The organism is Meiothermus sp. CFH 77666 (assembly GCF_017497985.1).
Classification (GTDB): domain Bacteria; phylum Deinococcota; class Deinococci; order Deinococcales; family Thermaceae; genus Meiothermus.
In genome coordinates this window covers 1-83,336 of sequence record NZ_JAGDFV010000016.1, presented here as the reverse complement: position 1 = coordinate 83,336, position 83,336 = coordinate 1, and the positions used below count along the sequence as shown (strand labels likewise).

Genomic DNA, 83,336 nt, shown 5'->3' with positions numbered 1-83,336 from the left:
TGCCCACACCAAGACCCAGACGGCTGCGGCGGTGGGGGCACTACCTGCTCGCGCTCAGGGAGAACCAGGCGGTGTTGAAAGACTGGGGCGAGTTTGTGCTGAGGTATCCCGCAGAGGAGGTTCACCGCTACCACGAGGTGCGAAGCGGTGTGCTGTGGGTCTGGCAGGCCCGCCGAACCACACAGTTGCCGCCGGAGGAGTGTTTTGAGCAATGCTCATAAACCAACTGGCTGTATAAGGTCTCTGTTTATGAACTCCTCATAACCTTGCTTACGGTGTAGCAGACACAAGCAGTGTGTTGGAAGAAACCTACTTTCGGGCAATCCAGGTGCGAAAGATGCTACCCGTGTCTTCACCATAACCGCTCAAGGCAAGCCCTACCCGATGGATGTACAGGCGGTCGGCACCGGGGTAAATGTCGCTCAGCGCCCGGTACAGTACCGGTTCGTCGTCAAGGTAGACCTGAAATCGTTCGCCATCACAAACCGTCCGCAAACGCACCGGTACGCCGTGGTAAAGCAGATCGGGTACACGGCTCCAGACCATGTCGAAAGGGTCTTCATAACCGGCAAAACGCAGTATTGCCGCCACCGAGCTTTCGCTATCATCCAGGCGCAAGGTCACTATCAGATGATGTCTGGCATCCTGCCAGAAACAGACCCCAGCTCGGCTTTGCTGGTTTTGGCCTTTACGCTGACCTGGGGGGAGAATTTCGACCTCCAGATCGGCCAGGTGGGTGCTGTCCCAGGGCATGGTATAGACGGCGCGCTCTCCCCCAGCCGCTTCGATACGCAGCCCCCCCTCCGCAGGCATCAAACTGGCACGTCCCAGGGTGGGTTCCCAGGAAATCAGCAAATCTTCGGCGGCATGGTTCAAATAGGGGGCAAACACCGTCGTCTGACCCCTGGCCTGCCAGGGTTGTCCCAGATCCAGCTCCGGCGGGAGTTCTACTTCACGCGGATGCACTTCCAGATCGGTGGCCTGGCCAACCAGTCCAACCCCCGTTTCGTTGGCCAGGCGATGCTCGAGGATGGGGTGCTCGGAAAAGAGGGGCTGGCCGTCCAGGGTAATGATGAGGGCTTTTCCATCATCCAGAACCTGCACCCAGTGAGGTTGCCGGGCCGCACCGGTATAGGGTTCGGCAGCCAGCACATACTGCTGGAGGCCATACTGTAGGCGCAGGCGGACTTCCTGGGGGTTCAGTTCCAGGGCCAGAAAGTGCCTGGGGTCGCGGTACCGCCAGATCAGACTGGCGGGTGCGGTAAGGCACACATGAAACAGCCCACCGGCTTCTTGCGGACGCAAAAGCATGCCGGGGCCGTGCAGTTGCCACACCCCACCCTGAGCCGCCTTGCGCCCTAGTTGTGGCTGGGGATCGGCCAGCAAGGCCGTGCCGTACCCCCGCCACGCAGGCACATCGGCCACCCGCACCCCATACACGCGGGTGTCTGCCCGGTACCCCATTTCCCCCAGAATGGACTGGTGAATCCCGGCGTACAGCTCTTTTGCCGCCAGGCTGTAAGGGTCTATCGCCAATGGCCGCAGCCTGGGCAGGGCTGGCAGGTGGCGGCTGCCCTCGAGCGAACCGGCATAAAAAGCCACCCCCTTCTCGCGCAGTACCGAAAGCAGATAGATCGGGTTATTCTGAATACCCAGGAGCAGATGATGCAAACCCCGCACCTTTGCTGCACACAAGCGGCCATTCTCGCGAGAATGCCCCTGCATGACCAGGGCCTGACCGGACTCGAGGGGGTTGGTCGGCACAGGCTGATCAAACCAGCCTACTGCCAGATTTTCCCGCACAGGCTGGGGCGAAAAATGCGCCTTGAAGGGCATTCGAGCAACAGCGTCTTCCTGGCCGCCAACAAGGTTTCGTGGCAGGGCACTGAGGGGTTCAGCATAGGTTTGTGAGTTGTTGTGTCCGTTGAGCATCAAGACCCCAAAGGCCAGTCCGGCTCTCCGAGCAAAAGGGCCATAGGCCATACCCTGGCGGCCCCAGCCTGGCGTGTTCAGGGGGGCAAAGCGCAAAACTCCCTTCTCTATCGAAATTTTGGCTTCCGCGTCTATCCCCAGTCGTATAGCCCCACAATCGCTGACACTGCCAATAACATCGCCATACCGCACGTCCTGTGTAAAGCGATCCGAGATTTCAGATGGGACATTCCTGGAGTGTCTCATTCGGCAATTCCGTTGAATTGACACAAGATACGCGAGAGCTCGTAAACCTGGCGTGAAGAAAAAAACTATGCAAGCGGGAATTATTCCTTCAGAGCGTTACCATCCACACTTGAAACCGCAAGGCACGAAACGTTGGCATAACACCCAGCGTTAACAATCAAAAGCGAGCCTCATCGCGCCCTTCAAAGACGCAGCCGCCCATTCAGGCGCCCACTGTTCTTTCCGTGACAAAGGATTCTTATTCACGGGCGTCTCGATTTTTGCCAAGAGCGCTCTAAACTTTAGTGGATTTTTCTGGCGCTCGTGACGGGTATTTGCCAGCGGCCTGCAAGCGCACGACCGACGGCTTTTATGACCATTCTCCTATGCCTGGATGCGGTTAGGAGGAGGGACGGGAACTTCCAAACTCCTGGCTCCCTGCTGGATGCCAATCAGGAAACCCATCTTCATCAGGGCGATAATCTGCTCGGTCTGGCCCGACTTGACCAGTTCGTCTATATACTCCGCCAATCCGGGCGGAAAGGGCATCTGTTGCAAGGCGTCGCGGTTAGCCTCTACCATTTGTTGAATCCACTCAACCGGTGACATATCTACTTGCTAATATAACACTCAACTTTTCTGACACTAGGGTTTCTGACACTATCAAAGGATTTGCCGCTCATTAGCCGATAGGTCGCTCTGCAACCAGGCCAGCACGGCTTCGGCGGCAGTTAGGTTGGTGGCCAGTGGAACGTTGTGAACATCGCAGACTCGCATCAGGGCCTGCACATCGGGCTCGTGGGGTTGAGCCTGAAGAGGGTCACGCAAGAAAATAACTGCCAGTACCTTGTCCTCTGCAATCATGGCCCCTATCTGCTGGTCGCCGCCCAGCGGCCCTGAGAGCATCCGGGTCACGTTCAGACCAGCTTTTTCCTGCAGAAGCCGCCCGGTTGTGCCAGTAGCAACCAGGGGAAAGCGCGAGAGCAGGTCTTTGTGATCTTTGGCAAAAGACACCATGTCGGTTTTCTTGCCATCGTGAGCAATGAGGGCCAGAACCTTCATGGGCTTTATTCTATGATTCATTTTCACGTTCTGACCCAGCTTGCTCGGTGTCTATCTTGCCTGTACAATCCCGATGAAATCTGAGTCAAATGATGCGAGTGAGTAGGGTATTTCTACGGAAACGGATTTTTACCGCGCTCTTCACGGGCGTGGCCACCCACGAAAGCGAGAATACGTCTGGGCCCAGACGCAGGTTACGCACCCGGGCGGCACCGTTCTGTCCAGGACAAAGGATTCTTAGTCCCGGATGGCTCGATATTTGTGAAGAGCGCTCTATTGGACTGCAAGTTCACTAGTTCAGCGTCCGGCTGCCACCGATCAGGCTTCTGGCCCGCTCGAGGTAGTTGTTGAGGGTTTGGTGCCATTCGTCTGCCGGGTGTAAATAGGGCAACACAGCTTCGCTACGTGAGGCGATCTCGTCGGGGTGACGAAAGCCCAACTGGGCCAGGGTATCCACCACCATTTGCTGGGCCGTAACCCAGTCGCGGCTGCCTTCGGGGGCTTCTTCGCAGGCTTTGGTGTAGTGCTCGAGGGCCTCCTCCAGGTGCAGCAGGTCGTAAGCCAGGTTGCCCAGAATCAGATACCCTGCGCTTAGACTGCCCAGCTGAATGGCTTGGTGGGCGGCCTGGGAGGCCTCTTCATAGCGGCCCAGGCGGTAGAGGATCTCGGCCAGGTCGCCATAGGCTTCGCCCTGGTGGCCATACTCGGGGTCGCGCAAGACCTCGCGTAAGGCCGACTCGGCTTCGGCCAGCTCGCCCGCTTCCAGGCAGGCCACCGCCAGTTCGTGTAGGGCGTAGCTTTTGTCGGAGTCTTCGGCCCGCCGAACGGCCTCGCGGAAAGCCTCGATGGCCTCGCGGGGGTAACCCAGTTGCATAAGAGCCTGTCCGTGTACCAGGGGGGTGCCGTGAGCCGCCTCGGCGCCTTCGCGCTCTTTGGCCAGAGCCTGCTGGATGGCCTCGAGAGCCAGGCTGGGGTTGCCCAACAAAAGCTGACTGCGGGCCTCGAGGTAGTAGCGGGTGGCCGCGTCCTCGGGGTCCTCGAGCTCGGGGGCGTCGGGCTCTGCTTCCCGCAGGGTCTCCAGGGCTTCCTGGCCCATTCCAGCCTCCACGAACATCGCTGCCGCATCTATCAGGTTCCAGTAGTGTTCCAGCCCTACGGCCAGCCGCGCGGCCTCCCTGTAAGCAGCAGCCGCCTCGGCAGCCTGGCCCAGGCGCTCCAGGGCCTTGCCCCGCAGGGTTTGGGCCCGCCAGGCCAGGAAAGCAGGCAGCTCGAGGGGCCGGTTCAAAATCTCCAGCGCTTCTTCAGGCAAGCCCAGGTACATCAGGGCCTGGGCCTGGTGGTAGAGCGCACGGGGGTCGTGGGTCTGGGGCAAAATTTGCCGCACATCTTCTTCCGAGGCCCCCTCCAGGGCGCGCATCTCGCCCAGAATGGCGCGGTAGCGGGGGTGGGCCTCGAGGGTGGGCACACTACCCACTCCTTCCTCCAGGGCCCGGTTGGCCCCTTCGATACCCCCTTCCCCATACAGCGAATAAGCCTCTGCCAGCAGCAAAGCCACCTCTGCGGCCTCCTGCCCCTGGGCCAGCGCGAGTGTGCGTACCAGCGTCTCAAACGCCGTATCGTAGTCGCCTTGGTGGAGGGCCTCGAGAACCGCTTGCATTGCTATCCATCATAAGACGGAAAACCGAAAGCAAGGAGGGTTGGAAATGAGCAACAGGTAATGGAGGCAAAATCATGGAAGGCAACACACCAGCTATCTCACTTTGTCTTTCCAAAGGCAAAGCGCAGTCTTCTTGTGTGACCCTGACTGCTTTTTGCAAAGTGCGCGGCCAACTCAGGAGCTACTCACAAACCGTGAAGCCAACTCAAGCACGCATGGTTTGCAAATGCAGCAAACTGGAAAAGCCAAGCAAATATAGCAAAAACCTCTCCCCAAAGCGCTTTACACCCTAGACTTCATTCCTCACACCGGGATTGAGTACCATATACTCGGTTAAGGTGTGTCAGTCCACCGTTGAATCAGGTGGATTATGCATCGCCCGCCTGACGGGCACCCAATGGAGGTTACGTTTTGCCTACACGCATCAATCCCTGGAGCTTGGTCGCTGTCGTCATTCTGGCCTACTGGCTCTTTACCCTATTTGGCAGTAGCAACACCCGTACGACAATACCGTACAGCGATTTCATCGCTTATGTCGAGCAAGGCAAGGTAGCCCGGGTAATACTGCAAGAGGGCCGCATCAACGGCTTTTTCAAAGCCCCTGAGCGCATTCAGGCTGGCAACACAACCGAAACCACCGACCGCTTTACGGTTGTTGCGCTCCCACCGGGCTTCAGCGACCCACAGTTCACCAATCTACTGCGCCAGAATGGGGTCGAAATTACCAACCGCCCCCCTAGCATCTGGCCCCAGTTGCTGTACACTTTAATCCCGGTATTGGCACTCATTGGCTTCTGGTGGTTCTTCTTCATGCGTTCGCAGGGGGGAGCTGGCCAGGTTATGCAGTTTGGGCAGAGTCGGGCCCGCCAGTACGGTAAGGAAAAACGGGTCAACACCACCTTCAAGGATGTGGCCGGTCACACCGAGGCCAAGCGGGAGCTGATGGAGGTGGTGGACTTTCTCAAAAACCCACAGAAGTACATTGCCATTGGGGCCGAGATTCCCAAGGGCGTGCTGCTGGTTGGGCCGCCAGGAACCGGCAAAACCCTCCTGACCCGCGCCGTAGCCGGGGAGGCTGGCGTGCCCTTCTTCTCGGTATCGGCCTCGGAGTTCATGGAGATGTTTGTGGGGGTGGGGGCCAGCCGGGTGCGCACCCTGTTTGAGGAGGCCCGCCGCAACGCCCCGGCCATTATCTTTATTGACGAGCTGGACTCGATTGGGCGCAAGCGTGGCGCCGGTATTGGCGGCGGCCACGACGAGCGGGAGCAAACCCTCAACCAGATCCTCTCGGAGATGGACGGCTTCGAGAAGGACACCAGCGTAATCGTGCTAGCCGCGACCAACCGCCCGGACATTCTGGACCCGGCCCTGTTGCGCCCCGGACGTTTTGACCGCCAGGTGGTTATTGGGCTACCCACCCTGGAAGAGCGCAAAGAAATTTTGCAGGTACACATGAGGGGCAAGAAGTTTGCCCCCGATGTGGATGTGAACAACCTGGCCCGCCTCACCCCGCAGTTTAGCGGCGCCGACCTGAAGAACCTGGTAAACGAAGCCGCCCTGCAAGCCGCCCGCGAAAACGCCACCGAGATTGCCAACGTACACTTCCAGACCGCGCTCGACAAAATCATGCTGGGTCTGGAGCGGGGCACCCTCAAGCTCAGCGAGCAGGAAAAGCGGGCGGTGGCCTACCACGAAGCGGGCCACGCTATTGCCGGTGAGGTACTGCCCTATGCCGACAAGACCGAGAAGGTCTCGATTGTGCCCCGAGGGATGGCCCTGGGGGTGCGCTGGAGCAAGCCCGAGGAGCGCATTCTGATGAGCAAGGAGCACCTCGAGGACACCCTGGCCATGACCCTGGCTGGCCGGGCTGCCGAGGAGCTATTTGTGGGCACCATCACCACCGGGGCTGCCAACGACTTCAAGCAGGCCACCAGCCTGGCCAAGCAGATGGTGCTGGACTGGGGCATGGGAGATCACTTCAAGAACGTGGCCTGGGGTTCCAACCAGGGGCCCATCTTTCTGGGCGAAGAAATCGCCAAGAAGCAAGACCACTCCGAAGAAACCAGCCGCCTGATTGACGCCGATATTCAGGCCATTCTGGATCGGGCCTACGAAAAAGCCAAGCAGGTATTATCTAGCAATGCCGAGGCCATGCACCGGCTGGCTGAAGAACTGCTGGAGTCGGAGATTGTGCAGGGCGAGCGGGTACGGGAAATTATCGCTGAAGCCAAGCGCCCCGAGGTAGTAGCCCCTGCAGCGTTCAAGCCTGAAGTCTGACCGCTGCCTTCTTTCGCGCTTTTCACAGACGTGGCCGCTCACGAAAACCGGAATCAGTCTTGGCCCAGGCGCATGTCTTCGAGTTTTCAGACGGCCATTATTTTGTCCAGGACAAGGTTTTCCTGGACTCGGATGGCTCGTGGTATGTGTAGGTAGCTTCGCTTGAACGCCTGGGGTATCCAAGGAGGTAGAAGGTAGGAAGTAGGGTGTGAACGTTGAAAACTCACCGCCTACCTTCCAGCACCTACCCCCATCACGTGTGTTGATATAGAGGGCTCCAGACAACATCTGCAAAATCAGGTGCAACCCATCTAAAAGGAGGGCTCCCCGGTTTGGCAGCCGGGGAGCAGCACATGAAGCGTCTGGCATATGTAGAATAACAAATAGCCATTTTTTTGTCAACATTTTGCAACAGATAGGCGGTTTTCTTGCAATATGTAATCATATAAATTGCTATATAACAATAAATTTATGAACGACTTGCATCTCGCTTCTGCGAATATCCCGCAAACACCTCCATGAAGTGGGCCTCGAGCGCCGCCTCTGCCTGCTGAACAAACCGTTGATAACGTTCAATTAGTTCCAGGGCTGGGGGCGTGAGGGTACTGCCCCCGCCTCCCTCCCCCCCCGAGTGGCGCTCGAGCAAAGGGAAACCCAACCCCTCCTCAGCCTTTCGAAGCCTCTCCCAAGCACCCCTATAACTTAGCCGAACCGCCTTGGCCCCGGCCTTGAGGCTGCCCTGCTCGGCCACTGCTACCAGCAGGCGCAGCGTGCCAGGCCCAAGCAAAAAGTGGCCGGAATCGGACTCGAGCCAGAACTTCGCCTTGACTCGCATACATCTAGGGTACCGCGCGGCCCTATCCCGTACCAAATCAACTTTTCTGCCAAGATACCCAGGCTGATGCCGTCATTCTGGTCTGAATTCATTCCTGTATTCGATAGGCAGCAGAGGCCACATCTCTCCATGCCTTTGTACGGATCATCCCGTACCCCAGGACAGTTTTCCTGAACAAATGCCACTATCCTGGAAGACAGGAGGGTTTTATGCCACAGCGCTACATTCCACCCCCCACCCCCCAGTACGCCCTCGAGTCCGGCCCCATCCTGCTCAAGGATGGGCGCACCGCCACCCTTCGGCCTGCCCGGCCCGAGGATCGGGAGCTGTTTGTGGAGTTCCTGGAGCGCCTCTCCCCTCAGGCCCGCACCTTCCGGTTTTTCTCCGAGGTACGCCCCGAAACCGCCGCCGACCTGCTGCTTCGCAAGCCGCCCGACGAGGATAAAGTCACCCTGGTGGTGCTCTCGGGCGACCCCGAGCGCATCATTGCCACAGGGGAGTACGTGCAGGAGGGGCCGGGCTCCACCTCGGCGGAGGTGGCCTTTTTGGTGGATGACTGGTATCAGGGAAAAGGTCTGGGCTCGCTCTTACTCGAACGCCTGGCCCTGATCGGGGTTCAGCGGGGCATTCGGCGTTTCCATGCTTTCACCCTGGCTGAAAATAAGCAGATGCTGGATGTGTTCAAGGCCAGCGGCTTCAAGGTGGAGTCCCACGCCGACTCTGGCGAGGTCGAGGTCAGCTTTGAGATTGAACCCAGCCCGGAGATGGTCGCCAAGTTTGAGCTGCGTGAGCGGGTGGCGACGGTAGCCTCGCTTCTGCCGGTCTTGCGCCCGAAGGGAGTGGCCGTGGTGGGCGCATCCCGCGACCCCAGCAGCGTGGGCTATCAGGTTCTGGAGCACCTGGTGCTCAACCGCTTCCAGGGCCCGGTCTATCCCGTCAACACGGCCGCTACCCCTGCGGCGGGCGAGGTTCCGGTGGTGGGCTCGATGCTGGCCTACACCTCCATCAAGGCCGTGCCGGGGCCCATAGACCTTGCCATCATCACTACGCCGCGCGAAAAAGTGCAGGAGGCCGCCGAAGCCTGCGGGCAGCGCGGGGTGCGGGCTTTGATGGTGGTCACCACCGACATGGATACCCAGCAAATCAAAGCGCTGGTGGCAACCTGTCGGCACTATGGCATGCGCCTTCTGGGGCCGGGATCGCTGGCCCTGATGAGCACCAGTCCAGAGGTGCAGCTTTGTGCGGGGCTGGCCCCAAAGTTGCCGCTTCGGGGCCGCCTGGCCATGTCGAGCCAGAGCGGGGCAGTGGGATTGGCCGTGCTCGAGTACGCCCGCGAGATGGGCCTGGGGTTCTCGAACTTCGTCTCGCTGGGGGCCAAGGTAGATATCTCTTCCAACGACCTGCTCCAGTACTGGGAGGAAGACCCCGCCACCGGGCTGATCCTCTTGTATGTGGAGTCGTTCGGCAACCCCCGGCGTTTTGCGCGGCTGGCAAGGCGGATAGGGCGGAAAAAGCCCATTCTGGCCGTGCGGCCAGGCCGCGACCCGGTGGTAGAGGCCCTGTTCAAACAAGCGGGGGTGGTGCGGGCGGAAAATCTGGAGGAAATGTTTGATATCGCCGCCGTGCTGGCCCACCAGCCCTTGCCGGAAGGCACTCGCGTCGCCCTCTTGAGCAATGCTTCGGGGCCGGCCAATCTGGCCAGGGAGGCCCTCGAGACGGAGGGCCTGACCGCCGAGGTGCGTGACCTGGGCTCGAGGGCCTCTGCCCAGGATTATCTGAAAGCCGCCAGGGAGCTTCTGGCCGGCGGCTACGACGCAGCCATTGCCTTATTCGTACCGCTGGGCTATGCCACCCTGGACGAGGTGGCCGATGCCCTGCGCACAGCCTTCCACGAGGCCAGGGAACAAGGGGTGAGCATCCCCGTCCTGACCTGTTTCATGACCGCCGGGCGGCCCCGGGTGCGGCTGGGCGAGGAGCAGGTGCCCTCGTACCGCTTTCCCGAGTCGGCGGGCAAGGCCCTGGCTGCCGCCTACGCCTACGCCCGGTGGCGCAAAAAACCGCCAGGGGAAATCCCCGACCATGGGGTGCAAGAAAACGAGGCTCGAGCCCTGGTAGCCAGCCTCAAGGGCACTTTGAACAAAGCTCAGACCGCCCAACTGCTGAGGTATTTTGGCCTGGAGGCAGGCTTCACAGCAGAGGGCATTGCCCTGGCCCTGCGGGTCAAGGGCGACCCGCTGTTTGGCTCGGTGCTGACGCTGGCCCTGACAGGGCTGCCGCTGGGCGAGCAGGCTCTGGGCATTCGTATTGCCCCCCTCACCGACAGCGAAGCGCTGGAAATGCTCGAGCCCCTGTCCGGCAAGGCCCACCTGGAAAGCTTGCAGGACATTCTGCTACGGGTCTCGAGGTTGGTCGAAGAACTCCCCGAGGTCGAGAGCCTCGAGCTATCCCTGCGGGCCACTTCTAAAAACACCGCCATCACCGAGGCCCAGGTTCGGCTTAGAGGCTAGGGTGTTTCTGGGGATAACCACAGTGTGCATTGGGCGTTGAAATAACCGTAAGAGCGGTCTGCTTTTAGAAATCCTTGCAAATGACCAAATGCCGCCCCGATTGCACTTTTCTCGACGCAAACCGGTCAATAACCAGGCGTAAAGCCACGTTGCCGTTAAGCCCACACAAACTTAACAATCAATGCACAGTCGTGCAAATACCCGTACAGATGTACCCATTTCGGTCTTACACGGCTATGCCACAGTTCATGCTGTACTTTCCGGCAGAAGCCGAAGCAAACACCTTTTCGTTCCTCACCCTACAGCCTGGGAGGTTAGGCGGGGTTGCTGAGCAGCGTCTTCGTGCAGCCGGTCGGTTGAGGGCCTCACTCAATACCCTCCCCGCCCTCCCTTATTAGAAACGGGCAAGGCGTAGTAGACCGTTCTCCCCTGAGTTCATTGAGAACGTTGCTTTATACCTCCCCCAGAAAGTTTTCGGCCCATCCCTGTAGTACATCACAGGTGATCCGACACCGAGCACCTACAATAACGGGGTGGATTTTTTCCCTTTGCCTCTGCTGGCAGTGTTCGCGTTTGTGCTGGGCAGCCTGGTTGGCTCGTTTCTGAATGTGGTTATTTATCGCCTTCCAGCTGGCATCTCGGTGGTGTGGCCCCGCTCGCGTTGCCCCCACTGTGGGCAGGTGCTCTCCCCCCTCGAGTTGGTGCCCATAATCTCCTGGGTTGTCCAGGGGGGTCGGTGCAAAAGTTGTAAGGCCCCCATCTCGGCGCGCTATCCGGCTGTGGAAGCCCTGACGGCGGTTCTCTTTACCGCAGCAGCCCTCCTTCACCCGGTTTTTCCCGACTTACTCTTCATCTGGGCTTTTATCGCTTTACTGATTGCGCTCTCGTTTATAGATATTGATACCAAGACCCTGCCCAACTCCCTCAACTTTGCCGGTATCTTGCTGGGGTTGCTGGGGGCCTTACTGCTCGGTTATCCACAGGCTTTTCCACAAGCCATTGACAGCGGCCTGATGGGGGCTGGGCTGGTGGCCTTGTTTGCGGGCTTTGGGGGCCTGCTCTACAACCGCTTGAAGGATGGCCCCCGCGAGGGCCCCTTTGGCCTGCACCTGGTACACCTGGCCGCCATGGTGGGGGCCTGGGGGGGCATGCTGGGCACGGTGGAGGGCGTTTGGTTGGGCGGGTTGGGCATTGTGGTGGGGCTCTTCAATGCCTCGCTCAACGCCCGCAGCGGAAAGGTATTCGCGCTGCACGACGGCCTGACCCTGGGGCTCACCGCGTTGGCGCCCCTGCTGGCCTGGGTGCTGGGCTTATCGCCCCTCGAGAGTCTGCGCGGCATGCTGGTAAGCGCAGGGGGCATGGCCCTGGCGGGCATGCTCTACTGGTGGCTTCGCAACCCCTCCGACAAGGTCGAACCCGAGCTCGAGGCCGAAAACCCCACCGGCTACGTGACCGTGATGGGCTATGGCGATGTGGTGCTGGCAGGCTTTCTGGGGGTCTGGCTGGGCTTCACCAACCTGCTGGTAGGGCTTTTTGTGGCGGTATTTGCGGGCGCCATCCTTGGCCTGATCATGCGCCGGTTTGGGGGCGACAACCAGATTCCCTTTGGGCCGTACCTGGCCATTGGGGGGTTAATTGCCTTTTTCTATGGCACCGCCATTGTGCAGTGGTATTTGAGCTATATCGGCCTGTCCTGACCCTGCTTTTCTGGCTTTTGCCCCTTTTCGCTAGCGGTGCCACCAACGGCCTGTGAGCACCAGTACCCCCCGCAGCGCCATGACCCCCCCCAGCGCAAGTAGGGTGTAGAAGGCTCTGGCATCCGCCCCCAGAACATAAGCCAGATAAAGAAAAGCCAGGATGGCCGCAAACGGGATGGAGCCAATCCCTTGAAAGCGGTCTCGCTTGAAAAGCAGAAAATAGACCCCCAACCCGAGCGCAAAAACCAGCAGGCTCCAGAGGGTTTCCTGGGGGAAGGTCCAGAGCGCGTAGCCCCCTGCGGCCGCCAAGCCCCCCCCTCCCCGAAAGCCAAACCAGACAGGCCAGATGTGACCGGCCACCACGGCCAGAGCACACAGCGGCGCGGCCCAGAAACTGGCCGATAAGCCCGCCAGCCAGGCGGCCAACATCCCCTTGCCCACCTCGAGCACCCCCACCCCCACCCCCCAACCCTTTCCCAGTTGGCGAAAAACCCCGGACGTACCGGCCAGGTCACGCTCGCGGATGTCCCAACCCCGTAAGCGACCCGCCAGGATAGGGAAATTAATCGAACCGATCAGGTAGGCCAGCAACACCAGTAGAAAGTCCATAGGGAGCGCCAGATGCACTCTAGCAAACCGGTGGTCTGCACTGCAAAGCCAGGGTATAAATGGGGGGCGGGTGGGCTCACACAGCCCTGACACTGGGGCCCAACAGTGTTTGCGGAGGTTGGTATGAAACAGTGGTTGATTGGAATGTGGGTAGTGGTGGCTGGCCTGGGCTTGGCCCAGCAAAGACCCGAAGATGTCATCAAAGCGCAGTGCGAAAAAGCCGAGGTGGTGGCCGAGCGCTGACACGGCTTCCGGGGCGGGGTGCCCAAGGACGCCCTTGACAATCTGGCCGTGGAGTTTAACCGCACCCAGGGGGGCAAGGTTTGCGTGCGCCAGGTTAACCAGGGCAACTACCACGACCTTTCCACCAAAATCAAGGCTTCGTTTGCTTCGGGCAAAATCCCGGTGATGGCCCAGGCCTTCGAAAACAACATAGCGCTCTACCTGGAAAGCGACGCCCTGCTGCCCATTCCCAGCCTGGGGGTGGACTTGAAGGGGGTTAACCCGCTGTTTGCCAACGCGGTCAAGATGAACGGGCAGGTGTACGGGGTGCCCTTCAACAAGAGCATCCAGTTGCTCTATTTCAACCGCGACCTTCTGACAAAATACAACGCTCGAGTGCCCCTGAGCATTCAAGAGTTTGTGGAGACCGCCAAGAAGATTTCCGAGGGCGAAAAACAGCAGGTGTACTGGTTTGTACCCGATGCCTCGACCTATGCCTACTGGTTCTTCACCCTGGGGGCAACTACCTGCAAAACGACAAGCTGGTGCTCAACTCGCCCAAAGGGCTGGAGGCCCTCGAGTTCCTGGTCAAGGCCGTCAAGGACGGCTGGGCCAAGCCCATCACCAACGGCTTCATCAACGAGAACTTCGGCTCGGGGGTGTTTGGTTTCGCCACCGACACCTCGGCGGGCTACAGTTTTTATGTCCGGGCGGCCAAGATTGATGTCGGCGTGGCCACCCTGCCAGACCGCACCGACAAACAGCCCGGTTTTGCTTGGTGCAGGGCTCCAACATCGTGGTGTTCAAGGGGGCCGACGACAAAGAAAAGCGTGTGGCCGCCGACTTCCTGCGCTTTATCATCACCCCCAAGGCCCAGGCGGTGCTCGGCGTAGCGGCCAACTACGTGCCGGTCAACCAGGGCTCGGCGGTAGACCCCGTGGTGACCCGCTTCGTGAAGGAGAACCCCGCGTTCGGCGTAACCATCAACCAGGCCCGTTTTGCCCGCTTTGAGCCGGCCCTCTCGCAGTGGGAGCAGGTCCGCTTTGACATTTTGGGCCAGGCCATCAAGGAAGCTGTGCTGGGGCAGGCCGCCCCCAAAGCCGCGCTCGACAAGGCCCAGAAAGCCGCCTAGGACTTGCTGGCAGGCCGCATCCGCTAGGCGCCCCAGCAAACCTGTCGCGCCAGATACTCCCCTAAACACGCTCTGTACCCATGCGGCCGCCCATCCCGGCGGCCACTATTCCCTCCAGAACACTAAATTCCGAGTCCTGGATGGCTCGATTTTTGTGAAGAACGTTCTAGATGGCTCAAACATATGTGAAAAGCGCTCCAAACCAACAGGGTTCATCCCAAAACTTTTGGTTATGAATTTCACAAATACAGGCGTTATAGTGTCCTATGGAGCGCGGCTCAGTGCCGCCATCAGTTAGGAGGATCATATGAAAGTAGGCATCAACGGTTTCGGGCGCATTGGCCGCCAGGTGTTCCGGATCCTGCAAGAGCGCGGGGTGGAAGTGGTCGGCATCAACGACCTGTCGGATAACGCCATCCTGGCCCACCTGTTCAAATACGACTCTAACTATGGCCGCTTTCCCGGAACCGTCAGCTACGACGAGAAGAACATCACCGTCAATGGCAAAACCATCCGGGTCTACGAGGAAAAAGACCCGGCCAATCTGCCCTGGGGCGAGATTGGGGCCGACATCGTGATTGAGTCCACCGGGCGCTTTACCAAGCTCGAGGCCGCCGAGGCCCACCTCAAGGCCGGTGCCAAAAAGGTCATCATCAGCGCACCCGGCAAGGGCGACATGCTGACGGTGGTGATGGGCGTCAACGAGCACATGTACGACCCCAGCAAGCATCACGTCATTTCCAACGCCAGCTGCACCACCAACGGCCTGGCCCCGGTGGCCAAGGTGCTCAACGACAACTTCGGAATTGAAAAAGGCATCCTGACCACCGTCCACGCCTACACCGCCAGTCAGAGCCTGGTGGATGCCGTGAAGGACGACCCCCGCGACGCTCGAGCGGCTGCACTGAACATTGTGCCCAGCGAGACCGGCGCGGCCAAGGCGGTGGGGCTGGTCATCCCCGAGCTCAAGGGCAAGTTTGGCGGAATGGCCTTCCGCGTGCCGACCAGCACGGTCTCGGTAGTGGATTTCACCGCCATCCTGAACAAGGAAGCCAGCAAAGAAGAAATCAACGCGGCTATGAAAGCGGCGGCCGAAGGCCCCCTGAAGGGCATTCTGGCCTACACCGAGGAGCCTTTGGTCTCGAGCGACCTCAAGGGCGACCCCCACTCCTCCATCTTCAGCGCCCTCGACACCCTGGTAGTGGGCAACATGGTCAAGGTGGTGAGCTGGTACGACAACGAGTGGGGCTATAGCTGCCGCGTGGCCGACCTGGCCCAGTACATAGGCAAGAAGCTCTAAATGCTCCTCCCCCCTGATGGGGGAGGTTGGGAGGGGGATTTCCCTCACCCCATCCCCTCTCCCAAAAAGGAGAGGGGTTTTGATACCAGCTTCGGTTGGTTCACAGCTAAACCGTGACGAATCAGCCCGACCAGCGGGAGACGCTTTTTCGCCGACCAAAGGGAGGGGTGTGCTCTGGGATTCAAAAAACAGCCTGTTGGACTTTTGGTTCTGTCAACTGTTTTTTGAATCCGGTATTACAGGAGGTGCAGTATGCGAACGCTAAAGGACTTCAACGCTGCCGGGAAGCGGGTGCTGGTACGGGTAGATTTCAACGTGCCCATCAAGGAGGGCAAGGTCAAGGACGAGACCCGGGTTGCGGCGGCCATTCCGACCCTTAAGCATCTGTTGGAGCAGGGTGCGACCCTGGTGTTGTTCTCGCACCTGGGGCGCCCCAAAGGCGGCTACGAAGACGCCAGCAGCCTTGCACCGGTGGCCCCGGTACTGGAAAAACACCTGGGCAGGCCGGTGATTTTTATTGGGGGCTCGCCCGAACTCACCCCGGCCAGTGAGGCCACCCTGGAAAAAGTAAAGTCGGCGCCTTCTGGCTCCGTGATTCTGCTGGACAACGTGCGCTTTGAACCGGGCGAGGAAAAAAACGATGAAACCCTGGCCAAAAATTTCGCCCGCCTGGGCGACGCTTTTGTGCTGGATGCGTTTGGCTCGGCCCACCGGGCGCACGCCTCGGTCACCGGGGTGGCCCGGTTTCTGCCAAGCTATGCCGGCTTCCTGATGGAGAAGGAGGTCGAGAGCATTGGCAAGGTACTCCACAACCCCCAGAAGCCCTACTGGGTGGTGCTGGGCGGGGCCAAGGTCTCGGACAAGATCGGGGTAATTGAGAACCTGCTGCCCAAAGTAACCGGCATGGTGATTGGCGGCGCCATGGCTTTTACCTTTATCAAAGCCCAGGGGGGGCAGGTGGGCAAGAGTCTGGTCGAGGACGACAAGCTGGATCTGGCTCGGGATCTGCTCAAAAAAGCCGCCGACCTGGGGGTGAAGCTACTGCTGCCCACCGATGTGGTGGCCGCCCAGAAGATAGAGGCGGGAACGCCTACCCGCATTATGCCTGCGGATGCGATTGAAGCGGACTGGATGGGGCTGGACATCGGCCCCGAGAGTGCTCGTAGCTTTGCCGAGGCCCTGCAAGGGGCCAGGACGGTGCTGTGGAATGGGCCTATGGGCGTGTTTGAGGTGGACGACTTTGCCAAGGGCACGCTGGCAGTGGGCGAGGCCATTGCCAGGCTTCAGGGGGCTTTTACCGTGATTGGCGGCGGCGACTCGGTGGCGGCTGCCAACAAGCTGGGCATGGCGGATAGGTTCAGCCATGTCTCCACCGGCGGGGGGGCCAGCCTCGAGCTGCTGGAGCTGGGCACCCTACCGGGCATCGAAGCGCTCAGCTAAAGCATGCGGGTACACATTCAACCCGAGCAACCCGACAGCGCTGTGGCTCGAGCGTTGATTGCCGAGCTCGATGCGGTACTGAACCCCCACTACCCCCCCGAGAGCCGCCACGGCTACAGCGTGGAAAAGCTAATCCAGCAGGGGGTCGCCTTCTTCGTGGTGTACCTGGACAAGCAGCCGGTGGGCTGCGGCGGGGTGCAGATTTTTGGCAACGAATACGCCGAACTCAAGCGCATGTTCGTGCGGCCTGGGTTTCGTGGGCGGGGGGTGGGAAAGCAACTGCTGGCCCATCTGGAAGCCTACGCTGCCGAGCGAGGCATTCGGGTACTCCGCCTCGAGACCGGGGTGGCCCAGACCGAGGCCATCGGTTTGTATGAGGGCTTTGGCTTCCGGCGTATCCCCCCTTTTGGCCCCTACTTCGAAGACCCACTGAGCATTTGCATGGAAAAAAAGCTCTCCTAGCAGAGCTCTACAACCGGCGCCACAGTTAGACGCGCACCCTGGCGATAGGCTAGCCCCGTGAGCGACCTCTACGAGCTATACCAGCGCCGGGCCAGCGTGCGCAAGTTCAAGCCCGAGCCCCTGCGCGAGGGCGACCTGGACAAGCTTCTGTTGGCAGCCCAGCGGGCCCCCACCGATGCCACCGCGCAGATGTACAGCCTGCTGCGCATCAGCGACCCGGTGCTCAGAAGGGAAATCTCGAGCCACTCCGGCCAGAACCCCCACATCGAGACCTGCGCCGAGTTTTTCCTGATTCTGGCCGATGTGCACCGGCTGCAAAAGCTGGTGGAGCACCGGGGAGGTACTTTTGGGCGCTGGCCCCGCACCGCCCTGCACTTCGCCATCACCGATGCGGTGCTGGCCGGAAGTGCCCTGGCCACCATGGCCGAGAGCCTGGGCTACGGCATTGTGTGGATTGGAGGGGTGCTGAACGGCATTCGGGAGATTGTCCGGCTCTGCAAGCTACCGCAGGGGGTGGTTCCGGTAGCGGGGCTGTGTGTGGGCGTGCCGGACGAAAGCCCAGCCCCGCGCCCGCGCCTGTCACGCGATTTGGTGGTGCACGAGAACCAGTACCGGGACTACAGCCCGGAGGCACTCGAGCAAGCCTACGCCGATATGGCCCCCATCACCAGAAGCGGCGACTGGTACCGGGTGCTGGAGCGCTACTTTGCTCAGGGCGGCACCATGGAGCAGCGGGAGCGGGCCTACCAGGTGCTCACCGCTCTGCAGGGCTTCGAGCCCGACCTGCCGCCAAAGTTGCTGCAGGAGCTGCAAGCGCGGGGCCTCGAGGCGGGCTCGCTGGGCCAGCTCATCGAGGCGACCTTCGCACAGGGCTTTCGCAGCCTCCAGTTCCATAGCAAGGGCTACGTCTGGATCGAGAAAGAGCCCGAGGCCTACCGGGGCGAGGGCCAGCCCGGCGAAGCCCTGAGCCAGGCCCTGTTGCAAGCTCCTAAAGAGCGGGTTATTCCCTAAAGCGCCTGATAGACCCGGATGGCTACCCCAGAGGGGTCGAGCACAGTGAACTCGCGGGTGCCCCAGGGCTTGTTTTCCAGCCTACCGTTGGGGTGCACGATACCCGCCGCCTCGCAGCCCACGTAGAGCAAGTCCACCTCGTCTACCTCGAGGCGCAAAGCATAGTGCTGGCCAACCAGGGGGTTGGGTTCGTGGTAGAAATGCAGCCGCAGCCCCTCCCGGCTCAGTCCACCGTACTCGACGGGGTTTTCCCCCCAGGTAAAGGGGTCTTGAAAGCCCAGATAGGCCTGATAAAAACGCAAAGACTCCTGCACATCGCGGCTGGGCACCACCGGAATGATTGCCGAAACCATCACCTTCATGGGGGCACCTCAAAATGGGGGGCGACCTCATAGATTGCCCTGGCTAGCATAACCCTGGTCATAACCGCTTAGGCGTAAGCCCTTTGCAGTTCTGCTAGCTCGAGCTTTTTCATCTGGAGCACAGCCTGATTAACCCGCTGCACCCGCTCCTGGTCGGGCTCCTGGAGCATGGCTAGCATGGCCCTGGGCACAACTTGCCAGCTCAGGCCGTATTGGTCTTTGAGCCAGCCACACTGCTCGGCCTCGGGAACTGCCGAGAGCTTTGACCAGTAATAATCAATCTCTTCCTGGGTATCACAAAACACCATGAATGAGACTGCTTCATTGAAGCTGAAACCATGCTGTAGGGCGCTCTCCGAAACCGAAAACCACTGGCCCTCCAGCGTAAAATCGCTGTACATCAGCGTGCCCTCTTGCTCGGGCTCCGAGCCAGCCGGGTAGCGAAAGGTCACGCCACTGTGAGCATCTTTGAAAATCGACAAATAGAAGTTCTGGGCTTCCTCGGCCTTGCCGTGCAAATCCCCCACAAATAAGAGTGACGGGATGACAAAGGGAAGCCTGGGTTCCATGTTGTCGGAAAGAATTAACTGCCAGAAGACCCCGTACCGATCCCGAAGATAACCGAAAAGGGGTGCAAAAGGGTACGGGCCCAACGGCATTAGCGCCTCACCGCCGGACAAAAGGCTGTTCCATAAAGCCTCGAGGTCTTCCCTGGTACGGCCCTGGGAAGGGTCAAAGTTCAGGATAAAAGAGACCGAAGGATTGAACTTGAACAACGGCCCCGCGCTGATGGCCATGAAGGGCTGGCCCGCCAGCTCAAACGAGACCAGATCGCAGTCACCCGACGGGGTGTCGCGCAAAACCACAGAATGAGTGATCTTGGCCTCGGGGAACACCGCACAGTAAAACTCAGCAGCTTGTTTGGCCTCTTGATCAAACCACAGGTTGGGCACAATTTTGGACATCACGGGCTCCGTTCATGCTGCTAACTTTACTGAAACTTTCTTGACTCCGGGGGTGGACTGCACTTCGGTCAAGAGGGTTTGCAGCGCTTCAAAGTTGTGCCGCTCCACCACCAGCACCGCCTCGGAGGCCCCCAGCAGGGCATCGGCCTTGACCACCCCTGGCAGGCGGCTCAGGGCGTGAGCGATGCGCTTGGGTTGAGTACAAGAGACAAACACATAAGCAGACACTGGGCGGATATTCCCCACCGTTGAAACCTGGACTTGCTGAGCGAGTTGCATCATGCGGGCCTCCTGTACAGCTTTTGGAAGAGTGGGGCCAATCCCCACGGTGTCCTCGAGCAGGCGTTGTTGCCGATCCCGGGCCTCTACTTCCCAAAAAAATGTTGAGAACATAACCGCCTCCCGTACCCTATGCGCTTCGACCCTGGGGTCAGTGCGCGGCACTAGCTGGCCATGGGCAGGGTTCTGGCTTCGCCTGGGGCATCGGCCCCCACCAGGCGATTCCAGAGGCGGGTTAGGCGGGTTTCGGGGTAGTAGGTGGTGCGGTACTGGATGGTGGCCTCGAGCCAGGCCTGGGCCAGCGGGCGGGCCATGGGGCGAAGCAGGGGCAGTTTCTGGCGCAGTTCGTTTTCCAGGGCCCACAAACCAATCTGGCCCTTGCGGTTATCGAGTTCAATAAGGGTGTTCAGCACTTCGCTCGGATGTACGGTTCCGCGCCCAATGGTTCTCCAAACGTTTTCGCTGATGTTCATGTGCTTGCCTCCCGTTATGATGTTAGCATAATCTATCTGCATAACGCAATACCCGAGCGGGACATTACGTCTTGACCGTAGAAACATTTTATGCTACCGTCAGAACCATGACACTAGCCGAACGTCTCCGCGAACTGCGCAGCCAACAGGGCTGGCGCCTGAAGGATTTGTCCGAGAAGAGTGGGCTTTCCGTGCCCTATCTGTCCGACCTCGAGCGGGGCCGCACCAACCCCTCCCTTGACACCCTGCAAACCCTGGCCGGCTCCTACAACGTAACGGTCAACGATCTGCTGGCCCCGGTAGACTTCTACGGGGAGCGCACCGAAGCCTCGCTGCCCAAGGGCCTGGCCGAGCTGATTGCCGACCCCACCCTGGGGGCCGAAATCACCCCGGAGTGGCAGCGCACCCTGGCCCGCATCGAGTTGCGCGGCAAGCGCCCGGAGTCCAAGCGCGACTGGTACGAGATCTTCCTGCACCTCAAGCGGGTGCTGGAAGGTTAGCCGAAGGCCAAAAGCCCAAAGCCGAAGGCTGAGAGGCCGACGGCTTTTTTTGTGCCCCGAGCAAGGCGAGCGTACAACAACAGCCTTGGTAACCTCCTTCCAGACGTGCAGCCTGCTGATCAGGGCCGCCGACGGGGGAGCGCTGTCACATAGTGATTCGAGATCCGCATAAGATGAAGGCTATGGGCAAGCCTGTTCGCACTTCGGAGTCTGGCTTTTTTGTAGCGGGCTACGAGGCTCGTACCAGCCGAGTGGCCGAAGCCAGTTCCCAAACGGCTAAAATCCCGGCTTTGTGGGAAAAGATTGAGCGCGGAGAGCTCGAGCTCCTGATTCCCAAGCGCCTGGCCAAGGGTAAGCCCTTTGTGGTCTACTACAACTATGAAAGCGGCTCGGAGGGCCCATTTTCGGTGCTGCTGGGCTACCAGGTGATTGGGCAGGACGACGTGCCGGTGGGTTTGAGCGGCCTGAACGTACCGGCAGGAAGGTATTTGATGTTCACCGCTGAAGGGCCCAGGCCGGGCTCGGTGACTCAGGCCTGGCACGAGATCCATGCCTATTTTGAGCAGCCCGGCGCACCCCAGCGGGCCTATACATTCGATTACGAAGTTCACGAAAACAGCCTGCGGGTTTCGGTTTTTGTAGCTATCCGGTAAGGCAGGAAAGCAGGCTGAGCACATGGACTTAAGACCCAGAGTAATCGAGCTGGCGCGGGGCTACCGCAAGGCCCACGCCCCCCTAACCCCCGAACGGCTGGCCGGAGGCATTGGCGCGAGCCTCTCCTATGGCAAGCTGCCGGCGGGCAAGTTTGGGGCCCTGGTGCCGGAGCAGAACCATATTCTGATTGACCAGGACTCCCCCCCTAAACGCCAGCGCTTTACCCTGGCCCATGAGGTGATGCACGTGCTGATCCAGCAGGACAACGACCTGCTCTCCGACCTGCACGAAGCCTACGCGGGACAGGAACTGGAAAAAGAGCTCGAGGCCCTCTGCAACCTGGGCGCCGCCGAGATGCTCCTGCCCGGCGAGGTGGTGGACGCGGCCCTGGCCAAAAAGGGCCAGATCCCCCGGCTGGTGCCCGAGCTGGCCGAGTTGCACCAGGTCTCGGAGGAGGTGGTGATTATCGCGCTGGCCGAGCGCGGCCCTACCCCCTCAATTGTGCTGATGGCAGGTAGCAAACCCCTGCGGGTCTATTTCAGCGCCAAGCACCCCCGCCTATTGGACCGGGTGAGCCGGGGCACCGGCTTTCGCCGCAACGACCCCCTGGTAATAGCCTTCGAGACCGGCTTACCGCAAAAAACCAAAACCGCCCTCCCCAACCATAGCGTGCTGTACAGCCTCGAGGCCTACCCCAAAGGGGGACGGGTCTATGCGGTTTACAAGGAGCTACAGAATTAGTTGGGGCTCGAGGCCTCCTGGCTTTTGGCTTTCCCTTTTCCGGCCCATGTTAACCTCCAGCACCTTTTCATCCCGCTTAGCTGCGTAGCCTGAAGGTTGCTGTATGGAGTCCAGATATCCGATTCCCACCGTGGGGGCCCTGGTGAAGGGGCCTTCGGGCCGGGTGCTGATTGTCAAGACCACCAAGTGGCAGGGCTTGTGGGGCGTACCAGGGGGCAAAATTGAGTGGGGAGAACCGCTGGAAAAGGCCCTGCAACGGGAATTTCAAGAAGAGGTGGGCCTCGAGCTTTACAACATCCGCTACGCCATGCTGTTAGAGGGGGTGTTCGACCCGCAGTTTTACAAGCCCCTGCATTTTTTGTTCATCAACTACTACGCCGAAAGCCGGGTTGAGACCATTACCCCCAACGAGGAAATCCTCGAGTGGGCCTGGGTAACCCCGGAGGAAGCCCTACGGTACCCCCTGAACAACATCACCCGTACCCTGATTGAAAAGTTTCAGAGGGAGAATCCGTGAGCAAGGTCGCGCTGGTAACCGGCTCGGCCAAAGGCATCGGGCGCGCCATTTTGCTAGCTCTGGCCGAAAAAGGCTTTGATGTGGCCGTGCACTACCGCCAGAGCGAGAACGAGGCCGAGCGCACCCGCCAGGCGGCCCAGGCGTTAGGGGTGCGGGCCATCAAGGTAGCGGCAGATATCACCCAGGCGCAGGAAGCACAGCGCTTGATTCACAGCGTGGCCGAACAGCTCGGCGGCTTGCAGGTGCTGGTCAACAACGTGGGCGACTACCTCAAAAAACCGCTCGAAACGCTGACCCCCGAGGAGTGGCATGGGATGCTCGACTCCAACCTCAACGCGCCGTTTTACCTGACCCAATCAGCCCTCCCCTACCTGAGCGCAACCGGCTATGGGCGGGTAGTGAACATCGGCTTTGCCGGGGCGCAGAATTTGCTGGCCCGTCCGAACATTACCCCTTATGTGATTGCCAAAACCGGACTGATTATCTACAGCAAGTCACTGGCCAAACGCCTGGCGGCCAAAGGCGTGACGGTGAACGTGGTCTCGCCGGGGGTAGCCGAGAACTCCGTTTCAAAGCCCCTGGACGAGATTCCTATAGGCCGCCTGGCACGGCTGGAGGAGCTGGCCAAAGCAGTGCTGTTCTTCGTGGACGAATCGAGTGCTTACCTCACCGGACAGGTTCTCGAGGTGGCGGGTGGCTGGAATCTGTAATCTCAGATTCGGTTGGTTCGTTGCCGAATAGTTACGAACCAACCCGACCAGAGTTATCCGCGTAGCGGAGGGCGATATCGCCCCTTGGAACGGGAGACGCTTTTTCGTCGACCAAAGGGATGGGTGTGCTCTGGGATTCAAAAAGACAGCCTTCTGGGCTTTTATTACACAGTTGGATAAATACCCGTACAAAGTGTCCATTGCAAAAGCCGTAGCAGAAACCTTTTCGTTCCTCCCCTACCGTGTGGGGGAGGTTAGGTGGGGTTGCTGAGCAGCGACTTTGCGTAACCTGGCGGTTGGGGGCCTCACCCAATACCCTCCCCCACCCTCCCTACGTGGTAGGGAGGGGGCTCTATGTCAATCCCTCTCGAAACCCGGAGGTGTACGGACATCTATACGACGCTGTAATTTATACAGGTTGCACCTGACACACAGCTCATTCAGTTTGCCTACCTTTTTGGTAATCAAGCGCACTGACCATACCAATCAGCTTTTTTCAAAAACAAGTGTCCAGGTTACGTTCATATTTTGTATAAGGTGGCATACTCTATAGGACGCTGGAATACTCACCAGCGCAAAGCCCCTGAGCCAGTCGGAAGGGAGGTGGTTTGGGGGCTTTATCCGGAATCTCTCTTCACTTTGCATAGCCGTCAGACTGCTCGAGGTTGCTGACGGAAAAAGGAGACCCCCTTGCTTAGCTACGACAACAAGCAAATCCTCGATCTACCCCTTCCCAAACTGGACAAAAACGGCGGCAAGAAAGCCTATCTGTTTCACAACACCGATGGCGCTGAACCCGTTATCACTCGCTATTACGACGCGGATTTCCAGCCCGACGACGCCTACAAAGCCAGCCTGCCCGACATGACCGAGACCGTGAACTCGGTAGAAGGGGCTAATGTGGCCATCCAGCAGGTGGGTATTTCGGGCTTCAAGCTGCCACTCAAGTTTGCCACGCCCCAGGGCGAAGCCCTGACCCTCGAGGCCCGCGTCACCGGCACGGTCTCGCTAGAGGCCGACCTCAAGGGCATCAACATGAGCCGCATTATTCGCACCTTCTACGCCTACAAAGACGAGGTCTTCAGTCTCGACACCCTGGCCCAGATCGTACAGGACTACCGGAGCACCCTCGACAGCCTCACAGCGCGGGTCAAGGTCAGCTTCAGCTACCCGATGCTGGTGTCTGCGCTGCGCTCAGGGCTGGAAGGCTACCAGTACTACAACGGCAGCTACGAGGCAGCCATTGAAGAAAACGGGCGCATACGCCGCTTTGTCGAGCTGGACTTCGTTTACTCTTCGGCCTGCCCCTGCTCCGCCGAGCTGGCCGAGCACGCCCGCGACAACCGGGGTGCCTACGCCATCCCGCACAGCCAGCGCTCCAAGGCCCGCATCAAGGTCGAAGTGGCCCCCGATACCTCCTTGCACCTGGAAGACCTGGTTCGGCATGCCCGCGAGGCTCTCAAAACCGAGACTCAGGTCATGGTCAAGCGCGAGGATGAGCAAGCCTTCGCCGAGCTTAATGGTGCCTACGTGAAGTTTGTGGAAGATGCCGCCCGTTTGATCTACGAGCAGCTTGTCCGTGACCCCCGTATCCACGACTTTCAGGCAGCCTGCTCACACCTCGAGAGCCTCCACTCCCACGATGCCGTCTCGGTGATTGCCAGGGGTGTACCCGGCGGATTCCGCGCCGACTTCAACGATTTCAGCACTCTAGTTTGTTAGTGAATCCAGAACCTTGCGAAGAAGCCCAGGGAAGAGTTCCCTGGGCTATGGTTTTGGTTCTCGCGGTAGCGCACCCGCCTGATGGGCCGCTTGTTCCAGGGCATTCCAGGCCAGGGTAGCGCACTTGACCCGGGCTGCGAGCTTGTGTACTCCGGACAGCGCCGCCAGGTCGCCCAGTTCAGGGGTGGGCGCGGCTCCGTCCACAATCATGGCCTTGAACTGTTGTTCCAGCGCCAGCGCCTCGGGCCAGGATTTACCCTTGACCAGGTCGGTCATCAGCGAGGCCGAAGCCTGGGAGATGGCACAGCCCTGTCCCTGAAAACGAAGGTCTGTTATGTGGTTCCCATCCGTCTGAACCATTAGCTCGATCTGGTCGCCACAGGAAGGGTTGTCGCCCTTCACCCGCACATTGGCCGAGTCCAGGGGGCCATAGTTGTGGGGCGATTTGTAGTGGCGCAGGATGATTTCTTTGTATAGCTCATCCAGGAGGCTCATGGCCTTCATTGTAAAGCCCGCAGGCAAGGCATCCGGACACAGCGCACAATGCCCATCTACCTGGTAGGGCAGACTAACAACCAGTATGCGACCCGTATTTCGCGCCAATTCCCCTTCAGATAAAGCCCCTAAAGGCGATTTCCGTCAGTTGGGTCGCCTGTTGGCTTACACCCGGCCCTACCGACTGGGCCTGCTACTTGCAGGCGTGGCGAGCCTCATTTCCACAGGCTTTTTCCTGGCCTTTCCGCAATTGGTTAGCCGGATGCTCGACGCCTCCATTTTCGAGCAGGGCAACCTGGGGCAGATTGACCGCTACACTCTGCTGCTGATAGGGGTCTTTGCCGGACAGGCCCTTTTTAGTGGGCTGCAAAGTTATCTCTTCGCCCGCGCCGGCGAGGGGGTGGTAGCCGACCTGCGGCGCAACCTGTTCAGCCACCTGCTCACCCTTTCTCCGCGCTTCTTCGAGAACCACAAAACCGGCGATATCACCAGCCGCCTGACCTCGGACGTCGCCACCGTACAGGGGGTCGCCTCCAACGCCCTGGTGCAGCTTTTCACCACCCCCTTGATGTTTGCTGCCACGCTGACCATCCTTTTCGTCACCAACTGGAAGCTCTCGAGCTTCATTCTGGCGGTGGTTCCGCTGGTAATCCTGGTGGCCATTGTGCTTGGGCGCATCATCCGGCGTATGAGTAAGGCTTTCCAGGACAAGATAGCCGAGGCCAATGCCCGCGCCGAGGAGTCCATCAGCGGCATCCGGGTGGTGCAGTCGTTTACGGCGGAAAAGCTCGAGGCCGAACGCTATAGCCGCTTGATAGGCGAGTCCTTCCGTACCGCCCTGCGGCGGGCGCTGGTATCGTCTGGGCTGAGTGGGGTGGTGTTCTTCACCATCTTTAGTGCCCTGGGCCTCATCTTCTGGTATGGAGGGCGGCTGGTCTCGCTGGGCGAAATCACCCCCGGTCAGCTGGTTTCTTTTATTTTGTATGCCTTCAACGTGGCCGCCAGCGTGGGCACCCTGGCCGGCATCTGGAGCCAGGTGCAGAGTGCTCTGGGCGCCAGCAGCCGTATATTCGAGCTTCTGGATACGCCATCTGAACTGAAAGAACCCACGAACCCCCACCCGTTGAGCCAGGTGCGCGGCGAGGTGCGTCTGGAGGACGTCCACTTCGCCTACGACGAACGCGGGGAAGTGCTGCGGGGCGTCAGCCTGAGCGCCCGACCCGGCCAGGTGGTGGCCCTGGTAGGGCCCAGCGGTGCCGGTAAAAGCACGCTGATTGCCCTGATACCTCGCTTCTACGATGTGACCCAGGGACGCATTACCCTGGACGGGATAGACATCCGACAACTACGACTGCTGGATTTGCGAGGGCAGATTGCCCTGGTGCCGCAGGAAACCCTGCTCTTCTCGGGCACCATCGAGGAAAATATCCGCTACGGCAAACCCCAGGCCACCCAGGCCGAGATCATCGAGGCCGCCCAGGCCGCCAACGCCCATGAGTTCATCAGCGCTTTTCCGCAAGGCTATCAGACCGTTGTGGGCGAACGTGGGGTCAAGCTGTCGGGCGGACAGCGCCAGCGAATCGCCATCGCCCGGGCCCTGCTCAAAGACCCCAGGATTTTGATTCTGGACGAGGCCACCAGTTCGCTCGACTCGGAGTCCGAGGCGCTGGTGCAAGAAGCCCTGGACAAGCTGATGAAAGGCCGCACGACCTTTGTGATTGCCCACCGGCTTTCCACCGTGCGAACCGCCGACCTAATCGTGGTGCTCGAGAAGGGGCAGGTGGTGCAGCAGGGCACCCATGAGGCACTGCTGGCGCAGGGCGGGCTTTACCGTGACCTCTACGAGCTGCAATTCCGTGAGGAAGCGCCCGGCGCCGGATGATTTGGGGTTTGCTCGAGACCTTCAAAGCCAGTCTTTGAAGAAGTCCCGCACCCTCTTAAGCGCCTCGATGAAGCGGTCAATGTCTTCCTGGGTGGTGTAGATGTAAAAACTGGCCCGCACCGTGGCGGGAACGCCCAGCTTGCGGTGCAGGGGTTGGGCGCAGTGGTGCCCGGCCCGCACGGCTATACCGTACTGGTCGAGGGCGGTTGCCACATCGTGGGCGTGAATATCGCCCAGCACAAAGGGAATCACGCCGCTCCGGTCTGGGCCTCGGGGTCCAAAGGTGCGTACTTCGGGTAGTTCTTCGTCCAGCCGTGCGAGGGCGTAAGAGACCAGCTCGAGTTCGTGCTGCCATACCCTTTCCATACCCAGCCTGGCCAGATAGTCCACTGCCGCCGCCAGCCCAATGGCCTCGGCCACCGCGGGGGTTCCGGCCTCGAAGCGCTGCGGGGGCTGGGTATAGGTAGAGCGGTCTACATACACCTCTCGAATCATGCTGCCGCCCCCTAAAAAGGGGGCCAGGGTTTCCAGCACCTCGTAGCGGCCCCACAGCACCCCCACCCCGGTGGGCCCCAGCATCTTGTGCCCGGAAAAGGCGTAGAAATCGGCTCCCAGTGCCCGCACATCCACGGGCATGTGGGGGGCCGACTGGGCCCCGTCCACCACCATCAGGGCTCCCACGGCTTTGGCCGCCTGGGCGATTTCGGCCACTGGATTAACCGTTCCCAGCACATTGGAAACCTGCATCACGCTCACCAGCTTGACCCGGTGGGATAGGAGCGAGTCCAGGGCCTCCAGCTCCAGGCGGCCATCCGGCCCCAGCGGAATGGCTTTGATCCTGGCCCCGGTGCGCTCAGAGACCAGGTGCCAGGGCACCAGGTTGGCGTGGTGCTCCATCTCGGTGAGCAGAATCTCGTCGCCTGGCCGCAGGTTGTGCAGCCCCCAGGCGTAGGCCACCAGGTTGAGGGCCTCGGTGGTGTTGCGTACAAAAATAATCTCGCCCTCGTCGGCTCCAATAAAGCGGGCCAGGGTTCGGCGGGCCTGCTCATAAGCTTCGCTGGCCCGCACCGAAAGGGTGTAGGCCCCCCGGTGGACGCTGGCATTGAGCTCCCGGTAGTAATGCGAGACAGTTTCGATGACCACTTCAGGTTTTTGGCTGGTGGCCGCCGAGTTGAGGTAGACCAGATCGGGATGACGCATCAGAAGTGGAAAATCCTGGCGAATGGCTTGGGGCGTGACGATGGCCATGTGTTTAGGGTAGCCCATTTGAAACAAAATGTTTAGGACAGAAGGTTCATTTGTCCGTTCTGGTTCAAAATCCTCTGATAAAGCACAAAACGGGGTGTTTGGCCGCCCGCTGATGCCCGGAGGCGCGTGTCAGAGAAGTACCAGAAATTAATGCAACAGGTGGCTTTTTGTCTTTTCGGGTCTGCATTCCAGCAAGATTAACAGGCCACTGCTGGCTCGTTAAAGAACTCGTTACGCTTACGTTGTTCTTGCAAAGGCTCATTTTAGACCCCTTAACGAACCGGTACAACCCGCTACCCATGCGGGTAAACCCCGATAACGGAAGGATTACGGCCTGGTTTGTACCCTTTACGCAGAGATGCCGCTCTTGCGGCTAGGTGATTTCAATGAAGAAAGTCAAGACTTGTCGCTCGTGCGGGTCGGGAGAGCTGGTGTCCTTTCTAAGTTTGGGAAGGCTGCCCCTCTCCAGCACCCTGGGCGCCGATCAGCTTGCTACCCCCGAAGAACGGCGCAGCCTCGAGGTGGGCTTTTGCAAGCGCTGTAGCCTGGTTCAGCTCATGGGCGACCCTGCCGAGGACTCACCGGCACCAGCCCAGCCGATGCCGGAAGGGTTGCTCGAGCGGCTGATGCACAGCTACCGGCTGGGCCCGCACCAGCTGGTGCTGGCCCTGGAAGGAAGTAGCCCGGAGCTGATGCGCCAGTTGATGCAGGCGGGGGTGCGGGTGGTATATCTCGAGCCCCATCCAGAACGCAGCAAAGCGGCTTCCAGCAAGGGCATTCCCACCCGACACGAGCGCTTTGATCGCCACTATGCCGACCTGCTCCGCGAGGAAGGTCTGCGGGCTGATGTGGTGCTGGTGAATCAACTGCTTTCCTATAGCAGCGACCTCAACGGGTTGCTCGAGAGCCTCGCGGCGGTGCTTAAGGATACGGGCCTGGTGGTGATGGAACTGCCCTATGTGCGGGCGATGCTCGAGGCCCGGCAGTTCGAGCACTTTACCCACCATCAGCAACACTATTTCTCGGTCAGCGCCTTGCACGAACTGGTACGCCGCCACGGCTTGTGGCTCCAGCGGGTCGAACCGCTCTCAGAGGGCTATCTGCGCTACTACCTGGGCAAGACCCGTCAGATCGAATCCTCGGTGGGCTGGTATATGGAGGAAGAACAAGCCCTGGGCCTGACCGGGGCCGCCTATTACCTCGAGTTTGCCTCCCGCATCGCCGCCGTGCGCGAAGCCCTAGTGGCTCTCCTGACCGAACTGCGTGCCCGTGGACGAAGGGTGGCCGCCTACGGGGCTAATTCCCAGGGCACGGCCCTGCTCAACTATGTTGGGCTGGGTCGAGAGGTGATTGATTTTGTAGTAGACAGCGATACCAGCAAACAGGGTCGCTACATGGCTGGGGTGCATATCCCCATCTATGGGATCCACAAGCTGCTCGAAGAACAACCCGACTACCTGCTCCTGCTGAGCGGTGAACCCGGCGAGATGGCTCGCCAATATCAGGAGTATCTAAAACGGGGGGGCAAGTTTATCGTAGCCCTACCCCACCCCGACATTCTAAACCCACCGATTGAACAAAAGATTCAAATTGGTATTTGAAAACAGCAAGCAGCGATTCACAAGCCAGAGCTCTGCTTTTCGAGCATGACCCGCAATCGAAGTCGCCCTTCTCTTCCACCCATAACTGCCTTACTGAGAACGGCCCGTTGAGGGGCACGTGGGACATTATCGAACGCCAGTTCGGAGTTAGGCGATAAGCTGAAAAGGCTGCTCTTGACGTAGGGAAGGCTTCTTGGGCTGGTGGCAGTAGGCGATGAGAGCACACAAGCCATTGACCATGAAGTTGGCGACTGAACAGGGTGGTGTGCATGTTTTTCTTCAAACCCGTGAAGAGTTCGAGGCCAAACTCGGTCAGGAGTTGCCGCACCAAAGGTTGGGAAATGTAGCCCCTATCAGCAAAAATCTTGCCAAAGAGGTTTTTCATGCCTTGAATCATGTGCAGTAGTCCTTTACGGTCATCGGTATTGGCGGGGGTGAAGTAGACCGATAACAGTTCCCCTCGGTCATTGCAGAGGAAGTGGAGTTTGAAACCATAGAACCAACCCATGGAGTTCTTGCCCCGCCGGGCAACCCCTTCAAAGACCTTGTGCGAATGGATGCGCAGGTTGTGACAGACCTTCAGGCTGGTCGAATCTACAAACGAGATGCCGGTGCATGGCCCAAAACAACGCTTCAGATAAGCACATAGAGCCAACAGACACTGCGGCAATAACTCAATGAAGCGCTGATAGCTCACCAGACTGGGAAACTCCGCCCGCAACTGCACCAGTACATAACTTCTGATAGTAGGCTTTGAAATCTCGGTAGCTGGACTGATGAAAGTGAATCAACAGGGTCATCACCTCACTCGCACACAACCTGGGTTTGGGGCCAGGCTTACCCCGTCTTGAACCCTCAGCCAGTCCTGAGCCACTTGCCCACTGCTTTTTCGACAGTTCAGCCTTAAACTCCTGGCAAATCATCCACATCACAGAACAACTCGGGTAGAGATATGCTCATATTGACCTCCTCGTTGGCTTGGGCAGTTGCCAGATTGCACCCTTAGCCTACTTGGAGGTCTCTCTTTTCTCTACCTGCACGACTTTTCCTTCTCTTCTCTATCTCCGAAACTGGCGTCAATAAGACAGCCTCCGGGGTTTTTATTTTCGCCAACGGTCTTTTTGAATCCGACTATTTCTTGGATGCTTCTGGCACAAGCGTTCTCTCTGCCTATTGTGCTTCCTCGAAGCCTCGGAAGAATCCCATCTGTCCCACGCTCATCGGCCCCTGCCACAGCGTAGAATTTTGGATATGTCCGAGAGTACCGAAAAGCACAAGGAGATTGCCAGGGCCAGGGGCCCGGTGAACATCGCCATCGTTACGGCCTCAGACACCCGTACCCCCGAGACCGACACCAACTACCACTACCTGAAGCCCGAAATCGAGGCGATGGGCCACCGCATCGTGGGCTACCGCATCATCAAGGACGAGCCCGAGCAGGTAGCGCAGGCGCTGGACGACATGGTGAATGCCGGGGCGCAAATTATCCTGTTCAACGGCGGCACCGGCATCGCCCCCCGCGACACCACCTACGACGTGCTGGCCCGCAAGATCGAGAAGCCCATGCCCGGTTTTGGCGAGCTGTTTCGGATGCTCTCCTACCACGAGGTGGGCGCCGCCGCCATGCTCTCCCGCGCCACCGCCGGAACCTACCGCAAGAAGGTCGTGATTTCCACCCCAGGTTCGCCCAACGCGGTGATGGTGGCCTGGACCAAGCTCATAAAGCCCGAGCTGGAGCATCTGGCCTGGGAAGTGGCCCGTTAGTTTCAAAATTGCATCTCAACACAAAACGCTGAACCCCTTTGCCCACAATTGTCAGAGGGTATCATGTTATGCATGACCCTCAAGGGCCAGGGGCCGGGCCCCTTACCGCCTTTGCTCGAGCAGTACGTCGAACTGCGGGATGCCTATCCCGATTATTTGCTGCTCTTTCAGGTGGGCGACTTTTACGAGACCTTTGGCGAGGATGCCGAGCGGCTTTCGCGGGCTTTGAACCTTACCCTGACCCACAAGACCGCCCGGGATTTCACCACCCCCATGGCCGGCATCCCGGTTCGCTCGGTGGATGTGCATCTGGAAAAGCTCCTGAAACAGGGCTTTCGGGTGGCCGTAGCCGACCAGACAGAGCTGGCCGAGGAAGCTGACAAGCTGGTGCGGCGCGAGGTGACCCAACTGCTCACGCCCGGCACGGTGATGCGCGAGAACCTGCTGAGGCCAGAGGCCAACTACCTGGCCGCCATCAGCACCAGCGATGGCTACGGGCTGACCTTGCTGGACATCTCTACCGGCGAGTTTCGCGGCAGCGTGTTGTATAGCAAGAGCGCCCTTTACGACGAGCTCTTTCGCTTCCGGCCCGCCGAGGTGCTGCTGGCCCCAGAGCTGTACCACCAAACGGATTTTTTGCAGGAGTTCCAGCAGCGTTTTCCAGTGATGCTCTCGGAGGCCGGTTTCGAGGGGGAAGTGGGGCGGGCCGCGCTGCAAGCCCAGTTTGACCCCCTGCCGCCTGGTTTGGAACACCCGGCGCTCTTGCGTTCGGCAGGAGCGGTGCTGGCCTACGCCCTGCGGGTACAGGAGAACGGGCTGCCCCAGGTACGAAGCTTTTTGCGCTACGACCCCAGCGCCTTCATGCAACTGAGCGAGTCCACCCTGCGAACCCTGGAAATTTACGAGCCGAGTTTTGTGGGGGATCGAAGCGAGGAGCGCACCCTGCTGGGGGTGCTGGGCCTAACCCGCACCGCACCCGGACGGCGCTTGCTGCGGGCCTGGTTGCGGCATCCGCTGGTGGAGGAGGCCCCCTTGCAGGCCCGGCTGGATGCTGTGGAGGCGCTGGTGCGCGACGGGGTGCTGCGAGCCGAAGTACGCAAGATTCTGTACCGGATGCATGACCTCGAGCGCCTCGCAGCCCGCTTGCTGGCCGGAAGGGCCAGCGCCCGCGACCTTTCGGCCTTGCAGCGCAGTTTGTCGCTCCTACCCGATCTAACCGGGCTTCTGGGGGGTTTGGGGCCCCTTTCGAGCCTGTCTGAGCGGTTACCCAGCCTGAGCCACGTGGCCGAGCAGATTGCGGCCTCCCTGGTCGAAGACCCCCCTTTGAAAATCACCGAGGGGGGCCTGATTCGGGAAGGCTTCGACCCTGAGCTGGACGAATTGCGCCACCGGGCCGAGGAAGGGCGGGCCTGGATTGCCCGGCTGGAAACCGAGCAGCGCGAGAGAACCCGCATTCCCAACCTCAAGGTGGGCTACAACGCTGTGTTTGGGTATTACCTCGAGGTCACCCGCCCGCACTACACCCTGGTTCCCGAGAACTGGCGGGCCCTCCAGACCCTCAAGGATCGGATGCGCTTCAGCACCCCTGAACTCAAAGAACAGGAGCGCAAAATCCTGCAAGCCGAGACCGAGGCCATCAAGCGCGAATACGCAGTGTTTTTGGAGTTGCGCGAGCAGGTTGCCAAAGCCTCCGACGAGGTGCGCCAGGCCGCCCAGGTGCTGGCCGAGCTGGACGTATACGCCACGCTGGCCGAGGCCGCGGTGGAGTACGGCTACAGCCGCCCCCGCTTCTCGCGCGATGGCACCCTGAGCATCCGGGCGGGTCGGCACCCGGTGGTGGAGCGCAGCAGCCTGTTCATCCCCAACGACCTTTCCATGAGCCCTTCGGCCCGGCTTCTGATTCTGACCGGGCCCAACATGGCCGGAAAGTCTACCTATCTGCGCCAGACGGCCCTGATTGCCCTGCTGGCCCAGATTGGCTCTTTTGTGCCTGCCGAGTCGGCCACGCTGCCCCTCTTTGACCGCATCTACACCCGCATCGGGGCTTCGGACGACATCGCGGGTGGGCGCAGCACCTTCATGGTGGAGATGGAAGAGCTGGCCACCATTCTGCACAACGCAACCGACAGAAGCCTGGTGCTGCTGGACGAGATTGGGCGGGGCACCAGCACCTACGACGGCCTGGCCCTGGCCTGGGCTGCCTGCGAACACCTGCACGACCGGGTACGGGCCTACACGCTGTTTGCCACCCACTACTTCGAACTTACCGCCCTGCCCGAGCGCTTGAGCGCTGCCCGCAACGCCCATGTAGCCGCCAGGGAGGAGGCGGGCGGGCTGGTGTTTTATCATCAGGTCTTGCCGGGGCCGGCCAGCAAAAGCTACGGGCTGGAAGTAGCCCGGCTGGCGGGCCTGCCCGCAGAGGTCTTGGCACGGGCCAAAACCGTGATGAGCGGGCTGGAAGCCAGCCAGAAGGGGCTGTCCAGGGAAGTGCTGGAGGAACTTCTGGAGCTCGACCTGGTTCGCACCAGCCCCCTGGACGCCCTGCTCTTTTTGCGAAAATTGCAGGAGAGGCTCAAGGGCCTCTCTCCGGAGGTTCTCGAGGCCCCTGGGGCCTGACCGCCATGATTCGCAAACTGCCCCCCGACCTGATCCGCGAGATTGCGGCGGGGGAGGTGGTGTCGGATCCTGCTGATGTGGTGCGGGAGCTGCTCGAGAACGCCCTCGACGCAGGCGCAACCCGGGTTTACCTCGAGCTGTGGGGCGGCGGGCTCGACAAAATTGTGGTGAGCGACAACGGAATCGGCATCCCCAAAGACCAGCTGGCCCTGGCCCTGGAACACCACACCACCAGCAAGCTCACCGACCTGCAACAGATCACCACCCTGGGCTTTAGAGGCGAAGGTCTGTGGGCTATCCGCCAGGCCGCCAGGGTGCGGCTCACCTCGAGGCCCCCCCAGCAGCTAGGCGGTGCAACCCTGGTAGCCTTTCAAGACGAAGTTGAGCTCCAGGAACACCCGGCCCCGGCCGGAACCCGGGTCGAGGTCACCACCCTTTTCAGCCATCTGCCCGCCCGCCGAAACGCCCTGGAGGCCCCGGCTGCCGAAGGGCGCAAGGTGGTACACCTGGTTTCGCGCTACCTGCTGCACCGCCCGGAAATGGCCCTGCAACTGGTGGTGGACGGCGAAGTGAAAATCGCCCATGCGGGGGGTGGCTTTGGCGAAGTTGCCAAACTGCTGTGGGGCTCGGTGGTGGCCAACCGGTTGTTGCCCCTGGAGGCCACCGAGGGGGCTTTTCGTTTATCGGGCCTGCTCTCGCGTCCCGAGCTGTCGCGCCCCCGTCGCGACCGGCTGCTGTTGGCCCTGAATGGCCGCCCGGTGGAGTGGCCCGAGCCCCTTTTACAGGCCGTACTGGCCGCCTACAAAGAACTCCTGCCCCACGGCCAGTTTCCGGTGGGCGTGCTGAACCTGGACATCCCTGTCGAGCACCTGCTGGTCAATACCTCCCCCGATAAATCCCGCGTGAAGCTGGTTCGGCTCGAACCCGTGCTGGGGTTTGTCTCCCAGGCGGTGCAAAACCTGCTCTCGGCCCACTCGCTGGCCCGGGCTTTGCCCGAACCCACCCCCATGACCGGCCCTTCTCCGGTGCAGCGAACCCGCTTTCCCAGGCTTCACTACCTGGGCCGCTTCCGCGAGCTGTACTTGCTGGCCGAGGCGGGCGACGAGCTTTACGTGGTGGATCAGCACGCCGCCCACGAACGCATCCTCTACGAAGAGTTGTCCCGCCGCTACCGGGAAGAGCCCCCCCAGGAGCTCCCCCACCCCGAGCTGGTCTCGCTTGCCCTGGGCGAGGAACTCAACTTTGCCGAGCGCGCCCATGAGCTCGAGCAAGCCGGGCTGTTGCTCGAGCCTTTCGGCCCCGGCAAATACCGCATCCGTACCATTCCGGCTTTTCTGGCCGGGCACCCCTCGCTCATCCCCGAAGTGGTAAAAGGCAGCCTGGGCGCGCCCAGCTTTGCCGAAGCCTGGCGCAGCGTACTGGCCCGGCTAGCCTGTTTGCCCGCCATCAAGGCCGGACATCCGCTGGCGGGCGCTTCCGCCCAGGCTTTGCTGGATACCCTGGCCGCGTGTGAGCTGCCTTGGGTTTGCCCGCACGGGCGACCAACCGCGTTGGTAATGGGTGAACTGGAGCTGGCCCGGCGTTTTGGGCGGCGCGGCCTCCGAGCGGTGGAGCGCTCGAGGGTTGAAAAAATATAGCCCTATAGCTGTTTGGATACCTATGCTGGGTACCTCAGTAGTTACAATGTAACGTTGGCGCACCTCACAAATACAACCCTATGGGGCTGACAGAATACTGAAAACAACGTCTTTATCAAAGGGAGGCTTGCATGAATGAGCAAGATAGTGAAGTAATGTCTGCTGAAGATAACACCGTGTCCCCCGAGGAAATGACCCGCCGGGCGTTCCTGAAAAAATCCGCCGTTGCGGGTGCAGCCGTGGGGATGATGGGCATGGCTTCAGCCCAGCAAGCCACCGCCGATCAGGTGGTGCGGGGCAAGAACCCCAAGCTGGTGGTGCTCTCCTCGCGCCCGGTGGTGATGGAGTCTACGCTGGAGCTGCTCGGCTCCGAGCGGATTACCAGCAAGGCCAATCTTTTCATCCGCAACAACATAGACCTTCCGGGCCTCAACACCACCGAGCCCAACGTACAGCCGGGCTGGGTGGTGGAGGTGGGTGGCCTCATAGACGCCCCATTCCGCATTACCGTGGAAGAGCTTTCCCGGCTACCCCAGACTGAGGTTACAAGCGTGCTGCAGTGCTCCGGCAACGGCCGCTCGTTCTTCAACCCCCGGCCCTCGGGGAACCCCTGGACCTATGGCGGCGTGGGCCAGGTCACCTGGCGGGGGGTGCTCCTCAAGACCCTGCTCGAGGCCAAAGGGGTCAAGTTGCGGGATAACGCCCGCTTCATCACCATGAACGCCTCTACCCAGGGCGGCGCCCAGCCCTACGAGAAGAGCTTCCCCATTAGCGTGCTGGAGTACAACAGCGCCATGCTGGCTCTGGGCATGAACGGCGAACCCCTACCGGCTGTACACGGCGGCCCGGTACGGCTGGTGGCCGCCGGTACCTTTGGCACGCCCAACGTGAAGTGGATTGTCAAGCTCGACTTTACCGCCAGCGAAAGCCCCGGCAACGAGCAGGTGCCCCGCTACCGGGTGCCGGTGCTTCCGGGTTGGAACACCCCCATCCTGCCCACCCAGCCGGGCAGCCGCTACAACTACACCCTGGACAACTCCCGCTCCAACTGGGGCGCTAACATCAACTCCTTCATCCTCTCTCCGCTGGCCGGGGCCAGTGTCCGGGGCCGCCGGGTAGAGATTCGCGGTGTAGCCTGGAACGATGGCCTGGCTCCCATCGAGTCTGTGGAGGTCTCGGTGAACGGTGGAACCACCTGGCGCAAGGCTCTCATCGAGGGAAACGATGGCAAATTCGGCTGGTACCGCTGGGTCTCGCCGCAGTTGCTGGCCCCTGGCGACTACGAAGTGATGGCCCGCGCCACCGACGCCCTGGGCCGCACCCAGCCTATGGACGGCAACGTGTGGTGGAACGAGCGCGGCTATGAATGGAACGGGGTAATGCGGGTCAAGTTCAAGGTCACTTGAACATTTTGGCACGCACCAACCGGCAGCCCAATACCCCCGGTTGCCGGTTGCTTTTTTAGAATCTCTTTAGTTTTGTGCAAAACTAGTCAACGCGCACAAAAACGTCCATCAGAGCATGTTATGCTCTTGGTTCAGGGAGGACAAGCACACATGAAAACCAGATACCTGGTATGGGTAACTTTATTAGCAGCTGTTGGTTTATGGATGGGCCTTGGCCAGAACGCGCTTCCCGAGGGGCCTGGCCGCGAACTCGTTTTGCAGAAGTGCCAGACCTGCCACGAAATCGGCTTTGTCACTCGAGAGCGCCAAACCCGCGAGCGCTGGGATAGCCTGATTACCGAGATGCAGAATTACGGCCTCAGGCTAACCCCGGAGGAACGCACCGCCATTTTGAACTACCTGGCCACCCGTCTGGCGCCAGGGGCAACTGCACCGGCGCCCACCCAAACCCAGGCTGCTACCACAGTTAATGGAGCACAGGTCTACAACAACTGCATTGGCTGCCATCAGGCCAATGGCGCAGGTCTTCCAGGAGTTTTCCCACCCCTGGCCGGGCACGTGCCCGAGATTCTGGCGGCCCGGGGTGGACGCGAGTGGCTGATTCAGGTCATGCTCTACGGCCTGCAAGGCCAGATCAGCGTCAAGGGCGCTAGCTACAACGGGGTCATGCCAGGATACGCCCAGCTCAGCAATGCCGAACTTGCCGCTGTGTTGAACTACATTGCCACCCAGTGGGGCAATGCGCTGCCTTCTGGCCAGACGCCTTTTACCGAGGCTGAGGTGCAGGCCCAGCGAGGCAAGAACCTGAGCGTCCAGCAGGTGCTGGCAGCGCGTCAACAGCTTGGCCTGCGATGAACACGGTTTTATCCCTTCACGCCGGGCAGGGCGACACCCTGCCCAAACCCCCCATCCCTCAAGCAGTGCTGGTGGCCGGCAAAGGCGTGGAGGGGGATCGGCATTTCGGCAAGCACCCCGACCGTGCGGTGCTAATTGCAGGGCGTGCAACCTATGACCTGGCTGCTCGAGCGGGCATCCTGCTACCCTCTGGAGCGCTGGGCGAGAACATTCTGGTGGACTTTGACCCCCACCAGCTGGAGCCTGGGGCCCACCTTCAGATCGGAACGGTGTTGCTGGAACTGACCACCGTCTGCACTGTGTGCAGCTCCCTCTCGGTCTTCGACCTGCGCTTACCCAAGGTGCTTCTAGGTCGGCGCGGCCTGTACGCCAGGGTGCTCGAGGGTGGAGTGGTTCAGGTTGGCGATGTGGTGCAGGTTCTCTCAACGCAAACTGCATAGGGTGGTTCAGGAGACCACCTCCGGCTGGTAGCGCCGTCGTCGGAGGGGTGGGCTGTCGCCTTTCTCTTTCGTCGGAATCAAACCGCAAACCACGCCGTAAGCCCAGTTTACGGAGTAGGCTAGACACATGCGAATCCTTTCTGCGGAGGAAACCGCTGCGCTTCTTCCCTACCCCGCGCTGGCGGAATCTATTGCGCGGGTGCTGGCTGACCATGCCAGGGGTCAGATAACCGCTCCCGAACGCCTGGTGGTGCCGCTGGCGGGCGGCGCAACCCTGTTGCTGATGCCCGCTGCCGACCCTTCCATTACCGTAACCAAACTGGTAACGGTGCACCCCCAGCAACACCCTAGCGTGCGGGCCGAGGTCTGGGTGATGCGCACCGACACCGGCGAACGCCTGGCCTTGCTGGAGGGTTCCGTGGTGACGGCCCGCCGCACGGCTGCGGTGTCGTTGCTGGCGGCCCAAACCCTGGCCCCCAACCCCACTGGCCCGCTCCTCATCATTGGAGCGGGCACCCAGGGCAGAAGCCACCTGGAAGCATTCCAGGAGGGCCTGGGAACCGACAAGGTGTACGTTTATTCGCGCAGCTTTGAACATTCTGAAGCGCTGGCCTCTTATGCCCGCCAGCGCCGCATGCTGGCCCAGGCCATCGCCTCGCTCGAGCCCGCCCTGCACGAAGCCAGCCTGATCGTCTGCGCCACTACCAGCCGGACTCCCATCTTATTCCAAGCTCCTCCCGATGCCTTTATTGCCGCGGTGGGGGCCTACCAGCCCAACATGGCCGAGGTCGCGCCGGAAGTGGTACACCAGGCTCAGCTTTTTGTGGACACGCTCGAGGGTGCGCGTTCGGAAGCGGGCGATCTGCTACAGGCCCAGATAGACTGGAGCCAGGTGCAGTCGCTGGAATCAGCTCTACAACAAACCAGACCAAAGGCCGGCATCGTGCTGTTCAAGAGTGTGGGACATGCGCTGTGGGATCTGGCAGCCGCCCGCCTGGTCACACAAAGGCTGAGCAAATAACCTATGGATATGTATCTGATCGTGCTCTGTACCGTGCCTGACGCCTCTACGGGCCAGACAATAGCCCGAACCCTTGTGCACGAAGGCCTGGCTGCATGCGTCAACCTGCTGCCGGGCATCACCTCGGTCTATCGCTGGCAGGGCGAGGTGCAGGAGAACCCCGAGCTGCTGCTTATCATCAAGACCACCCAGGCTCGCTACCCGGCGCTCGAGGCCCGCATCAAAGAACTGCACCCCTACGAGGTTCCGGAAATCATCGCTCACAGGATCGAGGCGGGTTTGAAGAGCTACCTCGAGTGGATTACGCAAAGCACCTAAGTACCTCCCTACTGGGATGGTCGAGAATCATTCGGGTATTGCGCCCGGAGCATGATTTTCTGGTGCAGCCTGAATTCATATCTAAATACGGGCGCAACTTAACCGGGCTGCCTTGTTTTTGGAGCCATTGGCCACAAGCGATAAGCTATAGGCCATGATTCGGGCCAAGCAACTCGCCGACGGTATGACCTGTGGCCCCATGCAGGCCGAGGTCTGGGTGGATGTCGAGACCCCCACCCCCGAGGAAATCGCCCTGATTCAGCAACTGTATCCGCTCAACCCCCTGGCCCTGGCCGATGCCCAGGAGATTGGCCACTGGAGCCGCTTCGAGGAGTATCCCAAGCACCTCTTTCTGATTTTTCGCACCCTCGAGGCCCCGGGCAACGCCCACAGCCGCACCGAGCGGGTCTCGTACTTCTACTTCCCCGAGACCCAGGTACTGCTCACCTACCGCAACGAGCCCGTAGACTACCTCGAGCAAATCTGGAACAGCTTTCGCGGGGGATCGTGCTTGCGGCTGTGGCAGCGCCTGCTCGACCAGGGCGTACAGACCTTTTTCGAGTACACTGATGCCCTCACCGACCGGGTGGAAGACCTCGAAGAGCTGGCCATGAACGGCGACAACACCCCCGAGACCCCCCGCCTGGTTTTTGCGGGCCGTCGGGAAGTGCTGCGGGTACGGCGCCTGGTTTCGCAGGCCCGCGAGGCTTTGCTGCACCTCGAGCGCCTCCCCTTGCTTGGCGCCGAAGCCTACCTTTTCCGCGACCTTACCGACCGCATGGGCCGGGTCTACGAGGGCCTGGACGCCGCCAGGGACGAGCTGTCCAACGTGCTTGAAGTACACCTTTCGGCCCAGAACAACCGGCTCAACCGGGTGGTACAGGCCCTCACGGTGATCTCGGTGCTGTTTTTACCCATGACCCTCTGGGCCGGTATTTACGGCACCAACTTTGAAGCCTTCACCGAGTACCAGTGGGCCAGTGGGCGGATATTTTTCTGGGGAGGGCTGCTCTTGATCGGCGGGGGGCTGGCCCTCTGGATGAAACGCCGGGGCTGGTGGTAACCAACTTCTTCGCCGCCTACCCATGGCCACATCCAGCCCAGCGGTTCTTTTCGTATACACAAATACCAAGCCCACCTTACACATCTTTCCAAATGCGTCCTCACTCACTTCAAATATATCAACACAAATGTTTACAAAATCACCCAAGCCTGTTATAGTCGGATTTGAGGAGAGATGAACAAATGCAAACCAGCATCTTAGACACCCTAACCTTCGATCCTGGCGAGATTATTCTCTATCCCGGAGAGCCCAGCCCTAAGGATCAGCTCTACCGGGTTCGGGAGGGTCTAGTAAGGCTCCAGAGCGTAGACGACGAGGGCAATGCCCTGACCCTACGCTTTGTGCGTCCTGGTGAGTATTTTGGCGAAGAGGTAATTTCCGCCGCCGAGCGCACCTACTTTGCCGAGGCCGTTACTGAAACCAAGGTAGATGCCTTAGCACCTGCTCAGCTATCTCCCCAGGAAGTGGCCGACCTGGTACAAGGCCTGGTTAAAGCGCTGAGCCAAACCTACCAGACCATTCAGCGCATCTCCGGACAGCGTCTCAAAAATCGCATTGCTGCCACTTTGCTGGACCTCGCCCGCACCCCCGTGGCTTTCACCGAGAAGAACGGGCGGGTGGGGGTCAGGGCCACCCACGACGAAATTGCCTCTGCAGTAGGATCAGTACGCGAGACTGTCACCAAGGTGATCGGCGAACTCACCCGCGAGGGTTACATCCGCTCCGGCTATGGCAAGCTGGTGCTGGAAAACCCCGGTGGCCTGGAACGCCTTTCCAAGGAAGCCGCATAAAGCAGCCGGTCTTACCCCAACTCGAACTACGCAAGACTAGTGCTCTGGTAACAAAGTGTTTGAGATGCCTCCATTGAACCCAACTTCTGCCCTTGATTTCTTGTAGTCATTCCGAGGCCACGCAGTGCAATGAGGAATCTGGAACTGCAAACAGACGGTGAATACAGTGGACTGAGGCAGATCAGATTCCTCATCGCTTCGCTCAGTTCGGAATGAAACCAAAATTTACCTACCAGTGCACTAGCCACTAGTCAAAGACTTGAACCGAGAGGTCTATGGGCGCTTCGGCCTTGGCCTTCTGGGTGTTGTGCCAGAAGGCGATGCCGCGCAAGGGGGCATACACCTCGAGGCTCGAGAGGGCTTGCCCGTCCAACTTAACCCGGTGAATCTTGGTGCCGCCCCGCCGGATGGCGTAGATGATATCGTCCTGTACCACCATCTCCACCTGGCTGGTGGGGTCTTCGCCCTCGGCCACCGGCAACGGCAGCGAGAGCAAAACTTCGCCCTCGAGGGAGAGCTTGCGAATTTTCTGGCTGTCCGAGTCGTAAATCAAAAGCTGGTCGTCGGGGGTCAGGCCCAGGCCGCCCAGCAGCCGCAGTTCCTGCGACTCCCGGCTCTTGCGGAAGGCATAGCGCGAGATATACTGACCGCTCAAATCCAGGCGCTGCACCTGGCGGTTGCCGTAGTCGAGGACAAAAATGTAGTTGCGGCTGGCCAGCAGGGCCCTGGGCGACTCAAAGGTGCCCCGGCCCTGCCCTGAACCCCCAAAGCGTGTCACCGGTTTGCCCTCCAGGTCGAAGCGGGTGATGGTGCAGGCCTCACCATCCAGCGCCAGCAGGCCATCGGGCACCGCTGCCAGCGCGATAGGGTACAGCAATTCCCCCATTTTCATGCCATAGGGTGCAATCGAATGGGTGAGCTCACCCTCTGCATCGAAGCGGTGTACCAACCGCACCGCGCCGCCACCATATTCAAACAGGCTGATCCAGAAGCCGCCGTTTTTATCTATTGTGAGCGAAAGTGGGGGCGAAGGGAACATGCCCCGCCCGCTGCCTACCCCGCTCCACATCCGCATCAGGGTACCGTTCAGATCCATCAAGCGCAGGGTGCCCTTCTTGGCCTCCACCGCCAGGGCCAGGTAGAGGGGGGCGGTAAGACCGGGGTCTTCCTGCCATTTTCCGCGCAACACCTCCAGCACCGCTTCCAGGCCCGGGCGTTTGTCCGGGTCTTTCTCCAGCATTCGGTAGACCAGATCGGAGAGCACCTGCGGAATGTCCGGGTTGACCTGCTTGGGGGGCGCGGGCATCTGGGTTATCTGTTGGTGGATAACCGCCTCGTAGGCCCCCTGGAAGGGTGGTTGGCCGCACAGTGCTTCATAAAAGACCACCCCAAAACTGTAAATGTCGGATTTGTGGTCAATGCGCTGGCCCTTGGCCTGTTCGGGGCTCATGTAGACCGGGGTACCGATGCGGGCCCCGGTAATAGTCAGGCGGGTCAGTACCTTGCCAGCGGCAATCCCGAAGTCCATTAAGCGCACCCCGCGGGGGTCTACACTGCCATCGTCGCGCACGGCGTTTTTGAGCACCATGATGTTGCCGGGTTTGATGTCGCGGTGGATGATGCCCTGCGCGTGAATGTGCTGGAGGGCCTCGGCTACCCGGCTCATCACCTCCACAATGCTCCGGATGCTCAGACGCTTGTTTTCGATCAAGCGATCCAGCCCTTCACCATCGAGATATTCCATGGCGATGTAGTGGGTATCGCCCTGATTGCCGTGGTCGTAGACTTTGACGATACCCGGATGGTCGAGGTGGGCCAGCAGTTCGGCCTCGCGGTGGAAGCGCCGCACAAACCGGGGGTCGCCGATGTATTTTTCCTGGGGAATCTTGAGCGCAACCAGGCGGCCATCTTTCTTGCTGCGGCCCTTATAGACCGTGGCCATACCCCCAATGCCGATCTTTTCCTGAATATCGTAGAGGGCCTCGAGGCCGGTGACGCTGTTCCCCAACGATACCTTGGGGTTGGGCTTGGTTTTGGAGGGTCGGGGTGCGGGCTTGGGTCGGGGTTTGAAGGCCACCCGGGTGGATTTGGGAACCCACATTGAAGCCAGGCCCAGCAGCAGGGCCGTAGCCAGAACCAGGGGTTGGGCCCCCAACACCGCCAGACCCCCCAACACCAGCGCTACCAACACCAGCATCAGCCAGGTGTGCCCAAGGCGCAAAATCAAGGCAGTGGAAATGCCCACCAGCAACAAAGCAATCAGGTAGCTCATCTGAACCTCGCTGCAACCACCGTGATGTTGTCGGTTCCACCACGCACCAAAGCCTTGCTAACCCAGCTCTCGAGGGCCGATTGCAGGTCACCGGTAATGTTCCATTCTTCCGGGGGCACCAGGCCATACAGTCCATCGGTAGCCAGCACCAGCACCTCCCCAGGGGCAAAGTTCACTGCGGTAATATCGTGCCGGACATCGGACAGGCCCAGGGCCTGGGTGAGCATGTGCTTCCAGGGATGATCCTCAGCCTGCTCGGCGGTGAGTACCCCCTGGCGCACCTGCTGGGCCACCCAGGAGTGATCCTGGGTCAGGAGCGTCCAGCGACCCGAGGAGTAGCGGTAGGCGCGGGTATCGCCCACGTGCCCGATCACGGCCTGCCGGTTCCATTCGGTCAGCATGACAGCGGTGAGGGTAGTGCCCATACCTTTGCGCGAAGGCACCCGCTCGCCTTCTTGCAGAATCCGCCGCTGGGACAGCTTGAAAGCTTTGTCCATCACCAGGTTGAGCCCCACCCCCGGGCGGCCCGTAGCGGCGTGTTCGGCGTAGGATTTGGCGGCTGAACTGACCCCCTCGATGGCCAGTTTGCTGGCCAGTTCGCCTGCTTCAGCCCCCCCCATGCCATCGGCCACTGCCAGCAAAACCAGGTTGCCGGCTGGGGTTGGATGCACTGCAACCCGGTGAAAGTCCTCGTTGTTTCGACGACGACGACCAATATTGGATTCTGTGGCAATTTCGAGCCGTGCCAGCCGCATGACACCTTATAATACCGTCTGAATGAAGGCGGGCCTGGTTGAATTACTCGAGCTATATGAATACAAGGTAGACGACCTTGTAGCCGGCAACGAACCCAAAGGGGGAATGGCCGGCCTGACCCGCCTGCGCCAGACCTTGATTCAGTCTAACCTGCCGGGCCCGCTGGCCAAAAAGTTCCGGGATATTGATGCGCGTTTCAAAGCCCACCGGCCTGGTTACAAGACCACCGTGGACGAGGGCAGCGCACCCGATCTGGGCATGATTCTGCTGGAAGAGGAGGGAACCGAGACCAGCCCCGAGCGGGAGGCCCTGGAGAAGCTGGCCGAGGCCGTGTACTGGAGCCGGCTCGAGCGCGACCTCCTGCGAACTGCCAAGTCGTTCAATCATGGCAAGCGCGACGAGCTGCGCATGACCTATGCCATCTTGCAAAACCTCGAGGCCTACTCCAAAAGCCCCCAGTTCTCCCAGGACTACAACCTCTCGCGCTTCGTGCTGGCCCACCCCATTCCCAGCGTCTCGGATCCTAGGTTGCACCTCGATGACCCGGACATCGCCAAAAACATGTTGATGGAGCTGTTCCGCGAGGCTTTTGCGCTCGCGAGCAAGCTCAAGCTGCCGCCGGAAGAAACCGTGCCCTACATCCGGCGCTTTGCCCGGCGGGTGCTGGAAAGCGAGGGTTCGCTGCGCACCAGCATCCGGGGGCCCGGCGTCGAGGCCCTGCGCCGGGCGCTGGAGGAGGCCCACCGCCAGAACCTGAGCATCGGCGAAATTCGGGCCCTGGAAGAACGCCTCCAGGCCGCCGCCGCCGAAGAGCGCCGGATGTCTTTGGTCATGGAGGATGACCGGGGGCGTTTTTCGGCAGCCATCGAGCGTCTGACCACCCTGCTCACCCGCTACCTGCCCACCCCCAGGGGAGAGGCTAGCTGGCCGCAAATTCCGCAAAAAATTCTGGGTAGCCCGAGCCCGGAGTACGGACTCCAGTCTGTTCCGCACGATGCCAAAGCGCTCAACCTGCGTCTGATGCCGCAACGTTTCTACTTCTGGAACCACGAAATTAGCATCTCGCAGGCAGGTAAGCTTTTTGGACTGAGCGTGAACGGGCAGGAGCGGATGATCGAGGAGAATGCGGCTTTTAGTCTGACCCTGCCGGATGCCGAGTTGCACATAATTCGCCATCAGGACTACCTGCATCTGCGCATCGAGCCCCGCGAGGCGGCCACCCTTTCCAACCTGCTGGCCGAAGGGCGGGTCTTGACCTTCCTGTTGTGGCCGGAGAACCATTTTGCTTACCTGCGCCTGCTGCGGGCGCTTTCGGCCCGGTTCAAGGGCGAGGTCAACTATGCCCTGTTCAATCCCGAATCGGCCAATAAATATGGCGAAGCCCCCATAGACAACCTCCAGGACTTTGCCCGCAAGGGCCTCGAGGTAGTCAAGGGCCGCATCGAAAGAAACTCGAGCTGGACAGCCTATCTGGCCGAAGTGGCGCGGGCCCTGGGGTTGGAGAGCCACGCCCAGGTCTTGCAGCTCGAGCTCTCCGAATGGCTGGGATTCAGCCCCCCCTCCCGCGATACCCTGGGCGAAAACGTGGGCTCCACCACCGTAGGTGACAGCCCCAGCACGGTCAGGGCGGGCAGTGCCGTGCTCTCACTGCGCTACCAGGAAGACGCCGTGTACGTCTCTTCAACCGGTCTGGTACCCCGCAAATTGTTGGATTTGATGGTCTGGATGCTGCCCGAAGGTGGATTGGTGCTGGCGCGGGAGGGGGCTCGAGTAGCCCACAGTCTGATCACCATCCGGCCTCTGAACCCGGCCATTCATTGAAACTCGTTGAGACAGTCCACGCCAATCTGCGCTCACCAGAGAGCCCAGAAAGCAAGGCCCAATTCTCCTGAAATGCTGGCGGGGTGTTGCTACCCTCTACGCAAGGGGAGAAGGAACGGGGTTCAGTTTAGTTTGGCATGAGTTTTCGGCTTTCGGCCCTGGCTATCGCGGCGTGTGGGGGTTCATCAAAGCTGATTCTCCAGGTGCCTAGCCACAAATAGCATGGTTCTGGACAGCACAGGAGCCGCCAAATGCGTGGACACATGGGCATCACAGCTACTCTGTACTCAGTACATATTTACGATAAAGGATTGACTCGTTATGATTGGGCAACTTATGTGGAGCGTATTAAAGCAAACCGGATTTCGCTGGCTGTTCGCATCCGTCCTGGTGTCGCTGGTTGGCAGCAAGATTCACCGCATCGCTCTCTTGTTTGTGGCCTATCAGGAAACCCAGAATGCGGTCTGGGTCTCGCTGATTCTGGGTGCCCAGTTTGTAGCCAGCGCAGTGCTGGGGCCGTTATTAGGGCCTCTGTCCGACCGTTACGACCGCCGGACTCTGCTGGTTCTTTCAGACCTGGCCCGGGCTCTCCTGGTCGCCTGTATCCCGCTTTTTGCTATTGGCTCCATGCCTCTCCTGATGATCATCGCATTTCTGATGGCCGCCTTTGAGTCGGTACATTACTCGGCCAGCAACAGCGCCATCCCCGATATGGTGCCCGAGTCGGAGCTGGACGAGGCCAACGGTCTGATGAACTTTGCCAATCGTTTTGCCGACGTGACCTTTGTAGCCCTGGCCGGTGTGCTGGTTGCCAATGTGGGGCCAGCCCCGGCCTTCTGGATTGATGCCACTACTTACCTGATATCCGCCGTGCTCCTGACCCTTTTACCCCCACTTCCTGGCAAGGCAGGCAAGGGCAACTATTTTGCCGCCGTAGCGGAGGGTCTACGCCCGTTGTGGCGAAATCCCACCCTGAGCAGAACCATCGGAACGCTGGCTCTGGCTGCCGCTTTCGGCTCGGTGGAGGCCGCCCTGGGGATTGTGTATGCAGTGGGTGCTCTAAAAATTGGAGTGCAGGGGTTTGGCGTACTCGAGGCCCTGATGGCCGGCGGAGCCATCCTGGGCCTGTTCATCACCATGCCCCTGATCAAACGCCTGAGCCGCGAGACAGTGTTCCTGCTGGGACTGGGCACCTGGGGACTCTTTCTGGCCTCTACCGGGCTCTTTCCCTTTCCCATCTGGGCCGGCGTTGCCATGGTGGCTTTGGGTATATTGAACAGCATGTTTATCATACCGGCCCGCTCGATCATTCAACTGGCAGCTCCCACTGAGTTGCGAGGACGCATCATGGCTGCTTTTGGGGCTACCATGCAAAGCGCCGTACTGATGGGTACTTTTTTGGCAGGGGTTCTGGAGCCACGCCTGGGGGTACTGACGGTATTGATCTTGTCTGGCTTCGCGGTATTCCTGGCGGTGCTGGTAGTTCACCTTCGAGGCGGTATCCCGCATCAAACCAGTCAATCTGAACCGGGGTGATGGCATGGGGCGCTGCTTGATGCCATAATGTTGGATGTTGTGGTGGAGGCATAGATGAACATCCAGAAAATCATGAAAGAGGCCCAGAAGGCCCAGAAAAAAGCCGCCGAAGTTCAAGAAAGGCTGGGCAGCATGATGGTGGTGGGCAGTGCGGGCGGAGGTATGGTCGAGGTCACGTCTAATGGCCACGGGCAAATTGTGGGGGTCAAGCTCAAACCCGAAGCAGTGGACAAGGACGACCTCGAGGCCCTCGAAGACCTGCTCCTGGTCGCCATCCAGGACGCGCAAAAAAAGGCCCACGACCTTTCAGAAAAAGAAATGAGCCGCGAGCTCGGCGGCATTGGCAGCATGCTGGGGGGAATGTTCTAAGCTGGCTGATAGCTTATAGCCAGTAGCAAATGGCTAAAGTCTATCGGCTATCGGCCTTGCTATGCGCTACCCCGAGCGGCTCCTCCGACTCATCCGTGCGCTTGCTGGCCTGCCAGGCATAGGCCCTAAAAGCGCCCAGAAACTTGGGCTATTCCTGGTACAAAACCCCGATATCGCGAGCGATTTGCGGGACAGCCTGGAAGCGGCCCAGGCTCTGCACCCCTGCCCTAAGTGCGGCAACCTGGCCGAAGACGCGCTCTGCCCTATCTGCGCCGACCCCGAGCGCGACAAGACCGTGATCTGTGTGGTCGAGACCATCTCCGACCTGATGGCCATCGAGCGCAGCGGCGAGTACACCGGCCTCTACCACGTGCTGGGCGGTGCTCTCAACCCCTTAGAGGGGATCGGGCCCGAACAGCTTAATCTGGAAAGGCTTTTCGCCCGCCTGGAAGGCGTGAACGAGGTCATCCTGGCTACCGGCATGACCGTGGAGGGCGAGGCCACCGCCAGCTATCTGGCCGAGCGGCTGAGCCAGCAACACATCCGCTCGACCCGACTGGCCTATGGCTTGCCGGTGGGGGGGAGCCTCGAGTACGCCGACGAAGTAACCCTGGCCAGGGCCCTGGAGAACCGCCGGGGCTACCAGTAAAAGAAGCGCCTCCATGCCAGCCGTTCCGCACTGGCCGACCCTCTTCGTTTTCACGTAACGCTTTGCTGTGCAGTTGGGCAAAACCCGGACAGAGGCTGTGCTAGGCTAGAATCCGTATGTATTGGGACGATTGGGGGGGCAGATGAAAATGCTCGAGACCCTGGTATCGCTGGGTGTTCGGCAAGCCATTTTGACCAGCCAGGATGGCCTGGTAATCGAAAGCGCTGGCAAGGAGACCCCAGAGCCCGAGCTGCTGGCTGCCGAGCTGGCAACCCTGGCCAGGGCCAGCCGCACCCTGACTAAAAGCCTGGGAGGCGACCTCCGGCGCTTCACCATCGCTACTGAACACCGGGAAATTCTGGTGGTGGTTTTTGGTGGCTATTTTCTGGGAGCCGTGGTCGAGAAGGGTGCCGATCGCAAGAGCATCGGCAATGAGCTTTCCCGCCTCGCGCTACGTTTGGCGCAAACCATCTAGGAGTCAAGCTATGGTTCAAGAAATACTGAGCGAGTTGCAGGTCACCAAGGGGGTGTTGGCCTCAGCCCTGGTGGCCGAGGATGGCTTCGTGGTTGAGAGCCTGCGCGCTGACCAGGCCCCCGATGTGGATTTTCTGGGTGGCGCCGCCTCCACAGCACTGGCCTCTGCCCGGGCCCTGTCCCAGGAACTGGAGCGCGGCGAGGTGGAAGAGGTCATGGTAGAGTACCCCGAGGGACCAGTGCTACTGGTTCCACTCGAGGATGGGTACTTGCTGGTGGTGCTGATGGATTCCATGCAAAGTCTGGGCCGGGTGCGCTTTCAGCTTAAGAAAAGTATCCCACGCCTCCAGGAGGCTTTATCGTGAGTGACGTTTCTCAAGTACCGGAGCTACGTGTAGATATTGACCGCGAGACTGCTCTTGGCAAATACGCCAATTTCGCCATCTTTTCGCACCAGAAAAACGAGTTCTATCTCGACTTTGCCCTGATGCAACCTGGCGGACAGCCCAATCAGGTCGTAGCCGTGGTCACCAGTCGAGTGATTACCAGCCCTCAACACGCCAAGGCCCTGCTACGCAGCCTGGCCGAGAACATTCAGCGCTACGAGGAAACCTACGGGGTCATCCCCGAGGCCATGGACACAACCAAAGCCTGAACCCACAGGATTCACAAAGGAGGCGGGAAGATCCCGCCTCCTTTGCTGGCCAATGCAGCCCCCAGGCCTCGAGGCGGTCATGGCATCGCATTACAGCGCTCTTTAAAAACGTGGCCATCCACGAAAGCGAGAATGCGTCTGGATCCATACGTGAAGAGCACGCTACTCGTTACAAATACGCCCTGAACCACTCCAGATAAGCATTCAATCGAGCAATGCGGCGGTCCGGGCGACCCGAGCGGCTCAGCTCGTGGCCCTCTTCGGGCACTCGTAAAAACCGGGTGGGCACCCCTTTTTGCAGCAAAACCGTGTACCAGGTCTCGCCCTGGTCTATAGGGCAGCGGTGATCCTGTTCGGAGTGCACCACCAGGGTGGGGGTTTGCACCTGATGCGCCAGCGAGAGCGGGCTTTTTTGCCAGAGCACCTCGGGGTTCTCCCAGGGTCTGGCCCCCAGTTGCAGATAGGTAAAGCGCGGCCCAATGTCGGAAGCGCCAAAAAAGCTCGTCCAGTTGCAGATGCTCCGGTCGGTCACGGCGGCTTTGAATCGGGTCGGGTGCCGGGCGGTGAGCCAGTTGGTCATGTAGCCCCCGTAGGAACCCCCCGCCACCGCCACCCGGCGGGCATTCAGGGGAAACTGCGCCAGCACATAATCCAAAAAACCCAGCAGGTCTTGCTCGTCAATATCGCCCCAGCGCCGGCCCAGCTCCACATAGTCCTGACCGTAGCCCGTCGAACCCCTGGGGTTGCAGTAGGCCACGGCAAAGCCAGCAGCCCGGAAAAGCTGCAACTGCAGCATCAGGGCATTGCCAAAAGCAGTGTGGGGGCCGCCGTGAATGTACAGAATTACGGGATGGGGGCCCTCGCCTTCGGGCAGCAAGACCCAGCCCTGCACGGTATGGCCCTCAGGTGCAGGGTAGCGCACCTCCTGCGGGGTGGGCAGTTCGGGCAACACACCCGCGTTAGGGTCGAAGAGTATATCTCCCCGGCGGGTCAGGCAAGCGCCGTGGGTGAAATTTTCCGAGAGGGTGTAGAGGTCGTTGCCGCAGAAGGCAAAGCCCAGGATGTTGAATTCCGGTGGGCTAAAAAACCGGGCCTCTCCCCCCAGGGTCACCGCCAGCAGGCGGGCCGAACCCTGGTGGGTGACCACCACGTACACCCGCCCATCGGGCCCCACCTTGGGGGTTTGTACCCCGTTGCCAATACGCATATCCGAGTTGACTGAGTTGAGGAATGAACCCTCGGCCAGCAGGCGAATATTTCCGTCCAGCCTCCGGTAGTAGAGTCTGGACTCGGTACCTCCCCCTCGTTCCCAGGCATGAGCCAGGTAGACCAGCCCCCCATCCGGGGTGGGCTCGAGGCCGCTAATGGGCCCCACCCCTCCGAAGAGCTCGTCTATCTGCCCGTCCAAACCCACGTGATAGGCCCGTTGAACCCAGCTCCAGCGCTCCTGGGGGGAACCCGAAGCGGTGAAGTACAGCCCAGTGCCCACCGCGTTCCAGATCACCTCTTCGACATCCTGAGCAAGCTGAACCAGCGGTCTTGTGGCCCCGCTTTCCCACAGCCAGAGCTCCCGGGGCTGCCCCGGCAACAAACCCCTGGCATCGAATTTGACCGGCCAGGTTTCGTAGATGCGGGGTTCGTCGGGTTTGGGCGGCTCGTAATCGCCTCGGGTCAGCAGGGCAATCCGGCTGCCATCGGGGCTCACCTTGTAGCCCTCCACCCCTGCCTTGAAGTGTGTGAGCTGCTCGGCCTCGCCCCCCGAGAGGGGCAGGCGAAAAAGCTGGGGCGCTTTGTCCACCTTGCGGGTGAAGTAAAGGTAGTTGCCCCGCCAGAAGGGCGCTCTGGCCTCGCCCTGGGTGAGCAAACGCATCTCCCCATCCCACATGGCCAGGCGGGAGCGGTAACGGGGGGGCTCTTTCTCGGGGCGCTCGATGTCGGTGTAAACAAAAAGGGGTTTGCCACCGGGGCCTTCGGTCAGGTCGGATAGGAAGCGAAGCTGATACAGTAGCTCAGGCGTCACCCCAATACTCTACCTGACCGGCAGGTCAGTAAGACAGGCTGTCCTTCTGCTTCGGACTCTCAAACTGTAGCAACCACGCCTTCACACCCTCTCGGCCCGCAAACCCGCCCAGCCTCCCGTCGGCATGAATCACCCGCTGGGCCGGAATCACCAGAAAAAAGGGGCAGGCCCGCATACCCGCCCCCACCGCCCTAGGGGTCAGGCCGCACAGGCGCCCCATCTGGGCATAGCTGCGGGTTTCTCCAGGGGGGATGCGCCGAACTTCTTCGTAGAGGGCTACCCGTCGGGGGTCGGAATCGGCATAGTCCAGGGGTATATCCGAAAAAGTTTCCCCCTCTCCGGCAAAATAGCGTTCTACCCGGCGGGCCAGGCCATGCAGGAGCCGGTTGGGGCGCTCCGGAAAGCCCTCACCCAGCACCAGCAACTCCACCGATAGGAGGGCCTGGTGGCTGGCCCTAGCAAAAAGAGGGCCAATGGGCGTGGGAATCAGCAAGCTGTACATTTCAGGACTTAGCAGCCTTTTCCCGCTTGCCGGTCTCGCGGGCTACGGCCCCTTCCAGCATCAGGTTGAGAAACTTGGTCATCTCTTCCTTGAGCCGCCGCCCCGGGGTATAGGCCGCCCAGCGCAACGCCGATAGCAGGTACACATCGGCAATCGAGCGGGAGATGCGCTCGAGCGACATATCTTCCCGCAACTTGCCTTGCTGCTTGAGTGGGCGCAGGATATCGGCAATCAGATCGCCCAGAGGCAAAGCCTCGAAGGCGGCCTTGGCCCGCTCGGGGTCGGGGTTCAAAAGCTCGTAGGCCAGGGGCGAGAGCAGTACCCGTTCCCGTTCACTCACCTCGGCCAGTCGATCCCACAACCGGCGCAAAACCTCGAGGGGAGGCTCTCCCTGACTTAACTCGGCCAGGGCCTGTTCACGCAACTCGCTCAGCAGTTGCGCCCCGAAATCGAGCAATACGGCTTCTTTGTAGGCGTAGTAATTAAAAAATGTACCGCGCGATACGTGCGAGGCTTTGGCAATATCGGTGGCGGTGGTCTGGTGAAACCCCTTCTCCCGGAACAGGTTGATAGCAGTGCGGAAAATGCGATCACGGCGGCGCAACTTTTGCCTTTCCCGAAGATTGAGCATGATGAGATTGTACCCAAGTCCAATAACTTGCGCTAGTCACCTTTGAGCTACCATAAAGCTGCTAGAGCAATCTAATACCTCGATGGGTACGTGAGCAGGGGCTTGAGCTTCGTTTCAGTTGTCCGCCAACTGCGAGCCACGAGCCATAAGCCTTTTCGAGGTCAAACTTCCTCTTGCATCAACAAATTCCGCATCGCGTTGTACAGTAGACATCTGCTATGCGTCACCATCCCGTTTTCAGCCTGCTGCCCAGCATGTGGCGCTTGCTCCGACCCAGGGGGCGGGGCCGAGTCCGCCGAAGCGGCGACCGAATCTGGCTTTTTCTGCTTTTGCTGGGGGTAGTGGGGTATTTTGTCTGGGATACCTACTTTCGCCCGATTCCCCAGGTTTACAAAGCCGCGGGGGGCCTCGAGCTCTACTTTGCTCCCGCGCAGGGCCGCGAGGCCAAAAGCCGCCTGCTGGGCCTGATTAACTCCGCCCAAACCCGGATTGAGGTGGCTACCCTCGAGCTCGAAGACCGCGAGATCGGCCAGGCCCTGGTTCGGGCTGCCGCCAGGGGAGTGCGGGTACGGCTCTTTAGCGATTCCGATTACCACCGTGAAGTCCGCGAAAGTCTGGGCGTTAGGAGCAGCAACCAGGCCCGTTGCGAAACCCTGCAGCGGGTGCAGGTCTGCTACGATAGCCGCAACAACGCCCTGATGCACCACAAGTTTGTGCTGATTGACGACTTAGGGGTCTGGACCGGCAGCACCAACCTGACCTGGAATGCCTTTGAGCGCAACAACGAAAACAGCCTGTGGCTACCGGTGCGGGGTCTGGTGGAGGTATACCGGGCCGAGTTCGATACCATTTTCGCCGGCCAGGAAAGCGGGCTGGGCCGCTCCGAGCGCTTCCAGATTGGCTCCACCGAAGGCACCGTCTACTTTAGCCCAGCAGGAGGCCGCGAGGGTCGGGGTGCTATCCTCGACTTGCTAAAGCGCGCCAATCGGGAGATCTGGATTGCCGCCTTTGTCCTGACCGACACCCGCATGGTCGAGGCGCTGGTGCAAGCCCACCGGCGCGGGGTTCGGGTACGGGTGGTGATTGATGCGCGGAACCTGGAAAACTCACGGGACGAAACCTTGAAGCAAGCTGGAATTGAGGTACGCAAGGACGGCAACCCCTACACCATGCACCACAAAGTGATGGTGGTGGACGGTGAGTGGGTGGTCACGGGCAGCTACAACTTCACCAACTCCGGTTTTGGCCGTAACAACGAAAACCTGCTCATTTTGCGCGACAGCGCCCTGGCCCAGCGCTACCAGCGTGAGGTGGAGGCCACCTGGCGCGCTGGAACCCGTTTGTAGGCAGGTTCAGCCTCACACAACCCATGCGAAACGCCCCAGCACCCCCATCCCCTACCCCCCAGCTCCCATGACTACCCTGCCCACCCTGATTCTGGCCTCGCAGAGCCCCCGCCGGGCTGAGCTACTACAGCGGCTGTCGTTGCCCTTTGAGGTACGCCCTGCCGATATAGATGAAGAGGCTTTGGGGCACCTCGAGCCCGCTCCCATGGCCGAAGCCCTGGCCGCCCGGAAAGCCCAGACCATCTGGCAGCCGGGACAGTGGGTACTGGCTGCCGATACCGTGGTGGCAATAGGCAACGAGACCCTGAGCAAGCCGCAGGACGTCGAAGAAAACAAGGCCTTCTTGCGCAGGCTTTCGGGCCGCACGCACACGGTTTATACGGGCTTTGCCATCCAGCAGCCCGAGGGGCGCCTGCACAGCGAAGTGGTCGAAGCAAAGGTTGCCTTTCGGGTTTTGCAAGAGTGGGAGCTCGAGTGGTATGCCGGTAGCGGCGAAGGGCTGGACAAGGCCGGAGGGTACGGGGCCCAGGGCCTGGGAATGGTGCTTATAGAGCGCATTGAGGGCGATTTTTACACGGTGATGGGACTGCCGGTGAGCCGGGTCTGGCAACGCCTTTTTGAGCTGGGTTATTTGGGTCAGCGCTGAAGCAGGATTCTACACTGCGAGGCAGAAATACGCCAGCATCAAAGCAAAGCCCCAGGCTCTTATCATTTGCTTGGAAGCATTGGTTGCAGCCCCCTCACTCAGCGCACCGGGTTGCTATTAAGTTGCGCCTGTATAAGGTTTAGAGATGAATCAAGGCTACGCTAGAAAATCATGCTCCCGGCGCAATACCCGAATGATTTTCGATCATGCCATTATCCAAAAACATGGGCGGGAGGTACTTAGAAGTGTCCTGTTCGGCAAAATGAGCGCCAAGCTAACCGATGGTGTAGCCACCCTCTCCCACAGGGGAAGAGGGAAAGGGGAAAACGACAAAAGCCTGGCATAGCCCACCTCGCTCCTACCTTGATTCTGGCAGCGCATCAATGCGGTAACGGCAGCAATCGTCTCCGGCAGCAATGCGCTTCTCGCGCACCACCGGAACACCCAGCAGTTTCTTGTACATTTCGAGTTCGGTATGGCAGAACTCACCGTGCTCCATCGAGAGGGCCAGCTTGGGGCAACGACCCTGCTCCAGATACCAGGCCCCGTTTTCAAAGTAAAAACGGGCCTGATAGCCTTGTTCGGTAAGAAATTCGGACAGGCGGTAGATTTTTTGCTCGAGGCTCAGCCCCTCCAGGTGGGGGGCCAGTTCCTCGAGCAGCTTGTTGTTGCGCCGGGTGAGAACCTCCAGCACCAGCCCTTCGCCAAAAAGCTCCTTGAGGTGGGTGAGCACATCGGCGCACATGCGGGCGTAGGGGGCTTGATCGTCCACGGCCTGGTAAACCTGCTTGGGGCGGCCCCGGCCCTCGTTTTTCTCCAGGCGGGCCCGCACCAGACCCTCGCGCTCGAGGTCTTCCAGGTGCCGGTGCACCGCTACCTTGGAGATGCCCAGCGACTCGGCCAGCGAACCCGCACAACTCGACCTGGAGCGCAGGGTCTCGAGGATACGCAGTTTGGTTTCACCCATTCCCAAGGCCATAACACCCCTATGCCATCGGCAGCAACAGGTAAGACTGCACCGACAACTGGCCCGCCAGATTCCGCGCCGCCTGGCGGAAGGCTTCGGCTTCGGGTGACTGTGGGGCGCCAACCACCACCGGCACGCCGCTGTCCCCCCCCTCGCGCACCGAGAGCGCAATGGGAATCTCGCCCAGGAAGGCGGCCTTGTACTGCTCGGCCATCTTACGGCCCCCGCCCTGTCCAAAGATGTAGGTTCTCTGGCCGTTTTGCTCAAAGTAGGACATGTTTTCAATCACGCCCAGGATATTCACCTGCACCCGCTTGAACATGTCCACCGCCCGCTCGGCATCAATCCGCGCCACGTCCTGCGGGGTGGTAACGATCAGCCCCCCGGAGAGCCGGGTGAGCTGGGATAAGGAGAGCTGCACGTCCCCCGTACCGGGCGGCAGGTCGATAATCAGATAATCGAGATCGCCCCAGGCTACTTCCTGAAGGAATTGCTTGATGGTGCCATGCAAAATGGGGCCGCGCCAGACCATGGCCTGACCCGGCGGGACAATGTTGGCAATGCTGATGAGCTTGATGCCATAGCGCTCCAGAGGCACCATCCGCTTCTGCTCGTCCACCCTCAGCTTGCTGCCCTGGGTGCCAAACATCTGGGCCTGGCTGGGGCCGTAGATATCGGCATCCAGCAAACCCACGCGGGCGCCCTCCTGGGCCAGGGCAATGGCCAGGTTGGCAGCAACGGTGCTCTTGCCCACCCCTCCCTTGCCCGAGGCGATGGCCACAATGTGCTTGATCCCCGGCAGGGGCAGGTTCTGTGGGGCCCGCACCTGGGCGCCAAAGTGCACTTCAATCTCGGCAGCACCAATCTTGCCGATGGCCGAGCGCACATCCCCCTCAATCTGCTCCTTGAGCGGACAGGCTGGGGTGGTCAGGTTAATCTTGACGGCGACCCTGGCTCCATCTACCACAATTTTTTCGACCATTCCCAGCGACACCAGATCCTTGTGAAGCTCGGGGTCGTTGACGGTTTTTAAGGCTTCCAATACCAGGACTTCGGTAAGTGCACTCATCCCGCCTACAGATTATGCCTGGAAAGGCTCTGATGAACGGGGTTAGGGTCACATTACCGGGGAAGCAAAATACAATTTGTCAATCCACCAAGCGGTGGATAAGCACAAGAAACGCCCTCTAAGGGCGTGATGGTCAAATTGCACAAGCCCTCTCCCCAAGGAACTCTATAATCCGCAGCAGGATGAGCACCGACAAGCTACGGGATGAGGATTTGAAACTGGTGCAACTGCTCGAGCAGATGCGCACCCAGATTGAGCATTCCAGTGGCAGCCTGGAATCCCTCAAGCTGGCCCTCGAGGCAGCCCAGCGCCTGCTCGAAGAGCGCAACCAGAGCCTCCTCAATGCCCGCAGCCCCCTGCTGGAGGGCTACAGGGCCGAAGAAGACGACAAACTTACCGGGCTGCCCAGCCAAGCCGCTTTTGAAAAAGCCCTCGAGCGGGTTTTCGCCAGCGGAGAGACTTTTACCGTAGTGACCTTCGACCTCGATGGCTTCAGGGAAATTAACGAGCGCTTCGGTCTGGCAACTGGAGACGAGATTCTGCGCAGAATAGGTCAGTTGGTGCGCAAAGCCCTGCGGGCCTCGGATGTAGCAGGCAGAATCGGCGGGGAGGAGTTCGCCCTGATTCTGCGCGGTATCACCGGCGACCGGGCTTTTGGGGTGTGCGAGCGGCTGCGGGTCGCGGTGCTCAAATACCCCTGGCATCAACTGCACCCTGAGCTCAAGGTGACCATCAGCCTGGGCTTCGCAGGCCGCGACAACGAGCCCACTGCCCGGGAGGTGCTGGCCCGCGCCGACCGTTTTCAGGCTGAGGCCAAAAGCTCGGGCCGTAACCAGACCTTCCCGGGCCTGTATTACTAGCACGGAGTGAGCCCCCATGACCGGCCACGCCAGGAACCCCTTCAAGAATCTTCGGCTTCCCACGGAACTCAAGGACAAAGGCTTGGTTCGCTACGTTGTCTCGCTCGTTTCGGCGCTGTTGTTTTTGGGCTGGCTGATACTGGAACTGACCCTGGGTTCCTGATCCCAAACCACCCCCGGATTGAGGTATACTGCGTAGGCATTGACCGGGAGGAGTAGGTTTTTCGCATCCCCCAGAGAGGATGCTCCATCGGCTGAAAGGGCATCCGGGCACTGCACAAACCGAACGTCGCCCGCGAGCATGCAGGAAGAAACCCTTTTTGGAGCGTAGAGCCTGCCGGGGGTGCCCGTTACAGCACATATGAGCGCCGATGGCGTGTCTGGTGTCCAGTGTCCAGAGCCTGAGTTCAAAGCCCTCGACCCAAGGCCCCATCGGAAGCGCGGTGGTACCGCGGGGCAAACCCTCGTCCGTGCAGCAAGGTCTGCACGGTGTTTTTAATGGAGGAAACATGAGGGAGCAAAAGGCAGCGATCCACATCACCAAAGGCGAGCAACTGTATGTGTTTCGCCATGCCGACCCGGAACCGGGCTTCCAGGTACCGAAAGGGAGCATTCAATCGTGGGAAACACCGCTACAAGCTGCTGTGCGCGAAGTCTGCGAGGAATCGGTATTGCGTTTTGAACACCTCCATTTTCTGGGTGAAATCCAGATGACCCATACCTCCCGGTACGGCGAACACTGGCGTGTATTCTGGGCCGAGGCGCTCGAAGGTACGTCCGAGGCCTTCGAGCACAAAGTCACCGGCGAAGGCGAGGATCGGCGCACGACCTTTTTCTACTTGCTCACCCCCCTGACCGCCCCAATACTGGACTGGAACATGGGGGTGCTGCAGCACCGTATCCCTGGCAAAACCACCGCAAAATTTGTAGAACTGTAGGAGCCGTTATGAACGAAATTCCCAAGGAATGGCAGCTCGAGCCCCACTACATGCCCACCCTGCTGTGGTTCAGCCGGAAACCCCAAACCCGTGTAGTACTGGGCAAGGAAATAACCTCGGAGGAGTCCAAGAGCTATCCGGGCTGGTATTTCGTGCAACGGGGCGACAGGATGCGAATGGTAGACAGCCTCGAGGAGGCCCTGGCAGAGCTTAAGTCGCGCATCAAGCACGGAAACCTGGGCGACTTGCTGGGTAGTCCAACGCCTTATCAAACCAGCAAAAGCGAACGCAAGCGGATGCTGGCAGAGCTTCTGGAAGCCCCCATCGTCACCCCCCCACCGAACTATGACCCCGACCGCGATAAGCCCCTCACCCTGCTCGAGCGCAAATGGGAGCTGGGGGAGTATTTGTTGGTGGCTTTCATCGAGTACGCCTGCTTTCGCCCGGAGTTCCACACCTATTTTAACGCTGCCAACAACCCCATGCGCAGTCTGGTCGGGAAGGTCTGCACCCTGCAAGCGGCCACCCAGGCCGACCTCGAGCGCGAAGACGAGGACGAAGACTTCGAGGCCGAATGGAAGGAGCTTTCGGTGGGGACGGTGCACCTCGAGGGCAACCGACTCACCGTGGGCTTCTGGAGCCACACCTTCAGGGCCGATACCCTGGTGTTCGGGGTGGCCTTTGAGGAAGCCACTTTCGAGGACGAAAACATGAGTTATTACTTGAGTACCAAGGTGCAAAGATGACCCAAACCAAAGAACTGCCCAAAACCTACGACCCCCAAACGGTGGAACCCCGCTGGGCCCAGGAATGGGCCAGCAACCCCCTCAAGCCCGAGCTTAATGCCGGCAAGGGCAAAGGCCCCTTTACCATCGTGATTCCCCCGCCCAACGTGACCGGCAACCTGCACCTGGGGCACGCCCTGGACAACACCATCATCGACACCATCATCCGCTTCAAGCGCATGCAGGGCTACGAGGCTTTGTACCTGCCCGGCACCGACCACGCCGGCATTACCACCCAGGTGCTGGTGGAAAAGGAGCTGGCCCAGGAAGGGCTTTCCCGCCACGACCTGGGGCGCGAGCAGTTTTTGGAGCGGGTCTGGGCCTTCAAGGAGAAAAACGGCGGCACCATCCTGTACCAGCTGCGCCGCATCGGGGCCTCCTGCGACTGGAGCCGCGAGCGCTTTACCATGGACGAGGGGCTCTCCCGCGCGGTGCGGCGGAGCTTTGTGGCCTACTACCACCAGGGCCTGGCCTACCGGGGGAAGCGCATCGTGAACTGGGACCCGGTGGCCCAGACCGTGGTGAGCGACCTCGAGGTCAACGTGGAGCCCACCCCCGGCAAGCTCTACACCCTGGCTTACCCGCTGGAGCAGGGAGGCGAGGTTCAGATTGCCACCGTGCGCCCCGAGACCATCTTTGCCGATGTGGCCATCGCGGTGAACCCCACCGACGAGCGCTACCGGCACCTCGTGGGCCAGAAGGCCCGCATCCCCCTCACCGAGCGCTACATTCCCATCATCGCCGACGAAGCGGTCTTGACCGACTTCGGCACCGGGGCGCTGAAAATTACCCCGGCCCACGACCCCACCGACTTTGAAATTGGGCAGCGCCACGGCCTGGAGATGCCCAGCGTGATTGACTTGCAAGGCCGCCTTACGGGAGAGCTGGTGCCCGAAGCCTTCCGGGGAATAGAGCGCTTCCAGGCCCGTAAAGCCGTGGTGCAGGCCCTGGAAGAGGCCGGTCACCTCCGCGAAATCCGGGACTACACCATTGCCCTGGGCTACTCCGAACGCACCAAGGCCCCGGTGGAGCCTATGCTGCTGGAGCAGTGGTTTGTGCGTATGAAGCCGGTGGCCGAAAAAGTGCTGGCGGGCCTGGACAAAGGCGAGATGCGCTTTGTGCCCGAGCGCTGGGAGAAGGTCAACCGCGACTGGCTCGAGAACATCAAGGACTGGGCGGTGGCCCGGCAGCTCTGGTGGGGCCACCAGATTCCGGCCTGGTACGACGAGGCGGGCAACGTGTATGTGCCCGACCTGGAGAACCCCGATCTCGACTGCGACCAGGACCCCCGCTACGCCCACCTGAACCTGCGGCGCGACCCGGACGTGTTCGACACCTGGTTCAGCTCGGCCCTCTGGCCCTTCTCCACCCTGGGCTGGCCCGATGAGACCGCAGACCTGAGCAAGTACTACCCCACCGACGTGCTGGTGACCGGCTACGACATCATCTTTTTCTGGGTGGCCCGGATGCAGATGTCGGGCTATCAGTTCACCGGAAGGGCTCCTTTCCATACCATCGTGCTGCACGGGCTGTACCTGGATGCCAGGGGCCAGAAGATGTCCAAGAGCAAGGGCAACGGCATTGACCCCCTCGAGCTGATCGACAAATACGGGGCCGACGCCTGCCGCTTCGCCTGGGACTACCTGGCCACCGGCGGCCAGGACATCCGCCACGACGAACGCCGCTACGAGCAGGGGCGCAACTTTGCCAACAAGCTCTATAACGCCACCCGCTTTGTGCTAATGCAGCGCAGCCCGGAGAACGCCTTGACCAGCCCCGCACCACAGGCCACAAGCCACCTCCCCACCCTGGCCGACCGCTGGATGACCTCCCGCCTCAACCGGGGTATCGCCGAAATCACCGAAGCCTACGAAGCCTTCGACCTGGGCCGGGCCGCCCGGCTGGTGTACGAGCTGGTCTGGAGTGAGTTCTGCGACTGGTACCTGGAGGCTGCCAAACCTGCCCTGCGCGAGGGCAACCAGGCCACCCGCCAGACCCTGGAGTCCACCCTGGCGACGCTGCTCAAGCTGCTGCACCCCATCATGCCCTTCATCACCTCGGAGCTGTACGAAACCCTGACCGGCGACCCCCGGCAACTGGCCCTGCAGGACTGGCCCACCGCCGGTGAGCGCGACCCAGAGGCCGAGAAAGCCTTCGAGACCCTGCAAGAAACCATCACCGCCACCCGCAACCTGCGGGCCGAGTTGGGCATTGCCCCGCAGCAAGAGGTAGCGGTGCAGCTAGAAGGCCCAGGGGCCCAACTGGTGATGGAAAACCTGGCCCTGTTCCGCTTCCTGGGCCGGGCCGAAGCCTCGCTGGGCAGCCCCGAAAAAGCCATTGCCCTGGTGACCCCCAGCACTACCGTGTACCTCCAGCCCGAAGGCGACCTGAGCAGCTTTCTGAAGCGCCAGAAGAAGCGGCTGGCCGAGCTGGAAAAGCAGGTCGAACAGGGACAGAAAAAACTGGCCAACCCTGGCTTTGTCGAGCGGGCCGACCCGGCGGTGGTGCAGGCCGAGCGGGAGCGGCTGGCCGAGAATATGGCTCAACTGGAGCGCATCCGGCAAAACCTGACGCGGCTGGGGTAGCCGTGGAGCCGGGTTTCAAACTCCCCCCCGGAGGCCGCAAGCGGCTGATTGGCCGCTGGAACACTCTGCTTCAATCGCTGGGGATTGAACCCGGAGCGCATTTCTCCATGCTGGACGACCTGCTCACCCGCCACACCGAGCCGCAGCGCTACTATCACAACCTGGCCCACCTGGACACGCTGCTACAGCTATTGCCCGCCAAACCCCACCTGGAGTTCGCGGTCTGGTTCCACGATGCCGTTTACGACCCCACCCGTGCCGACAACGAGGCCCAGAGTGCAGGGCTAGCCCAGGAAAGCCTGGAGCGCCTGGGAGCAGAACCCTTGCTCATCCAGAAAGTCATGCGCATCATCCTGGCCACGCAAAACCATCAGGCAGACGACCCCGACACCGCTCTGTTCCTGGATGCCGACCTTTCCATTCTGGGGGCCGAACCCAAAACCTACCGGGCGTATGCCCGGGCCATCCGGCAGGAGTACGCCTGGGTTCCCGAGGCGCTGTTCCGGGAGCGCCGTGCGCAGGTGTTGCAAAAGTTCCTGTCCCGTGAGCGCATCTATCAGACCGAAGCCTTCGCGCACCTCGAGCCACCCGCGCGTGAAAACCTGGCACAGGAGCTAGAAACCCTCACTCAACACACCTCGGAGGCACAGCAGGCCAGCGCTTCCCAGTAAAGCCTCAAGCTCTCTCCCAGTTGAGTAGCCTGGCCCAACCGGTAAGCCGCTGCAACCCGTTTACCCAGCGCCCGAACCAGGGGATCGGGGTTTTTTTCCAGGTTGCCCAGGGCTTTGTCCGAGAGGGCAATCTGAACCTTTTCAGGGTACACAGGCCCGCTCGGCAAGCTGAACCAGTAGGCGGCTTCCTCGGGGTTCACCACCGAAGCCCCCCGGCTCTTGAACCAGTCGGCGCCCTCGGCATGTACATATACCGGGGCTCCCTGGGCGACCGCCTGGTGAACCGCTTCGCGCAACGGTACGGGTATGGCCCACCCGGCCCCTCGAGTCCCCTCTGGCCTAGGCGTTGGGCGATAGGCCGCCGCACGCAGCTCGACAGTACGTTCACCGTTCCACTCGTTGAGCATCAGACTGGCGGCCAGGTCGAGTTCATCCGGCAAATTTTCGCCGTTATCGCGCCACTTGATGACCTTGACTCCCTGGAGCCTGAACGACAGGTGCTTGCCCTCACTCAGCATCCGCACCTGCTCCGGCCTGCCCTGCAAGAAAAAGAGCGGCTCGGGGTTGCCCTCGCCCAGAGGCTCTAAAAGCTGCAAGGCCCGCTGTAGCTCCCCCAGGTCTTCCCCATTCAACCAGCCATCCAGCACAATTTCCGGTACCGGTGCTGGAAACTGCGCGGCATATTCCTGAATGGCCGATGTAAAGGCCGGAATTGCCTCTTCTGCAATTGCAAAACCCGCCGCCTGCGCATGGCCCCCAAAGCGCTTCAGGTGTGCCGAAGCGTGGCGCAAGGCCCCCACCGCGCTGATGCCCGGTGTGGAGCGTACCGAGCCCTTGCCGTCGGCGATGATGAAGACCGGTTTGTAGTAGCGCTCGAGCACCCGGCTGGCCACAATGCCCATCACGCCCGGATGCCCCTCTGCATCGTGGATGACCAGCGCCGGACGGGTGGCGTCAATGGTGGGCCAGATGCGCTCAAGCATCTGTTCTTCGATGCGCTGCCGTTGCAGGTTGAGCCGGGTGAGGTGCTCGGCTAAAGGGCGGGCCTGAAGCATGTCCTGGGTGGTGAGAAGTTGCAGGGCTACCTCGGCCTGGCCCAGCCTCGAGGCCGCGTTGATGCGGGGCGCTATACGAAAGGCAATCTCGCTGGCGCTAAACTCGCGGCAGTGCTCGGCGGCCAGCACCTTTAGGCCCAGGTTGGCGGAACTGCGGAGTCGGCGCAGGCCTTCCTGAACCAGGGCCCGGTTGAAGCCCTGTAAGGGGGCTACGTCGGCCACTGTGCCGATGGCGGCCAGGTCGGCATATTCCAGGGGCGGGTCGTGGCCCAATAGTTCGTAGACCTGCCACAACAGCAGGAAGGCCACACCTGAGCCGGTGGGGTGGGCCTGGCCTTTCAGGCGGGGCGTGAGGGCCGGGTGCACAATCAGACCCGGCGGTGGGGTAGCACCGGGCGAGTGGTGGTCGGTCACCAGTACCGAGACCCCATTCTCTACCAGTTCTTTCAGCTCGGCATGGTTGGTGATGCCACAGTCCACAGTGATAAAGAGATCGCAGGCTTCCAGGTGCTCCGGCACCCGATCCATCAAGACCCCGTAGCCCTCGCCCAGGCGGTGGGGAATGAAGGCATGGATATCGGCCCCCAGCTTTCCCAGTCCATTCAGCAAAACCGCCGTGCCGGTGAGGCCGTCGGCGTCGTAGTCGCCGTGTACCCGGATGCGCTGGCGTTTGTCCAGGGCCTCGATAATCCGCCGGGCGGCCTGTTCGAGCCCCTCGAGGGGCAGGCGTTCCAGGGGGGGCTCGAGGTCTTCCTTACGGCGGAACCCCCGGTTCCAGAGCACCGCCGCGGCCAGGGGCGAGATGTCCAGTTGCTGTATCAGGGGGCGAAGCTCAGAAATAGGGGGCCATTCACGGAATTTCCAGATCATCCAGGGTCTCCTTCAGGGCAGCACCTTGGGCCGAAGGCTGAAAACCAAAAGCAAATCAATACAGGGGGCAAACCTGCCGGGCCCTCAGGGCAGCCGGTCGGGGATGACCGGGGTTTCCTCGGGGTGTTGCTTTTTGAGGGCCTCGAGTTCACTCCGAACCTGGCGCAGTTCCCGGTTGCGCTTGCTCAGGGCCGCCCGGGCGTTCACCCAGCCGGTTAGGACATACAATCCCATCACGGCCAGCCCCAGCCCAAAGGCCCCCAGCAACAGGAAAGCCAGGTGCACCTGGCCCCAGGGTGTGCCCAGCAACAGCCCCGGTTCCAGCGCATACAAAGCCCCGGTGGCTGCCGCGACCACCAGTGCAATCAGGAAAGCCAGCCCATTCAGGACTTTCATAACAGAAGTTTACCCCAGGGCTCAAAGGGCGGCATAAGGGAGGTCATTCCATAACACTTGCCATACCCCAGGAGGTAGGAGGCAGGGAGTAGGGTGCAGACGTTGAAAACTACCACCCACCCCCATCTCGTGTGGTGCTGAAATTTGGCCAAACACCTAAAGTCCGCATCAAACCCACTTCTTCAGGTCAATCCGGCCCTCGTAAAGGGCTTTGCCGGTAATGGCCCCCTCCACCCCCAGGTTTTGCAGACCCTCGAGGTCGGCGTCCGAGGCAATGCCCCCCCCTGCAATCAGGAAGCCCGGCCAGGCCGCGCGAACCTTCCGCACCACCTCGAGGTCGAGCCCGGCCAGGGTTCCATCCCGCCGTACATCGGTGTAAATCAGGGTACGAACCCCCATGTCCCACATCCGCAGGCTCAGGTTCTGCACCTGTAGGGCCGTGCCCTCTGCCCAGCCCGAGACCACGACCTCGAGGCCCCTGGCGTCCAGGCTCACCACCACCCGCTCGGCCCCAAACTCCCCTAGCATACGACCCAGCACTTCCGGTGCCTTGACGGCCACGGTGCCCACCACTACCCGGCTGGCCCCCAGGGCCAGCACCTCCCGGGCCGCCTCCACACTGCGAACCCCACCCCCCACCTCAAACGGGATGGCAATGGATCGCGCAATCTCACGCAGCACCGCCCGGTTTTCCCCCCGGCCTGTAGCGGCATCGAGGTCTACCAGGTGCAGCATCCGGGCGCCCTGCCTTTGCCAGTGCAGAGCGGCCTCCACCGGGTTTTCGTAATAGACGGTTTCCTGGTTGGGGTCGCCTTCCAACAGGCGCACCGCCCGTCCGGACTGGATATCTACGGCTGGAATCACCCACACGGGGGGATTGTATCAGGCCCGGGAATACCGCACCATCAATAAATCTTCTTGCCCAGCAGGCTGCTGGCGAGCTCGACCATCATCCGGGCGGTGCGGTTGGCAATGTCCAGGATGGGGTTCACCTCCACCAGATCCAGGCTGGTGACGATGCTGGCGTCGGCCAGCAGTTCCATCAGCAGGTGGGCCTCGCGGTAGGTCAGGCCCCCGGCCACCGGCGTACCGACCCCCGGCGCAATTTCGGGGTCCAGCACGTCGGCATCGAGGGAGACATGCACCTTGGCAAAACCGCGAAACTTTTCCACCACCGCCTGGGCGATGGCCGGAATGCCCCTCACATCCACTTCCTTCATGGTGAATACCGTGACCCCCCGCTCGCGCAGCAGCCTGACCTCCCCCGCATCCAGGCTACGAATCCCGATCAGCACCACATCCTCGGGCCGTACCTTGGCCCCAGGGTAGCCCAGGTTCACCAGGCGGGGGTCGCCCAGACCGCACAGGTGGGCCAGGGGCATCCCGTGAATGTTGCCGCTGGGGCTGGTTTCGGGGGTGTTGAAATCGGCGTGGGCATCCACCCAGATCACCCCAATGCGCTCCCCCCGGCTGGCCCCCGTGACCGAACCCATGGCGATGGAGTGGTCGCCGCCCAGCACGATGGGAAACACCTCGGCGGGCATCTGGCCCAGGGCCTGGCTGGTATCCAGGCAGACTGCCCGGATGGCCTCGAGGTAGCCCATCCCCCCCTGTTCCTTTGGCTGATGGCGCAAACTCTCGACCACCGGCACCTTCATGTCGCCATAATCGTGAACCCGGTGGCCCAGGCCCTCGAGCACCTCCTGCAAGCGCCCGTAGCGAATGGCGCTGGGCCCCATGTCCACCCCACGCCGCCCCTGACCCAAGTCCATCGGAACCCCCACAATACCAATCTGCTTCATACGCCCCCAGTCTACCGTTGGGGGTGGGCCAGAGGCCGTCCAGATCCAGGGGACAAGGGTCAAGTACCGTGAATTTGTCTCGCTTATAGCTTTTGGCGCTTGGCTTTTGTCTATCAGCTATCTGCCACGAAATCATAACCATTGACCCCAAGCCTTTTCGGCGCTAGAGTAAAGAGTTACGCCACAAGCGTAGCCTTGAAGAAGATGAAAGAAATACACATTCAAAGCATCAACCTGTCCCGCCTGATGCGGGAGGGGGGTAGCACGCTGGCCTCCGGCGAGATCCTGAATACCATTGACCTGGAAAGTGAGCACATTGCCCTCGAGGGCCCGGCCAGATGGAAGGTCGGGGTGACCCGGGTGGAGGGTGAAGGCGGGCAGGAGTTCTGGCTATCGGGCGAGATTGCGGGCTATGCTGTTCTGGAGTGTCGCCGCTGCCTGACCCCCACCCCCACCCCGGTACGCGCCCATTTTCAGTACATGCTGCGCTACCAGCCCGGCTTGACGCACCTCGAGGCCATCGAGGAAGACGAGGAAGAAATCCTGCTTTTTGGTCACCCCGATCTCGACCTGGGGCCCTTGTTGAGCGAGGCTTTTGCCCTCGAGCTGCCCTACACCACCCTCTGCAAAGAAGACTGCAAGGGCCTGTGCCCGGTTTGTGGAGCCAACCGCAACGAGGTAGATTGCGGCCACCACGAAGAACCCCAGACCAAACTGTGGGCTGAACTTTCCAGATTGATAGGTGACTTGAAGGACTGATCGGGAACCCCCCAATATCATCCCAAAATCATGGCCCACAACCAGACCCGATGCTAGGCTGGTTCTATGTCGGTTATTGGTCTAGAGCGCTGGCTCCAACACCTGCTTGAACATCTACCCATCGCCCGGGAGGGCCACGACCCCGAGGGCGTGCATCAGGTGCGGGTGGCGGTGCGGCGCTTGCGGGTGTGGCTGCGGCTGGCGGGAATGCGCGTGCTCGAGGACGACCTGGCCTGGTTGGTGCGTGCGGCAGGCCAGGTGCGCGACCTGGAAGTGTTGCTGCAACACCCGAATCTACCCAGGGCTTTCCGAGCCTGGGCCGAGCTTCGGCTAAAACAGGCCCGCACAACATTTGTCCCCCTGCTGGATAGCCCCCGGCTGGCGGGCTTGCTATCGGCCCTTGCCTGCCTGCCCCCGCTGGACGCAAAGGTGGCCGAGTCCCGGCTACCGCGCTTCGTGCAACAGGTGGAGCGCCGGGCCCAGGAATGGCGCAGAGAAGACAGCATCGAGCACCTGCACGCCTTACGCCGGGCCTTGCGGCGTTTGCGCTATGCGCTGGAATGGCTCGAGCAAGATAGCGATACCGTGAAGGCCCTTCAGGAGATTTTTGGGCAGGTAGGCGACCTGAGTTTTACCTTGAATTACCTTGCTGCCTTCGAGGCCGAGGGAGGCCGGGCGCCTGCACGCTACCGCGAACAACTCGAGGACAGCCTAGCCCAGGCTCTCAAGGAAGCCAAACAAGCCTGGAATCACCACCAGGGCGATCTGCGGTCTTTTGCCAAGTCCACATGAACTTCCGCAAGATCGCCCTACCCAGTCGGTAGTTTGACAACGGGTGTGTCCCTGTTTCAACCAGCCTCAACAACCCCAACTCGCCGTGAAACCCCTCTGGATGCCGATCACCATAGCGGCACTGACCTTCCGGCGCAGACCGAGTACCCCTACGGGGGCTTGGATAGAGCTTTGTGCAGCACCCCAAGGGGGATTGACCGTCTGGGTTCATTGGTTGATTTTGGGACACACCCTTTGACAACCTTCTTCTGGATTGCTTCGTCGGCTTTTGGCCTCCTCGCAAAGACGTCGATCCGCTTGAGAGACTGGTTGGTAAGCCTTCTTGCCGACTTTCCCCCCATGCTGTATGGCTCCTTTACGACGCTCCACTACCCACCTACTACCACCTTGGGATAACTGAAAGGTAGTACGCCTGAAGTTGGCCAAGAACTCTTCCAGGAAAGAACAGCGGCCACCCAACCGGGCGGCCACGTGTGAAGAGCGCGATAAAGGTTACTTCTTGCGGGGGCGGTATTTACCGTACGAACCCCGGAAAATTTTGCCACGGCGGGTGCGACGATCACCTTTTCCCATGCTCTACTCCTAGGCTTTGGCTCCACTCAAAAGCTGGCTAACCTTGCTCATCAGGCGCGACTTGCGACGGCTGGCCGCGTTCTTGTGCAGGGTCGAGCCCTTGGCCGCCTTGTCAATCAGGCTTTCGGCGTAACGCATGACCCGGGTAGCCTCGCTGACATTGCCTTCTTTGGCCAGCGCGACGGCTTTTTTGCTGACGGTCTTGATGGCCGACATCTTGGACTTGTTGCGCAGCCGTCTCTTGAGGGACTGGCGGTGGCGCTTCATCGCCGAGGGGTTACGAGCAGTTTTTTTCTGTGCCATAGTTCTCCGTAAGTGCCAGTGGGGGGCTGCACGAAAACCGGCAGCCTCGAGGCAAACCGCTCACAAGTCTAGCATAGTTCCGGGGCCCCTGGCTAGACCCTCAGAATTCATTGCGAGCCGCTACCCAGTCCATACGCACCTGCCCCCGTGCATCCTTGAAGCGGAAAATAACATCATACAGGCTGGCATCGGCAGGATAGCGAATTTCATCAGCGAAACGGCCCTGGTAGCGCTTGATCAGACCGGGGCTGTTCTGGCCCGTGCGACGAACCTCGACCTCGAGGCTCCCCTTTCGCAAATCGCCGCTCACCGTCACCTTGATAAAAGCCCGTATGCCCGTGGCCCGAATCTGGTTGCGGGTTTCGCCGGTGTAGTTCCAGTAGTAAACCGGGGTGAAGGGTGCGTAGCCTACCGCCAGACCAAATCGCTCGGCGTAAAAGTACACTCCACCCGCAATCAGGGCCAGGAACAAGAGGGTTCGCACAGCCTCTAGTATAAGACAAGTCTGGTGAGGGCCTGTTGATCCTGCTCACCTCGACAGGCTTTTATCGTTTTCCCTTTTCCCTCTCCCCTTGCGGGAAAGGGTGCCGACAGCACTGGCTGGTTTGGTGCTCCTTTTGCCAAGTAAAAACAACTCTAGCGGTAACTGTTGTCGCCGGATGAGGGGCTGAAACGACGACGCCCAGACAAATGATAAGAGCCTGCTCACCCCGAATCCCCACAGACCTCTGGCGAAAGAGTCCAGAGAAGCTTGTCAATATCGGTATACTTGGGGGCATGACGGCGGATGAAGCACTCAATCTGTTACGAACCGGGGCGGTGGAGATTATCCCCGAGGAGGACTTGCGCAAAAAACTGCAATCAGGGAAAAAACTGGTGGTCAAGCTGGGCCTCGACCCCACCCGGCCCGACATTCACATCGGCCATGCGGTGGTGCTGCGAAAAATGCGGCAGTTCCAGGAGCTAGGCCACAAGGTAGTGCTCATCATCGGCGACTTCACCGCCATGATCGGCGACCCCTCGGGCCGCTCCAAAACCCGCCCGCCCCTCACCCTGGAAGAAACCCGTGCCAACGCCAGAAGCTATGTGGAGCAGGTGGGCAAAATCCTCATCACCGACGACCCTTCTCGCTTTGAGCTGCGCTACAACTCCGAGTGGTTGGAGAACCTGAGCTTCAAGGAGGTCATCAAGCTGGCCTCCCTCCTGACCGTAGCCCAGATGCTCGAGCGGGAAGACTTCAAAAAACGCTATACCGAGGGCGTGCCCATCTCCATCCACGAGTTCCTCTACCCCTTCGCCCAGGGCTACGACTCGGTGCCCATCGCCTGCGATGTGGAGATGGGCGGCACCGACCAGAAGTTCAACCTGCTGGTCGGGCGCGAGGTGCAAGAAGCCTACGGCCTGGAGCGCCAGGTGGCCTTCATCATGCCGCTTTTGGTGGGGGGCGATGGGCAAAAAATGTCCAAAAGCTACGACAACTATATTGGCATCACCGAGGAGCCCAGCGAAATCTTCCGCAAGCTGATGAAAATTGAAGACCCCTACCTGCCCACCTACTTCGAACTCTGCACTGACCTGAACCCCGGTGAAATCAAGGAAGTTCTGGAGCAAGGCGGCCCCGTGGGGGCCCACCGGGTGCTGGCGCGGCTGGTAACGGGCGCGTACGTACAGCCCAGGATTCCCGCCCGCTTAGACCGCCCACTCTACGAATCGCTGGGCTACCGCTGGGAGGCTTTTGGGCAGGATCAGGGCGGCCAGAACCCCGTGGTGCAGCACGCCGAAGCCCGCTACTACGAAATTGCCCACGGGGGCATCCCCGATGAGATGCCAGAAGTGGTCATTTCCATCGACGAGCTGTCGGGCGGCCATATTGCGGTGGCCAGGCTCTTTACCCTGGCCGGTCTGACCGTCTCCAACAGCGAGGCCCGGCGGCTAATTGAGCAAAAAGGCCTGCGGCTCGATGGCGAGGTGCTCACCGACCCCAAGATGGAGATTGCCTTTAGCAAGCCATTGGTGCTCCAGCGAGGCAAGGATAGGTTCGTGCGGGTCAGGCCCGCCTAACTATCTCCACGATAAAAACGTAATGGGTAGGGAAAGGGTGATTCACGAGGCCGCGCCGCTGCAAACCCCAGAATTCGCACTTTCGTTGAGCAGCATGATATTTCTATCGCGGGCGCACTTAGCCCTGCTCGAGGGGCCGGAAGGGAATTTCGTAGCCGGTTGCGTACAGGACGCCGTTCTCCTCTTCCAGGCGCAGTCGGGGCAGGGGAAAACGCGGCGGGCCATACACCGCTTTGCCTCCTTGCAGGGGCTCGAAAGCGCCAAAGTGGCACGGGCAGCCCATGAAAGGGTGGTCGGTACGGTAGTTATAGGCGATGGAGCCCAGCTCGGGGTTGTCCACGTAGTTGACCACGCAGCCCTGGTGGGTGCAGATACGCGACAGGGCCAGGAAGTGGGCCTCCCCCACCGTGAGCCCACCCACCACGGGTTCCGAAAGGCGAAACACCACCGCCTTGAGAGGGCTGCCGTTGTACACGTACTCGAAGTATTTGAACCGCCAGTGGGCATCCAGCTCGTTTAGCACGGCTGCCTGCACCCTGGGGCCCTCGCGCCAGACCGGCTCGGAAACCCCGGTTTTGGTGAAGTGGATGGAGTAGGTGCGCCAGGCCAGCCAGCCGAAAAAGCCTGCCGTGATGGCGCTGGGGACAATCCAGATCAGGTCGCGGCGGCTGATGCGGCGAAGGTTTTGCAGGTTGGGCTCGTCCATACCGTGCACCCACTAAACTAAGCGGCCCGCAGGGCTACAACCCCCCCAGATACTGCAGCAAGGCCTGCATCTCGGCCTCAGTCAGGGGAACCGCCGGCATCTGGCCCCGGCCTTTGAGGACAATTTCCCGCACCGCCTCCGGCACTTTGCGGATGGGGTTGCCCTGCAAACGGGGGCCGGTGCCTCCCTGGGCCTGGGCACCGTGACAGGCCGCACACTTACCCAGGTACACCTGCTGCCCATTCGAAGTTGCGCTTAGCTGGTTCTTGGCTGTTTGGATGAGGTTTTGTACCCGCTCTTTGGCCTCACCCCCGGCCTTCAGGTAGCCCTCCCAGGCCACAATGGCCTCGGCGGGGCGGCCCAGTTGAAAGTAGGCGTTGCCCAAAAAAAGCCAGCCCTCCGGCACGTCGGGCTCGGCCCGCACCGCCAGCTCGAGGGCCTGCGCCCCCTCCTCGGGCCGCCCGCTCATGAAAAGCAGGATGCCCAGGCGCCGCACAGCGTTGGCATTGCGGGGCTCGAGCTCAATCACCTTCAGGTAGCCCTGCACCGCCCGCTCAAAGTCTTGCAGGTCGTAGGCCTTGTTGGCGTAGGCCAGCCAGTCGGCAGCTTTGCCGCTCTGCTCGGCCTGGCGTTGCAGGTTGCCCAGTTCGCGGGCCTCGTTGCGGCTGGTGATGATGGTCTCGCCAGGCAGCCGGGGCACCGTATAGGCCCAAAGCCCCACCCCCAGGGCCACCAGGCTCAGGGTCACGGCGCCCAGCGTTACGGGGCTCAGGCGGCGGGGAACCGGATGTTCGCTGCCCAGCTCGGCCAGTTGGCGCTCGAGCCGCACCGCCTGGGCCAGCAAGCGTTTGCGCTCGTCCCCCTCGGCTTCCTGGGCCAGGGACTTGAGCACCGCCAGCTCGGCCCGGAGTTCCTCTGGGCGGGGGCTTTCGGGAAAGGGCTGGGCCTCGGAACGAAAGAAAGGCCGCAGGGCATAGGCCAGGGCCAGCACAAAGAGCAGCGCAAGAAAAAGGTAAGCCAGTATCATGATTTTCGCTCTGGGGTTTGGAGCTCGGCCTCGAGGCGGGCAATTTCCTCGTCGGAAACATCTGCTATGGGGGCCTGCACACGGGCCCTGACCCGCGCCAGGTAGCGCCAGAGGCCATAGCCCAGCAAGCCCAGCCCTATCAAGGGCGACAGCCAGACCCACAGGGTCAGGCCCCGGGCGGGCGGCTCATAGAGAATCCAGTCGCCGTAGCGCTCCACAAAAAACTGCCGGATCTCGGCCTCGGTCTTGCCCTGGGCCAGTTGTTCGGCAATAATCCGGCGCATCTCCACCGCAATACCCGCATTGGACTCCGCCGCCGACTCCCCCTGGCAGACCGGGCAGCGCAGTTCACCGGCTATTTCAAAAACCCTGGGGGAGAAGTCGGGGGGTGGGGTATTGGGGGTGGGCTGGGCGAAGGAAACCGCCCCAAGCCAGAGACTCAGGGCCAAAAGCCACGCTGATAAGGCTCCCCTGTCCCCGCTCCCCTGGGCCCTCACGGCAACACCTGCCTCAGATAGCCCTGCAACTGCGCCTCGCTCAGCTCTCCGGCATGGCGGGCCAGCACGGTGCCGTTGCGGTCAATAACGAAAGTCTCGGGTACGCCGTAGTAGCCATACTCAATGCCGATGCGGCCCCGGCCATCATATACGCTGGGAAAGGTCAGGCCGTACTGCTGCACGAACCTCAGGGCCTCGGCTTCCTTGTCCTGCACGTTGACCCCCAGAATCAGCAGCTGGTCTTTGTACTGTTGGTGAAAGCGCTCCAGCAGGGGGGCCTCGGTACGGCAGGGAATGCACCAACTGGCCCAGATGTTGAGCAAAACAGGCTTGTTCAGGCCCTCTCCAATGCCCATCTCAGGGCCATACTGGGCCCGGTAGGGCTCCAGTAGCGGCAGGCTGAAGCTGGGCGCAGGCTTGCCCACCAGCACCGACTTGAGCTCGTTGGGGTTGGGGCGCTGCATCCCCCAATAGAAAAGCCCTCCCAGCAGCAACACCCAGATGGGCCAGAACCTAAGCAAGGGTCACCTCTTTCATCAGTCTCCTGCCGTGGGGGAGATCTGACGGCTGGCCACCCGGGCCCCACTGGGCCAGAGAATGTACAGCGTACCCAGCACAATAATCAGCCCCGATACCCACAGCCACCAGACCATAGGGGTCACGATGATCTTGAGGGTCGCCCACTGGCCCCGCTCCTGGTCGAACTGCATCAAAACAAAGTAGTAGTCGTTGTAGAGCGAGTATTTGACCACCGGCGTGGCCAGCGGCGAGCCCATCTGGGGGTAGAAGTTGAGCCGGGTCTGGTAGCGGCCATCCGAACCCCAGCCCTCGAGGCTGGTCGAGCGCACCTCGATAGGGGCAATGGCGGCAAAGCGGTTGGATTCCTCTTTGGCACTAATGGAGAGGAGCCGCACCTCCATACCCCGGGTCTGCCAGGCCTCCCCTACCTGAAGGGTCTTTTGCTCGGTGACCCGGTAGGTCTGGCTGAAGGCGATGGTTAGGGCGGCCAGGGCAATGCCAAAGTGCACGATATGCGAGCCAAAGCGGCGTTTGTGGCTGGCTGCCAGTTCCACCAGGGCCTGCCCCGCCGAGATGCCCAGGGCGCGGGCCCGTTCGCGCACACCCTGGGCCACCATCAGCCAGATGGCGGTCAGGTTGTAGGCAAAGAGCCCAATCGCCAGCGAGACCCCCAGGGTCAGGCCCAACCCAAAGCCCAGCAGGGTGCCCACCCCCAGGGCAATCAGCATGGCGGTCAGGTTCCGCATCACCTGGGCGTTGGTATGCCGCCAGGGCAAGACCGGCCCGATGCCCATCAGGAGCAGCATAAAGATGCCCAGGGGAATGGAGATCTGGTTGAAGAAGGGGGCCCCCACCGAAACTTTGGCCCCACTGACAATTTCCACCACCAGCGGCCACAGGGTGCCCAGCACTACCACAAACGCAAAGGTGCCGAAGAACAGAGCGCCCGCCAGCAAGGCCCCTTCGCGGCTTCTCCAGCGGACTTCACCGGCCTCGCGTATCTCGGCGGAAACCCTGGCCAACAACCCCAGCCCCACAGCCATCACGCCCAGCAAAAACAGCAAGAACCAGGCCCCCACCGGCCCGCTAGCAAAGGCGTGCACCGACTGAATCACCCCCGAGCGGGTCAGGAAGGTGCCAAACACCGTGGCGGCAAAGGTCAGGGTAATGAAGGCGAAGTTCCAGCCCTTGAAAAGCCCCTTGCGCTCCTGCACCTGAGCGGTGTGCAGGAACGCCGTAGCCAGCAACCAGGGAATGATGGAAGCGTTCTCGACGGGATCCCAGGCCCAGTAGCCCCCCCAGCCCAGAATCTCGTAGCTCCACCACTTGCCGGTAAAGATGGCCGCGGTCAGGAAGCCCCAGGCCACCAGAGTCCACCAGCGGGTCTCGAAAATCCAGCTCTGGAAGCGCTTCGCAACCATGGCGGCCACCGCATAGGCAAACGGCACCGAGAGCCCCACAAAACCCAGGTACATCAAGACCGGATGAACGGCCATCATCCAGTGGTTCTGAAGTAGCGGATTGGTGCCCCGACCATCGGGGGGTGGGTTGGGCACGGCATCGAAAGGGTGGGCCACAAAAACCATTACCGCGAAGAAGAAGACCTGTACCGCAAATAGCGTGCCCAGCGCCACCGGGGCCCGCCAGATGTCCAGACCCTGACCCACCCGCAGGCTCAGGAGCCAGGTGTAGGCGGTCTGGAGCATGGCCCACAGCAGAATGGAGCCCTCCAGCGCTGCCCAGGGGGTCACCAGCTTGACCCATAGCGGGTTGTTGGCCGAGCTGTGATTGGCCACGTAGGAGACGCTAAAGTCGTTGGTCAGAATGGCCCACTCGAGCGCCCCGAAACTAACGAGCGCCGCCAGCAGGCTCAGGGTCGAGAGGCGCCGGGCGGCCTCGAGGTAGCGCCCGTCCCGCAGGGTGTAGGCAAGGGTCGAAAGCACCAGGCCCATCACCGAAAAAATGAGGGCCGCCAGGAGGGAAACCCCTCCCAACAGGCCGGGCGTCATACCGACCTCCACAGCGTGTTCATTGGGTTCCCTCGATGAGCTTGCGAACTTCGTCGGGCGTCCAGCCCTCCTTGGGGGCCTGGTAGGTTTCGGAGTGCTTGACCAGCAGGTTCTGGCTTACAAACGTCTCGCCCTGGAACCTGCCTTCCACCACCACCCCCCGGTTTTCGCCAAAGAGGGCCGGAGGAGTTGAGCCCGAAGACCGGATGGGAATCTCCTTGACCCCATCGGTGACGACAAAGCGCAGTTCCAACGTTTGGGGGTTGTAGTCAAGAGATCCCTGCTTGACCAGCCCTCCCAGGCGCACCTGCCGGTTCTGGTAACGGTCGGCTTGCTGGAAGTACTCGCTGGGGGTAATGAAGTAAACCAGGTTTTGGCCCAGACCACCGAAGATCAGATAGGCCAGGGCTCCAGCAACCACCAAAAGTCCGATGATGTACTTAGGTTTCATGGGTTCCTCAAAACCTTACTTGTTCCGCTGGTAACGCCAGATAAGATAGCCCAGATAGCCAAACACCGATGCGTACACAGCCACAAACGTCCAGACCACAAAGGGGTTGGCAGGGTTCCACAAGGGGTTATCAGGCATCCTATACCTCTTCTTTGGCCGCCTCGCGGGCCGCAATCAGGCTACGCAGCCGAACCAGTCCGATAAACAGCAGCGTGAAGGCGGCCAGGTTCACCAGCATGGGAATCAGGATGGCCGCATCTACATTGATTTTTCCGGTGGTGAGGTCAATGGACTGGGTCTGGTGCAGGCTACGCCACCACTTGACCGACATATAGCTGATGGGCACGTTGATAGAGCCCAGAATGGCCACGCCTGCGGCGGCCTTGGCCCGCAGTTCGGGGTCTTCAATGGCCCCCCGCACCACCACATACCCCACGTAGATGGCAAACAGAATGGCGGTGGTGGTCAGGCGGGGCTCCCAGTCCCAGTAGACCCCCCAGGTGGGCCGGGCCCAGAGCATCCCGGTCAGCAGGGCCAGGGCCATGAAGATGAGCCCCACTTCTACAGTGGCTGCGGCAACCCGGTCGTGATGGGATTTGCGCCGAACCAGGTAGGCTACCGAGTAACCCAACGCCGCGAAGCTGGCCAGATAAGCCATCCAGGCCACCGGCACATGCAGATGAAATATCCGGGCCACAAAACCCTGGCTCTGGTCGGGTGGCGCGGTCATGGCCATGAAAAACCCCACTGCTGCGCCCACCACGCCCAAACCCAGAATGCCCAGGGTCAGGTTATCCAGGCGGCTGGTTTGATTGGAGCTTGCAAGTTGCATCGGTGCTATCCCCCTCGTTCTCATTTACGGTATTGCGCTTTGAAATGGATGAAGCGACCCAGGTCACATTGCATCCATGTGTTGCGTAAACTTGCCAGCGTCAACAAGCTTACCCCCATCCTTTCAATTTACCCAGGTGGGGTAATTGCGTCGAATGACCAGACCACACTTGGGGTTGTAGCAGCCATCACCCTACCCTTCCAGCATGTACGGAAAGACCATCGCACAGACCGTCACATAAATTATGTCAAAAACCAAAAGCAACCGAAGCCAGTCCGCAAGCTCTGCCACCGGAATACCCTCGGCAAGCCCCTGGGTGAAACGCACTGCAGCCAGCACCACCGGAATCACCAGCGGAAAGAGCAACAGGGGCAAAAGTACCTCCCGTCCCCGCAGACGGGCCAGCATGCCCGCATAAAAGGTGGAGATGGCTGCATATCCCAGCGAACCAAGCAGCAAGACTACAAGATACCAGCCCCAGTTTTGCAAGGGCAGGTAAAATAGCCCTGCCGTGAGTACCAGCAGGGCCAGCCCCACCAGAACCAGCAAGGAAAACTGGAACAGAAGTTTGCCGAAGTAGATCCACTCCCGGCTACCGGGGGTGAGGAGCAGGTCGTCGAGGGTGCCGTCCTCGACCTCGAGGCCGAAAGCCCGCCCGGCCAGCAAACTGCCAGCAAAGGCCAGCGCCACCCAGAGCACCCCCGGCGCTGCTTTTTGCAGGTTCTGGGGGTTGGGGCCAAAAGCCATGGCCAGGATAAATAGCATCACCGCCAGGAAAAATACCGCCGACAGGATGCCGGTGCGACCCCGAAACTCCAGTACCAGATCGCGCCAGGCCAGCCAGAAAATCCGCTGCACAGGGCTCAGGGTATCGGTTTGGGTGCAGAACGTAAAGGGTGGGTCAGGTGGGGACAAATGCCGCACTCTATAGACGCTACCCTACAGAAACCATGCCGCTGCCTGAACTGAAGCCCGAAGAGATGCTGGCCCGATGCCCCCTGTTTCAGGGCGTTTCGCCAGATAAACTGGCGTCGCTGATCGCCGTGTGCGAGTGGCTCGAGCTTGCCAAGGGCCAGACGCTGTTCTTGCAAGGCGACCCGGTAGAGCAGGTTTATCTGGTAGGCCAGGGTCTCATCAAGATTTTCCGTCTCGACCCCAGTGGCCGTAAACAGGTGGTGATGCACCTGGCCGGGCCGGGTCAGTGCGTGGCGGCGGTGGCACTCTTTTTGGGGAACCGCCGCTATCCGGCCACGGCGGAGGCCAGCGAGCCTAGCCGTATTCTGGCCATACCGGGGGCCTCTTTTCACCAACTGGTGCAGCAAGACCACACCCTGTGCTACAACCTTCTCCGAGCCACCGCTCAACACACTGGCCAGATTGTGCAGGTGCTGGATCGCATGGTGTTCCGCGAGGTGGACTCGAGGCTGGCCGAGTATCTGCTCGCCATGGCCCAAGACCACGGTCAAAGTTTTAAGCTGCCCACCAACCCGGAAATAGCCGCCATTGTAGGTACCACACCCGAGCCGGTGAGCCGCAAACTGGGCCACTTTTCCCAGCAAGGCTGGGTTGAAATTGACCGGCGCCGCGTGCGTATTACCAATCCTCTGGCGTTGCAAGAGCTAGCCAGGGCAGGCTAGGCGAAGCTATGCCGCCTTCCAAGTGGAGGGCATAATTCTTCGGTGATCCTGGGCATTACGCTTGGCCGGCTGCGTTCCCCCAAAACCAACCTCCAGCCTGCATTGGTAGCCTACCAAGTTTGACTTAAGTCATGGATTTTGGGCACCTCGCAATGTTCCAATACCTTTGGGCGGTTGTGCGGAGGTAACCATGAAAACGGAGGGCCGACTATGCGAAACTGGCCGACCGGCGGCGGCATGGTACTGCTGAGCGCACTCCTTTTGGGGGTGATGGCCGGAGCCGGAAGCTATACCGCCAACCATGCCCAAGCCCTTTCCTACCTCTCCAACGACCCCAAAGCCTGTGTGAACTGCCACATCATGCGCGAGGTCTACGACGGCTGGCAGAAGGCCAGCCACCACCATGTGGCGGTGTGTGTGGACTGCCACCTACCCCACGACTTTGTGGGCAAATACCTGACCAAGCTCGAGCATGGCTGGAACCACTCAAGGGCCTTCACCCTGCAAGACTTTCACGAACCCATCCGCATTGGGACACGCAGTGCAGCGGTGGTGGAACACAACTGCGTCGGCTGCCACCGCAACCTGATTGGGGGCGTCTTGGAAGCCCAGACCGCTTTCCAGGACGCACACGCCAACCTTGAAGCGGATGCAGAAGGCAAGTTCGGCTGTGTGCACTGCCACCGTGGGGTAGGGCACGGCCAGTAGGGGGAAACATGAATAGACGATGGTTATGGATCAGCGTGGCCGTAGCAATCATTGCCGCACTGGGCACTTTTGGCATTCTGGCCCTGCTGGGGAACATCAACGCCCGCCAGGCCGAAGCCCGGCAAACCTCCTTCCGGGTGGTGGAAATTACCAACAAAACCGAGGACTCTGCGCTCTGGGGCAAGAACTTCCCCCATCAGTACGACACCTGGCTCAAAACCGCCGATAACGAGCGCACCCGCTACGGCGGCTCGGAGGACTTCCCCACCTCGAAGCTCGAGGAGAACCCTCGCCTGAAAATTCTCTTTAGCGGAATGCCCTTCGGCACCGACTACCGTGAGCGGCGCGGCCATGCCTACATGCTGATTGACCAGCGCAACACCGAGCGCGTCAAGCAGTTCAAGCAGCCCGGCGCCTGCCTCAACTGCCATGCCAGCGTGGCTACGGTCTTCCAGGCTGCAGGCGTGAAGGCCGGGGTACCCGACGACGACAACCACCGGATGGAGGCCATCTTCAAGGGCTTCGAGGTGATTAATCCCATGCCCTATGCCGAGGCCACCCAGCTTGTGCAGCACCCGGTGGGCTGCGTGGACTGCCACGACGCCAAAACCATGGCGGTCACCATCACCCGCCCGGCCTTCATCACCGGGATTCAAAACCTGGCCAAGTCCAAAGAACCCGTCCCCTTCCTGCCCAGCCTCGAGCGCTGGCGCAAGGGCAACCAGGCCAGGCCCTACGACCCCAATACCGACGCCACCCGCCAGGAAATGCGCTCGATGATATGCGCCCAGTGCCACGTGGAGTACTACTTTGCGCCGCCTAACAAAACCCTCACCTTCCCCTGGCATAACGGGCTCAAGGTGGAGCAAATCGAGCAGTACTACGACCAGGTCAGCTGGAAAGACTGGGAACACAAGCTTTCAGGCACCAACATGCTCAAGGCCCAGCACCCCGAGTTTGAACTGTGGGCCCAGGGCATCCACGCCCGCGCCGGGGTGGCCTGCGCCGACTGCCACATGCCCTATACCCGCGTGGGGGCGGTCAAGGTTTCCGACCACCAGGTGCGCAGCCCCATGCTGAACATCGCCAGGGCTTGCCAGACCTGCCACAACGCCTCCGAGGAGGAGATGAAAGCCCGGGTGGACATCATCCAGGATCGCACCAAGAAGCTCCTGGATGAGGCCGAGATTGCCACCGTGGACTTGATCCAGGCCATCGAGGCCGCCAAGGCCGCAGGCGCAAGCGATGAAGCCCTAGTTCAGGCCCGTCAGCTACACCGCAAAGCCCAGTGGCGCACCGACTACATCAACGCCGAGAACTCCATGGGCTTCCATGCCCCTGCCGAAGCAGCCCGCATCCTGGGCGAGGCCATCAATTTTGCCCGCCAGGGGCAGCTTCTGGCCTACAAAGCCGAAATTGCCGCCAAGCCCAGACAGTAGCCTGACCCTCTGCTGTAAAACCCCCGCAGCGTGGCGGGGATTTTGCGGTAAAGGAGCAATCAGGCGGCCCTTAGTTCAACCACCCGGTCTACCAGGGAAAGCCAGCTTTTATCATGGGTGGCAATCACCACCCCCCCAGAGGCCCTGGCAAAGTTGACCAGGTCTTCCAGCAGACCCCGCCCCTCTACATCCAGGGCGGCCTCGGGTTCGTCCAGCAGCCAGATATCCGGGTTTTGTAAGCGCAACCGGGCCATAGCCAGACGCTTTTTCATGCCGCTAGAGTAGCTCAGCACGGGCTTGTCGTGGGGGAGCCCGACTTGCTTCAGGGCCCTGTGAATCTGGGCGCGGTCATCGGCCCGCCCATCAAGCCGCAGGGCATAAAGCAGGTTCTCGGCCCCGCTAAAGTGCCGATGAAAAGCGGGGGGATTGGCCAGAAAACCCACCCTTCCTGAGAGCTTTATAGAGCCCTGGGTGGGTCTCACCAGGCCCGCCAACACCCGCAGCAAGGTGGTCTTGCCCACACCGTTGGGCCCCACCAGCGCCACCGTTTCGTGTTTGGCCAGTTGGAAGTCCAGGCCGCGCAATACCCAGTCGCGCCCGTAGCGTTTGGCAACGGCTTGGGCCTCAATCAGCATCAGTTTCATCATACGCGTTTATACCAAATCTGGTTGATTCCTCTTGCCTTCTCCCCTGGGCGGGAGAAGGTGGCGACACTCCACGCGCTCTGGTCATCAGAAACAACTGTTACGACCACGGTTGCTCTGAGGGCGTCGCCGGATGAGGGAGTTCTATGTAATCACTGGTGCTAGTCACAAAACGATGTCAGCTATACACAGGTCTGGGGAAGCAGCGATGAGGTTCAGGGCGATGATGAGGTAAGCCCACCAAGCGGTAAAGCCAAGTTCAGTACGGTGATGGCG

Annotated in this window: 82 protein-coding genes and 2 pseudogenes; 47 read left to right on the top strand and 37 right to left on the bottom strand. The window is 60.7% G+C overall.

Annotation, left to right across the window (positions count from 1 at the left end):
• Positions 1-221: hypothetical protein (locus J3L12_RS09875; protein ID WP_208014885.1), on the top strand; the 221-nt coding region annotated here is incomplete at its 5' end.
• An 88-nt stretch (positions 222-309) separates the two neighbouring features.
• Here J3L12_RS09875 and J3L12_RS09870 read toward each other — a convergent pair.
• The 4 genes from J3L12_RS09870 to J3L12_RS09855 form a co-directional block, all read right to left on the bottom strand.
• Positions 310-2,028: a hypothetical protein gene (locus J3L12_RS09870; RefSeq protein WP_243455117.1), complete on the bottom strand. Its 1,719-nt coding sequence runs from the start codon at positions 2,026-2,028 to the stop codon at positions 310-312.
• Positions 2,029-2,541: 513 nt separating this feature from the next.
• Positions 2,542-2,739 carry a hypothetical protein gene (locus tag J3L12_RS09865; protein ID WP_243455116.1) on the bottom strand — a complete coding sequence of 66 codons (198 nt, stop codon included), beginning with the start codon at positions 2,737-2,739 and terminating at the stop codon, positions 2,542-2,544.
• Between the two features lie 81 nt (positions 2,740-2,820).
• A complete protein-coding gene (gene mgsA / locus J3L12_RS09860) occupies positions 2,821-3,219 on the bottom strand; it encodes a methylglyoxal synthase (RefSeq protein WP_208014882.1) in 399 nt (132 codons plus the stop codon).
• A gap of 292 nt (positions 3,220-3,511) precedes the next feature.
• Entirely contained in the window at positions 3,512-4,876 is a 1,365-nt protein-coding gene (locus tag J3L12_RS09855) for a tetratricopeptide repeat protein (RefSeq protein ID WP_208014881.1), read from the bottom strand.
• A 411-nt stretch (positions 4,877-5,287) separates the two neighbouring features.
• Here J3L12_RS09855 and ftsH point away from each other — a divergent pair, with 411 nt between their 5' ends.
• Complete coding sequence (ftsH, locus tag J3L12_RS09850) at positions 5,288-7,153, top strand: ATP-dependent zinc metalloprotease FtsH (protein ID WP_208014880.1); 1,866 nt, start codon at positions 5,288-5,290, stop codon at positions 7,151-7,153.
• Between the two features lie 469 nt (positions 7,154-7,622).
• Here ftsH and J3L12_RS09845 read toward each other — a convergent pair whose 3' ends face one another.
• Positions 7,623-7,988 carry a LysR family transcriptional regulator gene (locus J3L12_RS09845; protein WP_208014879.1) on the bottom strand — a complete coding sequence of 122 codons (366 nt, stop codon included), beginning with the start codon at positions 7,986-7,988 and terminating at the stop codon, positions 7,623-7,625.
• A 209-nt stretch (positions 7,989-8,197) separates the two neighbouring features.
• Between J3L12_RS09845 and J3L12_RS09840 the strand changes: the two genes are divergently transcribed.
• Together J3L12_RS09840 and J3L12_RS09835 are read left to right on the top strand one after the other, a co-directional pair.
• Complete coding sequence (locus J3L12_RS09840) at positions 8,198-10,495, top strand: GNAT family N-acetyltransferase (RefSeq protein WP_208014878.1); 2,298 nt, start codon at positions 8,198-8,200, stop codon at positions 10,493-10,495.
• Positions 10,496-11,028: 533 nt separating this feature from the next.
• Positions 11,029-12,192 (top strand): A24 family peptidase, encoded by a 1,164-nt coding sequence (locus tag J3L12_RS09835; protein WP_208014877.1) that lies wholly within the window; start codon positions 11,029-11,031, stop codon positions 12,190-12,192.
• A gap of 30 nt (positions 12,193-12,222) precedes the next feature.
• Here J3L12_RS09835 and J3L12_RS09830 read toward each other — a convergent pair whose 3' ends face one another.
• Positions 12,223-12,801, bottom strand: coding sequence for a glycerol-3-phosphate acyltransferase (locus J3L12_RS09830; protein ID WP_208014876.1), 579 nt, complete (start codon positions 12,799-12,801; stop codon positions 12,223-12,225).
• Positions 12,802-12,924: 123 nt separating this feature from the next.
• Between J3L12_RS09830 and J3L12_RS09825 the strand changes: the two are divergent.
• From J3L12_RS09825 to J3L12_RS09805, 5 genes and pseudogenes are all read left to right on the top strand, one after another.
• A pseudogene (locus J3L12_RS09825) lies at positions 12,925-14,155 on the top strand (ABC transporter substrate-binding protein).
• A gap of 307 nt (positions 14,156-14,462) precedes the next feature.
• A complete protein-coding gene (gene gap / locus J3L12_RS09820; RefSeq protein WP_208014875.1) occupies positions 14,463-15,455 on the top strand; it encodes a type I glyceraldehyde-3-phosphate dehydrogenase in 993 nt (330 codons plus the stop codon).
• 252 nt (positions 15,456-15,707) lie between these two features.
• Entirely contained in the window at positions 15,708-16,895 is a 1,188-nt protein-coding gene (locus J3L12_RS09815) for a phosphoglycerate kinase (RefSeq protein WP_208014874.1), read from the top strand.
• A 3-nt stretch (positions 16,896-16,898) separates the two neighbouring features.
• Complete coding sequence (locus tag J3L12_RS09810; RefSeq protein WP_208014873.1) at positions 16,899-17,357, top strand: GNAT family N-acetyltransferase; 459 nt, start codon at positions 16,899-16,901, stop codon at positions 17,355-17,357.
• A 57-nt stretch (positions 17,358-17,414) separates the two neighbouring features.
• Positions 17,415-18,368 (top strand): nitroreductase family protein, encoded by a 954-nt coding sequence (locus J3L12_RS09805; protein WP_208014872.1) that lies wholly within the window; start codon positions 17,415-17,417, stop codon positions 18,366-18,368.
• Here J3L12_RS09805 and J3L12_RS09800 read toward each other — a convergent pair.
• From J3L12_RS09800 to J3L12_RS09785, 4 genes are all read right to left on the bottom strand, one after another.
• Positions 18,365-18,730, bottom strand: a complete 366-nt coding sequence (locus J3L12_RS09800) for a VOC family protein (protein ID WP_208014871.1) — start codon at positions 18,728-18,730, stop codon at positions 18,365-18,367. The genes J3L12_RS09805 and J3L12_RS09800 overlap by 4 nt on opposite strands.
• Before the next feature lie 68 nt (positions 18,731-18,798).
• Positions 18,799-19,695 (bottom strand): VOC family protein, encoded by an 897-nt coding sequence (locus J3L12_RS09795; protein ID WP_208014870.1) that lies wholly within the window; start codon positions 19,693-19,695, stop codon positions 18,799-18,801.
• A 12-nt stretch (positions 19,696-19,707) separates the two neighbouring features.
• A complete protein-coding gene (locus tag J3L12_RS09790) occupies positions 19,708-20,088 on the bottom strand; it encodes an Lrp/AsnC ligand binding domain-containing protein (protein ID WP_208014869.1) in 381 nt (126 codons plus the stop codon).
• Between the two features lie 50 nt (positions 20,089-20,138).
• Complete coding sequence (locus tag J3L12_RS09785) at positions 20,139-20,447, bottom strand: hypothetical protein (RefSeq protein ID WP_208014868.1); 309 nt, start codon at positions 20,445-20,447, stop codon at positions 20,139-20,141.
• Between the two features lie 107 nt (positions 20,448-20,554).
• Here J3L12_RS09785 and J3L12_RS09780 point away from each other — a divergent pair, with 107 nt between their 5' ends.
• The 6 genes from J3L12_RS09780 to folE2 all read left to right on the top strand — a co-directional run bounded on the left by J3L12_RS09780 (position 20,555) and on the right by folE2 (position 25,291).
• Positions 20,555-20,947 (top strand): helix-turn-helix transcriptional regulator, encoded by a 393-nt coding sequence (locus J3L12_RS09780; protein ID WP_208014867.1) that lies wholly within the window; start codon positions 20,555-20,557, stop codon positions 20,945-20,947.
• A 182-nt stretch (positions 20,948-21,129) separates the two neighbouring features.
• The gene (locus J3L12_RS09775; protein ID WP_208014866.1) at positions 21,130-21,600 is read left to right on the top strand and encodes a GyrI-like domain-containing protein; all 471 of its coding nucleotides are present in this window, start codon (positions 21,130-21,132) and stop codon (positions 21,598-21,600) included.
• 22 nt (positions 21,601-21,622) lie between these two features.
• The gene (locus J3L12_RS09770) at positions 21,623-22,342 is read left to right on the top strand and encodes an ImmA/IrrE family metallo-endopeptidase (RefSeq protein ID WP_208014865.1); all 720 of its coding nucleotides are present in this window, start codon (positions 21,623-21,625) and stop codon (positions 22,340-22,342) included.
• A gap of 103 nt (positions 22,343-22,445) precedes the next feature.
• On the top strand, positions 22,446-22,859 hold the full coding sequence (locus tag J3L12_RS09765) for an NUDIX domain-containing protein (RefSeq protein WP_208014864.1): 414 nt from the start codon (positions 22,446-22,448) through the stop codon (positions 22,857-22,859).
• Positions 22,856-23,569 (top strand): bifunctional dihydropteridine reductase/dihydrofolate reductase TmpR, encoded by a 714-nt coding sequence (tmpR, locus tag J3L12_RS09760; protein WP_208014863.1) that lies wholly within the window; start codon positions 22,856-22,858, stop codon positions 23,567-23,569. The genes J3L12_RS09765 and tmpR overlap by 4 nt, the downstream gene beginning before the upstream one ends.
• 690 nt (positions 23,570-24,259) lie before the next feature.
• A complete protein-coding gene (gene folE2 / locus J3L12_RS09755) occupies positions 24,260-25,291 on the top strand; it encodes a GTP cyclohydrolase FolE2 (RefSeq protein ID WP_208014862.1) in 1,032 nt (343 codons plus the stop codon).
• Positions 25,292-25,336: 45 nt separating this feature from the next.
• On the opposite strand, the gene sufU is transcribed toward folE2, so the two are convergent.
• Positions 25,337-25,786 (bottom strand): Fe-S cluster assembly sulfur transfer protein SufU, encoded by a 450-nt coding sequence (gene sufU / locus J3L12_RS09750; RefSeq protein WP_208014861.1) that lies wholly within the window; start codon positions 25,784-25,786, stop codon positions 25,337-25,339.
• An 85-nt stretch (positions 25,787-25,871) separates the two neighbouring features.
• Between sufU and J3L12_RS09745 the strand changes: the two genes are divergently transcribed.
• Positions 25,872-27,668: an ABC transporter transmembrane domain-containing protein gene (locus J3L12_RS09745; protein ID WP_208014860.1), complete on the top strand. Its 1,797-nt coding sequence runs from the start codon at positions 25,872-25,874 to the stop codon at positions 27,666-27,668.
• Between the two features lie 21 nt (positions 27,669-27,689).
• Here J3L12_RS09745 and J3L12_RS09740 read toward each other — a convergent pair whose 3' ends face one another.
• Positions 27,690-28,934, bottom strand: a complete 1,245-nt coding sequence (locus J3L12_RS09740) for a cysteine desulfurase (protein ID WP_208014859.1) — start codon at positions 28,932-28,934, stop codon at positions 27,690-27,692.
• Between the two features lie 368 nt (positions 28,935-29,302).
• Between J3L12_RS09740 and J3L12_RS09735 the strand changes: the two genes are divergently transcribed.
• Positions 29,303-30,517, top strand: a complete 1,215-nt coding sequence (locus tag J3L12_RS09735; protein ID WP_208014858.1) for a class I SAM-dependent methyltransferase — start codon at positions 29,303-29,305, stop codon at positions 30,515-30,517.
• 147 nt (positions 30,518-30,664) lie between these two features.
• Here the strand turns inward: J3L12_RS09735 and J3L12_RS09730 are convergent.
• Positions 30,665-31,477: pseudogene (locus J3L12_RS09730) on the bottom strand (IS982 family transposase).
• Between the two features lie 291 nt (positions 31,478-31,768).
• Here J3L12_RS09730 and J3L12_RS09725 point away from each other — a divergent pair.
• The 10 genes from J3L12_RS09725 to J3L12_RS09680 all read left to right on the top strand — a co-directional run bounded on the left by J3L12_RS09725 (position 31,769) and on the right by J3L12_RS09680 (position 42,428).
• The gene (locus J3L12_RS09725; RefSeq protein ID WP_208014857.1) at positions 31,769-32,281 is read left to right on the top strand and encodes a molybdenum cofactor biosynthesis protein B; all 513 of its coding nucleotides are present in this window, start codon (positions 31,769-31,771) and stop codon (positions 32,279-32,281) included.
• Positions 32,282-32,353: 72 nt separating this feature from the next.
• Positions 32,354-34,897 carry a DNA mismatch repair protein MutS gene (gene mutS / locus J3L12_RS09720; RefSeq protein ID WP_208014856.1) on the top strand — a complete coding sequence of 848 codons (2,544 nt, stop codon included), beginning with the start codon at positions 32,354-32,356 and terminating at the stop codon, positions 34,895-34,897.
• A gap of 5 nt (positions 34,898-34,902) precedes the next feature.
• Entirely contained in the window at positions 34,903-36,534 is a 1,632-nt protein-coding gene (gene mutL / locus J3L12_RS09715; protein WP_208014855.1) for a DNA mismatch repair endonuclease MutL, read from the top strand.
• Between the two features lie 176 nt (positions 36,535-36,710).
• On the top strand, positions 36,711-37,940 hold the full coding sequence (locus J3L12_RS09710) for a molybdopterin-dependent oxidoreductase (RefSeq protein ID WP_347708877.1): 1,230 nt from the start codon (positions 36,711-36,713) through the stop codon (positions 37,938-37,940).
• Between the two features lie 150 nt (positions 37,941-38,090).
• Positions 38,091-38,795, top strand: a complete 705-nt coding sequence (locus tag J3L12_RS16955) for a c-type cytochrome (RefSeq protein WP_208014854.1) — start codon at positions 38,091-38,093, stop codon at positions 38,793-38,795.
• A complete protein-coding gene (locus J3L12_RS09700; RefSeq protein ID WP_208014853.1) occupies positions 38,792-39,235 on the top strand; it encodes an MOSC domain-containing protein in 444 nt (147 codons plus the stop codon). The genes J3L12_RS16955 and J3L12_RS09700 overlap by 4 nt, the downstream gene beginning before the upstream one ends.
• Before the next feature lie 127 nt (positions 39,236-39,362).
• Complete coding sequence (locus J3L12_RS09695; protein WP_208014852.1) at positions 39,363-40,256, top strand: delta(1)-pyrroline-2-carboxylate reductase family protein; 894 nt, start codon at positions 39,363-39,365, stop codon at positions 40,254-40,256.
• 9 nt (positions 40,257-40,265) lie between these two features.
• Positions 40,266-40,574 carry a divalent-cation tolerance protein CutA gene (gene cutA / locus J3L12_RS09690; protein ID WP_208014890.1) on the top strand — a complete coding sequence of 103 codons (309 nt, stop codon included), beginning with the start codon at positions 40,266-40,268 and terminating at the stop codon, positions 40,572-40,574.
• 154 nt (positions 40,575-40,728) lie between these two features.
• The gene (locus J3L12_RS09685) at positions 40,729-41,637 is read left to right on the top strand and encodes a magnesium transporter CorA family protein (protein ID WP_208014851.1); all 909 of its coding nucleotides are present in this window, start codon (positions 40,729-40,731) and stop codon (positions 41,635-41,637) included.
• A gap of 182 nt (positions 41,638-41,819) precedes the next feature.
• Positions 41,820-42,428 (top strand): helix-turn-helix domain-containing protein, encoded by a 609-nt coding sequence (locus J3L12_RS09680; RefSeq protein ID WP_208014850.1) that lies wholly within the window; start codon positions 41,820-41,822, stop codon positions 42,426-42,428.
• A gap of 247 nt (positions 42,429-42,675) precedes the next feature.
• On the opposite strand, the gene J3L12_RS09675 is transcribed toward J3L12_RS09680, so the two are convergent.
• Both J3L12_RS09675 and J3L12_RS09670 read right to left on the bottom strand, forming a co-directional pair.
• Positions 42,676-44,700: a protein kinase gene (locus J3L12_RS09675; protein ID WP_208014849.1), complete on the bottom strand. Its 2,025-nt coding sequence runs from the start codon at positions 44,698-44,700 to the stop codon at positions 42,676-42,678.
• Positions 44,697-45,455: a protein phosphatase 2C domain-containing protein gene (locus J3L12_RS09670; RefSeq protein WP_208014848.1), complete on the bottom strand. Its 759-nt coding sequence runs from the start codon at positions 45,453-45,455 to the stop codon at positions 44,697-44,699. The genes J3L12_RS09675 and J3L12_RS09670 overlap by 4 nt, the downstream gene beginning before the upstream one ends.
• Before the next feature lie 22 nt (positions 45,456-45,477).
• On the opposite strand from J3L12_RS09670, the gene J3L12_RS09665 reads away from it, so the two are divergent.
• The 7 genes from J3L12_RS09665 (at position 45,478) to J3L12_RS09635 (ending at position 50,960) form a co-directional block, all read left to right on the top strand.
• Entirely contained in the window at positions 45,478-47,277 is a 1,800-nt protein-coding gene (locus tag J3L12_RS09665; protein WP_208014847.1) for a hypothetical protein, read from the top strand.
• A 321-nt stretch (positions 47,278-47,598) separates the two neighbouring features.
• Positions 47,599-48,813, top strand: coding sequence for an MFS transporter (locus J3L12_RS09660; RefSeq protein ID WP_243455115.1), 1,215 nt, complete (start codon positions 47,599-47,601; stop codon positions 48,811-48,813).
• 54 nt (positions 48,814-48,867) lie between these two features.
• Positions 48,868-49,182: a YbaB/EbfC family nucleoid-associated protein gene (locus J3L12_RS09655; RefSeq protein ID WP_208014846.1), complete on the top strand. Its 315-nt coding sequence runs from the start codon at positions 48,868-48,870 to the stop codon at positions 49,180-49,182.
• Positions 49,183-49,243: 61 nt separating this feature from the next.
• Positions 49,244-49,831 carry a recombination mediator RecR gene (recR, locus tag J3L12_RS09650; RefSeq protein ID WP_208014845.1) on the top strand — a complete coding sequence of 196 codons (588 nt, stop codon included), beginning with the start codon at positions 49,244-49,246 and terminating at the stop codon, positions 49,829-49,831.
• Between the two features lie 142 nt (positions 49,832-49,973).
• Entirely contained in the window at positions 49,974-50,306 is a 333-nt protein-coding gene (locus J3L12_RS09645) for a roadblock/LC7 domain-containing protein (protein WP_208014844.1), read from the top strand.
• A 10-nt stretch (positions 50,307-50,316) separates the two neighbouring features.
• Positions 50,317-50,670 (top strand): roadblock/LC7 domain-containing protein, encoded by a 354-nt coding sequence (locus J3L12_RS09640; RefSeq protein WP_208014843.1) that lies wholly within the window; start codon positions 50,317-50,319, stop codon positions 50,668-50,670.
• On the top strand, positions 50,667-50,960 hold the full coding sequence (locus J3L12_RS09635; RefSeq protein WP_208014842.1) for a DUF3467 domain-containing protein: 294 nt from the start codon (positions 50,667-50,669) through the stop codon (positions 50,958-50,960). The genes J3L12_RS09640 and J3L12_RS09635 overlap by 4 nt, the downstream gene beginning before the upstream one ends.
• 169 nt (positions 50,961-51,129) lie before the next feature.
• Here J3L12_RS09635 and J3L12_RS09630 read toward each other — a convergent pair whose 3' ends face one another.
• The 3 genes from J3L12_RS09630 to J3L12_RS09620 are packed head-to-tail and all read right to left on the bottom strand — an operon-like array spanning position 51,130 to position 54,113.
• On the bottom strand, positions 51,130-52,980 hold the full coding sequence (locus J3L12_RS09630; protein WP_208014841.1) for a S9 family peptidase: 1,851 nt from the start codon (positions 52,978-52,980) through the stop codon (positions 51,130-51,132).
• A 25-nt stretch (positions 52,981-53,005) separates the two neighbouring features.
• Complete coding sequence (locus tag J3L12_RS09625) at positions 53,006-53,482, bottom strand: methylated-DNA--[protein]-cysteine S-methyltransferase (protein WP_208014840.1); 477 nt, start codon at positions 53,480-53,482, stop codon at positions 53,006-53,008.
• 1 nt (position 53,483) lies between these two features.
• Entirely contained in the window at positions 53,484-54,113 is a 630-nt protein-coding gene (locus J3L12_RS09620; RefSeq protein WP_208014839.1) for a TetR/AcrR family transcriptional regulator, read from the bottom strand.
• Between the two features lie 218 nt (positions 54,114-54,331).
• On the opposite strand from J3L12_RS09620, the gene J3L12_RS09615 reads away from it, so the two are divergent.
• Both J3L12_RS09615 and J3L12_RS09610 read left to right on the top strand, forming a co-directional pair.
• Entirely contained in the window at positions 54,332-55,459 is a 1,128-nt protein-coding gene (locus J3L12_RS09615; protein WP_243455114.1) for a phospholipase D-like domain-containing protein, read from the top strand.
• Positions 55,460-55,526: 67 nt separating this feature from the next.
• Positions 55,527-56,105: a Maf family protein gene (locus J3L12_RS09610; protein ID WP_208014838.1), complete on the top strand. Its 579-nt coding sequence runs from the start codon at positions 55,527-55,529 to the stop codon at positions 56,103-56,105.
• A 358-nt stretch (positions 56,106-56,463) separates the two neighbouring features.
• Here J3L12_RS09610 and J3L12_RS09605 read toward each other — a convergent pair whose 3' ends face one another.
• Both J3L12_RS09605 and J3L12_RS09600 read right to left on the bottom strand, forming a co-directional pair.
• Positions 56,464-57,072 (bottom strand): ArsR family transcriptional regulator, encoded by a 609-nt coding sequence (locus tag J3L12_RS09605; RefSeq protein WP_347708876.1) that lies wholly within the window; start codon positions 57,070-57,072, stop codon positions 56,464-56,466.
• A 19-nt stretch (positions 57,073-57,091) separates the two neighbouring features.
• The gene (locus J3L12_RS09600; RefSeq protein ID WP_208014836.1) at positions 57,092-58,141 is read right to left on the bottom strand and encodes an Mrp/NBP35 family ATP-binding protein; all 1,050 of its coding nucleotides are present in this window, start codon (positions 58,139-58,141) and stop codon (positions 57,092-57,094) included.
• 221 nt (positions 58,142-58,362) lie between these two features.
• Here J3L12_RS09600 and J3L12_RS09595 point away from each other — a divergent pair, with 221 nt between their 5' ends.
• The 5 genes from J3L12_RS09595 to J3L12_RS09575 all read left to right on the top strand — a co-directional run bounded on the left by J3L12_RS09595 (position 58,363) and on the right by J3L12_RS09575 (position 63,980).
• On the top strand, positions 58,363-59,001 hold the full coding sequence (locus J3L12_RS09595; protein WP_347708878.1) for a GGDEF domain-containing protein: 639 nt from the start codon (positions 58,363-58,365) through the stop codon (positions 58,999-59,001).
• A 470-nt stretch (positions 59,002-59,471) separates the two neighbouring features.
• Positions 59,472-59,939, top strand: coding sequence for an NUDIX domain-containing protein (locus tag J3L12_RS09590; protein ID WP_208014834.1), 468 nt, complete (start codon positions 59,472-59,474; stop codon positions 59,937-59,939).
• An 8-nt stretch (positions 59,940-59,947) separates the two neighbouring features.
• Positions 59,948-60,685: a hypothetical protein gene (locus tag J3L12_RS09585; RefSeq protein WP_208014833.1), complete on the top strand. Its 738-nt coding sequence runs from the start codon at positions 59,948-59,950 to the stop codon at positions 60,683-60,685.
• Positions 60,682-63,309, top strand: coding sequence for a valine--tRNA ligase (locus J3L12_RS09580; protein WP_208014832.1), 2,628 nt, complete (start codon positions 60,682-60,684; stop codon positions 63,307-63,309). The genes J3L12_RS09585 and J3L12_RS09580 overlap by 4 nt, the downstream gene beginning before the upstream one ends.
• Before the next feature lie 2 nt (positions 63,310-63,311).
• The gene (locus tag J3L12_RS09575; protein ID WP_208014831.1) at positions 63,312-63,980 is read left to right on the top strand and encodes a hypothetical protein; all 669 of its coding nucleotides are present in this window, start codon (positions 63,312-63,314) and stop codon (positions 63,978-63,980) included.
• Here J3L12_RS09575 and recJ read toward each other — a convergent pair.
• From recJ to rocF, 4 genes are all read right to left on the bottom strand, one after another.
• Positions 63,938-65,905 carry a single-stranded-DNA-specific exonuclease RecJ gene (recJ, locus tag J3L12_RS09570; protein WP_208014830.1) on the bottom strand — a complete coding sequence of 656 codons (1,968 nt, stop codon included), beginning with the start codon at positions 65,903-65,905 and terminating at the stop codon, positions 63,938-63,940. The two genes, J3L12_RS09575 and recJ, sit on opposite strands and share 43 nt — an antisense overlap.
• A gap of 84 nt (positions 65,906-65,989) precedes the next feature.
• Complete coding sequence (locus tag J3L12_RS09565) at positions 65,990-66,301, bottom strand: lipopolysaccharide assembly protein LapA domain-containing protein (protein ID WP_208014829.1); 312 nt, start codon at positions 66,299-66,301, stop codon at positions 65,990-65,992.
• A gap of 168 nt (positions 66,302-66,469) precedes the next feature.
• The gene (gene hisA / locus J3L12_RS09560) at positions 66,470-67,171 is read right to left on the bottom strand and encodes a 1-(5-phosphoribosyl)-5-[(5-phosphoribosylamino)methylideneamino]imidazole-4-carboxamide isomerase (protein ID WP_208014828.1); all 702 of its coding nucleotides are present in this window, start codon (positions 67,169-67,171) and stop codon (positions 66,470-66,472) included.
• Between the two features lie 35 nt (positions 67,172-67,206).
• Positions 67,207-68,103 (bottom strand): arginase, encoded by an 897-nt coding sequence (gene rocF, locus J3L12_RS09555; RefSeq protein WP_208014827.1) that lies wholly within the window; start codon positions 68,101-68,103, stop codon positions 67,207-67,209.
• A 204-nt stretch (positions 68,104-68,307) separates the two neighbouring features.
• Here rocF and J3L12_RS09550 point away from each other — a divergent pair, with 204 nt between their 5' ends.
• A complete protein-coding gene (locus J3L12_RS09550; RefSeq protein ID WP_208014826.1) occupies positions 68,308-68,862 on the top strand; it encodes a DUF177 domain-containing protein in 555 nt (184 codons plus the stop codon).
• A gap of 66 nt (positions 68,863-68,928) precedes the next feature.
• Positions 68,929-69,654 carry a CHAD domain-containing protein gene (locus tag J3L12_RS09545; protein WP_208014825.1) on the top strand — a complete coding sequence of 242 codons (726 nt, stop codon included), beginning with the start codon at positions 68,929-68,931 and terminating at the stop codon, positions 69,652-69,654.
• A gap of 492 nt (positions 69,655-70,146) precedes the next feature.
• On the opposite strand, the gene J3L12_RS09540 is transcribed toward J3L12_RS09545, so the two are convergent.
• From J3L12_RS09540 to J3L12_RS09530, 3 genes are all read right to left on the bottom strand, one after another.
• A complete protein-coding gene (locus J3L12_RS09540; RefSeq protein ID WP_114799484.1) occupies positions 70,147-70,227 on the bottom strand; it encodes a 30S ribosomal protein THX in 81 nt (26 codons plus the stop codon).
• Between the two features lie 9 nt (positions 70,228-70,236).
• The gene (gene rpsT / locus J3L12_RS09535; protein ID WP_208014824.1) at positions 70,237-70,530 is read right to left on the bottom strand and encodes a 30S ribosomal protein S20; all 294 of its coding nucleotides are present in this window, start codon (positions 70,528-70,530) and stop codon (positions 70,237-70,239) included.
• Positions 70,531-70,630: 100 nt separating this feature from the next.
• Positions 70,631-71,014, bottom strand: coding sequence for a hypothetical protein (locus J3L12_RS09530; RefSeq protein WP_208014823.1), 384 nt, complete (start codon positions 71,012-71,014; stop codon positions 70,631-70,633).
• Between the two features lie 293 nt (positions 71,015-71,307).
• On the opposite strand from J3L12_RS09530, the gene tyrS reads away from it, so the two are divergent.
• Positions 71,308-72,591: a tyrosine--tRNA ligase gene (tyrS, locus tag J3L12_RS09525; protein WP_208014822.1), complete on the top strand. Its 1,284-nt coding sequence runs from the start codon at positions 71,308-71,310 to the stop codon at positions 72,589-72,591.
• 118 nt (positions 72,592-72,709) lie between these two features.
• Here tyrS and J3L12_RS09520 read toward each other — a convergent pair whose 3' ends face one another.
• The 9 genes from J3L12_RS09520 to J3L12_RS09485 all read right to left on the bottom strand — a co-directional run bounded on the left by J3L12_RS09520 (position 72,710) and on the right by J3L12_RS09485 (position 79,490).
• Entirely contained in the window at positions 72,710-73,297 is a 588-nt protein-coding gene (locus tag J3L12_RS09520) for a Rieske 2Fe-2S domain-containing protein (protein ID WP_208014821.1), read from the bottom strand.
• A gap of 34 nt (positions 73,298-73,331) precedes the next feature.
• The gene (locus J3L12_RS09515) at positions 73,332-74,324 is read right to left on the bottom strand and encodes a c-type cytochrome (protein ID WP_208014820.1); all 993 of its coding nucleotides are present in this window, start codon (positions 74,322-74,324) and stop codon (positions 73,332-73,334) included.
• Positions 74,321-74,773, bottom strand: coding sequence for a cytochrome c-type biogenesis protein (locus J3L12_RS09510; RefSeq protein WP_208014819.1), 453 nt, complete (start codon positions 74,771-74,773; stop codon positions 74,321-74,323). The genes J3L12_RS09515 and J3L12_RS09510 overlap by 4 nt, the downstream gene beginning before the upstream one ends.
• 44 nt (positions 74,774-74,817) lie before the next feature.
• On the bottom strand, positions 74,818-75,342 hold the full coding sequence (locus tag J3L12_RS09505; RefSeq protein ID WP_243455112.1) for a redoxin domain-containing protein: 525 nt from the start codon (positions 75,340-75,342) through the stop codon (positions 74,818-74,820).
• Between the two features lie 15 nt (positions 75,343-75,357).
• Positions 75,358-77,349, bottom strand: coding sequence for a cytochrome c-type biogenesis CcmF C-terminal domain-containing protein (locus J3L12_RS09500; RefSeq protein WP_208014818.1), 1,992 nt, complete (start codon positions 77,347-77,349; stop codon positions 75,358-75,360).
• Positions 77,350-77,368: 19 nt separating this feature from the next.
• Positions 77,369-77,800, bottom strand: a complete 432-nt coding sequence (ccmE, locus tag J3L12_RS09495) for a cytochrome c maturation protein CcmE (protein WP_208014817.1) — start codon at positions 77,798-77,800, stop codon at positions 77,369-77,371.
• Positions 77,801-77,815: 15 nt separating this feature from the next.
• Entirely contained in the window at positions 77,816-77,938 is a 123-nt protein-coding gene (locus J3L12_RS16950) for a hypothetical protein (protein ID WP_279381117.1), read from the bottom strand.
• A gap of 1 nt (position 77,939) precedes the next feature.
• Positions 77,940-78,632 carry a cytochrome c biogenesis protein CcsA gene (gene ccsA, locus J3L12_RS09490; protein WP_208014816.1) on the bottom strand — a complete coding sequence of 231 codons (693 nt, stop codon included), beginning with the start codon at positions 78,630-78,632 and terminating at the stop codon, positions 77,940-77,942.
• Positions 78,633-78,824: 192 nt separating this feature from the next.
• The gene (locus J3L12_RS09485; RefSeq protein WP_208014815.1) at positions 78,825-79,490 is read right to left on the bottom strand and encodes a heme exporter protein CcmB; all 666 of its coding nucleotides are present in this window, start codon (positions 79,488-79,490) and stop codon (positions 78,825-78,827) included.
• A 92-nt stretch (positions 79,491-79,582) separates the two neighbouring features.
• Here J3L12_RS09485 and J3L12_RS09480 point away from each other — a divergent pair, with 92 nt between their 5' ends.
• From J3L12_RS09480 to J3L12_RS09470, 3 genes are all read left to right on the top strand, one after another.
• Complete coding sequence (locus J3L12_RS09480; RefSeq protein ID WP_243455111.1) at positions 79,583-80,269, top strand: Crp/Fnr family transcriptional regulator; 687 nt, start codon at positions 79,583-79,585, stop codon at positions 80,267-80,269.
• 210 nt (positions 80,270-80,479) lie between these two features.
• Positions 80,480-80,977, top strand: coding sequence for a cytochrome c nitrite reductase small subunit (gene nrfH, locus J3L12_RS09475; protein WP_208014814.1), 498 nt, complete (start codon positions 80,480-80,482; stop codon positions 80,975-80,977).
• Positions 80,978-80,985: 8 nt separating this feature from the next.
• On the top strand, positions 80,986-82,416 hold the full coding sequence (locus J3L12_RS09470; RefSeq protein WP_208014813.1) for an ammonia-forming cytochrome c nitrite reductase subunit c552: 1,431 nt from the start codon (positions 80,986-80,988) through the stop codon (positions 82,414-82,416).
• A gap of 59 nt (positions 82,417-82,475) precedes the next feature.
• Here J3L12_RS09470 and J3L12_RS09465 read toward each other — a convergent pair whose 3' ends face one another.
• Positions 82,476-83,051 (bottom strand): ABC transporter ATP-binding protein, encoded by a 576-nt coding sequence (locus tag J3L12_RS09465; RefSeq protein WP_208014812.1) that lies wholly within the window; start codon positions 83,049-83,051, stop codon positions 82,476-82,478.
• Between the last annotated feature and the right edge of the window lie 285 nt (positions 83,052-83,336).

Coding starts and splice junctions, on each gene's coding strand:
- J3L12_RS09670 (WP_208014848.1), bottom strand. CDS start 45,455: ATGCGGCTGGCACGGCTCGAAATTGCCACAGAATCCAATATTGGTCGT.
- J3L12_RS09700 (WP_208014853.1), top strand. CDS start 38,792: ATGAACACGGTTTTATCCCTTCACGCCGGGCAGGGCGACACCCTGCCC.
- ccsA (WP_208014816.1), bottom strand. CDS start 78,632: ATGCAACTTGCAAGCTCCAATCAAACCAGCCGCCTGGATAACCTGACC.
- J3L12_RS09520 (WP_208014821.1), bottom strand. CDS start 73,297: ATGGACGAGCCCAACCTGCAAAACCTTCGCCGCATCAGCCGCCGCGAC.
- J3L12_RS09675 (WP_208014849.1), bottom strand. CDS start 44,700: ATGAGCTACCTGATTGCTTTGTTGCTGGTGGGCATTTCCACTGCCTTG.
- J3L12_RS09660 (WP_243455115.1), top strand. CDS start 47,599: ATGATTGGGCAACTTATGTGGAGCGTATTAAAGCAAACCGGATTTCGC.
- J3L12_RS09800 (WP_208014871.1), bottom strand. CDS start 18,730: ATGAAGGTGATGGTTTCGGCAATCATTCCGGTGGTGCCCAGCCGCGAT.
- rocF (WP_208014827.1), bottom strand. CDS start 68,103: ATGAAGCAGATTGGTATTGTGGGGGTTCCGATGGACTTGGGTCAGGGG.
- mutL (WP_208014855.1), top strand. CDS start 34,903: ATGATTCGCAAACTGCCCCCCGACCTGATCCGCGAGATTGCGGCGGGG.
- J3L12_RS09665 (WP_208014847.1), top strand. CDS start 45,478: ATGAAGGCGGGCCTGGTTGAATTACTCGAGCTATATGAATACAAGGTA.
- J3L12_RS09830 (WP_208014876.1), bottom strand. CDS start 12,801: ATGGACTTTCTACTGGTGTTGCTGGCCTACCTGATCGGTTCGATTAAT.
- J3L12_RS09855 (WP_208014881.1), bottom strand. CDS start 4,876: ATGCAAGCGGTTCTCGAGGCCCTCCACCAAGGCGACTACGATACGGCG.
- J3L12_RS09585 (WP_208014833.1), top strand. CDS start 59,948: ATGAACGAAATTCCCAAGGAATGGCAGCTCGAGCCCCACTACATGCCC.
- J3L12_RS09565 (WP_208014829.1), bottom strand. CDS start 66,301: ATGAAAGTCCTGAATGGGCTGGCTTTCCTGATTGCACTGGTGGTCGCG.
- J3L12_RS09615 (WP_243455114.1), top strand. CDS start 54,332: ATGCGTCACCATCCCGTTTTCAGCCTGCTGCCCAGCATGTGGCGCTTG.
- J3L12_RS09610 (WP_208014838.1), top strand. CDS start 55,527: ATGACTACCCTGCCCACCCTGATTCTGGCCTCGCAGAGCCCCCGCCGG.
- J3L12_RS09740 (WP_208014859.1), bottom strand. CDS start 28,934: ATGGGCTACCCTAAACACATGGCCATCGTCACGCCCCAAGCCATTCGC.
- J3L12_RS09795 (WP_208014870.1), bottom strand. CDS start 19,695: ATGTCCAAAATTGTGCCCAACCTGTGGTTTGATCAAGAGGCCAAACAA.
- J3L12_RS09640 (WP_208014843.1), top strand. CDS start 50,317: ATGGTTCAAGAAATACTGAGCGAGTTGCAGGTCACCAAGGGGGTGTTG.
- J3L12_RS09845 (WP_208014879.1), bottom strand. CDS start 7,988: ATGCGAGTCAAGGCGAAGTTCTGGCTCGAGTCCGATTCCGGCCACTTT.
- J3L12_RS09605 (WP_347708876.1), bottom strand. CDS start 57,072: ATGGGTGAAACCAAACTGCGTATCCTCGAGACCCTGCGCTCCAGGTCG.
- J3L12_RS09810 (WP_208014873.1), top strand. CDS start 16,899: ATGCGGGTACACATTCAACCCGAGCAACCCGACAGCGCTGTGGCTCGA.
- J3L12_RS09865 (WP_243455116.1), bottom strand. CDS start 2,739: ATGGTAGAGGCTAACCGCGACGCCTTGCAACAGATGCCCTTTCCGCCC.
- J3L12_RS09600 (WP_208014836.1), bottom strand. CDS start 58,141: ATGAGTGCACTTACCGAAGTCCTGGTATTGGAAGCCTTAAAAACCGTC.
- J3L12_RS09775 (WP_208014866.1), top strand. CDS start 21,130: ATGGGCAAGCCTGTTCGCACTTCGGAGTCTGGCTTTTTTGTAGCGGGC.
- mutS (WP_208014856.1), top strand. CDS start 32,354: ATGACCCTCAAGGGCCAGGGGCCGGGCCCCTTACCGCCTTTGCTCGAG.
- J3L12_RS09725 (WP_208014857.1), top strand. CDS start 31,769: ATGTCCGAGAGTACCGAAAAGCACAAGGAGATTGCCAGGGCCAGGGGC.
- J3L12_RS09500 (WP_208014818.1), bottom strand. CDS start 77,349: ATGACGCCCGGCCTGTTGGGAGGGGTTTCCCTCCTGGCGGCCCTCATT.
- rpsT (WP_208014824.1), bottom strand. CDS start 70,530: ATGGCACAGAAAAAAACTGCTCGTAACCCCTCGGCGATGAAGCGCCAC.
- sufU (WP_208014861.1), bottom strand. CDS start 25,786: ATGAGCCTCCTGGATGAGCTATACAAAGAAATCATCCTGCGCCACTAC.
- J3L12_RS09540 (WP_114799484.1), bottom strand. CDS start 70,227: ATGGGAAAAGGTGATCGTCGCACCCGCCGTGGCAAAATTTTCCGGGGT.
- J3L12_RS09655 (WP_208014846.1), top strand. CDS start 48,868: ATGAACATCCAGAAAATCATGAAAGAGGCCCAGAAGGCCCAGAAAAAA.
- J3L12_RS09620 (WP_208014839.1), bottom strand. CDS start 54,113: ATGCTCAATCTTCGGGAAAGGCAAAAGTTGCGCCGCCGTGATCGCATT.
- J3L12_RS09545 (WP_208014825.1), top strand. CDS start 68,929: ATGTCGGTTATTGGTCTAGAGCGCTGGCTCCAACACCTGCTTGAACAT.
- J3L12_RS09780 (WP_208014867.1), top strand. CDS start 20,555: ATGACACTAGCCGAACGTCTCCGCGAACTGCGCAGCCAACAGGGCTGG.
- recR (WP_208014845.1), top strand. CDS start 49,244: ATGCGCTACCCCGAGCGGCTCCTCCGACTCATCCGTGCGCTTGCTGGC.
- J3L12_RS09785 (WP_208014868.1), bottom strand. CDS start 20,447: ATGAACATCAGCGAAAACGTTTGGAGAACCATTGGGCGCGGAACCGTA.
- J3L12_RS09815 (WP_208014874.1), top strand. CDS start 15,708: ATGCGAACGCTAAAGGACTTCAACGCTGCCGGGAAGCGGGTGCTGGTA.
- J3L12_RS09745 (WP_208014860.1), top strand. CDS start 25,872: ATGCGACCCGTATTTCGCGCCAATTCCCCTTCAGATAAAGCCCCTAAA.
- J3L12_RS09840 (WP_208014878.1), top strand. CDS start 8,198: ATGCCACAGCGCTACATTCCACCCCCCACCCCCCAGTACGCCCTCGAG.
- J3L12_RS09695 (WP_208014852.1), top strand. CDS start 39,363: ATGCGAATCCTTTCTGCGGAGGAAACCGCTGCGCTTCTTCCCTACCCC.
- cutA (WP_208014890.1), top strand. CDS start 40,266: ATGTATCTGATCGTGCTCTGTACCGTGCCTGACGCCTCTACGGGCCAG.
- J3L12_RS09515 (WP_208014820.1), bottom strand. CDS start 74,324: ATGATACTGGCTTACCTTTTTCTTGCGCTGCTCTTTGTGCTGGCCCTG.
- J3L12_RS09550 (WP_208014826.1), top strand. CDS start 68,308: ATGAAAGAAATACACATTCAAAGCATCAACCTGTCCCGCCTGATGCGG.
- J3L12_RS09465 (WP_208014812.1), bottom strand. CDS start 83,051: ATGCTGATTGAGGCCCAAGCCGTTGCCAAACGCTACGGGCGCGACTGG.
- J3L12_RS09480 (WP_243455111.1), top strand. CDS start 79,583: ATGCCGCTGCCTGAACTGAAGCCCGAAGAGATGCTGGCCCGATGCCCC.
- J3L12_RS16955 (WP_208014854.1), top strand. CDS start 38,091: ATGAAAACCAGATACCTGGTATGGGTAACTTTATTAGCAGCTGTTGGT.
- J3L12_RS09765 (WP_208014864.1), top strand. CDS start 22,446: ATGGAGTCCAGATATCCGATTCCCACCGTGGGGGCCCTGGTGAAGGGG.
- J3L12_RS09735 (WP_208014858.1), top strand. CDS start 29,303: ATGAAGAAAGTCAAGACTTGTCGCTCGTGCGGGTCGGGAGAGCTGGTG.
- J3L12_RS09790 (WP_208014869.1), bottom strand. CDS start 20,088: ATGTTCTCAACATTTTTTTGGGAAGTAGAGGCCCGGGATCGGCAACAA.
- J3L12_RS09580 (WP_208014832.1), top strand. CDS start 60,682: ATGACCCAAACCAAAGAACTGCCCAAAACCTACGACCCCCAAACGGTG.
- J3L12_RS09680 (WP_208014850.1), top strand. CDS start 41,820: ATGCAAACCAGCATCTTAGACACCCTAACCTTCGATCCTGGCGAGATT.
- J3L12_RS09770 (WP_208014865.1), top strand. CDS start 21,623: ATGGACTTAAGACCCAGAGTAATCGAGCTGGCGCGGGGCTACCGCAAG.
- J3L12_RS09685 (WP_208014851.1), top strand. CDS start 40,729: ATGATTCGGGCCAAGCAACTCGCCGACGGTATGACCTGTGGCCCCATG.
- recJ (WP_208014830.1), bottom strand. CDS start 65,905: ATGATCTGGAAATTCCGTGAATGGCCCCCTATTTCTGAGCTTCGCCCC.
- gap (WP_208014875.1), top strand. CDS start 14,463: ATGAAAGTAGGCATCAACGGTTTCGGGCGCATTGGCCGCCAGGTGTTC.
- ccmE (WP_208014817.1), bottom strand. CDS start 77,800: ATGAAACCTAAGTACATCATCGGACTTTTGGTGGTTGCTGGAGCCCTG.
- J3L12_RS09625 (WP_208014840.1), bottom strand. CDS start 53,482: ATGTACAGCTTGCTGATTCCCACGCCCATTGGCCCTCTTTTTGCTAGG.
- mgsA (WP_208014882.1), bottom strand. CDS start 3,219: ATGAAGGTTCTGGCCCTCATTGCTCACGATGGCAAGAAAACCGACATG.
- J3L12_RS16950 (WP_279381117.1), bottom strand. CDS start 77,938: ATGCCTGATAACCCCTTGTGGAACCCTGCCAACCCCTTTGTGGTCTGG.
- J3L12_RS09645 (WP_208014844.1), top strand. CDS start 49,974: ATGAAAATGCTCGAGACCCTGGTATCGCTGGGTGTTCGGCAAGCCATT.
- nrfH (WP_208014814.1), top strand. CDS start 80,480: ATGCGAAACTGGCCGACCGGCGGCGGCATGGTACTGCTGAGCGCACTC.
- J3L12_RS09470 (WP_208014813.1), top strand. CDS start 80,986: ATGAATAGACGATGGTTATGGATCAGCGTGGCCGTAGCAATCATTGCC.
- tyrS (WP_208014822.1), top strand. CDS start 71,308: ATGACGGCGGATGAAGCACTCAATCTGTTACGAACCGGGGCGGTGGAG.